Raw genomic sequence first — 115,343 nt, 5'->3', positions numbered from 1 at the left:
AACTGGCTGCCTTCGAACAGCTCGCCGCGAAAATCCGTCCGCAGGCCATAGCACAGCACCGGGATGCGCAGCCGGTCGACCACCTCGCTCAACTGCCAGACCTGTGCACGGCTGAGGAACTGCGCCTCATCGACCAGCACGCAATGCAGGGCGCCCTGGGTGGCGATGTCGCGTTCGACCAGTTGCTGCAGTTCGGTGTCGCGATCGAACGCGCGCCCGTCTGCGCGCAAGCCAATCCGCGATGCGACCACGCCGCTGCCGGCGCGGTGGTCGAGTTTGGGCGTCAGGATCAGCGTGCGCATGCCGCGTTCGCGGTAGTTGTGCGCCGACTGCAGCAAGGTGGTGGTCTTGCCGGCATTCATCGCCGAATAATAGAAATAGAGCTTGGCCATCGGGCGATTTTACCGGGCCGGGCGGCTGCATGCAGCGCGCGCTATTGGTGAGTGCTGCCGCGCGGGCCAACGCGGGCGGGCGCTGATGCCGTGCCGCCGTATCTGCAGACCTTGTGCGACAGAACCATTCCCCTGCCGACCTGAATCCATCGCGCCGGCCAGCCCGGGGCCGCCCCGGTACAATGGCGCGCTCTGTCGGAAGCCTCTATGCACGGTCTCAATCCCCCGCAAAGCGCCGCGGTGCTGCACTGCGAAGGTCCCTTGTTGGTGCTGGCCGGTGCCGGCAGCGGCAAGACGCGCGTGATCGTGGAAAAGATCGCGCATCTGATCGCGATCGGCCGCTATCCGGCCAAGCGCATCGCCGCGATCACCTTCACCAACAAGTCGGCCAAGGAAATGCGCGAGCGTGTGGCCAAGCGCATTCGCGGCGATGGCGCCGATGGCCTGACCATCTGCACCTTCCATGCGCTGGGGCTGAAGTTCCTGCAGATCGAGCACGCCGCGGCCGGTTTGAAGCGCGGTTTTTCGATCTTCGATTCCGACGATGCCGCCGCGCAGATCAAGGACCTGATGCATGGCGCCAAGCCCGATGCGATCGAAGATGCCAAGAACCTGATCTCGCGCGCCAAGAATGCCGGCTTGTCGCCGGAACAGGCGATGGCCGCTGCGCGCAGCAACCGCGAGAAGGAAGCCGCCAGCCTGTACGAGCGCTACCAAGCGCGACTGACCACCTTCAATGCGGTGGACTTCGACGATCTGATCCGCCTGCCGGTGCAGATCCTGGAAGCCAACGAAGAGATCGTGATGGGCTGGCGCGAGCGCATCGGCTACCTGCTGGTGGACGAGTGCCAGGACACCAACGATGCCCAGTACCGGCTGTTGAAGATGCTGGCCGGGCCGCGCGGCAACTTCACCTGCGTGGGCGACGATGACCAGAGCATCTACGCCTGGCGCGGCGCCAATCCGGAAAACCTGCAGCAGATGGGGCGCGATTACCCGGCGCTGGAAATCATCAAGCTGGAGCAGAATTATCGCTGCTCCAATCGCGTGTTGCGCGCGGCCAATGCGCTGATCGCGCACAACCCGCACGAGCATTTGAAGACGCTGTGGAGCGACCAGGCCGACGGCGAACGTATCCGCGTGTGGGAATGCCGCGACAGCGAGCACGAGGCCGAAAAGGTCGCGGCCGAAATTTCGTTTCTGGGCACCGCCAAGCAGGTGCCGTGGAGCGATTTCTGCATTCTGTTTCGCGGTAATTTTCAGTCGCGGCCGCTGGAAAAAGCCATGCAGCTGCTGCGGGTGCCGTATCACCTCACCGGCGGCACCGCGTTTCTGGAGCGGCAGGAGGTCAAGGACGTGCTGTCCTGGCTGCGCCTGATCGTCAACCCCGAGGATGACGCGGCGTTTTTGCGCGCGGTGCAATCGCCCAAGCGCGAAGTGGGGGCGACCTCGCTGGCGCGGTTGGCCGAGCTGGCCAGTGCGAAGTCGGTGCCGATGTCGCGCGCAGCCGAATCGATGGGCGCATTGCAGCACCTGCCGCCGCGCGCGGCCAATGGCCTGAGTGCCTTTACCGATATTCTGCGCGACATGCGCGAGCACTCGGCGACCATGCCGGCCGGCGAATTGGTGCGTACGCTGGCCGACAAATCTGGCCTGCTCAACGACCTGCGCAATCAATCCAAGGACGAAACCGGCTTCCAACGCCGCAAGCGCAACCTGGACGAGTTGGCCGAGTGGTTCGAAGGCGGCCCACGTGGCGCGAGCGCCAGCGATCTGGCCGCGCAGCTGGCGCTGTTGTCGCGCAACGACAAGGACGACGGCGGCAACCAGGTGCGCATGATGACCATGCATGCGTCCAAGGGTCTGGAATTCCGCTATGTGTTTATCGTCGGCTGCGAAGACGGTGTGCTGCCGCACGAAGTGAGCCTGGAAGAAGGCAATCTGCAGGAAGAGCGCCGGCTGCTGTATGTGGGCATCACCCGCGCCAAGGAGCAGCTGTGGATGAGTCACAGCAAGCTGACGCGCAAGTTTGGCGAGCATGTGCGGCTCAAGCCGAGCCGGTTCTTCGATGAGATTCCTGCCGAAGAACTGCAGCGCGATGGTGCCGACCCGGTGGCCGATGCCGAGCGCAAAAAAGAGCGCGCCAGCGCCGGGCTGGCAGCGATCCAGGCGTTGTTCGATTAGCCGCGGCTGATCAAGCCACCGCGCTCGTCGTCGGGTGGGCGCGGCCGGTGCGTGGTTAGCGTTTGGCACCTCGGTCTGGCACGCGCCAGCGTATTGGCGGCGGTGTGCCGACCGTTCCAGGCGTGTCATGCGCTTCAATACGCGTGAGAGTGGCTGCTGTACGGATCCGCACACTGCCGCATTGCATCGCGGCGCGGCAGTGACCAGTTGTCGAAAGCCTGGCGTTTGCTGCGCGCGGAATGGATTGTGACCGTCGACATTGATGTCGACATCGACATCGACATCGACATCGACTTCGACGTGCCAGGCTGGCGGCGCGTGCATGCACGGCGCGGATCGTCTGCTGGATGATTGCCGGTCCCACCTGGCTGTAGCGCGCGCTGAGGCTTGCCAGCGGCACACCCGCACGGCAGTCTGGTTTTCCCCGCTGCAGGAGTGCGCCGTGACTGTCGTGATCGAAACCCCGCGCTTGCGCTTGCGCACGCTCGATCCCGAGCGCGATGCCGATGCGATATTGACGCTGGTCAACGACCCCGGCTTTATCGCCGGCATCAACGACCGCGGCATCCGTACCCGCGAGCAGGCGAGCGCGCATCTGCGCGAGTGGGCGCAGGCGCATCACGACATGTACGGGTTTGCGCATTGGGCGCTGGAGACGCGTGACGGGTCCACCTTCATGGGGACGTTGGGTTTGTTGTGCCGCGACACCTTGCCGGTGCCGCATCTCGGCTTTGCACTGTTGCCGGCCTATCGCGGCAAGGGCTATGTGCGCGAAGCCGGGCGTGCGGTGCTGGATTACGCACGCGATGGGCTGGGGCTGACCCAGCTGTGCGCGATCGTGTCGCCGGACAACGCCGCTTCCATTCGCGCGCTGGAAGCGCTGGGGCTGCACCGCGAAGGCCTGCGGGTGTTGAGTCCCGGCACCGACGCGCTGGCGTATTACACGATCGACCTCGCCTCCACCGACATGGACAGCACCCCAGGTGTGCGGCACCCTGCCGGCCTGCCTCCGACTGCATAAGGACACCCGTATGCCGCTGCTGGTCAATGCCTATTCCACCTTGCGCGAACCGCGCTGGCCGGACTTTCTGCCCCACGACGCTGTGCAGCATCGCGACCATGCCGACCCGGAACTGGCCAACCATCTGCATGGCTTTGTCGGCTACGTGAATCAGGCGGGCGACGGGCAAATGACCCAGTCGCGGTATCACCTGATGCGGCATGTGCAGCGGGTGCGGCAGCACTTCAGCTTCCAGGTCGACGACAGCGCGTTTGGCGATCTGGCGCAGTGGGCCGAGCAGGCCAATGCGGTGTGTTTTCTGGCCGACGGCAGCGTGCGCGACCCGCAGGGGCGGGTGCTGATCAGCCAGGGCGAGCCGGCGCTCGATGACAAAGCGCAGGTGCCGTACCCGCCGGACGCGCTCGAGCGGCGAGCGCATCATCTGGCGCAGCTGAGCGCACAGGGCATCCGCGTACCGCCGAGCTTGCCGCCGGTGGCCGGCGGGGGCGAAGCGCGGGTGCGCGAGGCGACGGCGGTGACGCAACGGATGCTGGCGTTGTTTGCGGTGGCCTTGCGTGCGGAGATGCTGGCCGCCGGCGATGCACCACCGGCGTTGGAGGAGGTGGAGACGCGCTTGCCCGGCGTGACGGCTGCGCTGTCGCCGCAGGAGCACGCTTTCTTCGCCGAGGCGCACCCAGAAGCACAGATGCTGGCCAATTTTGGCTGGCGTTACGAAAGCCTGGCCGTGTTGCAGTGGGCGCTGGGCCTGGCCGACAGCTTGTCGCAGCCGACCGCCCTGTGCGACGTGCCGCTGGCCGCGCAGCGCGCGCTGGAGCATGCGCAGGCGCCTGCGCTCACGCTGCGGCCGCTGCCCGAATTGCTGGATGCATTGGACCTGCATCTGCGCCTGCACTGGGCCGTGCGTCAGGCCGGTCACACCCAGCAGGCACCGCCGGCCGGCATCGTGCCCGGCGTGGTGTACGAGCGCCATTACGCGCTCAACTGGCTGCTGCACTTCGAAGATGCGGACTGGGACGAGGTGGATACGCCGACCTGAGCGGAGCGCGCACCGATCACGTCGGGGCTAAGAGCGGCTAACAAAACGTAGCGAGCAGTCGTCAGGTGGGTGTGGACGGCGCGGAGGAACCGGAGTGTACGGGTGGTACATGAGGATTCCGAGCACCGGCCGCGCCCGCCTGGCGGCTGCACAGTAGTTTTGTTAGCTGCTCTAAGCGTCCCTCAAGGGATGCATCCGCATGGCGTTGTGGCGTCGCGCCTGCCATGGCGTGTGGTTCTCACACGCCATGGCAGGCGCCGAACAACGCGTCCGTGTGGTTTCGATCGACACCGCTGGCCATCTTCGCTACGCGCAAGCGCTTGATGTTCAGCAGGGAAGGCCGCCGTGTTTGAGCGACATCCCAGGTTCCCCCGTCATGCCGCGCGTTGTTCGGACCTTCCCTAGCCGAGGAAGGACATGGCGTGGGTCAGCGAGCGGTCGGTCTGCAGATCCAGCAAGCGGCCGTGCGCGTCATGGAACAGCAGATGGCCGGACTGCTCGCGCACCTTGACCGTGCTGCCCGCAGGCCAGTCCAGCGACGCAACGATGCCACCGTCATGGTGGCGCACCACCAGATAGCGCGAGCCGTGCGGCCAATGCAGGCCAACCAGGAATCCCGCTTCAAGCGCCACCACGCTCGATCCATCCGGCGCGCCGAATGCGGCACTGTGTTCGTTCAATCGGCACTGACGGGCGCTGCCGATGTGCTGGTAGTGCAGGTAACTGTCGCCATTGGGATCGGTGCGCACCTCCGTTTGCTGTGCGCTGCCGAGCCGATGCGCGAGCACCGGCGCTTGCGGGTCCACGCGCAGGGGATCGCGCGCTTTGAGGCGTCGCGCGGGCAGGCTGTAGGTCCAGTCCTCCAGGTGCTCGCCGGCTTGCACCAGATACACCTCGCAATCGCTGAAGAATCCCGCCGCAATCACCGGGCCGGGCAGGTCGCCGACATGCCACAGCACGCTGTGCAGATCCTTGTCGGTATCGACCACCAGCAGCCGGTTGTCGACCACGATGCTCCAGCCGATTCCGCTGTAGCTGGGCGCGGCGTACTGCAGTGCGAGCTGGCCAAGGTCGCGCACCGCATGGGTGATCAAATCCAGCCGATGCACGGTGGACACGCGCTCACGGGGTGCGATTGCCAGGGCGACCTGCCCGCTGTCGGCGATGACCACGCCAAAGGCAGGCGCCGGGTAGCGCCGCAGCAGGCGCCCGTGCGCGTCCACCACCGCCGCGCCAGCTTCGCCCAAGGCCAGCAGATAGCGGCGACCCGGGAGTGCAGCTACATCGTGGATGGCCGCCAGGCCGGCCTGCGGTGCCTGCAGTCGTAGCGGGGGGGCGCCATCCCAAAGCCTGGATTGGCTGGCCGCGACGTGTGGTTTGAAGGCTGGAATATCGGCGCTGAGCAGGGGGTCCTTGGCCAGTTTCAGCAGCGTGGTCAGATCGCCGACGGACAGGCTGTTGCGGGCGAACGCATGATCGGCGGCAATCGCCGGCAACAGCTGCCGCGCCAGCTGTTGCAGCGAGCGGTTGGGGGCAGCATCCACCAGCAGCGCGGCTGCCAGGTCGCTGCGCGGTGCGGGATCGGCAGTGGGGTCTGCAAGCGCGGCGATGCGGTCTGCGTAGTGTTCCAGCGTGTCCTGCAACAGCTGCGCGCGCTTGACCAGCGCGCGTGCGTGCAGCGTGCTGCCGGCCTGTTCTGCAGCCAGCAGCCACTGCGCGGCCTGGTGGCGCGCGTTGTGCAACGGCCACACCGCGTCCACGGCGGCCAGCCAGTCGCCGGCCTGCACCAGCGCCTGGCCCCAGTCCAGCCGCAACGCGTCGGCCAGTGCGCGGTCGGTGCCGTGCAGCAGCTGGATTGCGGCGGCAAAGGCGCCATCGCGGCGCGCGACCTGTACCGCACGCGCGTGGTCGCCGGCCAGCATCAGCAGCCGGATGATCATCGCCGCCGACATGTCCCAGCCTAGCGCCAGCTCCGCGGCCTGTTTGTAACGGGCGTGCTTGACCAGATAGTCGAGCGCTTCCTGGCGCGCATTGAGCAATTCGGCCAGCACGAACACCGCACGATCGATCTGGCCCTCGCGGTCCAGCCGCGCGAAGGCGCTGCGATAGGTCGCGCGCAGATGCGCCTGCAGCTCTTCGCCCAGGCCGATGCTGGTGCCGGCGCCGCGCGTGCGCGACAGACTCAGGTCGCTGCGCCGCTGTGGCACCCCGAACGCCTGCCCCAAGGATTCGCCCAGGCCATCTAGCGGCAGCGCGTTGCGCAAGGCTTCGTCCAGATCGCCGTTTTCGAACTGGCGCAGCATCCGGCGCATGTAGGCGCCCTGATGACGTCCGACCAGGCTGGCCATCCGTGAGGCAACCAGTGCGCGGGCCAGCCGCGTGCGCCAGGCCGATACCGATGCAGCGCCACGGCGTGCCGGCACGGTTGTGTTCTGCCCGGTGGCGGTGCCGGCGCCAGACGCTGCGGATCCGTTCGATGCCGGTGCGTGCTCGCGGCTCAAGGTGCGCTGAGCGCGCGTCAGCAGGCGTTGCCACAGCGTGGTGTTCTGCACGGCAGGGCGCTGCGTCTTCAGCGCGTGCAGGAATGCATCGCGCTCGGCGCTGGCTGGCGGGACGGCATTGCCCAGCAATTGCCGCAGCGGTTTGCCGCGCAGCCGGTCCACCTGCAGCGGTGGCTCGCTCGGGCTGCAGTCGTAGGGCATGTGCAGCGGGTAGCCAGACACGTCGATCGCCTCGGAAGGATCCAGCGCCACCGCGTGTTGCCACTGCAAGGCGATCACCTGGGCGCCATGGACCAGGCCGATATCGGCCGGGGGAAACTGCGCTGCCTCGGCGGCAGTCAACGCGCCCGAGAACAGGCCGCCGTGCACCTGGCACAGCGCCAGGCCGGGCGCCTGCTCGCAGACCAACGCACGCGGCGCGGCGAAGCACAGCACATCGCCGTCGGCAAAGCGCAGCGCACGGCTACCCGGTTGCCAGGCGCAGATAAGCCTGGCCAGGCGTTGTTCCGGGCTGAGCCACGCTGCCGAGAACCACAACGCCGACACCATCTGGCTGCCGTGCCACAGCGGGTAGCGCACGCTGCTGCCCGCATTGTCCGCGCGCGCCGGGCTAGTCATGGCCGGGTTGCTCGGCCTGGCCTTGCACGACCATCAACGGGGTCAGCCCGCCATCGCCCAAGATCCACGCCTGCCCCTGCAGGGTCACCAGTGCGACCCGCGCGCCATCGCTGGACACTGCCGCGGCGCTGATCTCGCTGGCGGCGCGATGCAGTGTCCGCCGGCCGCTGGCCCCGATGGCGAGCAGCGCGCGACGATCGGCCCGCAGCACCAGCAGCAGGCTGTGCTGCGGCGCGTCCGGGTCGCCGATCAGGCCGATCGGTCGGTCGCCGGACGCCACGATCGCCTCGAATTCCTGAAAGCCGTCGGCCGGGCCCCCGTGCAGCACCCGGTAAGCCAGCGAGCGGTCCCCGCCGGCCTGACGGCTTGCCAGTTCGAGGGCGATGGCGCCACGCCACTGGTCCTCCTGGACCAGGTTGCGCAGCAACACGACCGGCGGGCGCGACCCCAGCGCCAGCTGCAGGATGAGGTCCTGCTTGCCGTTGCGATGCAGGCGCAGCACCCGCAGTTCGCCAGCGACATGGGTGGCGTAGACCGCGTGTTCGGCATCGCCTTGCGCCAGCGCCACCACCTGCCCTGCGAGCTCGCTGCCTTGCGCAACCCGCTGCCGCTGGTTGGTATCGCGCGTCCAGGTCATCAGCCGGCCGTGCTGGTCCCACAGCAGGAACCGCTGTGGCTTGCCGCCGCTGTTGAGCCACACGCATGGACGCAGCCGCACCTGGCCGGGTGCGGGGCAGAGGCTCTGCCCGCCGGCTTCGATGGAGCCGTGCATGCCATCGAGATTCCAGAACGCGGCCTGCTCCCCGAAAGCGACGATGCCGCCCACGTGCTTGTTCTGCGCCGTCAGGCACAGCGGCTGACCGCCCTGCGCCCATTGGTGGTAGCGCGGCGCCGCCCGTTTGGGGATGTCGGCGGGCTGCACCTTCACCATCGCGCTGCGGTAGCCGTCTGCCAGCAGCAGCGCCACATGGCTGCCGTCCGGGCTGAACAGCGGCGCGTGGCGCAGCGAAAACTTGCCTTTGACCACGTGGTTTGCGGTGTCGGCTTGGGCGGGGCGTTGCGTGTCGGTGAAGTGCCCAAGCAGCAGCTGCCTGGCGGCCATGCTGGCAGGCACCGGCAACAGGCTGCTGCGGGTGCCGTGGCGCGTTTGCAGCACCACCTGCAGATGCGCATCGGCCGCAGGCACGATGCTGACCTGGTGGTGGAACGGCGCCATGCGCACCGGTTGCGCGCCGATCCACCAGCACTCGCTGGTGGTCGGGGTCGCGCTTGCCCACTGCGTGGCCCAGGCCTGCGCGTGCTGCGGGCCGGTCGCCTCGAAGGTGCGGCCCTGCAGCAGCTGTTGCAGCCGGGCAGGGCTGTCGGCGTCGTGCAGGTCGCCGGGCAGATGCGCCAGACCCCAGACAAAGCGCGCATTGGCGGCCTGCGCACGGCGTGCCAGCAGGATCCACAACGCGATCTGTGCCAGACGCGGCGCGCCCCATTGCGCCGGACCGGCATCGAAGATCGCCACCAGACGCGCATCGCGCGCGCGGGTCTGCATGCGGGGCACCAGGAACAGGTGCTCGGCATGCGCGGCGCGGCGCAGGAATTCCTCCGGCAGTGCGTCGGCCAGTGCCCACTCGCTCAGCAGCAGGTGGTCGTAGCTGCCGCGCCGACGCAGGTCGTCGATGCCGTCCGGTTCGCTGTCGCCATCGCGGCGGCGCAGGCTGTCGCGGCCGAGCAAGGGGTCCAGACGCAACAACCAGGTGCCGAGCTGGGAGGCGATTTCCGGGTCGAACCAGTCCAGCCACAGCCGCCAGGCCTGGAGCGGGGCGGGCACCTGCAGCGCGGCGCTCACGCGGCCTCCCAGCGCTGACGGATCTGCGCCACGACCTCGGCACGCGCCGGCAACAACCCATGCAGCGGCAGCACCAGCGCAGGTGATCGCAGCAGCAACAGCGGCTGCGGCCCGTGTTGGCGGCGCAGCGCACGCTCCAGCAGTTCCAGCGGAAGCGCGGGGCGTTCGGCGGTGGGCAACCACAGGCCAGCGGCGTCCGCGCGCGGTGCCACGTACTGCACGCCGTTGGCCCAGGGCAGCTGCGGCGCAGGGCCGGTCATCAGCAACGCCTGCGCGGTGGCGGTGACCAGCAAACCCGCGCCGTCGGGCAAGCGCGCCCATGCCGCCAGCAACGCGCGTGCGGCCTCGCCCACGCCGATCACTCCTTGCGGGGCGACCGGCAGCGGCTCGTCCTGCCACGACCAGGTCACGCGCCGCTGCCGATCTGCTCGATCAGGCGCGTGCGTTCGTGGGCCAGCTCGGCCGGCAGCGAGGTGGCCGTGAAGTTGGCATCGATCTCGCGCAGCAAGGCTTCGGCCATGGTGTGTAGGGCCGGATTGTGCTGATCCTGCAGGCAAGACTGGGCCGCCTCCACCAGCCGCGCAGTGCGCGAGAGCGGTTGCAGGGCGGCTTGTTCGACGGCCGCGCGCAGGGTGGGATTCGCCGCGGCGGCCAGGGTGCCGCGCAGCAGGTCCTGTGCGCTGGCTTGCTGCGCGCGCGTGGGCAGCACGTAGAACAGCGGCCACAGATCGGCCTCGCTGGCCTGGGTGCGTCCGGCCAGCACGCAGGCGGCGGCGATCAGCCGCTGGGTCTTGACCAGGCGACGGTCCGACAGCTGCACGCCTGCGCCGCGCAATGTCCGGATCGCTGCGGCGAGCGCCGTGCGCGCGCCATCCATGTCCACTGCACGTGCCTGTTCGCACAGCAGGTCCAGATCGGCCAGCCCGGCCACAGGCTGCAGCGGCGCACGCTCGGCCTGCCATCCGCCGGCCAGCAGCGCTTCGAGTTGATGGTCTGCCACCGGGTCGACGAACAGATGCAGCAGGAAGCGGTCGCTGAAGGCTGCCAGCGCGTCGTCTTCCGGCAGCGCGTTGGCCGCGCCCACGCACAGGCGCAACGGGCAATGCAGGTCGGTCTGGCCACGCCGGAAGCGGCGTTCGTTGAGCAGCCCGAGCAAGGTGTTGAGGATGGCGGTGGAACCCAGGAAGACTTCGTCGAGGAAGGCGATGTCCGCTTCGGGCAACATCCCGGTCACATCGATCTGCACGCTGCCCTCGCGCAGTTTGCGCAGGTCCACCGGGCCGAATAATTCAGCCGGTTCGGTGAAGCGGCCGAGTAGATATTCGAAATAGCGGCCGCCCAGTGCGGCGGCGACGCGCCGCACCACTGCGCTCTTGGCGGTGCCCGGCGGGCCGATGATCAGCAGATGTTCCTGCGCCACTGCAGCGAGCACGATCAATTCGGCCAGCTGATCGCGCTCGATCAATCCGGTGGTGGCGGCCTGGACGGTGGCGCGAATGCGCGCGGCGGCGGGATGGGCATGCATGCGATCGGTCCTTCGAACAAAACGTGCGGCGCGGTGCAGGCACCGGTGACCGCCTGTGGAACGGGCAATGGAACGGTGGCGCATGGCATTAACGAGGTTGCCATGACCGTGCGGTTATCCTGTGACCTCACCGAGCCAGGGAGGCAATGCAATGACGATCGGCGAGTATTCGGAATTCTATCGCGGCAAGCGCGTGGTGGACTTCAGTGTGGACCAGCCCGCCAGCGGCGGCGACGTGGTGTACCGGCTGCGGCAGGAGTACGAAAGCGAAGGCAGCCAGGCGGAGTTGCTCGACACCCTGCTGGCGCAGGTCGACCCGGCCAGCATCCAGGCATTGATCATCGGCCCGTGGCGCGAATCCTACGAGGAAGGCCCCAGCGGCTATCTGCAGCGGCTGATCGAACGCCGCGACGAACTGACCGCGCTGCGCGCGCTGTTCGTCGGCGACATGGTCTGCGAGGACTGCGAGGTGTCGTGGATTATCCAGACCGACTACACCCCGCTGCTGGCCGCATTTCCGGCGCTGCAGTCGCTGCGTGTGCGCGGGTCGTCCAAATTGGTGCTGACCCCGTTCACGCACACGCAGCTGCAGGAACTGGCGATCGAATGCGGTGGGCTGCCGTCTGCCATCGTGCAGGCGATCGCCGACTCCACGCTGCCGGCGCTGCAGCACCTGGAGCTGTGGCTGGGTGTGGAGGACTACGGCTACGACGGCGATCTGGGCACCTACCAGCGGCTGCTGGCAGCCATCGGCCCGGAGCGTCTGCGCTATCTGGGCCTGCGCAACGCGGCCAACACCGACGAACTGGCGACCTGGCTGGCCACCCAGCCGTGGTTGGGCAGCCTGGACACGCTGGACCTGTCGCTGGGCACCATCGGCGATGTCGGGGCGCGAGCCCTGGTCGAAAGCACGCAGCTGGGCCAGCTGCAGCGGATCGATCTGAGCCACCACTACATTTCTGCCGACTGGCAGGCCCGTCTGGCGACGCTGCCGGCCACGGTGATCCTGGAAGAGCACGAAGAGGAAGACGAAGACGAGCGCTACGTCGCTGTCTCCGAATGACGTGAGCGCGCATTGGGTGTTGGTGGGACCGCGAGGCAGCCGCAGGATCGCCGCCCTGCAGCAGGCATTGCAGGCGCAGGGGCAGCCCGCGGCGACGGTGTTCGACTATCTGCAGCTGCTGGACACCGCCGCGCCGTTGCAGGACTGGCTGGCGCGGCATCCGGCCGCGCTGGTCAAGCTGGAATCGCCGGGCGAAGCGCCGGCGTTGCATCAAGCGCTGATCGTGCGTGGTTGGCATTGCCTTGGACAGCCAGGGCCGGCACCTGCGCCATTGGCGCATGGCGAACTGGCGCATCAGCACCTGTGGCATGCCGGGTTTGCAGACCTGCTCGCAACCTTGCCGGCGGCGCGCTATCTCAATCCACCGGCGGACCTGCTGGCAATGACCGACAAACTTGGCTGCCAGCAGCGCTTGGCCGCGGCAGGGGTCAGCGTGCCGGCCCTGCTGGGTACGATCGACAGCTACGCCGGCCTGCGCGAATGCTTGCAGGCCAGCGGCTGCACCCAGGCATTTCTCAAGCCGCGCTACGGCTCGTCCGGCGCGGGCGTGCTGGCGTATCGCTGGCATCGCGATGGACGCCAGATCGCCAGCGGTTCGGCCGAGCTGGTGGTGCAGGACGGCCAGGTGCGCGTGTTCAACGCCTTGCGCCAGCGCCGCTATACCCGCACCGACGAGATCGCGCCGCTGGTCGATGCGATCGCCGCGCAGGGCGCTTACCTGGAACAGTGGATTCCCAAACCGCGCGCGCCCGGCCTGCCCGGTTATCACTACGACCTGCGCGTGGTCGCGTTCGACGGCGTGGCGCGGCAACGCGTGGCGCGTGCCAGCCGCGGCCCGTTGACCAATCTGCACCTGGGTAACTGGCGTCTGCCGGCGCAGGCCTGGCAGAGCGCCGACGTGGATGCGGCGGTGGCCAGCACCGTGGCGCAGGCGGCCAGCGCGTTTGCCGACTGTCGCATGATCGGTTTCGACCTGATCCAGCGCGCCGGGCGCTGCCATGTGCTGGAGGCCAACGGCTTTGGCGATCTGCTGCCGCAGCTGCGCTGGCAGGGACGCACCACCTACGAAGATCAGGCGGCACTCGGCGCCATCGCCGCCGCTGCCGGCATGACCGTCGACACGCGCCCGGAGGGCCTGCTGCATGGCTGAACTGCTGCCGGACATGCGCGCCATTGTCGGTGCGCACGACATCGTGCTGATCACCTTGGATACGCTGCGCTACGACGCTGCGCAGCGCTGTTTTGCGCGGGGCGAACTGCCGGTGCTGGCGCCGTATCTGCCGGCCGACGGCTGGGAGCGGCGGCACACACCGGGCAGCTTTACGTATGCGGCGCACATGGCGTTTTTCGCGGGCTTTTTGCCGACTCCCGCGCGGCAGGGCCCGCATCCGCGTCTGTTTGCGCTGGCCTTCGATGGCAGCGAAACCATCGTCGCGCAGACCCAGGTGTTCGCCGACAGCGGCACTATCGTCGATGGCCTGGCGCGCTGCGGGTACCACACGCTGTGCATCGGCGGCACCGGTTTCTTCAACAAGCGCAACGCGCTGGGCGCACAGTTGCCCGGCCTGTTCCGCGAAAGCCACTGGTCGCCGGAGTTTGGCGTCACCGCCGCCGATTCGACCGAGCGCCAGGTCGCGCTGGCCTGCGCACGCCTGGGCGACCCCGCGCTGCGCGATACCCGCTGTTTTCTGTTCATCAACGTCTCGGCCATGCATCAGCCCAATTGCCATTACCTGCCCGGCGCGGTGCGCGACGACCTCGATAGCCACTGCGCCGCGCTGCGCTATGTGGATGCCGCGCTGGCGCCGTTGTTTGCCGCACTGCGCGCGCGCGGCGGTGCGTTTGCCATCGTCTGTTCCGATCACGGCACTGCCTACGGCGAGGATGGCTACCATGGCCATCGCCTGGCCCACGAGGTGGTGATGACCGTGCCTTATGCCCATTTCCTGGTGATCCCATGAGCCTGCCTTCGTTGGCCGAATTGCTGCGCCAGCCGCCGTATCAGGCCTATTCGTACTCGTATCCGCACAAGACCAGCTACCGGCCGCTGCAGCCGGCCGTGCCGTTGTCGCAGGTCTGGGCCGACGAGCCCCGGCAGGCGCTGTTTCTCTACCTGCATATTCCGTTCTGCTCGTACCGCTGCGGGTTCTGCAATCTGTTCGCATTGGCGCGGCCGGCGCCGGCGCAGGTGGAGGCGTATCTGACGCAGATGGAGCAGCAACTGCGCGCCACCGTGCAGGCGTTGGGCACGCACCGCTTCGTGCGCTTTGCGATGGGCGGCGGCACGCCGAGCTATCTGGATCCGGCGCAGCTGCAGCGCGTGTTCGACATGGTGGACCGCCACGCGACGATTGCGCTGGACACCATTCCGGCCGGCATCGAGGTGTCGCCGGAAACCGTCGATGCCGAGCGGCTGCGGGTCTGCCGGCAGGCCGGCATCGATCGGGTCAGCATGGGCATCCAGAGTTTCAGCGCCGCCGAAGTGAGCGCATTGGTGCGGCCGCAGCAGCGCGATACGGTGGAGCGGGCGATCGCCATCATTCGCGCCCAGGACATTCCAACGCTGAATCTGGATCTGATCTACGGCATCGCCGGGCAGACCGTGGACAGTTTCCTGGCCTCCATCGACAGCGCACTGCAGCATGCGCCCGAAGAACTGTATCTGTATCCGCTGTACGTGCGTCCGATGACCGGCCTGGGCCGGATCGAGGCCAAGGCGGGCGGGCGACGCAGCTTTGTGCTGCAACCCGAGCCGCTGGACGAGCGCCTGGTGCTGTACCGCGCCGGCCGCGACCATCTGCTGGCGGCCGGCTACACGCAGGTGTCGATGCGCATGTTCCGCGCCCCGCATGCGCGCGATAGCGACGCGCCGGTGTACTGCTGCCAGAGCGATGGCATGGTGGGCATCGGCTGCGGCGCGCGCTCGTATACCGCCGGCCTGCATTACTCCAGCGAATACGGGGTCAGCCGGCGCTCGGTGGCGGAGATTCTCGAACACTATCTGGCGCGCGATCCGGCCAGTTTCGCCTGCGCCGACTACGGCATTGCGCTGGATGCCGACGATGCCATGCGGCGGCATGCGATCCAGTCGTTGTTGGTGTTTCCGGGGCTGGACTGCGATGAGTTCCGTCAGCGCTTTGGCCGCGATTGCCTGGAGTCTTTGCCACAGCTGCAGGAGTTGCTGGCGTTAGGGCTGGCGCAGCGGCACGGAGCGTTGCTGGCGCTCACCGCCGCAGGCATGGAGCGGGCCGACACCATTGGCCCGTGGCTGACCTCGGCGCCGATTGTCGAGCGCATGCAGCGGTACCAGGTCGGGTAGGCGGCCGATGCATCTGTCATTGCTCTATCGCGGCCGGCTGAGCAGCTGCAATTACGCCTGCGATTACTGCCCGTTCGCCAAGACCTACGACAGCCCCGCCGCGCTGCGTCGCGACGCGCAGGATCTGGCGCGGTTTGTCGGCTGGGCACAGGCGCAGACGCGGCCGTTGTCGATCCTGTTCACGCCCTGGGGCGAGGGCCTGGTGCGGCGACACTACCGCGAGGCGATGGTGCAGCTGAGCCAGCTGCCGCAGCTACGCCGCGTGGCGATCCAGACCAACCTGTGCACGGGCATGCGCTGGCTCGACGCTGCCAATCTCGACCGCCTGGCGTTGTGGTGCACCTACCATCCCAGCCAGGTGACGCGTGCGGCCTTCCTGCGGCGCTGCCAGGCGTTGCGCGACCGCGGCGTGCGCCACAGCGTGGGCATGGTCGCCGCGCACGCGCACATGGACGAGATCGAAGCGCTACGTGCGGCCTTGCCGGACACCACGCCGATGTGGCTCAACGCCTTCGATCCGCGTCCGCCCGATTACTACACGCCCGAGCAGGTACAGCGCTTGAGCCGGATCGATCCGCATTTCGGCTACAACCTGACCCCGCCGCCCAGCTTCGGCGCGCCCTGCCTGACTGGCGAATCGGTGTTGTCGGTGGATGGCGACGGCACCGTGCGGCGCTGCCACTTCGTCGATACGCCGCTGGGCAATCTCTACGACGGCAGTTTCGCAGCGCAGCTGCGTGCCCGCAGCTGCCCCAATGCGCGATGCGATTGCTTCATCGGCTATGCGCATCGGCCGGACCTGCCGTTCCAGGCCGACTATGCAGGCGGCGTGCTGGAACGGGTGCCGGCGACGGCGTGAGCCGGCCACTGCAGACCGGTGATTCGCCCCGGAGCGGCTGATAGCCCCCGACGCGCGTGCTACGGCGGAGTGGATGCGCGACGGAAGCGGAGTGCGCACGTGACGCCGCCCCGAAGACTGCGGCGTGCGCCCTGGCCTTCGCGCACGAACATGTCGATGGTCTGTTCGATGCGTTCGGCAAAACGGTCTTCGCTCCACGGCAAAAACAGCTCGGCCTGCAGGAACGGGTACACCGTGCGACCCAGCCGGATCAGACCGGCGCGGCTCATGCGGCGGTTGTTCTGGAAGCAGCACGCCACCCACGACGCGGCTGCGCAGTCGCTTCAATCCCCGCGTTTACTCGCCCAAGCGGGTACGCAGCTCGGTCACCTGCTCGCGCAGTTCCTGCAGCTGCTCTTCCAGACTCTGCACCCGCGCTTCCAGGGCGGCGGTGTCGGCGCCGCGTGGCGTGCTTTCGCGCGTTGCGGCGGCGGCCTGCAGCGCGTCGAGATCCAGCTCGCCACTGAGCAGGTGCGCATAGCGCTCTTCGCGCTGGCCGCTGGCGCGCGGCAGTTGTACCGCCAGGCTGCGCTGGATCAGCCGGTCCAGGTGATGGCGCACGTCGTCGGTATCGTTGAAGCGCGCCAGCCGCTCGCTGCGCGCGAACAGCTCGCCCAGGGTCTGCGGGCCGCGCAACAGCAGCAGGCCGATCAGGGCCACTTGCTGGCGCGTCAGATCCAGCACGCTGCCCAGCCGGTGTTCGTAACGTTCTGCACGCGAGGAGAACTGCTGGCGCACCAGTCCCAGCGTTTCCAACTGGCGCAGCGCGTGATGCACTACGCCGGTCTGCAGGTTCAGCACCGGCTCGCGCGCGGTCTTCTGGTTGGCGGCCACCTGTGCGGCGTTGACGGTAAGCGGATAAGCGTCCGGGGTGGTCGCTTCCTTTTCGATCAGGCAACCAAGCACGCGGGCCTGAGCGGCATCGAGGACGGGCGGTGGCGAGGTCTCTGTCATGGGTGGCTCCAGGGGCGATCAGCCCGCAAGGATATGCCGATCCGGCATCGGCGTTCTTCGGCTCGTGCGATCGTGCAGCGTGGCGCGTCGGCATGGACATGCCATTGCGGCGCCGGAGCCGGCAGCTGGCGCGCGCGGGCACGCAACCAGCGCCGCCATCCGGCCACCGGCCGTCGCACCGAAAACCCGGATCGACCAGGCCAGCGGCGGTGTGCCTTTGCGACTCTCGAATGCAGCGCCTTCGGCAGCGGCGAGCGGTGCGGCGCGAACCCGCTAAAATCGCGCTCTTCATTACCGCTCCTGTTCTGGTGGATGCCATGCGCCCCTCGCTTTACGCACCGTTGTCCTTGCTCGCCTGCACCGCGCTGGCCTTGAGCGCCTGCAAGCCCGGCCAAGAGGAGATGGGCCAGCGTGCGCAAGCCGCTGCCGTGTCGGCCAACGCGGCCGCCAGTGCCGCTGCGGCGAAACAGGCCTCCGCGCCAACTGCCAACACCGCACCAGCCGGCGACGACAACCTCAACGCGGTGCTGTGGATGCAGCGCTCGGAGGAATACCGTGCGGTGGCCGAGCAGACCTACCGCGCTGCGGCGGACAAGCTCGATGTCGCGCTCAAACAGCCCAACTGGGATGCGCTGGTGCCGGAAGAACGCGGCAATGCCGCCACCGGCCTGAAGCCGGCGGTGGTGCTGGACGTGGACGAGACCGTGCTGGACAACTCGCCCTACCAGGCGCGCCTGCTGCGCGATGGCAAGGAGTACGACGAATTGAGCTGGGACCAGTGGGTGGCCGAGAAGAAGGCCAGGCCGATCCCCGGCGTAGTGGACTTCGCCAAGGCCGCCAATGCGCGCGGCATCACTCTGATCTACATCTCCAACCGCGCCGTGCACCTCAAGGACGCCACCCTGGCCAACCTGCGTAGCGCCGGCCTGCCAGTGGCCGACGACAGCGTGTTTCTCGGCCTGGGCACGGTGGTGCAAGGCTGCGAGCAGAACGGCAGCGAGAAGAACTGCCGTCGTCAGTTGGCCGGGCAGACCTACCGCGTGCTGATGCAGTTCGGCGACCAGCTGGGCGACTTCGTACAGGTGACCGCCAACACCAGCCAGGCGCGCGGCGCGTTGCTGCAGCAGTACCACGACTGGTTCGGCGAGCGCTGGTGGATGCTGCCCAATCCCAGCTATGGCGGCTGGGAGCCGGCGCAGTTCAACAACGATTATTCCCAACCCTGGCAGACCCGCCACGACGCCAAGCGCGCCGCACTGGAGCTTGCACGATGAGCCGTCCCCCCTTGCCGCTGGCCGCGCACGAGCGGCTGATCTTCGCGTTGGACGTGCCCAGCCATGACGAGGCGATCGCCTGGGTCGACCGGTTGGGCGACTCGGTGGCGTTCTACAAGATCGGCATGGAGCTGCTGGCGTCGGGCGAGTACTTCCATGTGCTCGATGCCTTGGCCAAGCGCAACAAGCGCGTGTTCGTCGACCTGAAGTTCTTCGACATCCCCGCCACCGTGGCCGGCACCATCCGCCGCCTGTCACAATGGCCGGTGAGCTATTGCACCGTGCACGGCTGGCACGCCGGCATGCTGCAGGCCGCCGCCGAGGCCAACCAGGGCGACATGCGCCTGCTGGCAGTGACCGTGCTGACCTCGATGGGGCGCCCGGACCTTGCCGCCATGGGCATCGACCGCGAACCGGTGGACGTAGTGGTGGAGCGCGCGCTGGCCGCCCAGGCCGCCGGCATCGACGGCGTGATCGCTTCCGGCCAGGAAGCCGGCCCGATCCGCCGCGCCACCGGCCCGGCCTTTTCGATCGTCTGCCCCGGCATCCGTCCGGGCGGCCCGGTTGGCGACGACCAGCAACGCACCGTGGGCGTGGCGCAGGCCTTCACCGATGGCGCCGATGCGATTGTCGTCGGCCGGCCGATCCGCCTGGCCGCCGACCCGGCAGCGGCGGCTGCCGCTATCCAGGCCGAGATTGCGATGGCAGTAGTGCGATCTCGCGAGTAAGGCACACCTAGTTGTTTGCAATGACGCAAGACACGCCGCCTCATCGGCCGCGCGCTTGGCGTGGGGGAATCACCCACGCAGGGTAAGGCGTAGCCCGCTGGTGAGGATTGCGTGAAAGCCTGAATCTGTATTAGCAGGCGACCTAGACGGTGACCATCGTCTGCATGGATGTCGATGTGCGCTAGTGTCTGCGCCATATCCGCCAAGGACGGTGTGGCCGTAGCAACTAACGTTGCCGGACGCTGCCGATACGGGACACCGGCTTCGGATAATGTGTCATGCGAGATCTTTTCCGGCCGCTCATTGCGGCGCTGCTTTTGACTGGTATTGGCGGCTGTTCTCTCGTCGCCAACGTTCCGGAGTTGTTCCGCTACGACGAACCTACCGACGGACAACGAACGCGCCTGCGCATCGTCGGCGACGATGGCAACACTGTGATCTACCCAGGGACCACATGCGATCGCGCCAATGTTCCGGGATTCGGCCGCGCCGCTCGCGCGCTCGTGTTTGGTGGTCAAGATTTGGGCATGCCACGCCTGAGCGACACACCCAAACACCCACTGGAACTCGCCGTGCGGGCAGGTGAACCGATGGTGGTGGGATTCAGCGCCGGTGCGGTGGCCAGTCCGACATGCCCCAAGGCGCCGCCTGGCTATCGGATGGTCTGTAACAGCCCCATCGGACATGGGCCGACCTGTGTAACGACGCGCAGCTTCGTGCCGGAATCGGGCGTTGATTACGAAGCACATCTGGACTTCGGTGCAGGCCGCTGTCGGCTCGATGTGTATGCGCTGACCACGCGTCGCGACGGTACGACCGAACGCCGTGCCATCGCTGCTGCGTTACCCAGCTGCCCCGCCAGCTCAAAAGAATGATGACCATGTCCTACCTCTGGTCACCCAACGCTGCAATCCTGCACCCATCGAATGATCCTTCGCCGACTGGCAAGCGATGGACTACGCGACGGTCAAGCAGGTGAGTGCGCAATACGTTGCCCAGTGCAGTCAAGAGTTCGCACGCCGTTTCCCAGGCTTGTTTAACGAAGCCGCTATCGCCGTAGCGGCTGAATAATCAAGAGCTTAGACCAAGACTCTTGAAGTGTTGCTTTAACGTTAAAGTCTGGTTAGCATGCCGCGTCCGATGTCAGTCGGAAGCTTTGCCACTCATTGTCCACCGGGCTTGTCCCGGTTTTCGAAGGGATCGGGCCTTGTGCCCGATCCTTTTTTTTGGCCGACGCCCGGCGCAGATGCGCCGCTGCCACCCGACTGCGCACCGTGCTGGGGGCGGCGTCTTCGGCACGATCGCACGCGACTCCGGCATTGCCTCGCCAAGGGCGTGAGGCGCTCGCCCGGTACCGATCGCTGCACCGGCGGGCGCTCACAGCACCGGCGCGGCCTTGCAATAGCGGTCGATGAACTGCTGGTGGGTCGGCATGACGTCCACGCAGTGGCTGATGGTCTGCGCCACGCTGGCCAGGAAGCCTTCGGCGTCGGTGTCCGGCACCTGGTCCACCAGCGGGTGGTAGCCGGTCGGCAGGATGCCCTGGCCCACCATCACCTGCACCCAGCTGATCTCGGCGAACATCTCTTCGGCATTGCGATAGAACCGCCCGCTGTCACGGAACAGGTCCAGCGTGGCCTGCAACTCGGGGGTGATCGGCATGGTCCGGCAGTGCCGCCAGAACGCGCTGTCGTCGCGCTCGGTGGCGTGGTAGTGCAGCAGCAGGAAATCGCGGATGCGGTCGAACTCGAACGCCAGCCGGTCGTTGTAGCGCTGCACCAGCACCGGGCTGATGCCTTGCCGCGGGAACAGCTCCAGCAACTTGGAAATACCGGACTGGATCAGATGGATGCTGGTGGATTCCAGCGGTTCCAGAAAACCGCTGGCCAGGCCCAGCGCGACCACATTGCGGTTCCAGCACTGCTTGCGCCGGCCGGTGGTGAAGCGCAGCGGGCGCGGGTCGCCCAAGGGCGTGCCATCCAGGTTGGCGAGCAAGCTGGCCGCGGCTTCGTCGTCGCTGATGTGCGCGCTGGAATACACGTAGCCGTTGCCGGTGCGGTGCTGCAGCGGGATACGCCATTGCCAGCCTGCTGCGCGCGCGGTGCAGCGCGTGTACGGCGTGGGCGGGCCGATCTTTTCGCAGGGCACGGCCAGCGCGCGATCGCACGGCAGCCAGTGGGTGAAGTCGTGGTAGCCGGTGTGCAACGCGTCTTCGATCAACAGGCCGCGAAAGCCCGAGCAATCGATAAACAGGTCGCCGGCGATGACCTGGCCGGACGCCAGTTGCAACGACACCACATGGCCCGACTCGGGGTGCAGTTGCACCTGCTCCACCATGCCTTCGATGCGGCGCACACCGCGCGCTTCGGCAAACCCGCGCAAGAAGCGCGCGTACAGCGAGGCATCGAAGTGATACGCGTAGGCGATGTTGGCCAGCGGCGAGGTGGCCGGTACATCGCCGGCCGAGGTCATGAACTTGCCGCGCGCGGCGGCCACGGTATTGAGCGTGTACGCGCCCAACGGCTGCGCTTTGCCGCGTAGCTGTTGCCTGATCCAGTATTGATGGAATGGCAGCAGCCCGAGCGGATGGCCGATCTGTGTGCCGAAACCATGGATATACGCGCTGCCCGGGCGTTGCCAGTCGACGAATTCGATCCCCAGTTTGAAGCTGCCCTGGGTCTGGCGCACGAACTCGGCCTCATCGATGCCGAGCAGGTTATTGAAGGCCTTGATGTGCGGCACGGTGGCTTCGCCGACACCCACGGTGCCGAGCTGCTCGGACTCGATCAGCTGCACGTTGAAGGTGGGGCCAAGCACGCGCGCGAGGGCGGCGGCCGCCATCCAGCCGGCGGTGCCGCCACCGACGATGACGATGTTGCGAAGTGGAGCGGGGATCATGCCTGCACGTTCCTGATCGAGAGAGGACGGACAAACGAACGGGGCCAGCTGGCCCCGTTGCGAAGACCACACGCGCGCAGCCGCACGCGTGTGGCGATGACGCTCAATCAGAACTTGGCGCCGAGTTCTAACACCACGCTGCGCGGCACGTAGTTGATCTCGCCGCTGGTGTTGAGGCTGATATCCGGATCGAACTGCCCGTTGCTGCCGAAGCTGTTATAGGAATACGCGCTGTAGTTCTTGAAGTTGAAGGCATTGAGCAGGTTGACGCGCGCCGACATCTTGAAGTCGCCAACAACGGTGAACTCCTTGGTGGCCTGGAAGTCCACCGTGCGGTAGCCCCAGATATCGCCACCGACCAGGAACTTGCCGCTGCCCGGTGGCGTGACGCCCACCTGCTGGCAGGTCGCACCATCGGGATCGGTGAAGCCGAAGCAGGCGATCGTGTTGATCGGCTCGGGCGTTGCCAGTACCAGCTTGGCACCCAGCGTCACACCCCACGGGCCGTCGATCGAGCCGGAGGCCACAAAGCGATGCGCGGACACCGCGTCGGATTTGACGAACGGATAGTCGCGAATGGTGGCCTTGTCAAAGCCGTACGGCTCGTCGATGTTGCGGTTCTGGCGCGCGCTGGTGTGCGTGTAGGACAGGGTCAGGCCCCAACCGGATTCCTTGGTGTACGGCTTGTCGGCCGACAGCAGCACCTGGCTGTTGCGCTGCTCCAGGCCGTTGGTGCCCAGGATGGTGTTCTGGTAGCCCGGCACCGGCTCGCCCCACGGCACATTGCCATTCTGGAAGTACGAACCATCCGGGTAGCGGTTGATCAAACCCATCGCAAACCCGTCGTAGCTCAGCACGCGCTGGAAGGTCACATCGGTCAACCAATCGCCCACTTGATTGGTGATGCCGATGCTGTACTGATCGCTGTACGGCGTCTTGAGCTTGTTGTTGAACATAAACAGCTCGGCGCTGCCGCTGACACCGGGAATGGTGTTGAGCTGATCGATACCGTTGAGATAGCGCGGGTCGAACGCAACGCAGGAGCGATCCCTGCGATAGCACTGTTGGGTTGCCGGATTTTCGAAATACACCGCCACCGGCGACAACGCCGCCTTGCTGGTTTCCAGTGCCAACTGTTCGAACAGATTGCGGTCGTACGAGCGCGCCGCACCGCCGTGCAGGATGGCGCTTTCATCGCCGAAGAAGTCGTACGAGAAGCCGAAGCGCGGCGCCCAGGCATCCTTGAAGTTCTTGCGGTTATTGCCGGTGCTGATGTAGTCGGCCACGTTGATGCCGCTGGGCAACAGGCGGTTGGCCCACGGTTGGCCAGGGTTTTCGGCATCGTTGGCGTAGAGCGCGGTGACAAATTCCGGCGAGGTGACGAAGTTGGTGTAGGCCGGGGTGTCTTCGTAATCCCAGCGCACGCCGATGTTGATCATCAGCTTGTCGGTGGCGGCCCAATCGTCCTGCAGGTAGATACCGTACTGCTTGGACGGCGACACCACCGTGGCGCGCTGGCCCGGCGTGGTGTACGGCGCCACGAAGTCCACGCGGTACGGCGTGGACTCTACGCTGCCACCGTTGACGCGATAGCTGAACTGCGGGTTTACCGCCGCGGCGTCCTGCGAGGTCAGCTCGATGTCCTTGTAGTTCACACCCATTTTGATGGTGTGTTCGCCGTGCCACTGGAAGCTGGTGAAGGTCAGATCGTTCTGGATGAACCAGCCTTTTTGACTCTTGCGCTGCGCATTGAGGCCACCCGCCGAGCCGGTGGTCAAAAAGGTGCGCTCATCGATATCGGTGGAGCCGGCACGCGGCTGGAAATACGTATAGACGATGCCGTTGCCGAGCGTGCGCGGAGTCGGATTGTTCTCCGAATTCTCGGTGCCGACGATGACCTCGTTAAACCAGTTGTCGGCGCTGTGCTGCCAACGCAGATTGGTGCGCTTGTCCTTGTTGATCTTGTCGGTGGCCTGCGCCAGCGTATTGGTGCCGCCGACATTGGCGGTCTGGGTTTCGTCGCGGTAGATCGTGCTCAGCTCGATGCGATCGCGGTCGGTGGGTTCGAAATCGATCTTGCCGAAGAACAGGTCTTCTTCGAACGGCATGTTGGCCGGGCCGTACTGGCTGGCCAGGTTGGACGGCAGCTGATTGACGAAGGTGGCCGCCTCTGCGCTGGGCTGCACGCTCTTGGGCGCAACGTTTTCCTTGCCCTCGTAGGCAACGAAGAAATGCATGCGGTCCTGGATGATCGGCCCGCCCAACGCAAACCCGTATTCCTTGGTCTGCGAGTCGATCTTGCCGTTGTCTTCCTCGTCGGGCCGCTTATCGCGCAGATCCTGATCGGTGTAGCGATAGAACACTTCGCCGTGCAGTTCGTTGGTGCCGGACTTGGTGGCCGCGGTGATCGCCGCGCCACTGATCTGGCCGTATTCGGCCTTGTAGTTGGAGGTGATCACCTTGTACTCGCCAATGGCGAGCTGCGGGAACGGATTGCCTTGCGTGTCGCTCTGGCCGGCGACGCCGCCACTGCGCACGTAGCTCTTCTGGCCCACGCCATCGATGTACAGATTGCCGGCACTGGCGTTGGACGCACCGCCGCGCAGCTTGGTGTTGCCGTTGCCGTCCACCTGAAACACCATGCCCGGCACGGTGTCTGCAAACTCCAGGAAGTTGCGCGTGGCTTGCGGCAACTGCTGAATCTGCCGCGCGGAAATGGTGTTCCCCACCTCGGAGGTCTTGACGTCGCGAATCATCGGCGCGCTGACCGTCACCGTCTCCAGCGTGGTCGCATCGCCGGCCGGTGCAGCCGTCTCGGTGCCCAGGTCGACAGTGGCGCTGGAGGCCACCGACAAGGTCACCGTGCGGCTGACGCCGTTGGACTCGACCTTGTAGGTACCCGGCTGCAACCCGACGATGGTGTAGTTGCCGTTCGCATTGACCGGCGCACGACGCACCGAGCCGGTGGCGATATTGGTGACGACGACTTCGCTGCCGCTCTGCGCGGAGGCGACCTGGCCGCGCAACGTGGCGTTGCTGGACTGGGCCATGGCCGGGGTGGTGGCGAACAGCGAGGCGGCCAGGGCGCAGCACAACAGGCTGCGTGCCGGCAGGGTGGAGACGGTACGGTGCTTCTTCATGACTTTCCCCCTCCCAGGGGTAAAGCGCGAACCAGTGGAGTGACTGGCGCGTCGAGGTTGGTACTTTGATGTGAGTGAAACGGGACAACGGGCAACGCAACAAACAACAGCAACTGCAAACAAAAACGGCAAAGGCGCAAACGTTGCGGGGGCGCAGCGCGCAGTCAGTGCGCTATACGGCATGCGCCGCACCGAACCAGTAAGCGTTACCAGTCCAGAACGGCACGATCTCCGTGCGCGGGAAAACAGAAGCGTGCGACACCTGCGATCTGCACCAGTCGGTGGTGCAGACCGCGGGGCCGGCTTACCAGATGATGCGGGCGCTCATGAACAAGGTACGGGGCGGGGTGGAGATCGCGCCGTACTGGTTAATGCTCACGCGCGGGCTATACACGCCGGCATTGCCCCAGTCGATGGCGTACTGGTCGTAGTTGCGGAAGTTCAGCGCATTGATCAGATCGCCACGCACCTGCACGGTGAGTGCATCGGTGACATGCATGTCCTTGGACAACGACAGATCCAACTGGCGCGTGCCGAAGATGTCGCCGCCGGCCAGGAACTTGCCGCCCGGTGCATCCACCGACACGATGCGGATGTTGTCCGAGGTCGGGCCGCCGTACTGGTCGAACGACACCGCCTCGTTGCGCGGCGCCACCGTGGCCAGGGTCAGCTTGGCCGAGGCGCTGATGCCCCAGAACAGATCGTAGATGCCGGTGAGCACCAGCCGGTGGCGCGGCACCGAGTTCAGATCCAGGAACGGGTAGTTGGCGATCGTCGCCGCATCGAAGCCGTACTGATCGTCGTTGCCGCGGTTACCGCGTGCGTGCGAGAACGTGTAGGCGGCGGTCAGGCCCCAGCCGCTTTCCTTGGTGTAGGCCTTGTCGGTCGACAGCAGCAGCTGCGCGGTCTTGGTTTCGACACCGTTGTTGCCGATGATCAGGTTGCCGAAGCCCTGCGGCGGCTGGCTCCACGGCTGCGCACCGGCCTGGAAGAAATCGCCATTGGGAAAGCGATTGCCCAAGGTCAAGATCAAACCGTCTTTGCTGTGGATGTACGACACCGTCGCCGAGTTGCTCCACTCGCCCACGCGCGTGCGCAGGCCGAGCGAATACTGGTCCGAATACGGCGTTTTCAGATCGTTGTTGAGCAGGTCGATCTCGCCGTTACGCACACGTGCATTGACCAGGCCGCCCAGGCTGTCCGGGTTGCTGACAAAGGACGGATTGAAGTTGGTGCAGGTGCCGGCAGCCGGGGTACAACCGGAGGATTCGACAAAGCGAACGGTGTACTGCGACAGCGCCGACTTGACCTGCTCCAAACCCATGATGTCGAACAGGTTGCGGTCGTAGCTGCGCCCGGCGCCACCGAACAGCACCAGCGATTCGTCGCCACGGAAGTCGTAGGAAAAGCCCAGGCGCGGCGCGAAATTGTTGTTGTCCTGTTTGCGATTACGGCCGTTGCTGATGTAGTCGTTGATGTTCACGCCACCCTTGGCCAGTTGTTCGGCATAGGTGGCGCTGACCGCCGGGTTGGTGCCGGGGCCGTTCAATGCGGCGATCACTTCCGGCGGGGTCACGTTGTCCAGGTAGGACGGAATCTTTTCGCCATCCCAGCGGACACCGATATTCAACTGCAACTTGTCGTTGACGTCCCAATCGTCCTGCAGGTACAGGCCCAGCTGTTTGCTGGTGGTGGTCACCGACGGCGCGGCGCCGGCAAACGGCAGATTGAAGCGCACCTGGTAGGGAATGGACGCCGTGCCCGCGCCATCGGTCACCGCGTAGTAGAACGACGGGTTGGCCGCGGAGTTTTCGCTCTGGGTCAACTCCACTTCCTTGTACTTCACGCCCATCTTGATGACGTGGCTGCCGTGCCACTCGATGTTGTTGAAGGTCAGGTCGTTCTGGAAGCTGGGGCCTTTTTGTCCCTTGCGCTGAATCGCCAGGCCGCTGGTGGCATCGTCGTTGAGCAGCACATCGTCTTCGGCGATGCCGCGCGTGTACACGGTCTGGCTGCCGATGGTGTAGGCGGTCGGGTTGAACAGCACGTCTTCATACGACACCCGTGCTTCGTTGACGTAGTTCTCGCCGAAATGCTGCCAGCGCAAGTCGTAGCGTTCTTCGGAATTGAGATTGGTCTTGGCGGCGATGGCGGTGTTCTGGTCGCCCACGCTGTCGCGGCTTTCTTCGTCGCGCACCTTGGCGGTGAGCTCCAGGCGGTCGTTGTCGCCGATGTCCCAATCGATCTTGCCGAAGTACAGGTCTTCGTTGAACGGACGGGTGACCGAGCCCAGGCGGCTCTGCACGCCGGCCGGCAAATCGTCGCGCAGTGCGCTGAAGGCGTCCGGCACCGCAACCGGGTTGGCCGAGACTTCAAAGCCCTTGCCTTCGTAGCTGAAGAAGAAGTGCGCCTTGTCCTGGACGATCGGCCCGCTCAGCGCAAAGCCGTATTCGTCCTGGTGCGTCTTGCGCTTGTCACCGTCGGCGTTGGGCGCGCCGGCGCGCTCGTCGGCCTGGCGGGCGCGGAAATCGGTGTTGGTGGTGCGCCCGAAGATCTCGCCGTGGAATTCGTTACCACCAGATTTGGTGGACGCCACGATCGCCGCCGACCCGACCTGGTCGAACTCGGCCTTGTAGTTGGAGGTGATGACCTTGTACTCGCCGATCGCCAACTGCGGGAACGGGTTGCCCGCGCTCTGCTGCTGGCCGGAGACGCCGCCGAACAGATAGCTCTTCTGGCCCACGCCATCGATGTACACGTTGACCGCCGAGCTGGCCTGCGCACCGCCGCGGATGCGGCTGTTGCCGTTGGCATCGGTCTCGAACTGCATGCCCGGCACGGTGTCGGCAAATTCCAGGAAGTTGCGCGTCAGCTGCGGCACCGTGTTGATCTGCTTCAACGAGATGTTGGTGCCCACCTCGGAGGTCTTGACCTCCTGCAGCGTGGTGGCGGTGACCTGCACCGCGTCCAGCGTGGTGGCGTCGCCGGCCGGCGCCGTGGTCGTCGCATCGCCGCCGCCCAGGTCCAGGCTGACCGAGGAGGCCACCGACAGGGTCACGGTCTTTTCGGTGCCCGGGCCGGCATCCACTTTGTAGGTGCCCGGCGGCAGGCCGACCAGCGCATAAGTCCCGTCCGTACCGGTGGTCACTCGTCGCACCGCGCCGCTGGCGACATTGGTCGCGGTCACGGTGGTGCCCGCCTGGGACGTGGTCACCTGTCCGCGCAATGTGGCATTGCTGGACTGGGCCATCGCCGGAGCGGCGGACAACAACGAAGCGGCGAGGGCGCAGCACAACAGGCTGCGTGCCGGCAGGGTGGACACGGTGCGGTAGGTCTTCATGACTTTCCCCCTCCCAGGGGTCAGGCGCGTACCGGCAAAGTGGTCGGCGTGGCGCGGGTGGTGCGTTGTTTCAAAGACAGCAGAACGGCAACAAACAAACGACAGGCGTTATAAAAAGCATAAGAAACTGCAAAGAATTCGTGAAGATGCGACGTGGCGCATGGTGTCAGCCGCCAGGCGAGGCGCGCGGCGCGCTGGACGCACGCACGATCAGCTCAGGCACCATTTCCGAAAACGCCGGCGGCGCGGCATCGGCTGGCGGCGCGGGTGCATCCACCAACTGCTGGCCCAGCAGCAGGCGCAGCGCACGCGCGCCCAGCCCGGCGATATCCACCCGCATGGTGGTCAGCGCAGGCAACACGTAACGCGCCATCGGCACATCGTCGAAGCCGGCCAGCGCGATGTCCTGCGGCACTTTCAACCCGGCATGGCCGAGCGCAAACAGGCAGCCCAGCGCCATCATGTCGTTAGCGGCGAACACCGCATCCGGATGCACGTCCTGCGCCAGCGTCTGGCCGGCGCGGTAGCCGGATTCTTCATCAAAGTTGCCCGGCAGCACCCACGGCTGCGCATCCGCATCCAGCGCCAGCTCGTCGCGATAGCCGCGCAGGCGCTCGTGCGCGTCGAAGTTGTCGGCGGGGCCGGCGATGAAGGCAATGCGGCGGTGGCCGCTGTCGCGCAGGTGGCGCGTCATCACCCGTGCGCCGCCGTAGTTGTCGACATTGAGCACCGGGCGCTGGCTGGCGCGGCCGGCGCAGTTGAGCAGCACCGCCGGCAGGCCGCCGGGCAATGCGTCTTCGTGCACGCCCGAATCGCCCAGCGATGGCGACATCACCACCACGCCATCCACGCGCCCGGGCAGGCGTTCGAGGGCGCGCCGCTGCGCTTGCGGGTCGCCATGCGAACTGGACACCAACAAGTGATAGCCCTGGTCGCGCGCCACCTGGTCGATGCCGCGGATCAATTCGGAAAAGAACTCGCCATGCAGATCCGGCAACACCACCCCGATGGTGTGGGTGCGACGGCTGCTCAGGCTGCGCGCAGCGTGATGGGGAATGTAGTTAAGTGCGCGCGCCACCTGCAGCACGCGCTCGCGGACCGACTCGGCCACGTGCTGATGCCCGTTCATGGTGCGCGACACCGTGGCCACCGACACCTGCGCCTCGCGCGCCACATCCTTGATGGTGACGCTGCCGCCTTCCGAACGGGGCCGACTCATGGCGCTTTCTCCAAAACAAGGCGGTGGCGACCGTACGCCAGCACAGGGCGCACGGTCTGCTGGCGCAGAACGTTCGTGTCGCACAGGCTCATGAATGTCATCGGCCCCATCCGATGGCGACCTCGAAGCGAGATGGCGCGCACGCTAGCAGGAACTGCAAGCGCTTACATGATGCGCCGCACCATTGGGTCAAACATAGCTGGGACAAGGGCTGCGACCTAGTGGGTGGACAAAGTTGTCCGAATAAGACAACAGCAGCCAATGTCGGACACCGGCTGACATCGTGCAGGAAACCACGAAAACCTAACATCTTTGGTCCATACCTTTGCGTACGGCAGCGTCGCGCCTTGCCGCCAGTGCATTCAGACAGCAAGATGCGCCGATCGATCAGGGGAACATCGTGCGCATGTCGCCATTTACCGTCCGCGCCGGCCGGTGTCAGTCCATTGCGTGGGTGCTGCTGGCTGCGCTGTGCATTGGCGGCTGCCAGCGCAACGACACTGCCGCCCCTTTGCCCGGTGCGAATGCCGAGCCGGCCGCCGCGATGCAGTCGATGACCCTGCCGTTGCGCCGCAACGATCTGGTCGCCTATGCGCGGATCCGGGTGACGCCTGCGCAATACACCCAGTTGGAAGCGGCCTGGCGCAGCGGTGCCAGCCGCTGGCCGCTGACCGAGCTGCCGCTGCCCAACGAAGTCGGTGCGCTGCTGGGGTCGTTGTCGGCACCCGATGCCGAGCGCCGTCTGCAGCAGGCGTTCGACGCGCAGCTGGCCGGGCAGTCGCGCGGCATCGCCCAGGCCGCGCAGTCGCTGGGCCAGTTCGGCGTGCAGTACCTGCGCAGCCGTAGCGATTACCAGCCCGAGCAGCGCGCCCATTACGTGCAATTGGTCGACGCGCTGAGCGCCTGGGCGGCCACCGCGCCGCTGGCCGATCGCCCGCGCGCCAAGGCCAGCATCGCCGACCTGGTGGCTGCGGCCCGCGCCACCGGCATCAGCTCCGACGCCGACCTGCAACGGCTGGGCATGGAAGAAAGCCTGCGCCGGCTGGGGCCGTTCTGGGCGGCATGCAAAAAGGTGCTGGAGCGCTACGACCTGTCGATCGACACCAGCCTGGACGCGTTGCGCACCGGCTTGATCAAGCAGGACGGCGATAGCGCCCAGGTACGGCTGCGCTATCCGCTGGCGGCGCACGCCATCGACCTGACCGTGGCGCTGATCAAGCGCGATGGGCACTGGTACCAGCAGCAGACCCAGAACGAGATACAGGCGCTGCTCGACGCCATGCCGGCCAAGCCCTTACCCGATGCTGCGGCAGGCCCCGATACGGCGCTGCTACCGCCTGCACCGGCCCCAGACGCCGGGCAACGCCCGGCTGGGCGATAATGACCGCGATGCCAGAACAGAACCCCCTGCCGTTTCCGGACGGCCAGCCTGCCCCGACCACCCCGGTCGCTGCCGACCCCGGCGCGAGCGCGGCCGCCCTGCCGTTGCCGACCGCCGCCCCGGTGCCGCCGGAAGCATCGGCGTCGACAGCGCCGCTGCTGGCCACTGCACGTCAGGCCAAGCGCCCGTGGTGGGCGCGCCTGCTCGGGCGCCTGGCCGACCCGTGGCTGAGCCTGACCATCGAGCCGGAACCGCTCGCCCGCTACGACGACGGCACCCAGGTGGTTTACGTGCTGGAGGACTACGGTCTGTCCAGCGCCCTGATCCTGGACAAGGCCTGCCGCGAGGCCGGCCTGCCATCGCCCTTGGTGCCACTGCCGGGCGACCCGCTGCAGCGCAAGCGCGCCTACCTGGCGCTGTCGCGGCGTAGCAGCAGCAATTCGCTGATCCCCGAACAGCGCGGCGGCAAGACCCATTCCGACTCGCTGGCCAAGCTGCTGCAGGCGCATCGGGTGCGCGCCGATCTGGACGTGCATCTGGTGCCGGTATCGATCTTCGTCGGGCGTGCACCGGACAAGCAGAGCGGCTGGTTCGCCGTGCTGTTCTCGGAAAACTGGGCGCTGGTCGGCCGGTTCCGCCGCCTGCTGGCGGTGCTGCTCAATGGCCGCACCACCATCGTGCGTTTCGCCCCGCCGATCTCGCTGCGCCAGACCATGGCCGAAGGTCTGCCGCCCGAGCGTACCTTGCGCAAATTGCAGCGCGTACTGCGCACGCATTTCCGCCGTATCCGCGAGGCGGTGATCGGGCCGGATCTGTCCACCCGCCGTCTGCTGGTGGACCAGGTGCTGGCCGCCGACTCGGTACGCGAAGCCATCGCCACCCAGGCCAAGCGCGACAACTCCAAGCCGGTCGATGCCTGGCGCAAGGCGCATGCCTACGCGTGGGAAATCGCCGCCGACTATTCCAGCCCGGTGGTGCGTTCGGCCAGCTTCCTGCTCACCCATGTGTGGAACCGCATCTATGCCGGCGTGCTGGTGCATCACCTGGACAAGCTCAAGCAGGCCGCGCCCGGACACGAAGTGGTGTACGTGCCCAGCCACCGCAGCCACATGGATTACCTGCTGCTGAGCTACCTGCTGTACGAACGCGGCATCGTGCCGCCGCACATCGTGGCCGGCATCAACCTCAATCTGCCGGTGGTCGGCACGCTGCTGCGCAAGGGCGGCGCGTTCTTCATCCGCCGCAGCATCCGCGGCAATGCACTGTATTCGGCGGTGCTGAGCGAATACGTCGCGCAGCTGGTGGCCGGCGGCTATTCGATCGAATACTTCGTCGAAGGTGGACGTTCGCGCACCGGGCGCCTGCTGCAGCCCAAGGGCGGCATGATCGCGATGACGCTGCGCGCTTATCTGCGTCAGCCGCGCAAGCCGGTGCTGTTTCAGCCGGTCTACATCGGCTACGAGAAGCTGATGGAAGGCAACAGCTATCTGGACGAGCTCACCGGCCGGCCCAAGGAAAAAGAATCCATCTGGGGACTGCTGTGGTCGATCCCCAAGGTGCTCAAGCAGAACTACGGCCAGGTGGTGGTGAACTTCGGCGAGCCGATCGCGCTCAACGACGTGCTGGCCAAGCACGCCCCGGACTGGGACGGCCAGCCGCTGCCGGAAGATGCAAAACCCAGCTGGCTGGCACCGGCGGTGGATACCTTGTCCACGCAGATCCAGACCCGCATCAACTGCGCGGCCGACGTCAACCCGATCAACCTGCTGGCGCTGGCGCTGCTGTCCACGCCCAAGCACGCGATGGGCGAGGCCGATCTGATCGCGCAGATCGAGTTGTGCAAGAAACTGCTGGCGGAGATGCCGTATTCGGACCGCGTCACGGTGACTCCGCATACCCCGGCACGCATCATCACTCACGCCGAAGAGATCAACGTGCTCACGCGCGTGTCGCACCCGCTGGGCGATGTGCTCAGCGTCAGCGGCGATACCGCGGTGCTGCTGAGCTACTTCCGCAATAACGTGCTGCATTTGTTCACCGCATCGTCGTGGGTGGCGTGCTGCTTCCAGAACAACCGCCGCATGAGCCGCGCCGGTCTGATCCGGCTGGGTCGCACGGTGTACCCGTTCCTGCAGGCCGAGCTGTTCCTGCCGTGGAGCGAAGACCGCTTTGCCGAACGCATCGAACAGACCATCGACATGTTCGTGCGCGAAGGCCTGCTGCTCAATGTCACCGAAGACGACGGCGGCATCCTGACCCGCAATACCGGGCAGACCGATGAAGTGTTCCGTCTGCGCGCGATTGGCCACTCGCTGCAACAGGCATTCGAGCGCTATTACATCGCCATCTCGGTGCTGGTGAAGAACGGCCCCGGCGTGCTCGGCGCCGGCGAGTTGGAAAGCCTGTGCCAACAGGCGGCGCAGCGTTTGAGCCTGTTGTACGCACCTGCCGCGCCGGAGTTTTTCGACAAGACCCTGTTCCGTAGCTTCATCCAGAAACTGCGCGAACTGCGCCTGGTCTGGCCGGACGAGAACAGCAAGCTGCTGTTCGATGAGCGGCTGGATGCGTGGGCGAAGGATGCCAAGTTCATCCTCGGCCGCGAACTGCGTCACACCATCGAGCGAGTCAGCCCGGAGGCGGTGAAACCGGATGTGGTGTTGCCGCCGGAGTGAGGCGGCGGTCTTGGCGGTAAGGGCCGCGCACGTGGCGAAGCGCGCGGCACTGCTTGGCGCTGACGCAGTGTTGCCGTTCGGTTGAGTTGGAAATGGTGCGACATCGCGCGCTGCAGAGCGGCCGCAGTAAATCGAACGCGGTGCTGCCGCTGAAGTGGGACAGCGCGGCAGAGACGCAACGCGCGCGCGGCATAGACAAAACACCAGCGCGGCATCAAGGCACCCCACCTGCAGCAACGACCCGGTGACTCCTTCTCCCACCGGGAGAAGGTGGCGCATAGCGCCGGATGAGGGTGCGGCTGCAGGTAACCGTGCTGCACACCGCTCCTCACCAGGCATCGATCCGAAGCATATCCCACGACCCGATGATTCCTTCTCCCACCGGGAGAAGGTGGCGCGTAGCGCCGGATGAGGGTACGGCTGCAGGTAACCATGCAGCCATGCAGCACACCGCCCCTCACCAGACATCGATCCGCAGCACAGCGAGATTTCACACAACAGTTGCGTTCGTTTCATCAGCCGCTTGCGCGCATGTCGATAGCATCGAACCACCTTTCACAGTGATCGAGCGCATCGCAATGCTGATGCGCTTGGCAGGAGATTCCATGCGCGCAGCCATCCATACCCAATTTGGCGATCCCGCCAAGGTGCTTGAACTCGGCGAACGGCCCGTACCGCAGCCCGGCAAGGGACAGGTGCGCATCGCCATGCGCCGCTCACCCATCCACAACCACGACCTGTGGACCGTGCGCGGCAACTACGGCTACAAGCCGGAGTTGCCGGCGATCGGTGGCAGCGAAGGGGCAGGCGTCATCGACGCCCTGGGCGAGGGCGTGGAAGGCCTGCAGACCGGGCAGCGCGTGGTCGCGGCCGGCGTCCACGAAAGTTGGGCGGAGTATTTCCTGGCCGATGCAGCTGGCGTGGTCCCGCTGCCCGACGCACTGGACGACGACCGCGGTTGCCAGTTGATCGCCATGCCCCTGAGCGCCCTGATGCTGATCGAATTCCTGCGCGTGGAAAAAGGCGACTGGATCGTGCAGAACACCGCCAACGGCGCCGTCGGCAAGACCGTGGCCATGCTTGCCGCCGCACGCGGCATCAACGTGATCAACCTGGTCCGTCGCGATGCAGGCGTGGACGAACTCAAGGCGCTGCGCATCGGCAATGCAGTTTCCACTGCGCAGGACGGCTGGCAGGACACTGTGCGCGCACTGGCCGGCGATGCGCCGATCATCCGCGCCGTCGATTCGGTCGCTGGCACTGCTGCCGGCGACTTGATGGGGCTGCTGGCCGAAGGCGGCGAGCTGGTGTCGTTCGGGTCGATGACCGGCGAGCCGCTGCAGATCTCCAGCGGCGATGTGATTTTCAAGCAGGCCACGGTACGCGGCTTCTGGGGCAGCAAGGTGATGCAGGCCACAAAATCAGAGGACAAGCGCCGCATGATCGGCGAGCTGTTGAAGGCCGCCGTTGATGGCAGCCTGGCCTTGCCGGTGGAAGCAGTGTTCGACCTGAAAGATGCGGCCAAGGCAGCTGCGGCAAGCGACGAGCCAGGCCGCCGCGGCAAGATCCTGTTGCGCGCTGGCTGACACGCGCGTGGCTTAGCAAAAAGAGTGTCAGGAGGTTCGGGGCTGGTCGCGATCGGAGCAGTCCGTGTGCGGCCGAAGTAGAGCAACTGCGGCCAGAGTGGAACAACGCGGCCAGGGTAGGAATCTGTGGCGCCCACGGCGGACGCCGCACTCGCTCTTGTACTCGAATCCGAATCCACACCCACATGCATCTGCACTCAAATCCGGAACAGGGCAGGAGTAGGGCAGGGCAGGGCAGCAGAAGGTGCAGCAGAAGGACCGAAATCGGGCCCCATGTCCGTAGGCAAATTCAAACCTGTGAGCCGATTCGAATCGCGCCCGTCCCCTCATCCGCCCCTGCGGCGCACCTTCTCCCGCAGGCGGGAGAAGGTGCGCCGATACCTGCTGTGAAGCCCCTCTCCCGCCTGCGGGAGAGGGGTTGGGGTGAGGGGACGGCTTGCGAGGCACGGTGCGTCCACCCCGTGTGCTGCTTCACCACTGCTACAAAGTCGATCAGCCTAGGTCACGCCAGACCAGCGCCTGTAAAGGATCGCCGGACACCTGACACCGAAGCGCAGGTCCAAGCGCACCTGCCCTCGTAACGAAGGTCCAGGTCCGGGCAAAGCCCCCAACGCCTCAAGCGGGCTCGTCGGGCACCAGCTCCATTTCCAGCCGGATAATGCAGTCCTTGATCTGCAATTTGCGCTTCTTCAGGCGCTTCATCTGCAGCTCGTCTTCCAGGTTCGCGGGCATGCGCTGGATTTCGTCGTCCAACGCACGGTGCGTGCGTCGCAACTCGGCGATCTGTTCGACGATCTCGGCGGGTGAGAGGGTTTCCACGCCCCGAGCATACACAACCCCGGGCGACCCGCGTCACCCGCGCTTGCCAAGCGGCCGCAGGCTGCGACAATGCGTGTGCGCCGTTGGGGAAACGGCGGCGCGCCTCACCCCATCATTGCCGCGCGGCTACGGCCGTCGAGAAAGGAGTCTTTACGATGCGTTTGCGTTCTTCCCTGCTGGCCCTGAGCCTGCTCACCGCCGCCAACCTGGCCTCGGCCGCCGATGTGGCCAAGTACGACGGCTTTCTGTGCTGCAACCTGCGCACCGACGGCAGCTGGATCAGCGACAGCAACTACGCCGAAGACGGCAAGCGCGTGCTCCCAGTCGGCACCCCGGTCAGCGTCACCGGCTTTGGCCGTAATCGCGTCAACCTCAAGATCGCCGGCGAAAAGCAGTCCATCGGCAACGATTACAGCCGCGACCTGGACAACACCGCCTTCGCCGCCCGCTACATCGTCACCGCCGATCCCAAGCTCAAGCTCGCCACCTTCCCGCCGAAGATCCGCCAGGCCATCGTGGACGGCAAGCTCACCGGTGGCATGACCCGCGAACAGGTGCTCATGGCGGTCGGCTACCCGATCAGCAGCGAGAACCCGAATCTGGAAGCCTCGTTGTGGCGCTACTGGCGCGACAGCTTCGCCGAGTACCAGGTGCAGTTCGGCCCCAGCGGTAAGCTGGTCAAGGTGACCGCCGACCCGCAGCTGATGAATCTGGTCTGGGTGCCTTGATTTCACATGGCGGCCGTGTTTCGTGCGCGGTCGCCACTTAGCTGGTTCGTCATCGCGGCACCTCTGCAGATCACAGAGAGCGTACCGCGCTTCGACCAGCGTGCGGGACACCATTCAAGCAGACGCCCATGCCGTTTCTCTGTGGCCCAAAAAACTCGCGTTTCACCTACACAGGGAGCTTGTGTCCACATCTGGATCTGGCCTTGCGCTCTACAGCCCGCTCACTCGGCGAAGCGATTTTGGAATATGAGGCGCATTTCAACACCAAGATAGAACCGCTGGCTGAGCCATTCGAAGGAAATCCTGAGAATGTCGGAAAGTACTTCCACCTGATTGACCGCGATGACAGCGCAAATCGGATTGTAGACATTCATATCTTTCGTAAAAACAGCGAAATATGCGTCAAGCAGGATCTCGACTTCCCATTGGAACCCGACGATGTCGTTGAATTAGGTGAGCTGATCTGTTGATCGCTGTCAGCATCGCACGGTGCGCCCCAACAAAGCGCGCATCTTGTTTTGCAGTTAATGACCGCAATTTTTCTCAGCTTTCTATCTCAACAAAGATAGCGGAAACATCTTCTGTAACATTGCTGAGTGATGAGTGGATCTCGCCGAGTCCAGAGAGATCGTTTTCTAGTTGTGCTTCCTAGCAAGGAATTGGCGATGGAATTGGGCTTGATCATGCTGAGTTGCGAACAGAAGGCATGTTGTCGGTATTGCGAACAGACCAAAGACTTGCTTGCGGATGTCATCGTGTATCCGGGCATGGTTCTGATCTGCCAGCGTTGCCTTTGAGAAGGCCTGGCGTTGTAAGCAAAGCGCTTGGGTTGGATATCACGATGGTTTGAGTTCTCCCAGTAAGCAACAGGCATCTTCCGGCTGCAGTCGTTTATCTATCCTCCGATGTAAGACGATTGGTGGCTTTCGCCCTCATAAGAAGAGAACAAGTTAATGACAAACCCATACGACTCTTCGCCGATCCACTCAGCGACTTACTCGCTCAACGACACCATGGTAACCACAGCGCTAGAGCTTCCTGGGCATCGAATCATCCGCAATCTGGGCTTGGTGCGCGGTATTACCGTGAGGTCGCGCTCAATCGTCGGCAACTTCTTCGGCAGTCTTCAGAGCTTGTTCGGCGGCAACATCACCATCTACACCGAACTGTGCGAACAGGCGCGCTCGGAGACCTATCGCGACATGGTGCAGCATGCCAGGCAACTTGGCGCCAACGCCATCATTGCGGTGCGCTACGACGCTACCGAGTTGATGGCCGGCCTGACCGAAGTCCTGTGCTATGGCACCGCAGTTGTCGTCGAGGCGCAGCATGTATAGCGGCTCACGCGTTCACGGAGTGAGCTCCGTGAAACTACGGGGTATGGTGGAAGCCGTTTTGGCTCTGGCAACTTGGCTACCAGCGGCGCAGGCGTCGAACTCGTCCACCTTCATGTCCGAAGTCGGGCGAGTGTCGTCTGTGAAGGTCGCAAGCACCGGATCGCCTCTGGGCCTACATCACACACTCCGGAGCCGCTGCCGCCAGGTATGAAACGCCTAAGATGACTATTGGCGGTCCCTCGTGGCATGGCTGGGACGTGCACGCGTTGCAAGAAAGCGGAGGTGACCTCACCCCCTTCAGAAAGCGACGCTGTGCATTTTTCAGCAGTGGGCAATACCCGACCAAGACTGCCTTACGCTGAACTCTCAGGGCAGGCTCTGGCTACACGACTTGGCGGGATGCCCGGATGTTAGAAGACACAGATCGCTGACCGCCAAGGCGCTAAGCTTCTGTATCGGCCAACCAGGCGCCACACAGCGAATCAACCATGCAGCGAAATCTGGATCTGTATCCCAAAGACGATAACGGTGACACCCTGTGGCACATTGCGCAGCAGGGCGTGGATCTTTCCAAGCCGCGCGAGATTGCGTTTTCCGTGGTGTTCCCGAGCAAAGAGTCGGCACTGGAATTTTCGGTGACGTTGCTGCGCTTCGAGCAGAAGGTGCGTTGCTGCCATTACCCGGAAAACACCGCGTTTCCGATGGATGTCACGGTGTATCCGACCATGGTGCCGACATACAAGGCGATTTGCGCGTTCGAGGAGGAGTTGGCGGCAGAGGCCAAGCCTTTGGGCGGGTTGAACGATGGATGGGAATTTTCTGTAGACACCAAAGACGTCTGATGTGTGCGGCAGGTGCGTTGGAGAGCGCGGCGTGCGGGCTCTCCAACAGGTTGGGCCACATCAGCGCGGCGATTGCGGGACGCGGCGCAGCTGTGACACGTCGTAGCCCATCGCGGCAATGCGCGTGAGCGCCTGCTGATAGTCGGCATCGGAGACCTGCGGGGTCCGTGCCATGTACCAGACGTAATCGCGCTTGCTGCGCGCCACGATGGTCTGGGTGTAGTCAGCATCGCGCCAGGCGATGACATATTCAGCCTTGAACGGCCAGAGGAATTGCATGCTCCACAGCGCGCCGTTGCCATTCTCTGCGACTTGGCCGATCGGGTGCATGGATTTGAGCGGGGCCTGGAAGCTGCCTTTGCGGAAGGTGAAGGTGGTCTGGATACGGCCATCCGGTCGCAGCGCATAACTCTCTACTGCGTCGTAGGCTTTGCGTTCTGGACGGGTCGGAATATGTGCGATGACATACCAGTCGCCCATGAAGCGCGGCACGTCAACGCTGTCTGCGCGGGGCAGTGCGGCGCGCGGCTCGCTGCCGCTTGCATTGCCGTAGACCGCAAGGGTGAGTAAGAACAGCATCGACGCCTGGCGCATGGCAACCTCTCTCAACAGTCTCAGTGCAGGGGCATACGTTGCGACGATGCGTGTGGATGCAGCGTGCAATGCACCGTCTGTCGAAAGGCACGATGGTCGTCCGGTCGTTGACAGGCGCTACTGTAGCGGCTCCCTGGCGGGCACATAGGCAGAAGAACAGAGGCATTAAAGAACAAGGCCCGGATTATCCGGGCCTTGTTCTTCTACTTAGTAGGAAGAAAAGTCCCACTTCTGATTTACATCGCCAGTGCAGTCCCAAATGTAGGTGCGCGCACCGTTTGTGGCGCCACGGCCAGGATCGGCCAAGCAACGATTACTACCAACATTGCGGATTTCGCCAAGGAAATGCCAGGCCTGATGAGCGCCGCCGTTGCAGTCCCAAATGCGTACCGCATTTCCGTCTTGCGTGCCGCCGTTCGCTGATTCCAAACATTTCCCGGCATAGCGCAGGCTTCCTCGCTCGCCCACTTCCCAGCGCTGCTGGGCCGCACCACTGCAATCCCAAAGCTGAACCAGGGTTCCGTTTGCTGTGGAGCCACCCTCGACGTCTAGGCATTTACCACCGATGCCCGTAATACGCCCAGAGATTGGATCGTAGTTCCAAGTCTGACCGGCATTCGCCTGTGCCGAAAAAATCTGCAGCTTTGTACCGTTATTGCTTGATTGACCGATTGCATCAAGAACTTTTCCGCCGACGCCAACGATAGAGGCGCCCGTGAACCACCACTGCTGATTTGATGCACCCAGCCCGTTCCAGAGCTGAAGCGTGGTGCCATTGGAAGTCCCGAGGCCCTTGGAGTCGAGCACCAAGCCGCTGGGTACGCTGCGGATATAGCCAGAGCCAGACACAACGCTCCACATTTGTTGCACATTCTCGTTGCAAGAATACTGCTGAATCTCGGTCCCGTTGACCGAGCCGCCGCCTACGGCATCAAGACATTTATCGCCTATTCCCTTAATTAGCCCAAAAGCAGGCAGCGGCTTCAAAGTGATAGGTGCGGAGGATGAAGCCTTAGAAAAGTTTGAGTCTCCAGTAAAAGAGGCTGTAATCGTGACGTTGCTGTACTGGCTAGGGACCGTATAGCGAACAGAAAAATTTGCTTCACGCGCATAGAAAAAGTTATATGTGCAACGCGCATAGTCTCCCCCGGTAGCAAACAGACATCCCTGATCCACCTCGACGACCCGATTTACGACAGGGGTATTCGCACGACCGATACGGAACTGACCGATCGACACACCATTTGCAAAAAAATTGACACGTCCACCAATATCGTCGCCTGCAGCGGGATTGCCAGAGGTCACGCCAAGTGCAGGTGCAGCCACCTTGACATTTATCGTTACCGTCTCACTAGCGGAAGGGAAGAGGTTTGAAGACGTAACTGTGGTGGTTGTTTCATAATTCGAAAACCGCGAGCCAAGTGCCGAGGCTTGAAACGATACCGCAGCAAGTGCTGCACAGGCGATGCTGCCTATTCCTTTCATTATTGCTCCACTGGGTTGATTGATTATTTAGGCCCAAATGGGGGCGCACGATGTAAAACGCCCACCACAAAGCAGGCGTGCGCCGCGCCTTGCGTATGAGCGGATCTTCTTGAGGCGTGCCCCCAATTTGGCTCGGCAATCATGCCACTTCTTTCGAGACAAGCAACACCACTTGCAAGCACAACAGCTACGTGGTCGATGGATGTTGTTTTGGACCATGCCACCAAGAGCTATGTGACCAAATAGCTAGTAGTCGCTGACGACGGGACGTATGAGGAGTCGCAATCGCCGTTGACCGCGTGATCTCGGATCACGTGGTACGGCGCTGACTGGATTGGGATGCATACAGTCGCAATCTGCCGAGTGTGATCTGCAACAAGCAATCCACCTTTTCTAGAGGTGTTATGAACTTTGAAGGGTAGGGGCATCATTGCCGCCATCTCACCAAGGCGAGACAGCATCTTTCCCGTACGGATAAATCGTCGCAATCGTCCCATCCGCCAGATGCTCCAGCGGTGCCATCTTGATGTTGCGCAGATGGGTCTGGCCGCCCGATACCACGGCGTCGTGATAGAACAGATACCACTGGCCGTCGAAGGCGCAGATGGAGTGGTGGGTGGTCCAGCCGATCACCGGCTGCATCAGCACGCCCTGGTAGTGAAATGGGCCATACGGCGCGTCGCTGGTGGCGTAGCAGATCAGGTGCGTATCGCCGGTGGAATACGACAGGTAATAGCGACCGGCGTGGCGGTGCAGCCAGGGGCCTTCGAAGAAGCGACGGCCGAGGTCGTCGGCGCGTAGCGGGGTGCCGTGTTCGTCGAGGATGACGATCTCGCGCGTGGGTTCGGCCAGTGCGGTCATGCTCTCGTGCAGGCGCGCCACGCGCGGGCCCAGTGCGGGCGCATCGCCCACCGGCTCCTGGTTGGTCTGCGCGTAGCGGTTGTCGCGGTAGTGCTGCAGCTGACCACCCCAGATGCCGCCGAAGTACAGGTAATGCGCGCCATCGTCGTCGGCGAACACGGCCGGGTCGATCGAGTAGGTGCCGGCGATCGGTTCGGCTTCGGCGGTGAAGGGGCCGTGCGGTTGGTCGCCGACTGCCACACCGATCTGGAAGATGCCGTCGGCGCGCTTTGCCGGGAAATACAAATAGGTCTTGCCATTGCGTTGCGCTGCATCCGGTGCCCACATCTGGCGCTGGGCCCACGGCACGTCGCGCACGTGCAGCACTTCGCCCAGGTCTTCGACCGGCGCGTTGGGATGCGCCATGCGAAAGACGTGGTAATCCTCCATGCCGAAATGCGAGCCGTCGTCGCTGAAGGCCACGCCGGCATCGATGTCGTGCGAGGGATAGATGTACAGCGCGCCATCGAAGACGTGCGCGGATGGGTCGGCGGTGTAGAGATGGGTGACCAGCGGTGCGGAAATGGCGGCGCGCGCCAGGGCCTGCAGTGTGGCGGCTTGCAGTTCATCGGACATGCGCGGACCTGTGCATGAGGTGGAAGGAAGGGTTAGGGCGACGCGAGCGGAGCGGCCTGACGGCGCACGCCCAGTTCGCGTTCGATACGGGATTCCAGCGGTTTGTCGATCTCGTAAAACACCAGCAGTGCGGTGCCGAGCAGGAACGGGATGGACGCATACACGCTGATGGCTAACCGAATGCCGTCGGTGACCGCGCCGCTTTGCTGCGGCAGCGCAGCGTCGTAGCCATAGACGGCGAGCAGGCCGGCGACCAGTGCGCCGCCGACGCTCAGGCCGATCTTCAGGCCGCACAATATCGCCGAAAAAATGATGGCGGTGGCGCGGCGGTGGTTCTTCCACTCCGAGTAATCGGCCACGTCGGCAATCATCGCCCACAGCAACGGGATGGTGATGCCGTAGAAGAAGCCGTGTAGCACATAGGAGCCGAATACCCAACCGATGGCAGTCGCCGGATACACATAGAACGCCAGCAGAAACAGCGTGGAAATCAGCAGCGCCCCACCAAACACATTGCGCTTGCCGTAGCGGTCGGCCAGGCGTTTGGAAAACCCGATACCCACGATCATGGCCAGGATGCCGCCGGCACTGAACACACTGAACGCCGAGGTCGGCGCGTCTTGCGGCCACTGCAAGGCGCTCATGCCGGCCCCGGTCAGCACGCTGTTGATTGCGGCAATAAACCGGTTGAATCCAGCGGCATCGAGAAAGTGGGTCAGCGCGCCCGCGTCGAGGGTGTACTTGAAGTAGTAGATGTACATCCCGCCCTTCATGGCGAGATTGATGAAGACCAGAATGGTCAGTGCCAGCATCACCAGCCAGGGTTTGTTGCGTACCAGGTCGGTGAGGTCCTGTCGCACGCTGCTGCGTTGTTCGGCGATCGGCAGCACGCGCTCGCGGGTGGTGAAAAAGGTGATCAAAAAGCACAGCGTGCCGACCGCGGCGAACAATCCCATGGTGTTGCGAAAGCCTTGCGCCTTGTCGCCATTGCCCAGGATCAGCACCAGCGGCAGCAGCAGGACCTGGATGATGAACTGCGCAAACGTCACCGCCAGAAAGCGATACGCCGACAGGCTGTTGCGCTGCTCCATGCTACCGGTGAGCACGCCGCTCAGCGCCGAATACGGCAGGTTGTTGGCCACGTAGACCAGCATCAGCAAGGTGTAGGTGGCAAATGCGTAGGTGATCTTGCCGTGCTCGCCCAGCGCAGGTGTGTTGAAGGCCGCCAGCGACAGTGCGCCAAACGGCAGTGCGGTCCACAGGATCCATGGGCGGAATTTGCCCCAGCGGGTGTGGGTGCGATCGGCCAGGATGCCGATGATGGGCGTAAACACGAACGCGCCCAGCAGGCCGACCACGAAGATCAACGTGGCCGCCGCGCTCGCCGGGATGCGGAATACGTCGGTGTAGAAGAACGCCAAAAACGTCACCAGCGTCTGGAAGATCAGATTGGCGGCCAGGTCGCCCAGGCTGTAGCCGATCTTTTCGCGCACGGAGAGCTGCTGTGATCGATCGTTCATGAGGTGAGGCGGGCTCGAAGAGTGCTGCGGAAAACGCCGCGGCGCGCGCTACGCCGCTGGCCGCGATCCGTCTGGATCGCGGTTGCAGGCGCAGTGCCTGAAGTGTCGGGCAAAACATCGTGCGCCGTCGCGCAGGCACGTTGGACGGCGCGCGGCAGACGGAGTGCACGCGAATCACGCGTGCACTCCGAACACCGGCTACACCCGGCAACCAACGGCGAGCGCGTATCGATGCTCACTGTCAAAACGTGCCGCGGATGCCGAGCATGACGGTGCGGCCGGGCTCGTACAGGTCGTAGGTGGCGTTGGGCCACGCATAGGTGGTGCGCAGCGGCTCGTCGGTGATGTTGGTGACGTTGAGTGTGAGTTGCGGCTTGGAAGGCAGCCAGTCCAGCGCGTAGCTGGCCGACAGATCCAGCTGGCCGCGTGCATCGGCATTCAGGCGTGCGTAGGGGATGCCGTTCTGATTGGCGCCGGAGATCACCATGTCGTCGTTCCAGGTGTAGGACAGGCGCACCGAGGCGGCGTTCTTTTCCCAGTACACGGTGCCGTTCCACAGATTGGGCGCCACACCGACGGCCACTGCGGGAATGCCTTCGCCTTCCGAAGATTGGGTGACATGGGTGTAGTTCACGCTGAAGCCCATGCCGTCGACCAGCTTGTCCAACGGCTGCACCCAGATCGCTTCGGTGCCGCGGATGTTGAGCACGCCATCGGCGTTGACCTGGGTCTGCACGTCGACCGTGGCGGCATTGGGGCCACCGCGCTGGTCCAGGCCGGCTTGCTGGATCGGCAGCAGGCTCTCGTAGGGCACACCAAGATCGTTGAAGGGAATGCGCCGCACGCCATTGACGGTGAAGCCGCTGATGCGCTTGTTGAACAGCGTCAGGCCCACATAGCCTTCGCCGCCGGTGTACCACTCGCCGCCGAAGTCGACATTGGTGGACAGATACGGCGCCAGGTTCGGATTGCCCTGGGTCGCGGTCTGTGCGGACGGGTCGCTGAAGTTGGTGTTGGGCAACATCGCGCTCGGGTCCGGGCGCGTGAGCGTGCGCGAGCTGGACAGGCGCAGCACCACGTTGTCGGCCACATCCCAGGCCGCGTTGAACGAGGGCAGGGTTTCGGCGTAATCGGAATCGAGTACCTGCACGCGGCGGATGCCGTTGATGGTGACCGGGCCGGTGATGGTCTGGTCGGTGGTGACGTAACGCACACCGGCGTTGAAGCGCAGCGTGCGGTTCCACACTTCGGTTTCGGCGTTGGTTTCGATGTAGAAACCCAGGTTCTTTTCGCGGATGCCGCCGGCCGAGGCGCCGGTGTTGGCGGAGTTGGTTTCCGGGGCGGAATCGCGTAGCGCGTAATAGTTGGTGTCGCCCAGGAAACGGTTGAAATCGGCAGTGATGAAGCCGCCCGGGCCGGGCCGCAAGTAACTGGCCAGGGCCGCATTCGGGACTGCGGAGCCGGGGCCGCCGTTGCACACGTTGCCGCCACCGCCGCGGCACACCACCTGCTCCCAGGCGATGCTGTTGTCGAAGCCGCGAATGGTGCGCTCGGCCTGGTCGTAGGCAGCGCCGATCTTGATGTTGCGCTTGTCTTCGCCGAACTGCAGATCGGCACGTCCACCACGGGTCTGGGTGACGCGTTTTTCGTTCTGGATATTGACCCGTCCGCCGCTCCAGCCCCAGCCCAGGTTCGGGTCGTTGAGATCGAGCGGGCTGCTGATCGACGGGCGGTCACCGCCTTGGTTGCGGTAATCGACCGTGGTGAACGGCGAGGTGACCAGGATGCTGGGCGACTCGCGATCCAGCCAGCTACGCGTGGCGTTGGCCTGCACGTTGAGCTTGATGTCCTGCTCGGCACCGAACAGCAGTTCGGCACCGGGATTGACGCTCCAGAACTTGACCTCTTCGCGGTACGGGCGCGCTTCCAGGAAATACTGCGCGTTGGCGAAGGTGGCGCTGGTGACTACGTTGTTCTGATCCAGCTGCATGCCCAGCGGGATCATATTGCCGTTGCGGCCGATCAGATTCATGCTGATCCGCTCGGTGGTGCGCTTGGCTTCGGAGTACAGCGTGTCCAGGTAGAAATGCATGCTGTCGGAGGGCCTCCATTCCAGCGACATCACCGACGCATCGCGGTCGCGATCGCCATTCATGTACACGCTGCGGCCCAGGCGCGGAATCAATGCATCGCTGATCTGGTCGATGCTCAAGCCGGGGTTGCGCGCCAGCAGCCATGCCGCGTCGATGGTTTCGCCGGTGGTCAAGCCGCTGCCGGCGGTGGCCGGTACGCGGTCGGGAATGCGCCAGTTGCCGCCGCCGTTGACGTTGCAGGCCGCCGGTTGATTGGTCGCCGGCGTGCCTGCAGGCGGGGTGAGCCCGCATTGGGTATAGGTCAGGCCGGGGTTGGTCCAGCCCACGCTTTCGAAGCCGCGCACGCCCAGCTTGCTGCGCACCGAGGCCACGCCGAACAACGCGCCGAGCGTGCCTGCTTCGTTGGTCCAGCTGCCCATGAAGGCGCCACGCGGGGTGGTCTTTTCGCTGGTGCTGTTCCAGTCGGCCTGCGCCTGATAGGTGAAGTGCACGCCGGGGCGGTCGAACGGGCGCGCGCTGCGCATGTCCACCACACCGGAGACACCGCCTTCGAGCATGCTTGCGGTGGGCGTCTTGCTCACGGTGAGCTGGGTGAAGAATTCGGTGGGAAACAGGTTCAGATCGACTTCGCGATTCTGGTTCTGCGCATTCAGACCGATCGAGGCGGTGGCGATGCTGGCGCCGTTGAGCGTGGTCTTGGTGAAGCTGGTGCCCAGGCCGCGGATGGCGATGTTGAGGCCTTCGCCGTTGACGTCGCGCGAGAGCTGCACACCCGGGATGCGGTTGAGCGACTCGGCGATATTCATGTCCGGAAATTTGCCGATGTCTTCGGCAAACACGGTGTCGGCAAAGCCGACCGAGTCGCGCTTGGCATCGGTGGAAAACTGGATGCTGCGTCGGTAGCCGGAGACGGTGACGGTGTCGAGCTGGGTCACTGCATCGTTGTTGCCGGCCGTGGCCGGTGGCGTTTGCGCGGCGCTGTCGGCGTCGGTGGACTGTGCCCAGGCGGCAGTGCTGGTAATGCCCAGCAGGATGGACCCCAACGCGCAGGACAACGCGGTACGTGCGTAGCTGTTCTTCACCGTATTCCCTTCCCTAACAGGTGAGCAGATGTCCCACGCATCGCCCCTGCGTAGGGAGTGCCGCTGCCCGGAATCGGCGCGACGATGATGCGATGGGGGAGACGGGCGATCAGTGGCGCTGGATGTTAGCGCTACCAAATTCAGAACATCACGCTGCAGGGCAGCATAGTTGCCGGGGCATAGCGAAGCGGCGCTGCCATGACGCTGCACTGCGAGCACGCAACGCCGACGGACGGTCGCCGCGTGCTGCACTGCGCGATGGATTCCTGCGTGCAGCGTGGTAATGGTAGCGCTATCACCCGTGGCGCAAGGCCACCTTCGTGCAGGTGCAGTGGTCGATGAATCGAATCGGACAACGCGCAAGCGACATGCTGCTTGCGCCCTTGCTTGCCGCGATGCGCAGCAGGTATCGCGACAACGCAGGCGACACGGTTGCGCGCTTGCAGGAGCCTTGCCCATGAGCGATGCGCCTGCGGCCGATGCTGCCCGCCCCGGAGCGCGCCTGGGCCGGGTGCGCTGGCGCGTCTGCGCGCTGCTGCTGGCAGCGACCACCATCAACTACGTGGACCGCCAGGTGCTGGGCGTGCTGGCGCCGTTCTTGCAGACGCAGATCGGCTGGAACGAGATCCAGTACGGTTACATCGTCACTGCGTTTCAGGCGGCGTATGCGCTGGGCCTGTTGTGCAGCGGTGCGGTGATCGACCGCTTCGGGACACGGCTGGGCTATGCGTTGGCGATCGGGGTGTGGAGTCTGGCGGCGATGGGCCACGCGTTGGCGACCAGCGTGGTGGGCTTTGCGATTGCGCGGTTTTTCCTGGGACTGGGCGAGTCCGGCAACTTTCCCGCCGCGCTCAAGACCGTGGCCGAATGGTTCCCGCGCCGCGAGCGCGCGCTGGCCACCGGCATCTTCAATTCCGGCTCCAACATCGGTGCCATCGTCGCGCCCTTGCTGGTGCCGGTGATTGCCACTGCCTGGGGCTGGCAGGCGGCCTTTCTGTTTACCGGGATATTGAGCGCTACCTGGCTGGTGGTGTGGTGGTGCAGTTACCACGCGCCCGAGCAGCAACCCGGTCTGTCGAGCGCAGAACTTGCGCACATCCGCAGCGATGCGCATGAGCCGGTGCAAGCGCGGTTGTCGTGGCTGCAGGTGCTGCGGCATCGCCAGGCCTGGGCGTTCGTGCTGGGCAAGTTCATCACCGACCCGATCTGGTGGTTCTTCCTGTTCTGGTTGCCGAAATTCCTGCATGCCGAGTACGGCCTGAGCCTGCTGCAGCTGGGTGCGCCATTGATCGTGATCTTCGTGCTGGCCGATATCGGCAGCATCGCCGGTGGCTGGGTTGCCGGGCGCTTCATCGCGCGCGGCTGGAGCGTCAACCGTGCGCGCAAGACCGCGATGCTGATCTGCGCCGTCTCGGTGGTGCCGATCGTGTTTGCCGCACGCGCAGACAATCTGTGGCTCGCGGTGGGTCTGATCGGCCTGGCCACCGCTGCACACCAGGGCTGGTCGGCCAATCTGTTTACGCTGCCCTCGGACATGTTTCCGCGGCATGCGGTGGCCACCGTGGTGGGCATCGGCGGATTTGCCGGCGCAGTGGGCGGCATGTTGATCGCCACGTTCATCGGGTTTCTACTGCAGGCGACCGGCAGCTACGTGCCGGTGTTTCTGATGGCCGGTTCGGCCTACCTGCTGGCATTGGCGGTCGTGCATGCTCTGGTGCCTCGGCTGCAGCCGGCGCAGCTGCCTGCGGCCACCGCAACGCCTCCATCTTCCTGAGGAATCACCATGTACCTGCACACCGCGAAAATTGCACTGTTGCTGGCAGCAAGCATCGCATCGGTGGCGCAAGCCGCGCCGCTGGCAGCGGGCGCGTCCAAGTTTCTGGGTAGCGCATACAGCCCGCAACAGGCGCAGGGCTTTGCGCAGTACTGGAACAAGCTCACCCCGGAAAACGGCGGCAAGTGGGGCACGGTAGAGGCGGTACGAGACCAGATGGACTGGCGCACATTGGATACCGCTTACCGGTTCGCAAAAGCCAACGGCATGCCGTTCCAGATGCATGTGATGGTGTGGGGCAATCAGCAGCCGGAATGGATCAAGACCTTGCCCCCGGCCGAGCAGCGCCGCGAGATCGAGCAGTGGTTTGCCGCCGTGGCCCAGCGCTACCCGGACATCGACCTGCTGGAAGTGGTCAACGAGCCGCTCAACGACCCGCCCAGCAAGGCCGACACCGGCGGCGGCAATTATCTGCAGGCGCTCGGCGGTGACGGCGCCAGCGGCTGGGAGTGGGTGCTGCAGTCGTTTCGGCTCGCGCGCCAGCACTTTCCGCACACCAAGCTGATGATCAACGACTACAGCATCACCAACAACACGCAGGCCACGCAGAAATATCTGCAGATCGTGCGGTTGCTGCAGCGCGAACAGTTGGTCGATGCCATCGGCATCCAGGAGCATGCGTTCGAGACCACGCCAAACGTGGCGATGTCGGTGCATCGCACCAATCTGGATGCATTGGCCGCCACCGGCTTGCCGATCTACATCACCGAATTCGACCTGGATGGGCCAAGCGATGCGCAGCAGCTGGCCGATTACCAGCGTGTGTTCCCGATCTTCTGGGAGCACCCGGCGGTGCGCGGCATCACGCTGTGGGGATTCCGCCCTGGCCTGTGGCGCGACAAGGAAGCCGCTTATCTGGTGCGTGGCGATGGCAGCGAGCGCCCGGCGATGACCTGGTTACGCGATTACGTGGCGGCCCATCCCGGCACACCTGCGCCCTGACGCGCGCGTTGCATGACCCATCTCAACTGTTCGGTGCCCGACCCCATGCCCACCTCCTTGCCGCTGACCTTGCACGACGACCGCCTGTTGCCAGCCGACCCCGGCACGCGGGCGATTGCGCGCCGGTTGTATGCGCAGATCGCCACGCTCCCCATCATCAGCCCGCACGGCCATACCGACCCGGCCTGGTTCGCGACCAATGCCGCGTTCGCCAATGCCACCGAACTGTTGCTGGTGCCCGATCACTACGTGTTCCGCATGTTGTACAGCCAGGGCATCGACCTGGATGCGTTGGGTATCCCGCACGCCGATGGCACGCGCGCACCGGTGGACCCGCGCGCGGCATGGCGCGTGTTTGCTGCGCACTACACGTTGCTGCGCGGCACGCCGTCGGCGGTGTGGCTGAATCATGTCTTCCACACCGTCTTCGATCTGCGCATCCGTCTGGATGCTGGCACTGCCGATCATTACTACGACCACATTACCGCCGCGCTGCAGACGCCAGGCTTTCGTCCGCGTGCGCTGTTCGAGCGTTTCAACATCGAGGTGATCGCCACCACCGAATCGCCGCTGGACACGCTGCAGCATCACGCAACCATTCGCGACAGCGGCTGGGCCGGCCGTGTGGTGACCGCGTACCGCCCGGACCCGGTGGTGGACCCGGAGCATGAGCAGTTTGCCGGTGCACTGCAGCAGTTCGGCGCGCTTACCGGCGAAGACGTGCTGACCTGGCCAGGCTATCTGCGCGCGCACCGACAACGCCGCGCATTCTTCGCCGCGCACGGCGCGACCTCCACCGATCATGGGCATCCCAGTGCCGCCACCGCCGATCTGTCGCCTGGCGAGGCGCAACGCCTGTTCGACACCGTGGTGCGTGGCGCTGCAACGCCGCAACAAGCCGAGTTGTTCCGCGCACAGGTGCTGACCGAAATGGCGGCGATGAGCCTGGACGATGGCCTGGTGATGCAGCTGCATCCGGGCTGCTTTCGCAATCACAACCGGCCGTTGTTTGAGCGCTACGGGCGCGACAAGGGCGCCGATATTCCGATGCGCACCGACTATGTGCATGCACTCAAGCCATTGCTGGATCGCTACGGCAACGACCCGCGCCTGCGCCTGATCGTGTTCACCCTTGACGAAACCAGCTACAGCCGCGAACTGGCACCTTTGGCCGGCCATTACCCCTCGCTGCTGCTGGGCCCGGCATGGTGGTTTCATGATGCGCCGGAGGGCATGTGGCGCTTCCGCGAGCAGACCCTGGCCAGCGCCGGTTTCTACAACACGGTGGGTTTCAACGACGACACGCGTGCATTCCTGTCGATCCCGGCCCGCCACGATGTCGCGCGGCGGGTGGACAGCGCGTTCCTGGCCAAGCTGGTCGCCGAGCATCGGTTGGAGGAAGACGAAGCGGTGGAGGTGGCGATGGATCTTGCGTATCGGCTGCCCAAGCAGGCTTACAAGCTGTGATGCAACCGCTGCGCTGCGTGTGCGGCAGTGATACGACGCAGCAGCGGCGTGCAACGTCGCGTCATACGCAAGGCGGGGGGCTGAGGTCATGACCAACGGACAGTCGCCACGCGCTGCAACGTGGCGCAATGCCATGCGCGTTAGCTGCACCAACATGATCTACACCGTCATGATCTGTGCCGGGCTTGCACTGCCCACCCTCGATGCCACCGCACAGACCAGCGCACCGCGCGAGCGGGTGTCGCTCAACGCGCAATGGCGCTTTCAGCGTGACGACCCGCCGGGCAATACGGTGGTGCTCGATTACGACGCGCGCCCGCAGGTGATCCGCAGCGAAGACGGCAAGGTGGCCGATGCGCGCCCGGATCAGGCGCAGCAGCTGCGTGCAGCGGCCAAGGACGTGCTCAAGCCGTGGATTCTGCCAACCGCCAACGCCCTGATCGCCGACCCGGCGCAACGGCATCGACGCCCGCCCGGCAATCCCGGCAATGACGTCGCGTATGTGCAGCCGCAGTTCGACGATAGCCGCTGGCAAACCGTGGATTTGCCACATGACTGGGCTATCGCCGGGCCGTTTCTGGTCGATGGTCCGTACGGCGGCATGGGACGTCTGCCGAGTTGGGGCATCGGCTGGTATCGCAAAACCCTGGACATTCCGGCCAGCGATCGCGGCCGCTCGCTGTTTCTCGATCTCGATGGCGCGATGTCCTATGCCACGGTCTGGCTCAACGGCAGGCTGGTCGGCGGCTGGCCTTACGGCTACAGCTCCTGGCGTGTGGACCTGACACCGTATGCGATTGCCGGCGCGCGCAACCAGCTGGCGATTCGTCTGGATAATCCACCCGACTCGGCGCGCTGGTATCCCGGTGGCGGGCTGTATCGCAATGTGTGGCTGACCAAGACCGCGCCGCTGCACATCGCACAGTGGGGCACGCAGCTGACCACCCCCCAGGTGTCGGCTGCATCGGCACAGATCCAGCTGGCCGTGACGCTGGATAACGCTGCGCGCACTGCGGCGCAGGCGCAGGTCAGCACCGCCATCTACGTACTCGACGCGGCAACGGGCACACGCAGTGGCGATGCGGTCGCGCAGATTCCCGTAGCGCAGATTGCCGTGCCTGCCGGCGGTAGCACCCGCGTGCAGGGCAGCGTGCAGATCGACGCACCACGCCTGTGGGGCCCACCGCCGACCCAGCAACCGCATCGCTACGTGGCGGTGACCGAGGTGCGCCAGCGGGGGCAGGTGGTGGATCGCTATGAAACCCCGTTCGGCATCCGCAGCATCGTGTTCGATGCGGACAAGGGGCTGCTGGTCAACGGCGAGCATGTGCCGATTCGCGGGGTGAACAACCATCACGATCTCGGCGCGCTCGGTGCCGCGTTCAATGTGCGCACCGCCGAGCGGCAGTTGCAGTTACTGCAACAGATGGGGGCCAACGCCATCCGCATGAGCCACAACCCACCCGCACCGGAGCTGCTGGAACTCACCGATCGTATGGGCCTGCTGGTGGTGGACGAGGTGTTCGACAGTTGGGAGATGAAGAAGACGCCGCTGGATTTCCATCTGGTATTTGGGCAATGGCATGAGCCGGATCTGCGCGCGATGTTGCGACGCGACCGCAACCATCCGTCGGTGATGCTGTGGAGTGTCGGTAATGAAGTCGGCGAGCAGTACACCGGGCAACAGGGCGCGGCCATCGCGCGCACGCTGCACGCCATCGTGCATGACGAAGATCCGTCGCGGCCGGCCACGGTCGCGATGAACTACGCCTCGCCGGACATGCCATTGCCGGCTGCGCTGGATGTCATCAGCCTCAACTACCAGGGCGAGGGCATCCGCGATGCGCCGGAGTTTGCAGGCACCGAGCGCATCCGCAAACCGCCGCAATACCCGGCATTTCATGCCGCATTTCCGCACAAGGCCATTGTCAGCAGCGAAACCGCGTCGGCCCTGAGCAGCCGCGGTGTGTATCTGTTTCCGGTGAGCCCGGACATCAGCGCGCCGGTACGCGACGGGCGCGGCGGCGATTCGGTGGCGCATCAGGTCAGCGCCTACGAGCTGCATGCGGTGGACTTCGGCTCCAGTGCCGACAAGGTGTTTGCGGCGCTGGATCGGCACCCGTATGTCGCCGGCGAATTCGTCTGGACCGGCTTCGACTATCTGGGCGAGCCCACGCCGTATTACAGCTCGCGCAGTGCGTATTCGGGCATCTTCGATCTGGCGGGGTTTCCCAAGGATCGTTACTGGTTGTATCAGGCGCGCTGGCGCCCGCAGCTGCCCATGGCGCATCTGCTGCCGCACTGGAGCTGGCCCGGCCGCGAGGGCCAGGTGACGCCGGTACATGTGTTTACCTCCGGCGATGAGGCCGAGCTGTTCGTCAATGGTGTCTCGCAGGGGCGCAAGCGCAAGCGCGCGCTGCACTACCGGCTGCGCTGGGACGATGTGGTGTACCAGCCCGGCGAGCTGCGTGTGCAGGCCTACAAGGACGGCAAGCCGTGGGCCAGCGACCGCGTGCAGACCGCCGGCCGCGCGGCGCGCCTGCAGATCACGCCCGACCGCAGCCGCATCGACGGCGACGCCCGGGATCTGAGCTTCGTCACCGTGCAATTGCTGGATCGCGACGGACGTCCTGCGCCCACCGCCGGCGACCGCCTGCGGTTTCGGATCGATGGCCCGGGCGAACTGGTCGCCACCGACAACGGCGACCCCACCAATCTGGAGTCGTTCGCTTCGCCGCAACGCAACGCCTTTAACGGGCTGTGCCTGGCGATCGTGCGGGCGAAGGCGGGCGCACGCGGCACCATCACGCTGCATGTCGAATCGGACAGCCTGGACGCCGCGCAGGCACAGATCGTGGCGCAATGATGGCGCTGCCCACTACCTGTTGCCTGCAGCACCTCACCTTGGAACCTGCCATGCACAAGCACCTGCCCGTTCTTGCAACCCTGTTGCGCATTGCCATTGTGGGCGTCAGCGCGATCGCCGCCCTGCCCGCAGCCGCGCGTTGCGATACCGTCAGCACATCGCTCAAGCACGCGTATGCCGACGGGTTCTTGCTCGGCACTGCGGTCAATGCCGACATCGTCTCCGGCAAGGACGCCGCGGCCGCCGCATTGGTGGCCTGCCACTTCAACGCGGTCACCCCGGAGAACGTGATGAAGGCCGAGGTCGTTGCGCCGCGCCCGGGCGTCTTCGACTTTCGTGCTGCAGATGCGTTCGTGGACTACGCGCAACGCAATCATCTGTTTGTGGTGGGGCATACGCTGGTCTGGCACAACCAGACCCCGGACTGGTTCTTTGTGGATGCCCAGGGCAAGCCCAATAGCTCGGCCGCGCAGATCGAGCGCATGCGCGCGCACATCGCAGGCGTGGCCGGGCGCTACGTCGGCAAGGTGCAGGCCTGGGATGTGGTCAACGAGATCATCGACGAAGACGGCAGTTACCGTTCCACCAACTGGGTACAACGCGTGGGCGATGGCGACACCGTGGTGCGCAATGCGTTTACCTTTGCACAGCGGTATGCACCGGACGCGGAGCTCTACTACAACGACTTCAACGCATGGCGGCCGGCCAAGCGCGACGGCATCGTGCGCATGGTCAAGATGCTGCAGCAATCCGGCATCCGTATCGACGGTGTCGGCATGCAAGGGCACTGGGGGCTCGACTATCCCAGCCTGCGCGATATCGAAGACGCCATCGACGCCTACGCCGCACTCGGCATCAAGGTCATGATCACCGAGCTCGATGTGGACGTGCTGCCGCTCACCAAGGAAGGCCAGGTCATCGGCACCGGGTTGGCGCACAAGCAGTTCCAACTGCCAGAATTCAAGCGCTTTCTGGACCCCTACCGCGATGGGCTGCCGCCTGCTGTGCAAGCGCAATTGCGCGACCGCTACGCGGAGCTGTTCGCACTGTTCTGGCGTAAGCGCGACAAGCTTGCGCGCGTGAGCGTGTGGGGCGTCAGCGACGGCATGTCGTGGAAGAACGATTACCCGGTGCCAGGCCGCACCAATTACCCGCTGCTATTCGACCGCAATCACCAGCCAAAACCGGCGCTGGATGCGGTGTTGGCGGTGCCTGCGAGCGCTGGTCGATAGTCGCGTTCGCCAATATGCGCAGGGACCCTGCCGCCGCATGATGGCATGATGCACTCACCTGGATTTCCGGACTTCCCGATGCGCTTGCCGTCCTATCTGTTGTTGGCCGTTCCGTTGTTGGCGATTGTCGCTGCCTGCACCAAGAAGGATCCGCCGCTGCCGCGCTTCCCAGCCATCGGGCATGTGGAAACTTTCGATCGCCGCTTCGGCGATGTGGTTGCCGCAGACGCGCGGATCGAGAAGCTCACCGAAGGCTTCACCTGGTCCGAAGGCCCGGCATGGGTGCGCAATGGCGGCTATCTGTTGTTTACCGATGTGCCGGAAAACAAGCTGTATCGCTGGTCCGAACAGGCCGGCCTGTCGGTGTTGCTATCGCCTTCGGGCTATGTCGGCCCGGAGCAGGCCACGCTACGCGAAGCCGGTGCCAACGGACTGTATGCCGAGCCCGATGGCACCGTGTTGCTGGCCGACTCCGGTACCCGCATCGTCGCCAGGCTCGACCCGGGCACACGCAAGAAAACACCGCTGGCTACCAGCTTCGATGGCAAACGCTTCAATAGCCCCAACGATGTGGTCCGTCGCACTGACGGCGTGGTGTTCTTCACCGACCCGCCGTACGGCTTGAAGGATCTGAACGACTCGCCGGTCAAGGAGCTGCGTTTCAACGGCGTCTATCGTCTGGACACCGATGGCAGCGTGCATCTGCTGGACGACAGCCTGAGCTTCCCCAACGGCATTGCGCTCTCGCCCGATGCGCGCACCTTGTACGTTTCCAATTCCGATCCGGAACGGCCGATCTGGATGGCGTACGCGCTCGACGCGCGTGGCGCGGTCACTAGCAAGCGTGTGTTCGCCGATGCCTCGGATCTGGTGGGCAAGGACTCGCCAGGGCTGCCGGACGGCATGGCGGTGTCCGCCGACGGTCACCTGTTCGCCACCGGCCCCGGCGGCGTCATCGTCTTCAACCCGGCCGGCCAACGCCTGGGCCGCATCGAAACCGGCGAAGCCATCTCCAACTGCGCCTTCGGCAACGACGGTCACACGCTCTACATGACCTCGCACGCGATGCTGACACGCGTGCGGGTCAAGGCGCTGGGGTTGCAGTTTGCGCGGTAGCACCTATCGGGCGATCAAACCTTAGCCCATCCAGTCGCCGCTCTCGTAGGAGCGGCCCTGGCCGCGATGCAGCGTTACCGATAGCCCCGCATGACACGTCGCTTTCCCTTCAAGCCACTCCTGCGATTCGACTCGGCTGTCGCCCACGCTGCTTAGCGCATGGCTTCCGCGTTATCTAACACCAGCACATCATCCAGCTCCGGACCACCACCCCGGTTGCCGCTGCCCGCAACGATGTAGAGATCGTCGCCGACTGCTGCGGCCTGGGTGCCGTGACGCCCTTGCGGGAGTGCGGCCAGCGCTGTCCAAGTAGATTTAGCCGGGTCGTAGGCTTCTACCTCGTCATGCGCTTTGACCTGACGCATGCTCTCGCCACCGATGATCAGCAGCTGGCCATTGCGCACGATGGCGGCGGTGCCCGCACGCTGCGTCGGCAAGGCCGCCGGCGCGACTGACCATGTGCCGCGTTGAATATCGTAGATGTCCACTTCCGGAATCGTCTGCGCCAGGGTGTTGCCGCTTTCATGCGCGGACCTGCGCCCACCGGCGGCGTACAGCTTGCCGTCGATCACTGCCGCATGAAAATGGTCGCGTGCGTGCGGGGCGTCGGCCAGCTGCGTCCACTGCTGGGTCTTGGTGTCGAAGGCGTCCAGCCACGGCACATAGCCACTCATGTGTCCGCGCGCGTTGCCGCCCACCAGATACAGCATGCCCTCATGCACAACTGCGCCTGCCGCGCCACGCCGACGGTGTGCGGGAATCTCTGGCCCCACCTGCCAGGTGTCGGTCTGCGGATCGTAGATCAGCAGATGGGTCAGCGAGGCTTCCTCCGGGTAATTGCCGGTAAATCCGCCTACAAAATACAGCTTGCCCGACACCACCACTGCTTGCGCGTGGCTCACCATCAGCGGTGGCGCACTGCCTTGCGACCAGCGACGCGTTCGGGTGTCGAAGATGTCCGAGGGCCGCTGGTCGCGCCCGCCGATCAGATACAACCGCTCGCCGATGGCCACCATGCTGTTCTCGTGACGTGCATGCGGTGTGGTATCGGCGTGGATCTGTTTCCAACTCTCGCTTGCACCGATCTGATTGTGCGATGCCCGCTCTACGGCACACGCGTCCTCGACCGACAGTGCAAGGAGCGGCGCGGCGAACGCGACGGCGGTGATGACGGCTAGTGCTGACAGTTTCAAGGCATGTTCCCTCCGATGACAACGTGTGATCGAGTGTATCGGCACGCCGATGCCACGTCTTCGCTGCGAGCAGACTGATCCATAGGTGATCAATCGCGGTTCGATGGGCAATTCGACGTGGTCAGCCTTTCACGAGCATGCAGCAGCGCGGGTTCGCGTCGCCGCTTCAGGCGGCTGCCATTGAATCGACGACATACGCGGTGCATCGCAGGCTTGCAGCAATCATCGGCTGATTTGCTGGGTCATCGTGCAGCGCCGACGCATGGCACTAGGGAGTACGCGTCATTCTTTGGCGATTAGTTGATTGGCGTTGCGCGGGCAGTCGCTGCAGCGCATGTAGCACAGACAGGTCAACGATAATCGACGGCTACACGTCTTCACGTAAGCTGCATCGCAGATGCGAACACTACCGGTCACGCTTCCTGTCAGGACTCTTCGCATGGCGCGCACCGCTACGACGCACACGGTTGATCTCTCACCGCCAAAGAATGTCGCGCAGGCGGCCGCACGCGGCCTGAAGCTACGTGAGCAGCATGGGCGTGGCGGCACCGCGATTGGTGTGGCGCGTGCGCGCGATCTGTCCGCGCAGAAGTCGCTATCTGCACAGACGATACGGCGCATGCATGCGTACTTCGCACGTCACAGCGTGGACAAGCAGGGCAAGGGGTGGGCAGATGCCAAGGCACCTTCGGCCGGGTACATCGCCTGGCTGTTGTGGGGCGGCGATGCCGGGCAACGCTGGGCAGAGCGGGTGTTGCGGCAGCTGGACGCGCAGGCCACCACCAAGACGGCCACCCCATTGAAGCGGAGCACCAGCAGTACCGCTGCCGGAGGCAAGAAGGCTGCGACCAAGACAAGCGCAGCCAAGAAAGCAGCATTTAAAAAGGCCGTCAAGAAGGCCGTGGCGAAGACGGCCGTCGCTAAAACGACGGCGAGTAAAAAAGCAGCTGGCAAAAAGAGCAACGCGGGGTCTGTCGTGAAGGGGGTTGCAAGGAAAGCCAGCAAGAAGACAGCCAGCAAGAGGACAGCCAGCAAGAGGACAGCCAGCAAGAAGACAGCAGCCAAGAAGGTGTCGACCAAAAAGGCTGACACTCGCAACCGCGCTGCAAAGAAACGTGTTACTGCTCGTAGTGCAAACACGAGCGGCACGAAACAGGCCGCGCCTTGGACCAAGCCCAATCCGGTCAAAAAGTCGGCCTCAACGTCGCTGTCTCCTGCCCAAAAAGCCAAAGCCAAAAAGCGCGCCAAGGCAGCCGGCCGGCCGTATCCGAACCTGGTCGACAATATGGCAGTGGCCAGCAAGCGCAGTAGCACCAAGCGTGCGAGCAAGTCGAGTACGGCGAAGAAGGCGGCAACAAAGCGTTAGCGGTTGTCAGCGGATGCCCGCCATCGGGTCACGCTGCGTCAGCGTCAGAAGCGTGGCCGCAGCGGAGTAGCGTTGCGGCCTTATCAAGCCAGGCGGCCGGCAAGCGTTGCCAGCAATCGTCACCTGGGCAGTAATGGCGGGCTCGGCGCGGCGCACCTTCAGCGGCCGTATGCGGCATACCGATCCGAGCACCGACCCTGCCTGTTCGCCGACGACGCAAGCGGTAGGCCAGCTTCGCTAGGGGGCGGGTCGGTGCCGCTTGCTATCGCCGCGGCAACGGTCCGAGCAGTACTTCACCTCGTCCCAGACCTTCTCCCACTTCTTGCGCCAACGGAATGGCCGCCCGCATTGCACGCAAACCTTCTCCGGCAGATCCTGCTTTTTGCGCATTGCCATGTCTATGGTGGTAACGCATGTCGTCGTGAACACGGAGGTCAAGCATGTCACAGCGACACGCAGCGCCGAAACCCACACGTGATGCGTCTCGCCTGGCGTGCCGCAGATTCATCGCGGATGTGTCGGTCCGAAATCCAAGATCACCTGCCTTGATATAGTGCAGGCCAATCTTCCAGCGCAGATGCTGTCGCACAACACAGCCGCTGTGCATCATTTCAAGATAGGGACGTGTGTGAAGCTATTCCTGCTCGTGTCGTCGGCGCTTCTCTACCTGGTCGCGCTATGCCTTCCCGTGCTGCATGGGGGCGGAGATGACATCGGCGGTCTGGTCATCCTGCTGTTCGGTTGGATGCAGGTGCTCGACGGTCAATGCATTGCCTGGATGAGCAATCCGCTGTTTTTCATCGCCTTGCTCTGCTATTTCCTCAAGCTGTACCGGATGGCGTCGGCCTTGACGCTGTCGGCCTGCCTGATCGGGTTGGACACCTTTCGCGCAACAAAATTTGCAAAGAACGAAGCCGGGCACGAGGTGCTGATCGATCACGTCGGTGTGGCGTTCTATGTGTGGGAGTTTAGCTTCCTGGCGCTGCTTGCGCTGGTAGTGATACGTCTTTCAGAATCCAGGCGTCAGGTCGAAGTAGGTTAAAGCCACCACTGGCGTTTGAACGCCGATCATCTGCAGGCAGGAGTCCACGATGAGCACCCAGAGCAAGGTAGTTGACCAAACCATCCCAATCCTGCCCAGCCGCTCGATTGCGCAGACGCTGGCGTTCTATCGGCGGCTCGGGTTTGAGGGCGATGCGCATCCGCATGATGCGGGATACACGATCATGCGGCGTGGCGCTGTGGAGCTGCATTTCTTTGCGCATCCGGATCTCGACCCGGCTGCTTGTTATGCGGGGTGCTATCTGCGGGTGGGTGATGTAGATGAGATCTACGCGGCGATGCAGTCGGCGGCACTTCCGCAGCGCGGCATTCCGCGGATCGACTCGGTGGCCGACAAGCCTTGGGGGATGCGCGAGTTTGCGATTGTGGATGAGAGCGGCAATTTGCTGCGGATTGGTCAGGTCATTGCAGCCGGGTAACCGGGCAGGGATTCACGACGCGGGAGCATCGGATTCGACTCCCGTCGACAGCGCTCGACGGCAATGCTGACGCTGGCGCCGCGTTAGATTGCATGCCCGCTGATCTGCCATCGCGTCAGGCAGTGGCGCATTGCGTATCGCAGCGCTTTCAAAGCAGCACTTTCAAATCGATGGCCGACATATCGCTGGCCGAAATGGCGCCCAGCGCATCCGCTAGACAACACGCATCGCGACAAGCGCTTTCTCCACGTCGTGCGGTGTCGCGGCACCCAGCGCAGCGTACGCGGTAGTCAGCGCTGCAGAAAACCGCACATCCGCAGACAACGGTGCGAACACGGCATCCAGCTTGAGAAATAAGGCGATATCGTGGCCGGCATCGCCGGTTGCGTCGCGTCCCAGCGCGCTGAGCACCTCGCTCAAGGGATCGATCAGCGCAGTGCCGGTGTGCGCCTGCCTGCGAACGAACTGCAGCCACGCGGCCAGCGGCAGGCAGAGGCGATCGATCGGTTGGCCTGCAGCGAGCGCGTCGCCGATCGTGGAGAGCAGCCGCACCGGAAGCTTTTGCGAGCCGTCCCAGGCGATCTGTGCCAACAGATGGCGGATGGCGGGATTGCGGAACCGCGCAAGGATGGCATCGCTGTAGCGCTGCGCGTCGAAGCCCGGCATGGGCTGCAGGGTGGGGGCGATGTCCTGGCGCATCAGTGTTTCGACAAAAGCTGCTAATGGAGGCTGACGCATGGCGTCGGCCACGGTGTCGCGCTCCAGCAGACTGCCGAGATAGGCGAGTGCGGAGTGTGGTGCGTTGAGCAAGCGCAGCTTGGCGCGCGCGTAACCGGCGATGTCGTCGCTCAGCACGACACCGGCGCGCTCCAGCGCAGGACGTCCATTGCAGAAGCGATCTTCGACAACCCACTGGGTGTAACGCTCGCGCTGGATAGGCCATGCGTCGGACTGACCGAGTTGCGCTTGCACCTGCTGGCGCACCGCATCGTCGGTGGCTGGCGTGATGCTGTCGACCATCGAGCGCGGAAAGCTGACGTGCTGGTCGATCCACGCCGCAAGCGCGGGATCGTGCTGGCCTGCAAGCGTCACCACCGCGCGACGCAGCAGGCTGCCGTTGTCGGCCAGGTTGTCGCAACTCAGTGCGGTGAACGGTGCGATGCCGCGCTGCAAGCGCTGTTGCAGGCCGGCCACCAGATAGCCGATGGCGCTCCGGGGTGCGGCGGGGCTGGCGATGTCGTGCACGATATCGGGGTGGCTCAGATCCAACGTATCGCCGGCCAGGCAGTAGCCTTTTTCGGTGATGGTGAGCGTGACCAGGCGCACCGCTGGGTCGGCGAGGCGTGCGAGTACCGCAGCGTGTTCGTCCGCAGCGCACAACACTTCGCGAATGGAGCCGATGACGCGCAGCTGCGGCGTTTCGTCGAGCAGGGCGAGTGTGTAGAGACCATCCTGCGGACGCAGGGCGTCGCGCACCTGCGGGCTGTGCAGCGAGACGGCGCTGATGGCCCAACTTGGGTCGGTGGCAAGCAGGTCATCGATGTAGACCGCCTGATGCGCGCGAAAAAAAGCGCCAGCGCCCAGATGCACGATACCGATGGTGGTGGCTGCAGTGTCGTAGCCAGGGGTGATGACAGAGTGCGGTAGCGCGGCGAGTGTACTGCGTGACAAGCGTGGCGTTGGCATATGGGTTTCTGCGAGACGTGTTGCCTGGTGAAGGTGCGTGGGGCCGTACCCTCACCCCAACCCCTCTCCCGGTGGGAGAGGGGCTAATGCTTTACTTTTTGTCGATGGTGAAAACTTTTTTGGCGCGGATGTCGCTGCTGGACGCACCAATCTGCACTTCATACGTACCCGGGTCCACGGCGTACGACTTGCGCTGCTCGTCGTAGATACGCAGGTCGGTCTGTGGGGCGATGGTGAAGCTCACCTCGCGGTGTTCGCCCGGTTGCAGGGTGATGCGCTGGAAGCCACGCAGCTCCTTGCCGGCACGTTCGCGTTGCGGTGCGAGTGGATGCAGGTAGAGCTGTACCACTTCGTCGCCCGCACGTTGACCGGTGTTCTTCAGGGTCATGCTTGCGCGTAGCGTGCCATCGGCTGCGACGGTGTTGCGATCCAGGCGCAGGTTCGAATACGCAAATTGCGTGTACGACAGGCCATGGCCGAACGGGTACAGCGGTGTGCCGTTGAAATAGCGATAGGTGCGGCCGCGCATGGCGTAATCATCGAAGGCCGGCAAGCGCTCGTTTTCCTTGTAGAACGTGATCGGCAGACGACCGCCGGGATTGGCTTGACCAAACAACACATCGCCCACCGCGCTGCCGCCGCGCTGGCCGGGATACCAGGCCAGCAGAATTGCGGGGATGTGCTGCTGCGCCCAATCGATGGCCAGTGCCGAGCCGGTGGTCAGCACCATGACCACCGGCGTGCCGGTGGCCTGCAATGCCTGCAGTAAGTCACGTTGCGGTTTGGGCAGGCGGGTGTCGGTGCGGTCGCCACCGGCAAAGCCGGGGTAGTTGACGTCCATCTCTTCGCCTTCGACATCGCCAGTGAGCCCGCCGACGAACACCACCACCTCCGCGTTACGCGCGGCGTCCACGGCTTCCTGCAACGGTGGCTTGGCGCCGGGCATGCGCCAGGCCAGACGCACCCCGGCATCGCGGGTGGCTTCGTAATACTCCACGCGCAGGTCGTAGGCCTTGCCGGCTTCCAGGTGCACGCTGGCGTTGCCGCTGCGCATGCGCGGTGCATCGCTCCACTGGTCGATCAGCAACTTGCCATCCAGCGATAGCCGCACGCCGTCATCGGCGGCGATCTGCAGTTCGTAATCGCCGGTGACCGGCGGCAACAGCTGGCCGTGCCAGCGCACGCTGAAGTCGTCTTTCTCCAAGGCCTGCCCGGGCTGCAGTTCGCCACGGCCCAGCGCATCGTCGGTCGGCGCATTGCGGTCCCAGCGGAACGCAATACGCGGGTCGATGCGGGTGAGCACCGGTTGCCCGGCCAAGCTGCGTCCCTTGAAGTACTCACCGGTCAATCCGTTTTGTTTGGCATCGGCGGCTGGACGCAGATAGCGCGCGTCGATCGGCGCGGCGGCGTTGGGGTCTTCGCGTCCTTCCACCAAATCGCTGCCGCGCGCATACACCACCTGCGCCTGTGGCGCCGCATCGCGAATACCTTGCAGGATGGTGACAGGCGCGGCAGGCGTGCCGTAGTAATTGCCCAGCAGCGACATCGGGTCGTCGGCGGTGGGGCCGACCACGGCGATGCGTTTGAGCGTGGATTTGAGCGGCAGCAGGCCATTGTTTTTCAGCAGTACCAGCGATTCGCGCGCGGTGCGGCGTGCCAGTGCATCGTGCTGCGGCGATTGATTGGCCGATGCGGGAATCTGCGCCCAGGGCACCTTGGCCGGTGGGTCGAACATCCCCAAGCGCATGCGCGTGGTCATCAAGCGCTTGAGCGAGGTATCGATGGTGGCTTCGTCAATCAACCCGGCGCGCACTGCCTTGGGCAATGCCGCATAGGTGTCGCCGCAATCCAGGTCGGTGCCGTGTTTGACGCCCAATGCGGCAGCAGCCTCTGGCGTGGGGACGATCTTGTGGTTCTGCCAGATGTCGCGGATCGCCGCGCAGTCGCTGACGATATAGCCATCGAAGCCCCAGTCGTTGCGCAGGATGCCTTCCAGCCGCGTGCTGGCCGAGGCAGACTCGCCGTTGACGCGGTTGTAGGCGCCCATCACCGCGGCCACATGGCCTTCCTGCACCAAGGCCTGAAATGCGGGCAGGTAGGTCTCATACAGATCGCGTTCGCTGGGATGCACATCGAAGTGGTGGCGGTCGGCTTCCGGGCCGCTGTGCACCGCGTAGTGCTTGGCGGTGGCATCGAGCTTGCGATATGCGCCCTGCTGCGCCTGCAGGCCTTGCACGAAGGTCACGCCCATGCGCGCGGTGAGAAACGGGTCTTCGCCGTAAGTTTCCTGGCCGCGGCCCCAGCGTGGGTCGCGGAAGATGTTGATGTTGGGCGACCAGAACGTGAGCCCTTGGTAGCGCTTGTGTTCGCCGCGCGCCAGAAAGCCGTGATGTTTGGCGCGCGCTTCGTCGCTGATCGCGGTGGCGACCTCGGCCATCAGCGGGGTGTCGAAGGTGGCTGCCAGCCCGATCGCCTGCGGAAACACCGTGGCGCCACCGGCGCGCGCCACGCCGTGCAGCGCTTCGTTCCACCAATCGTAGGCGGGCACCTGCAGGCGCGGGATGGCCGGCGCGGCGTTCTGCATCTGCGCGGCTTTTTCGTCCAGCGTCATGCGCGACACCAGGTCGGCGGCGCGTGTCTCGAACGGCAGTTGGGTGTCCAGATACGGCGGCGGTGTGGCCGCCTGGGTAGTAGTGCTTGCGACGGCAATCGCCAGCAGCAGGCCGGCGACCAGGGCGCGGCGCGGGCCGGTGGTGAAACGGGCAGGGTGCGAAAGCATGGTCAGTCCTCCTTGGTACGGTCCGGTTGCAAACGGGCGAAGGGCCCGATCATGCTGCCGACGAAGCCGCCGGCCTGTGCGGTGCTGAGCATGCCGGCGTCGTCGTCGCGGCGCAGCGATTGCCAGCCGGCGCCGGTGGCGTCGTAGCCGAAGCTGTACGCGCCACCATCGCCACTGATCTGCAGCCGCAGCTGCGTGGTGGTGGCCGGGATGCGGGTGCGCGCCAGCGTGGTGGTGCTGGCGCCGTCGCGCTTGTCGACAAACACTTCCAGTGCAGCGCCGTCGCGGCGCACGCCCAGTGCATACCACGCGTTGGCGTTCTGGAACGCGGCCAGCCCGGCCTGCACGCCGGCCTGCGTAGGCACCGCCAACGCGGTGCTGGCATGAAAGCGGGTGTGTTGCTGGCGACGCGCCACAAACGCGGGCGTGCCGCTGCCTTCCAGGCCTTGCGCGGTCGCATGCAGGGTCAACCAACCGGCGCGTGCCTGCGTATCGGCCACCGCGCGTTTGGGTACGCGCAAGCTGAGCCATTCGCGCTGCAAGGTGGCGGCAGTGAAGTCGTCGTGCCAGGTGAAGTTGCCCGACAGCGGCGCCTGGTCGACAGGCGACCTTGCCCCTGCAGGTGCGTTGGCGATGGAAGGAATCGGTGTGCCGGCGGGCAGGATCGACGGCCAGCCATCGCGCCATTGCACCGGCAACAAGAACGTTTCGCGCCCGGTGTTGTAGCGCTCGCCGGAGTACGGCCGGCTGGCCAGAAACACCGCCCACCATTGTCCGTCGGGAGCTTCGACAAAATCGGCATGACCGGCATTGCTGACCGGATGCGCACGCTCGGCGGGCAGGTCGCGCTGGGTGAGGATGGGGTTGTGCGGCGAGGGCGCATACGGCCCCCATACGTTGCGGCTGCGCAGCACCACCTGCGAATGTTGCGGCCCGGTGCCGCCTTCGGCGCACGACAGGTAGTACCAGCCGTCGCGTTGATACAGGTGCGGGCCTTCGATCCAGATCGGCTTGCTGGCCAGGTCAACGCCACCGTTGAGCAGCACCTTGCGCGGGCCGGTGGACTGATTGGTGGCGATGTCGAAGCGCTGCATCCAGATCGCGCGGTGGCCTTCGTACAACGGTGTACCTTCCGGTGGGCCGTTGTTGAGCAAATACGCGCTGCCATCGGTGTCGAAGAACAACGACGGGTCGATGCCATCGATGCTCGGCAACCATGTGAGCGCCGACCAGGGGCCGGACGCGCGTTCGGCGCTGGCGATGAAATTGCCGCCGCTGTCCACCGACGTACCCACCACGTAGAAGCGCCCGTCGTGATGCCGAATGCTGGCGGCAAACATGCCGCGCGATACGCCCAGGCCGTCGTAGTCGAGCTGGTCGGCACGTTCGACCACATTGCCGATCTGCGTCCAGTGCACCAGATCGCGGCTCTCGAACACCGGGATCGCCGGAAAATACGCAAACGTGGAATTGATCAGGTAATAGCGCTCGCCCACGCGGCTGATGCTGGGATCCGGATAGAAGCCGGCCAGGATCGGGTTGCGGTACTGACCAGCTGCCAGCGGCGCGGCGAACACCGCATCGTCGCCGCGATAATCGAACCAATCGAAGGCGACATCGGCAGTGATAGCGGCGCTGGCCTGCGCCTGCGCCACACCAGGCGCAAGCGCTGCCATCAGCAAGCTCAGCGCTGCCGGCAACAGGCGCATCACCAGTCCCACATCGCGCCGTCTTCCAGGCGTGCAATCGGCAATTGCTTGGGCACATAGGGATACTTGGCAGCGAGTTGTTCGTCGATGTCCACGCCATGCCCTGGGGTTTCGCCGCAATGCAGGCGCCCGTCGCGGAACACGTAGTCGTGCGGGAACACCGCATTGGCTTCGTCGGAATGGAACATGTACTCCTGGATGCCGAAGTTGGGCACCCAGGTGTCGAAGTGCAACGCCGCGCCCATGCACACCGGCGACAGATCGGTGGCGCCATGGAAGCCGGTACGCACCTGATGCAGGGCGGCAAAATCCGCCAGCCGCCGCACATGGGTGATGCCGCCGGCGTGCACAATCGTGGTGCGGATGTAGTCGATCAGTTGCTGCTCGATCAGGTGCTTGCAGTCCCAGATCGAATTGAACACTTCGCCCACCGCCAGCGGCGTCACCGTGTGCTGGCGAATGATCTCGAACGCGCGCTGGTTTTCCGCAGGCGTGGCATCTTCCAGCCAGAACAGCCGGTATGGCTCCAGATCGCGGCCCAGGCGCGCGGCTTCGATCGGTGTGAGCCGGTGATGCGCATCGTGCAGCAATTCGATTTCATCGCCGTGATCGTTGCGCAGTTGCTCGAACAGTTTCGGCACCACACCGAGATAGCGCGGGGTGGACCACACGGTTTCGGTGGGCAGTTCGCTCTCGGCCGGCTCGTAGGGCTTGCCGCCGCTGGAAATGCCATAGGTCTTCTTGATGCCGGGCACGCCACATTGCGCGCGGATGGCGATAAAGCCCATCTCGCGGAAGCGGCCCACTTCGTCGCTGGTTTCGGCGATATCGCGGCCGTTGGCGTGGCCGTAGACCAGCGCACCTTCGCGCGAGCGCCCGCCAAGCAGTTGGTACAGCGGCATGCCGGCCATCTTGCCCAGGATGTCCCACAGCGCCACGTCCACCGCGGCAATCGCGCTCATCGTCACCGGGCCACGGCGCCAGTAAGCACCGCGATAGAAGAACTGCCAGATGTCTTCGATACGGCCGGCGTCGCGGCCGATCAGGTTGGGCACCAGGTGTTCCTGCAGATACGCCGCCACCGCCAGCTCGCGGCCATTGAGCGTGGCATCGCCCAGCCCGGTGATGCCCGAGCGGGTGCGGATCTTCAAGGTGACGAAGTTGCGGCCCGGGCAGGTAACGATGACGCGCGCCTCGACGATCTCGCGATCGCGGGCCGAGCCTTGCAGCGGAGCAGGGGAGTCGGGGGTCTGTGACATCGTGGTCTCGCTCATGGGGAAGAGGCGGTAGTGATGGGAAGTTCGAACGGACCTGCGGGCAGCCCGCTGCGGTCGTACAGCGTGCATACCGGGCTGTCGGCCCAGCAGTAGCGCACGCGCGTTGCGGTGATGCCGGAAGGAATGCGCAGGCTGACTTCGCGGCCCTGCAGCGTGGCGCTGGTGTAGCGGCAACTGTTGGCTGCCGCGGCGCAGACTTCAAAGCCGATCGGTGCGTCGTTGCCATAACTCAGCAACGCCGCTTCCACGTCGTCGAAAGCGATGCGGATACTGTCGCCATCGCGACGTGCGCTGCGCGACACCGGGCCGGATGGCGCAATCGTCTCGCCATACACCACATGCCGCGCTGCACGCGCCAGGCGCCGCCCAAGTTCCTGCTTGTTGGCGGGATGGATGTCGTAGCGGTCGCCGATGTCGATGGCCACCGCCAGGCCGGCATGCGCATCGTCGGCAACGAAGCGGCGCTGCGCCTCGCGCAACTGCGCCCAACCGCTTTCCACCGGTTGCGTGGGCGGCGCGCCGTAATTGGCCAGCTGCACAACCAGCAGCGGCAGCTGCGCACCGAAGCGTGCACGCCAGTCGCGCTGCCACGCCTGCAGCAGCGCCGGGTAATGCACCGCATCGCCGGCATTGGATTCGCCCTGATACCACAGCACGCCACGCAGCCCGAGCTGGCCAAGCGGGGCGATCATGCCGTTGTACAAGGTGGTCAGCCCGGCGGCCGACGACCACGGCGCACGTGGCGGTGTGCCCAGTTGCGGCGACACGATCTGGTACTGCCAGGGCGCATCCAGCGGCAACGTGCTGCCATCGGCAAACTGCAGTGCACGCGATGACGCATCGCCCAGCAATCCACCACGGCGATAGGTGTTGAGCACGTTGAGCACGATGCTGTTGCGCCCGGCATGCAGGTGGCCGCGCGGCAGCGTGTAGCGGCGAGGCTGATCGGCACCGTAACTGCTGCCTACGCCCGTGCCATTGACCCAGGTCTGGTCCAGCTCGTCCACCGGCCCCAGCAACAGGGTCGCTTGCTGCGCGGCCTGCGCTGCGGTCAGCTCAATGGTGGTGCGGTACCAGACCATGCCGTTGAAACCGACCAGCTGCGGCACGCCCCAGTCGTCCCATGCGCCCAGCGCCGCAGGGGCGGGTTGCCACGCGCCCGGCGCATCCGGTTGCCATAGTGTGCCGTCGCCATGCGCACGCCACCAGGTTTCCCACAACGTGCCCCAGCGCGGCGCGGCATCGGTCGGGTTGGTGGCGTAACGCGCCAGCACGTCCAACGCCGGACCATCGTCGCCTGCCGTACGCAATGCCTTGTCGCCGATCCAGGCCTGCATCTGCGAGCCGCCCCACGAGGCGTTGATCAAGCCCATCGGCACCGCGACGGTCTTCTGCAATTCGCGTGCAAAGTAGTAACACGCCGCAGAAAAGTCCTTCACCGTTTCCGGCGTGGTGAGTTGCCATGCCACCTCGCCACCGAAGCGTGTCTGTGGCGTGGGGCTGGATTGCGCCGGCACCTTGAACATGCGGATGCTGGGGTGATCGGCATCGGCAATTTCGCTGCGCGCATCCAGCGAGCGGTGCACCTGCAATTCCATGTTCGACTGGCCCGAACACAGCCACACATCGCCAATCAATACATCGCTCACCTGCTGCGTCGCGCCGTTGGGCGTGCTCGCCTGCAAGCGGTACGGACCACCGGCCGGGTGTGCAGGCAGGCGCGCCTGCCAATGGCCATTACGGTCGGCGCGTGCCTGCACCTGCTGCGCATCCAGCTGCAAGATGACGCGTGCGCCGGGCGCCGCATCGCCCCAGACCTTGATCGGTGCATCGCGCTGCAACACCACATGATCTTGAAAGAGCGCATGCAGCAATGGTGCATCGGCAGCCTGCGCAGCGTTGGACAGCATCGCCGCAGACAGTAGCACCGCCAGGGTCGTCATCACGCGCGCGCTCATTTCGGATTTCCTGGTGCGTAGGGAAATTTCAATGCCTGGTAATACGCCAGCGGATGCGCAGGCGGTACCACGCCGGCCGGCAATGCGCGCCCGGAGACGCTCTGAAAATAGGCAATGCTGGCATCGCGCCACCACTGCGCCTCGTTCTGCTGAATGTCCAGAAAATCGCGCACCTGCTGGTAGCGCGGCGCATCGATCTTGCCTGCCAGGCCTTGCCAGGTCGCACGCATCGCACGCACTTCGTCCACGCCATGGTCGTAATGCCACACCAGCTCATCCCACAGCGGCCGCCCGGAGGCCATGCGCCGGTCCCACGGCACATGGTGGAACCACAGCAGGGACTGCTCGGGCACGCGCTGCACATCGCCGAACACACGCGCCACCGGCGCGGCGTATTGCGCCACCGCATTGCTGCCGCTGGCGCTGCGATCGAAGCCAATGCCGTTGCGATCGGCGCGGTGGTAATACACCGGGTCCCAATCCGGCCGCTCGCTGCCCGCATCCCACGGTGCCGGCCCGTAATGATGGCCGCGCCCCATCAGGTGGTGCAGCCCGAGCGGGGTCATGTAATCCACCACCGCCTCGCGCGAGCGCAGCATCATGCCGACCACCGGCGTTACCACCGCAGGGTCGTTGGACAGGGTCATGTGCACCCAGTCCTGCGCGATGGCCTCTGGCGATAACGCCGGATCCCACGCCAGCCGCCCGTAGGCGTACCAGTTGGCCTGATCGAAAAGCGAGCCGCTCCAGTTGCGATCCGCCCCGATATTGGCCACGCCGGCAATGCCGGTGAGGCGCGGACGCTTGCCAGCGTTGAACAGCGTGCCGTCCAACGTTTTTGCCACCGTCGAGCCCTTGCCGCGCGCATAGGTATCGGCCTGCAGGGTCTCGGCAAACAGCGTGCCCAGATACGCCAGATGGGTGGAAAAGCCCAGATACTCCTTGGTGATCTGAAACTCCGGCATCAGCGGTGTCTTGTGCATCGCGCCGAACAACGGATGAAACGGCTCGCGCGGTTGAAAGTCGATCGCACCGTTTTTGACCTGCACGATCACGTTGTCGCGGAAGGCGCCGTCGAGCGGCATGAACTCGCTATACGCCTGCTTGGCGCGATCGTCCGGCTGCTCGTGCGAATACACGAACGCGCGCCACATCACCACGCCGCCGTGTGGCGCCAGCGTGTCGGCCAACAGGTTTGCACCATCGGCATGGGAGCGCCCGTAATCCTGCGGTCCGGGCTGGCCTTCGGAGTTGGCCTTGACCAGGAACCCGCCAAAATCCGGAATGCGTGCGTAGATCTCGTCGGCCTTGGTCCGCCACCACTGCTGCACCTGCGGGTCCAGCGGGTCGGCGGTGCGCAGGCCGCCAATCTCGATCGGCGCACTGAAGCGCGCGCTGAGAAACACGCGGATGCCGTACGGACGAAACACCGTGGCCAGCGCCGCGGCCTTGTCCAGATACTGCGGAGTCAGGCTCCAGGCTTTGGCATTGACGTTGTTGAGCACGGTTCCGTTGATGCCCAGCGATGCGTTGGCACGCGCATAGTCGGTGTAACGCGGGTCCAGGTAGCCGGGCAGGGTCTGCCAGTTCCACAACGATGCACCGGCATAGCCGCGCTCCACCACGCCATCCAGGTTGTCCCAATGGTTGAGCATGCGCAGCTGCAAGCGCGGCGATTCGCGTGCGCTCAGCGCGGTGATCGGCTGGCCGGTCTGCAGCAGGCGCAGGAAATGAAAGGCGCCATACAACGCACCGACATCGCTGCCGCCCACGATGGCGGTGGCGCGATGCCCATCCACACGTACCGTCTGGATCAGATACCCCTCACGGCCCAGATCGCCGGTTTTCAGCTGCAATGCGGCGATTTGCGGTGCGTTGGCGTCGCCGAGCAAGAGTGCGCCATCGGCCGTCACCGTGGTAGCGCTCTGCAATGCGTGGCCGAGCAAGCCCTGTACGCCGCGCGCCAGCTCATCGCGCGCCGCATGCAGGGTGGGAGAATCGCCGGCAACCACCAAGGTCCGTGCGCTTGCCTGCAACTGCGCGGCGTCGCGCACCGTCTGGTAGCGCAACCATAATTCGTAGCCATCTTCGGCCTGTACCGGTGCCGCCGGCAGTAGCACAGCGCCCAACAGCACCAGACACATCAGCGCCAACGCACGCACGCTTGCGCGAGTGCGTCCCATCGGCCAAGCGCTCATGCCGTACGCTCCGATGCGGCACCAGCGGTTGCGCGCATCACCCCGCTCTGTCTGCTTCCCGGTACCATGACGTGCATCCTCATGCGCGCACCCGCTGCACGTGCACCAGCAGCAACACGCATGCATCCGCCAACGTTCGTTCGCACTTGAAGAGGCCACGCTTGGAGAAGGTCAGGAAATCGGTCCGCCGCACCAGCCGCGCGACCACCATCGACGAGGTAGCGGCGCTGGCAAAGGTGTCGCCGATGACCGTTTCGCGTGTGGTCAACAACAACGGCAGCGTGCGCGATGCTACCCGCGAGCGCGTGATGCGTGCGGTCGACAAACTCGGCTACACACCCAACCTCGCCGCAAGTGCGCTGGCCGCTGCGCAGAGCACGCGCATTGCGCTGATCTACAGCGATCCCAGCGGCGCGTATCTGCGCGAGTTGCTGCTGGGCGTGTTGCGAGTCGCCTCGCGCACTTCGATCCAGCTGGTGATCGACTGCTGGGACGACCTGGACGCCGATGCCGAACGCAAGGCCGCGCGCAAACTCGCCAAGGGTGTGGCCGGGGTGATCCTGCCGCCGCCGTTGTGCGAATCCCGTGCTGCGGTGCTGGAACTGGTGCGCGCCAAGGTGCCGGTGGTGGTGATCGCGTCCAATCATTTCAGTCCCGACGTGGCCTGTGTGCGCATCGATGAATTTGCTGCGGCCAAGGAGATCACCGAGCATCTGATCGAGCAGGGGCATACCCGCATCGGCTACATCGCCGGACATCCCAATCTGTCGGCCAGCACGCGGCGTTTCGAAGGGTTTCAGGCCGCGCTTGCGCAAGCCGGGCTGCGTCTGGACAAGCATCTGGTGCAACCTGGCGACTACACCTACCGCTCGGGTCTGCTGGCGGCCGAAAAACTGCTGGCCCGCAAGCGCCGTCCCAGCGCGATCTTCGCCAGCAACGACGACATGGCCGCTGCGGCCATCTCGGTGGCGCATCGGCGTGGGCTGGACGTGCCACGCGATCTGTCGGTCGTCGGCTTCGACGACACCTCCGCCGCCACTGCCGTCTGGCCCGAACTCACCACCGTGCAGCAGCCCATCGCCGCCATGGCCGATGCCGCGCTGGACATCTTGTTGAAGACGATTCGCGCCAAGGAGCGCACGTCGAAGATGGTCGATCATGTGGTCGCGCACCTGCTGGTCAAGCGGGATTCGGTGGCCGCACCGATCGCAATCGGCCCGGCCGAGTAAAAGCGGCTAGCGCACCACGGTGTCGCTGCAAGGTGGGCGCTAGCTGAGTTGTGCATGTCTCACGTGCTTTGCGGTTGTCGGTGCAGTGATCCCCTGACTAAAGCACCACGTTGTTAGCCATGTCGATACGTCGCGCGGTCGCGTGCATCGCGTGGTGGCACTGCACGCAGTTGCCGTACACGCGCGGCGTCATACCGCGCGCATGCGATGGCAAACATCAACGCGTCAGGTACTGATTGATCAGGTTTTCGTAGGCTTCCTGGCGGCCGCTGATCTGGGTCGGCACATTGCCGGCCGCATGCTTGGCCACGTCCACCAGCGTGCTGGACCCATTGGCGAACGCCGCGCCGGCGCCGCTGTCGAAGCTGGCGTAACGCTCGGCGCGCCAGGTTTCCAGCGGCGAGGAGGTCAGCAGCGCATTGGCCACTTCCAGACCGCGTGCGAACGCGTCCATGCCGCCGATATGCGCCATGAACAGGTCCTGCGGGTCGGACGATTCGCGCCGCACCTTGGCATCGAAGTTCAAGCCGCCCGGAGCCAGCCCGCCCTGCCGCAGCACCACCAGCATCGCGCCGACGGTGTCGTACAGATCGGTCGGGAACTGGTCGGTATCCCAGCCGTTCTGCGGGTTGCCGCGGTTGGCGTCGATGCTGCCGAGCAGGCCGGCATCGGATGCCACCTGCAGGTCATGCTCGAAGCTGTGGCCCGACAACGTCGCGTGGTTGGCTTCGATATTGAGCTTGAAATCCTGGTCCAGGCCATGCTGACGCAGGAAGCCGATCACCGTGGCGCTGTCGAAGTCGTACTGGTGCTTCATCGGCTCCATCGGCTTGGGCTCGATCAGGAAATTGCCTTTGAAGCCGATCGCGCGGCCATAGTCGCGTGCCAGGGTGAGGAAGCGCGCCATGTTGTCCTGCTCGCGCTTCATCTGCGTGTTGTGCAGGCAGGCATAGCCTTCGCGACCGCCCCAGAACACGTAGTTTTCGCCGCCCAATTCCACGGTGGCATCGATCGCAGCCTTGACCTGCACCGCCGCACGCGCCACCACATTGAAGTCCGGGTTGGTCGATGCGCCATTCATGTAGCGCGGGTGCGAGAACAGGTTGGCGGTGCCCCACAGCAACTTGATGCCGGTGTCGGCCTGGCGCTGCTTGGCGATGCCGACCATGTGGGTGAGGTTGCTTTCGTATTCGCCGATGTCGTCGGCATCCGGCGACAGGTCGATGTCGTGGAAGCAGTAATACGGCACGCCGAGCTTGGTGAAGAATTCGAACGCGGCATCGGCCTTGGCTTCGGCGCGCCCCAGCGCGGTGTTGCCCGCATCCCACGGATACGCGCGCGTGCCCGGGCCGAACGGATCGGCGCCGTTGCCGCAGAAGCTATGCCAGTAGGCCACGGCAAAGCGCAGATGCTCGGCCATGGTCTTGTCGCCGATTTTTTTGTTGGCGTCGTAGACCTTGAACGCGAGCGGGTTGTCGGAGTCGCGGCCTTCGAAGCCGATCTTGCCGATGCCGGGAAAATATTCCTTCGCGCCGATGAAAACGGTGTTGCTCATGGGGTGGACTCCTGCAGAAAGGGGGGCGTCATGGGGGAGAGGGATGGCATCGACACACAGCAATAATGGAACGCGCAACGGCCGGTGGCGCCGCGTCGCTGCAGCACATGCCGTAGATCTGTGCATGCGTGTTCTGCTTCGCAACCCAAAAAATGTTAGCGCTACCAAAAAGCCGACTGAAAAAAGCCGCGCCATACAGCGAAGCCCAAGGTGTCATGCCGATCCCAGCTGAAACGTTCCTGCGGACTTTACCCAGCCCGTCGCCGAAAGGCTTGCTGCGCTGCGAGATGCGGACTGTTCCGTGGCTACCGGATGTGGGGATGCCGGTGATGTGCTGGCGTGCTGCCCTCACCCGTCCTTCGGGCACCCTCTCTCGCGTGCGGGAGAGGGGACCAGCAGGAGAGGGGACCAGCAGGAGAGGGGACCAGCAGGAGAGGGGACCAGCAGGAGAGGGAACTGCCGGGGGGAGGGGGGGCTAGGTGGGCGGCGCTCCCCGTAGACGAGGGCTTGCTCCCTTCCCCCGTGTACGGGGGAAGGTGCCCGAAGGGCGGATGGGGGCGGCCACCTCAGGCACGACCCAATCCTCCGGGCAGCTACAATGGGCGGCTTATGACCGCTGTCCTGCCGCTGCCGCAACCCCTGGCCGACCCCGCGCCGCGCGACCCGCGCCAGCGGTTGCAGCGTGAGCAGCTGCGCCTGGGCAAACGGCTGCAACGCCAGGTGGGCCAGGCGATCGCCGATTTCGGCATGATCGCCGCCGGCGACAAGATCATGGTGTGCCTGTCCGGCGGCAAGGACAGCTACACCTTGCTGGACATGCTGTTGCACCTGCAGCGCAAGGCGCCGGTGCCGTTCACCTTGGTGGCGGTGAATCTGGATCAGAAACAGCCGGACTTCCCCGCCCATGTGCTGCCGGCCTACCTGCGCGAGCTGGGCGTGCCATTCGACATCGTCGAGCAGGACACCTACTCGGTGGTCAGCCGGGTGATTCCGGCCGGCAAGACCATGTGTTCGTTGTGCTCGCGGCTGCGGCGCGGCGCGCTGTATGCCTATGCGCAAGCGCATGGGGTGACCAAGATCGCGCTCGGCCATCACCGCGACGACATCGTCGCCACGTTCTTCATGAATCTGTTTCACCACGCGCGGCTGGCCGCAATGGCGCCCAAGCTGCGCAGCGACGACGGTGCGCATGTGGTAATCCGCCCGCTGGCCTATGTGCGCGAGGCCGACATCGCCGAGTACGCGCAGGCGCGGCAATTTCCGATCATCCCGTGCAACCTGTGTGGCAGCCAGGAAAACCTGCAGCGCCAGCAGGTTGGCCGCATGCTGCAGCAGTGGGACCACGAGCAGCCCGGCCGGGTCGAGCAGATTGCGCGCGCGCTCGGCGACGTGCGCCCCGAGCAACTGGCCGACCGCACGCTGTTCGATTTTATGACTCTGGGCGGTGCGCCCGACACCGCCGCGTCCGCGCACGATTCCACCGCCTGGTTCGCCACTGGCGACACCACACACGACAGCGACTGACGCGCCCACCCGGTCGCCGTCGGTCTTCCACCTCCACGTTTCTCTTCTTCGGTCTTACGCATGTTCTTTCGCAATCTCACCCTGTTCCGTTTTCCCACCACGCTGAATTTTTCCGAGATCGAGACGCTGCTGCCGCAGGTGCAGCTCAAGCCGGTCGGCCCGCTGGAAATGAGTTCGCGCGGTTTCATTTCGCCATTCGGCCGCGACGAACAGGAAGTGCTCTCGCACCGCCTGGAAGAGTTCTTGTGGCTCACCATCGGTGGCGAGGACAAGATCCTGCCCGGCGCGGTGGTCAACGACCTGCTTGAACGCAAGGTCGCCGAGATCGAAGAGAAGGAAGGCCGCCGCCCCGGTGGCAAGGCCCGCAAGCGCCTCAAGGACGACCTGATCCATGAGCTGCTGCCGCGCGCCTTCGTCAAGAGCTCGCGCACCGACGCGATTCTGGATCTGCAAAACGGCTACATCGCGGTCAACACCTCCAGCCGCAAGAGCGGCGAGAACGTGATGAGCGAGATCCGCGGCGCGCTCGGCAGCTTCCCGGCGTTGCCGTTGAATGCCGAAGTCGCACCGCGCGCCATCCTCACCGGCTGGATCGCCGGCGAGCCGCTGCCCGAAGGCCTGAGCCTGGGCGAAGAGTGCGAAATGAAGGACCCTATCGAAGGCGGCGCGGTGGTCAAGTGCCAGCATCAGGAACTGCGCGGCGACGAGATCGACAAGCATCTGGAGGCCGGCAAGCAGGTCACCAAGCTGGCGTTGGTGCTGGACGACAATCTGTCGTTCGTGCTCGGCGACGATCTGGTGATCCGCAAGCTCAAGTTCCTCGACGGCGCGCTGGACCAGCTCGAACACAGCGACGACGATGGCGCACGTGCCGAACTCGATGCGCGCTTTGCGCTGATGAGCGCGGAAATCCGCCGGTTGTTCCTGCTGCTGGAAACCGCGCTGAAGTTGAGCAAGGCGGAGTAATCCGTACGACGCCAGCCGCAGTTGTCAGCGCGGCTGGCGTCGCATCCCAGCGTGCGGCGGATGCCTCGCTTACCGGTTCGCACTGCGTGGCACGCACCGCGTTGACCGCACCGCGTGCGCATCCGGTGCCTGGCATTCTGCGCTGCAGGCGTGTCATGCAGACGGGCAGTCACGGTGTCCACATCGCGTCCGATGCAGGCAGTCATCCGGCCTCACGCACGCATCCATGCCAATGCCGCCGGCGTCTCACCACCTGACACATCGCAGCGCTATCCTGTGCCCATGTTCAAGCCCGTCCGCCGCCTGATTGCGCCGCCCTCGCAGGTTGTCCAACGCGACTGCGTGCGCGTGCAACTGGAAGGCCGTGAGATCGAGGTGCTGCGCGTGCGCGACTCACGCGCGCGGCGCATCAAACTCAGTGTCGACGAACGCGGTGCGCGGCTCACCTTGCCGCTGCGGGCCAGCCTGATCTCCGGCGAACGGTTTCTGCATGCGCATCTGGATTGGCTGAGCACGCAGTTGTCGCGGTACCAGCAGGTCGACGCGTTTCCTGCATTGGAGCGCGGTGTGCCCGGGCTGCTGCCGTTGCGTGGCGTCTTGCTGCCGCTGCACTGGCACGAAGGCCGTTACACGCGCATCGAAGTCGATGAGGCAGGCGCGCATTTCCACGTGCCGTCCCGATTGGGCGACGCCGGCCTGCGCCGCACGCTGAAGGAATTCTACGAAGCGCAGGCACGCGCCGACGTCGGCCGCTGGTTGCCCACGTATCTGCCCGGCTTGCCGCGCCCGCCCACGCGTCTGCGGCTCAAGGTGATGTCGTCGCAATGGGGCTCGCTCGCGCCGGATGGCTCGATGGCGCTGGACCTGGCGCTAGTCCTCGGGCGTCCGTCGGCGTTCGAATACGTGCTGGTGCACGAGCTCTGCCATCTGCTGCAGGCCAATCACTCGCCCGCCTTCTGGGCCGAAGTGGAACACCGCTTCCCCGCCTGGCGCGACGAGCGCAGCTACTTCCACGAACACGGCCGCCAACTCAAGGCGCAGCTACGGCGGTTGTTGCAGGGCGAGTGACGCAAACGTCGCTGCGGAAACTACGCCTGCCGCGGCGGCTGCAATCATCAGTACGCGTTTCGAATCCCGCAATGGCTCAGCAACAGGGCCGCCGCCTGCCGATCACGCGTGATGGCACGCTTGGTTAGCGCCACGCGTACGACGCAGCCCTGGCAAGTTGCCGGCAGGCCTGCGCTGACAACCACGCAAAGTGCGATGTCAGGGCACTCTCCGCTGCCGCCGCGCCTGCATCCAGCGTGCCACCCGACGTCCAGTGCTCGGCGTGACACGCCATTGACCACACCTGCTGCAACAGCAGGCGATCATCGGCAGTCAAGTGTGGTGTCGCGTGCACCGTGTCAAAAAACGTCCACGGCGCATTCCACACAGCGAAGGATTCAGTCGCAGTGACCACACGGATGGGATCTGCCATCGCGTCAGCTTATCTGCGTATCGCGCATGCCTGCATCACGGCTGCGGCAGCGTCGCCAAAAACCCATTGATCACCGCTGCCACCGCCTGCGGTGCTTCCATATGCACATGGTGGGTGCCCGGCAGCAGGTGCAGGCGGGCGTCCGGCACCATGGCCACACGGTGATCGCGCAGGGTGTCGGAGAAATACGGCTGCCCCGGCGTGGCGAAGATCGCCTGGGTGGGGCACACGATGGCGGCCAGCAACGCATCGATCTGCGCTTCGGTCATGCGGATGGCGGTGGGCAAGGTCAGGCGCGGGTCGGTGCACCAGCTGTAGCCGCCTTCGACCACGCGCAGGCCACGTTCCACCAGCAAGCGCGCCGCCGGCTCGGTGAGTTGATTGGCCATCATGCGTGCGCGCACCGGCGCGTCCATCGAGCTGAAGACGCGCAGCGGCCGCTGCGGCAGGGTACGGGTCGAGCGCACGGAGTCGCGCAGTCGTTCGGCGGTGCTTTCCACCGGTTCGGCCAGCGCACCCAGCGCTTCGATCGCCACCAAGGCCTCGATGCGCTCCGGCGCGGCGGCGGCCATCAGGCTGGCGACGCCGCCACCCAGCGAATGGCCCAACAACGTGAAACGGTCCCAACCCAATGCATCGGCCACCTGCAGCAGGTTATGAATTGCGCTGCTCAGCGTGTATTCCGCAGCCATCGGCAGCCACGCACTGTGGCCGTGACCGGGCAGGTCGAGCAGCACCAGATCCAGATCGGGTGCATGCAGATGCGCACTGAGCGGGACAAAACTGGCCGCGTTATCGAGCCAGCCGTGCAATGCCAGCACCCGGCGTGACCCGCGGTCTGTGTTGCGCAAGCCGGTGACACGCCCGATGGCCAGCTCGCACGCAAACGGCTCCAACCTCATGCGCGACGCGCCAATGCGGCCAGTGCCTGCGCGTGTGAAGTGGCAGCGTTGAGGCAGGGGATGTAGCTGAGCGTGGCGCCGCGTTCGGCCAGCGTTTCGGCAAAGCCCAGGGCCACTTCTTCCAGCGTCTCGATACAATCGGTGGCAAAGCCCGGGCACACCAGATCGAAGCTGCGCACGCCGCCTTCGGCCAGCGCCCACAGCGTCGGTTCGGCATACGGCTGCAGCCAGCGCTCGGCACCGAAGCGCGACTGGTAACCCATCTGCCACTCGTCCGGGCCCAGGCCCAACGCGGTCACGATTGCCTGCGCGCTGCGCTCGCATTGCTGCGGATATGGGTCGCCGGCATTGGCCACGCGTTGCGGCAGGCCGTGGAAGGAAAACATCAGCTTCTCGCTGCGCCCGTGTACCTGCCAGTGCGCGCGGATGGAATCGGCGATCGCCGCCACCCAGCCGGCGTCCTCGCAATACTCCTGGATCACGGTGACGTCGATCTCCGGTGCGCTGGGGCGCCACGCATCCACCACGTCCTGGATCGAGGCGGTGGTGGTGGTCGAATACTGCGGATACAGCGGCAACACCACGATGCGCTTGATGCCGCGCGCGCGCAGGGCATCGAGCGTCTTGCGCAAGGCCGGCTCGCCATAACGCATCGCCCATTCCACCTGCCAGTCGGGCATCGCATCCTTCAAGCCCTCGGCCAGGCGGCGGGTGTACACCGCCAGCGGCGAGCCGTCGGGCAGCCACACCTTGGCGTATTTTTCCGCCGACTTGGGTCCGCGGATTGGCAGGATCACCCCGTACAGCAGTGGCTTCCAGAACAGCGGCGGGATCGCGACCACCCGGCGGTCGCTGAGGAACTCGGCCAGGTAGCGGCGCACGGCCGGGGCGGTCGGCGATTCGGGGGTGCCGAGGTTGACGACCAGCAGGGCGGTATCGGAGGTGGTGTTCATGCACGCCATTCTGGCAGAGCCGGGCAGGACTGCCGAGGACAGCGCATCAATCGTCCCGATCTGCGCCGTCTTGGCGCCGGGTGCGCTCACCACCGATTCATTGCGCCAGCACTAACGTCGCGGCATTGCTATCTTTGACGGATCGTCCTTTGGAGCTTGTCATGCCTCGTTTGTCGCGTCTGGCCCTGTTGTTTTCGCTGACCTTCGCCGCCGGCCACGCCGTCGCCGGCCCGGAAGAGGACCAGCGTGCGCGTAACGCAGTGCGGGTGCTCAACGAGATCATGAAGATTCCCGAGCAGTCCATCCCGGACAAACTGCTCGACGAGGCGCGCGCCATCGTGGTCATTCCCGACACGCTCAAGGCCGGCCTGGTGATCGGCGGCCGCCGCGGCCACGGGTTGATGTCGATGAAGAACGCCGACGGCAGCTGGTCGCAGCCGGTGTTCGTCAAGCTCACCGGCGGCAGCATCGGCTTCCAGGCCGGCGTGCAGTCCTCCGACGTGGTGCTGGTGTTCCGCAACGACCGTAGCCTGGACAACATCGTCAACGGCAAGTTCACTCTCGGCGCCGATGCCGGCGTGGCCGCAGGCCCGGTGGGCCGCAACGCCGCCGCCGCCACCGATGGCCAGCTCAAGGCCGAAATCTGGTCGTGGTCGCGCGCCCGCGGCTTGTTCGCCGGCGTCGCGCTGGATGGTGCGGTGCTGCAGATCGACGATGCCGCCGACCTCAACGCGTACGGCGGCGGTGCCACCCCGCGCATGATCTTCGAAGGTCGCACCAACGAGCGCCCGTCCACCGACGTGATCGCCTTCCGCGACCGTCTGGAAGAGGTCACCTACACCGCGCGCGCCAATCGCAGCAGCGATGGCGACAGCGACGAGACCGCGCCGCCACCGCCGGCGCGCGCGCCTAGCGTGGCCCCGGCAGCGCAATCGGCCCCGCCGCCGCCGGCCAACGAGGCCAGCACGGTCCCGATGCAGCCCAGCACCACGCCGCCTCCGCAGCAGGGGTTCCAGTCGGTATCCGATGGCGAAATCCGCACCGAATCACTAGACGGCAACCGCTAAGCCGCTGTCATCCCCCTGCGCGGTGCGCTGGGGTATCCTGGGTCTTCCTTCTTTTCAGCAAGCGAGCAGATCATGGGCGGTTTCAGCATTTGGCACTGGCTGATCGTGCTGGTGATCGTGTTGCTGGTGTTCGGTACCAAGCGTCTCACCAGCGGTGCCAAGGATCTCGGCAGCGCGGTCAAGGAATTCAAGAAAGGCATGCACGACGAAGACAAGCCGGCCAGCAAGCTCGGCGACGAGTCCCGCACTGCCGAGCAGGCGCGTGAGGCGCAGGCCGAACGCGACCGCGACGCGCGCTGATCCGGAGCAGCGTCGGTGTTTGACATAGGTGTTGGCGAACTGACGCTCATTGCGATTGTCGCCTTGGTGGTGCTCGGCCCCGAGCGCCTGCCCAAGGCCGCGCGCTTTGCCGGCTTGTGGGTGCGCCGTGCGCGCATGCAGTGGGATTCGGTCAAGCAGGAGCTCGAACGCGAGCTGGAAGCCGACGAACTCAAGCGCAGCCTGCAGGACGTGCAGGCCTCGCTGCGCGAAGCCGAAGGGCAATTGCGCAACACCCAGCAGCAGGTCGAAGACGGTGCGCGCGGTCTGCATGAGCAGGCACGCGGCCTGCACGAGGAGGTCGGCCGCGATATCGACATCCGCACCAGCGCCACTCCGGTGGCCGCACCGCTGGAGCTGCCCGCCGATGCGCCGGTGGTGCTGGCGCCGGGCAGCGTGCAACCGCATACGCATGTGCCGGGGCCATCCCCGGTCATCGCCCAGGCGCAGCCGATTGCACCGGCGCCCCGGCAGACGCTGGTGCCGGCACCGCACGGCAGCCTGGCCTCCATGCCGGTGAACGCGCAGGGCGCGACCGCGCCAACGACCGCAACTAGCAGCACCCAGGAGAAGGCGCCTTGAGCCTGTTCGACGACGCACAGGCCGAAAGCAGTCTGATTGAGCACCTGGTCGAATTACGCGCCCGTCTGGTGCGCGCACTGATCGGCCTGGGCGTGGTGTTGCTGGCGCTGCTGCCGTTCTCGCGCGCGATCTACTCCTGGCTGGCCGCACCGTTGGTCTCGCAGCTGCCGCTGGGGCAGACCATCGTTGCGGTCAATCCGGCCGGCGCGTTCTTCGCCCCGCTCAAGCTCACCTTCTTCGTGGCGGTGTTCTTCAGCGTGCCGTGGCTGCTGTATCAGGCCTGGGCGTTCGTGGCCCCGGGCCTGTATCAGCGCGAGAAGAAACTGGCCTTTCCGTTGCTGGCTTCGGCGGTGGCGCTGTTCTACATCGGCTGCGCGTTTGCGTACTTCCTGGTGTTGCCGGCGGTGTTCCATTTCCTGACCACGTTCAAGCCGGACGTGATCGCGATTACTCCTGACGCCACCTCGTACCTGGACTTCGTGCTGGCGATCTTCTTCGCCTTCGGTGCCAGTTTCGAGTTGCCGGTGGCGTTGGTTATCCTGGTGCTGATGGGCTGGGTCACGCCCAAGCAGCTCAGCGAAGGCCGCGGCTACGCCATCGTCGGCATCTTCATCCTGGCCGCCGTACTCACCCCGCCAGACGTGGTCTCGCAGCTGATGCTGGCCATCCCCATGTGCCTGCTTTACGAGCTGGGCATCATCGCCTCGCGCGCTGTGGTGCCGAAGAGCGCTTAGTCTGCGCAAAGTCCCCGGGCTGGTTTGGGAATGCAGAGAACCGTATCAGAGCAGGTGTTCGAAACCTTCTGCGCGCACCATCGGCTGGACTGTCAGCGAATTGCCGAGACATCCACCCGCACGCCCGATTATCACGTGTGGCTTGGCAGCACGGTGGTTGCGGTGGAGATCAAGCAGATTGAGAGTACGCGCGGAATCGATCCGAATGGCGGATGGTCCAGGACGATCGGTTGGCACGTGCGCCAGAAGATTTCCGAGGCGCGGGCTCAGCTGCGTGTGGCTGCCAGTGCCGGTATGCCGACGGTGTTGCTGATTCACAACACCGTCGATCCGTTCCAGTTGTTCGGTACCGAACAACACGACTTCCTGAGCGCCATGTATGGCGAGCTGACAGTCCGCATCGATACGTCCGGCAAGGCGGCGAGTAGTCTCTACCACGGCCGTCATGCAGCCTTGAGAGAAAACGCCAATACGTCCTTCAGCGGCGTGGGGCACCTGCGCGCAACGCGCTCCGGTGCAGAGGTGACCTTTTACGAGAACGTGTTTGCTGCGCATGCACTGCCGTTCGGCGAGATACCCGACTGCATTGCGATCGTTCGCGTGGAACTCGACTAGACGGACTGACCGATCGAACATCGTAGGAGCGCACCCGGGCGCGATTGGCGTTCCTCGGAAAGCTTCATCGCGCCCAGGTGCGCTCCTACGGTTCTGCGGGATCGGGCGGCAATACATCCGGACGCGAGGGCGGCGGAGCTCGATCAGATGGGCCAACACTGCGCAGATCGATCGAATGTCGTAGGAGCGCACCCGGGCGCGACGGGCGTTACCGGGAAAGCCTCGTCGCGCCCAGGTGCGCTCCTACGGTTCTGCGGGATCGGGCGGCAATACATCCGGACGCGAGGGCGGCGTGGGCTCGATCAGGTGGACCGACACTGCGCAGACCGATCGAACGTCGTAGGAGCGCACCTGGGCGCGACGGGCGTTACCAGGAAGGCCTCGTCGCGCCCAGGTGAGCTCCTACGATCCTGAGGGATCAGGCGGCAAACACGTCCGGGCGCGAGGGCGGGGTGGGCTGTGCGGTGGCGCCTTCGTGGGTGAACATCTGCTTCCACGCGGCGTAGACCGAGCCGGCGAAGACCGGCATCAGCACCGCCATCAGCAGCAGCTGCGCCAGCCACATCGCTACGGTTTGCCCGGCCACCAGGCCGACGATCAGCGCGACGATCATCACCGCGAAATAGATCGCGAAAATGGCGATAAAGGCCAGCACGAAGAACACCAGCATCGCCGGCAGGTTGTGCAGGCTGGCGCGCAGGCTTTCGCGCAGCGCGTGGCCGCCGGTGCTGCGGTCGAACATCACCTGCGGCGGCATCACGAACAGCGCCAGCGTCATCGCCGCGAACGTGGCGATGGTCAGCAGCAGCCACAGCAGGATGCGCCCGGCCGGCAGGCTGGCGGCAAGCTGCTCGATCTGCACCGGGTCCGGCTGCGCGCCGGACTGGCTGATCTGGTTGATCTTGAGCATCACCTCGGACAACTGCTGCAACCCGTTGGCGCCAATCATCGCCAGTAGCAGCACGCCCAGCAGCAGGCCGGCGATCAGCTGCGGCAGCAGCGATACCAGCAGATGCGGCGCGCGGCCGTCCTGCAGGCCATGCAGCAGGTGCGATGGCTTGGCGATGCGGCCCTCGTCGACCTCACGGATCGCCCACAGCATGCCGCCCATGAACAACGGGCCGGCCAGCACCAGCAGGAATTGCAGTGCCGGGCCCAGCAGCGGCACCAGTACCGACAGCGACACCACCAGCGAGGCGGCCACGCTCCAGATCACTCCCAGCGAGCCAAGCGCCAGCGGCGCCCGCTTCAGCAGCGAGAAACCGGTCAACAGCCATTCTGCGCCGGCAGACGCCGGCACCTTGCGAATTTCGCTCATTCCCATTCCGGATCGATACGCACCGGACCATCCGGCGTAACGCGATTATCGCTGCTTTTGCGTGTGCGCGGCGGGATGAGCGTTCACTGTTTGCAGGCCGCGGGCGTGATGCACGAACCGGCGCAGCAGCTTGCGGGCGACCGGGGCGGCGGTGACCTCGCGGGCGACCGTGCGGGCGCAGTGGCCGTGGCGGGCAATGCACTCGGCACGCGCGCGCACGTAGCCGCGCATATGGTGGGTGGCGAACTCCGGGTGGAACTGCACGCCCCAGGTGGCGCGGCCCCAGCGAAAGGCGTGGCAGCGGTCCTGACGCGAATGCGCCAGCACGATGGCACCGTCCGGCGCGCGCACGACCGTCTGCAGGTGGGTGGCATGGGCCGGGAACTGCGCCGGTAGGCCTGCAAACAACGGGTCCTGTTCGGCCGGCGGGTGCAGCTCCAGCGCGATGGTGCCGGACTCGCGGCCGGCCGGGTTGTAGTCGACTTCGCCGCCCAGCGCGTGGGCCAGCAGCTGATGGCCGTAGCAGATGCCCAGCAACGGCTTGCCGTCATGGGCGGCGTCGCGCAGCCAGTGGGCACTGCGCTCGCTCCAGTCGGCACGGTCGGTGACGAAGGCGGCCGAGCCGCTGATGATGATGCCGGCAAAGCGGCCGCGGTCCGGCAGGTCGTCGCCATTGGCGACATCGATCACCACGGTTTCGTGTTCGGCCAGCCCGGCCGCCACGCGGATCCAGTGCGGAAAGCGGCCGTATCGCTTCATCTCCGGCACAGGGTGACCGGTTTCGATGATCAGGAACGGCAAAACGGACATGCGCGACAACCCGGACACGACAGATGCCCCCGATTGTAGGCGGCAGTGGCGCGTTTTTTTCAAGCCAGGACCCACTGCGGACGCTGTGCGTGATTGCCGATTGCCATGTGCTGATGCCCTCGCGGACGGGTAGATGGAATGGCGATGGTGGTGGCTGGCGGCCATCGCACATCATCGATATCGGCAGGCAGGCCCACGACTGGATTGCCGCAGCGTCATCGCCTTTGCACTTGGAGCATGCCGTGGGGCGCTTGAACGGGAGACGGACGGGGCGCTGCAAGGCGCAGCCCTGGGTGTTTCAGCGCGTTGGTCAGCGGCATGGTCGGCCCGTCCCGATCTTGGCAGGCCGGCAGGCGGAGCATGATTGGACCGCCGCAGCCTACTCAAGCCTGCCGTCGGAGCATGTCTTGGGGCGCTCACACGCGCTGCAACCATGGCGCTGCACTCCTCAGCGCCATGGTTGCAGCGCGTTCTTCAGCGAAGTGATCGGGCGATACCGATGATCGGCGGCAGCACACGACTGGACCGCTGCAGCGCCCTCAGCGTGGTAGTCGGAGCGTGCCTTGGGCGCTAGGAACGGGACAGCGACGGAGTGTTGTCACGTCTGCTCCCAGGGCGTGGCAGCGTCTTCGCCAGCGATGTGCGTCGGGGCTGTAACGGGTGTCGGCCAGTTTTTGTGTAGGGGCTCGTTCTTGCTGGTTGAGTGCCGTGGCCTAAACGCCCTCACACCAGGTGGCGGTCATGCGTGAGTGCGGTTAGCAGAGTGCATATCCGCATGCGGGATGCCGCGTCCTCGGCTCGGGCGGGCACATCAATGCCGCCGTCGGTCTGCCCAGGATCGGCGCAGCTGCCCCCGAACATGCACAAACGACCTGCGTCGCTGGCGATATGCCGCGTCCTCACGCTCGCACGTGCCCATCAATGCCGCCGTCGGTCTGCCCAGGATCGGCGCAGCTGCTCCCGAACATGCACAAACGACCTGCGTCGCTGGCGATCACCCGCCTATTCGCGCGGCGGCAGTACCGACAGCACTTCTTCGATGGTGGTCAGGCCGGCGGCGACCTTTTCCAGCCCGGTGCGACGCAGGGTGCGCAGGCCGTCGCCGCGGGCGGCCTGGCTGAAGCTGGCCAGGTCGGTGTCGGCGCGGATCAGGCTGCGCAACCGCGGGCTCACCGGCAGCAATTCGTATAGACCGACGCGGCCCAGATAGCCGGTGCGGCGGCATTCCAGGCAGCCGACCGGGGCGTGCACATTGAGCGTCTCCGGCAGCGCTTCGCCCGGTTCGCGGATCGCCGCCCAGTCGTCGTCGCTGAGCGTGTGCGGGCGCTTGCAGTGCACGCACAGCGTGCGCACCAGGCGCTGTGCCAGCACGCCGTTGAGCGTGGAGGCCACCAAGTAATGCGGCACGCCCAGATCCAGCAGACGGGTGATCGCCGACGCCGCATCGTTGGTGTGCAGCGTGGACAGCACCAGATGCCCGGTGAGCGAGGCCTGCACCGCCATCTGCGCGGTTTCCAGGTCGCGGATTTCGCCGATCATGATGATGTCCGGGTCCTGCCGCAGCAGCGTGCGCACGCCGCTGGCGAAATCCAGGTCGATGTTCTGCTGGACCTGCATCTGGTTGAATTCTGGCGCGATCATTTCGATCGGGTCTTCCACGCTGCACACATTTACATCCGGTGTGGCCAGGCGCTTGAGCGTGGAATACAGCGTGGTGGTCTTGCCCGAGCCGGTGGGGCCGGTCACCAGCACGATGCCGTGCGGGCGCTCGACCAGCGCGCTCCAGCCGGCGGCTTCTTCGGGGCTGAAACCCAGTTGCTCGATGCTCTTGAACGCCGAATCCGGGTCGAAGATACGCATCACGCATTTTTCGCCGAACGCGGTGGGCATCGTCGACAGACGCATTTCCACCTCGCGCCCACCGGGCGAGCGGGTCTTGATGCGGCCGTCCTGGGGGCGGCGGCGCTCGGCCAGGTCCATGCGGCCGAGCACCTTGATGCGGCTGACCACGGCGGTCATCACCGACGGCGGTACTTCCAGCACCTTGTGCAGCACGCCGTCGATGCGGAAGCGCATGCGCCCGGCTTCGCGGCGCGGCTCCAGATGGATGTCGCTGGCCCGCTGCTCGTAGGCGTATTGCAGCAGCCAGTCGACGATATGCACGATGTGATGATCGTCGGCATTGACGTCGCCGGCGCGGCCCAGTTCCACCAGTTGTTCGAAGCTGGGCAGGCCCGCTCCCGGCTCGGCACTGCGCGCATCGCCACGCGCGCCACGCACCGATTGGGTCACGCCGAAGAACTCCATCGTGTAGCGATGCAGGTCCAGCGGGTTGATCAGCGCCAGCTCGATGCGGCGGCGGCTCAGGTGCTGCACGTCGGCCAGCCACTCCAGCGCCAGCGGCTCACTGGTGGCGATCAGCACGCGCTCGGCATCCAGTGCCAGCGGCAGGATGCGGTGGCGGCGCGCGTAGGCATGCGAGACCACGCCGGTGACGGCGGCCACATCGATGCGGGTGGGGTCGATACGCAGATAGCGCAGCCCGGTGCGGGTGGCCATCCATTCGGTGAGCCGCTCCAGGCCCAGCTCGCCGGCTGGCGCCTGCGCGGCATGCAGCTTGAGGTTGGCCAGCAGCACCAGCGGATGCACTTCGCTGGCGTTGCGCACGCCGGCGGCGGAGAACTGCACGCGTTCGTGTTCGTGCGGTACCACCATGCCATCGGCAAGCAATGCAGCAGCCACCGGGTCGAACATCAGCCGGCCGCGCGGCAGGATCGTCGCTGCGCTGTCCGGGTCGGCGTTGCGCCGCTGTTCCATGCTGGTGGTTCCCCTGCCGCGATGCTCCCGCGGCAAAGCGCTGCGGGTGGGCCGGTATACTAGCGCACCCCTTTCGCACGGCCCCTGCTGCATGTCCGATTCCCGCCGCGTTCCAATCACGTTCCAGGGCCTGATCCAGACTCTCAACCAGTACTGGGCCGATCAGGGCTGCGTGCTGATCCAGCCGCTGGACCTGGAAGTGGGTGCGGGCACGTTCCACCCGGCCACCTTCCTGCGCGCGCTGGGCCCGGAGCCGTGGAATGCGGCCTACGTGCAGCCCTCGCGCCGTCCCACCGACGGCCGCTACGGCGAAAATCCCAACCGGCTGCAGCGGTACTACCAGTACCAGGTGGCGATGAAGCCCAACCCGGACAACATCCAGGACCTGTACCTGGGCTCGCTCAAGGCGCTGGGTATCGACCCGCTGGTGCACGACCTGCGCTTTGTCGAAGACAACTGGGAATCGCCCACGCTCGGCGCCTGGGGCCTGGGCTGGGAAGTCTGGCTCAACGGCATGGAGGTGACCCAGTTCACTTATTTCCAGCAGGCCGGCGGGCTGGAGTGCAAGCCGGTGCTCGGCGAGATCACCTACGGCCTGGAACGGCTGTGCATGTATCTGCAGAGCTGCGACAACGTCTACGACCTGGTGTGGACCTACGGCCCGGACGGCAGCCCGGTGAGCTATGGCGATGTCTACCACCAGAACGAAGTGGAGCAGAGCGCCTACAACTTCGAGCATGCCAATGTGGAAGAGCTGTTCCACCGCTTCGATGCCTGCGAAGCCGAGGCCAAGCACCTGATCGAGGTCGGCCTGCCGCTGCCGGCGTATGAGCAGGTGACCAAGGCCAGCCACGCGTTCAACCTGCTGGATGCGCGCCGCGCGATCAGTGTGACCGAGCGCCAGCGCTACATCCTGCGCGTGCGCGCGCTGGCCCAGGGCGTGGCGCAGGCGTATCACGCGCAGCGCGAGAAGCTGGGGTTTCCTGGCGTCAAACGCTGATGCTGTTGCCTTCCCCCGCTGGCGGGGGAAGGTGGCCGTAGGGCGGATGGGGGCAGCATGCCTTCGCCGCCGTCTTACACCCCTCATCCGGCGCATCGCGCCACCTTCTCCCGCTTGCGGGGGAAGGACATCATCAAGCCACCTTTCGTCGGTTGACGAACGAAGGGAAAACCAAGGTCCGACGCAATGACTCAGATGCACCCCCTGCTGATCGAACTGGGCACCGAAGAGCTGCCGGTCAAGGCGCTGCCGGGCTTGGCGCAGGCGTTCTTCGATGGCGTGCTGGCCGGGCTGGAGAAGCGCGGCGTCGCGGTCACCCGTGGCGATGCCAAGCCGCTGTCCACCCCGCGCCGCCTGGCGGTGTTGCTGCCGGGCGTGGCTACCGAACAGCCGGAACAGCGCTCCGAAGTGCTGGGGCCGTATCTCAACATCGCGCTGGATGCCGATGGCAACCCGACCAAGGCACTGGCCGGGTTTGCCGCAAAGGCTGGCATCGACTGGACCGCGCTGGAGCGCACCAGCGACGCCAAGGGCGAGCGCTTTGTGCATCGCGCAGTGACGCCGGGCGCGCACACTGCCGCGCTGTTGCCGGAGATCCTGCGCGAAGCGATTGCCGCCATGCCCATCCCCAAGCCGATGCGTTGGGGCGCGCATGCCTATGCGTTCGCGCGGCCGGTGCAGTGGCTGGTGCTGCTGTTCGGCAACGACGTCATCCCGGCCGAACTACTGGGCGTGCGGGGTGACCGCATCACCCGCGGCCATCGTTTCATGCACGAAGGCGAGGTGTCGTTGTCCGCGCCGGGCGATTACATCGACGCGCTGCGCAGCGCGCATGTGCTCGTGGATGCCGATGCACGCCGTGCTCGTATCGTCGAAGAAGTCCAAGCGGCCGCCAAACAGGCCGGCGGCAGCGCGCGCATCAGCGACGACAACCTGGAGCAGGTGGTCAACCTGGTCGAATGGCCGTCGGCGGTGCTGTGCAGCTTCGAGCGCGCGTTCCTGGCGGTGCCGCAGGAAGCGCTGATCGAAACCATGGAGATCAACCAGAAATTCTTCCCGGTGCTGGATGATGGCGGCAAGTTGACCGAGCAGTTCATCGGTATTGCCAACATCGTGTCCAAGGACGTGGCCGAAGTGGCCAAGGGCTACGAGCGGGTGATCCGTCCGCGTTTTGCCGATGCCAAGTTCTTCTTCGACGAAGACCTCAAGCAGGGGCTGGAAGCGATGGGCGCGGGCCTTGCCGGTGTGACCTATCAGGCCAAGCTCGGCAGCGTGGCCGACAAGGTGGCGCGCGTGGCGGCACTGGCCAAGGCGATCGCGCCGCAGGTCGGCGCCGACCCGGCGCAGGCACGCCGCGCTGCGGAGTTGGCCAAGAACGATCTGCAGTCGCGCATGGTCAACGAATTCCCGGAACTGCAGGGTATTGCTGGGCGCCATTACGCAAAAGCCGCTGGCGAGCCAAGCGAGATTTCGCTGGCCATCGACGAGGCTTACCAGCCGCGCTTTGCTGGCGACGACATTGCGTTGTCGCCGCTGGGCAAGGTGCTGGCGATTGCCGAGCGTCTGGATACCTTGGCCGGTGGCTTTGCGGCCGGCTTGAAGCCGACTGGCAACAAGGACCCGTTTGCGCTGCGGCGTAATGCGCTGGGCTTGGCGCGGACGGTGATTGAGTCGGGATTTGACTTTGATCTGAAGAAATTGCTTGCCGAGGCCAGGACTCAGATCAATCTCCAAGCAAGTGCCCGGCACTTACTCAAGACAGAAACTGCTGTAGCAAAGGCTAAAGAAGCCGGCGCCGCCTTATCGCAATCTGTCGAAAAAGACGCGCACACCGCGCTTGCGCAGACCAGCCAGGACGGCGAAATCTTCGACTTCATCCTCGATCGCCTACGCGGCTACTACGCCGACAAGGGCGTACCGGCAACGCACTTCAATGCAGTCGCTGCATTGTTCTCGGTCGCGCCCGAGGGCGCTCCTACAGGGCTCGTAGGAGCGCACCTGGGCGCGACCCACGGCTCCCTCTACGACTTCGACCGCCGCATCGATGCCATCGGCATCTTCGCCACGCTACCCGAGGCCGAAGCGCTGGCCGCGGCCAACAAGCGCATCCGCAACATCTTGCGCAAGGTCGACGGCGAGATCCCCGGCGACATCGACACCACGCTGCTGCGCGAACCGGCCGAAGAAGCACTGGCCGAAGCGGTGGAAGCGGCCATCGGCGACACCGGCGATGCACTGCACCGCCACGACTACGTCGCCGTGCTCGCTCGGTTGGCCCGCCTGCGTCCGCAGGTGGATGCGTTCTTCGACGGCGTGATGGTCAATGCCGAAGACCCGCAGCTGCGTGCCAACCGCCTGGCGCTGCTGAAGAAGCTCGGCGACCGCCTCGGTAGCGTTGCCGCCATCGAGCATCTGTCCAGCTGATGTCCATCGCTGCCGGCGCGACGCAGTGGCAACGTGCCCAGGACGCGCTGGCCCGCCGCGACATGGTCGCAGCAGCGTCGGCGTTGCAGGCAGTGTTGGCGGTGGAGCCGGCGCATGTTTCGGCAAGGGTGCTGTTGGCCGGCACCGTGCTGGCGAACGGCAAGATGCGCGAGGCGGTCACGCAGCTACGCTTGGCCGCGCGCGATCTGGGCGACGATGTGGCGCTGCGTTGCCGTGTGGCGCAAGCGCTGTTGCGCGTTGGCGAACATCGTCCGTTGCATGCGCTGCTGCGGCATCCATCGGTAGTGCAGTGTGGCGATGGCGCGACGCTGGCCCTGCTGGCGCATGTGCATCAATCCCTGGGCGAACATCCCGAGGCGCTGGCGATGATGCAGCGCGCGCAGGCCTGCGGATTCGATGGCGCGGATTTCCGCTTTTTCCTTGCCGTGCAATTGCAGTTCAACGGGCATCTGGATGCGGCAGCGCAGGCGCTGGAACAGACCTTGGCGCAGCAGCCCGGCTACGGCCGTGCGGCGCTGACGCGTGCACGCTTGCGCCGCCAGAGCGCGACCAGCAACCATGTCGCGCCACTGCGCCAGCAGTTGCAGCGCGCTGCACCCGGTAGCGAAGACCGCGCCGGGCTGGCATTCGCGCTGTACAAGGAGCTGGAAGATCTGGGCGAGACCGATGCCGCCTGGGAGGCGCTGCAGCATGGCAATGCAGTCATGCATGCGCGCTTGCGCCACGACGCCGAAGCCGAGGCATCGCTGTATGCGCAGTTGGGCACCTTGGCCGATCAAGGCGTGTTTGCGGCCCAGCCGGCTAATGCTGCACCCGGTCCGCAACCCATCTTCGTGCTCGGCCTGCCACGTTCGGGCACCACGGTGCTCGAACGCATGCTGGGTAACCATTCGCAGATTGTCTCTGCGGGCGAGCTGAGCGACTTCGGTCATCAATTGCGCTGGGGCGCAGACCAGGCCGGGCGCAGCCTGCTGGATGCGGGCCTGTTGCAGGCGCTGCCCACGCTGGACTACGCGCAGGTTGGGCAGCGCTATCTGGAGCAGACCCAGTGGCGCGCGGGGGCGGCGCGCTGGTATATCGACAAGTTGCCTGCCAATGCAGTGGCGATCGGGCCGATCGCACGGGCGTTGCCGGGTGCACTGATCGTGCACCTGGTGCGCGAGCCGATGGCAGTGTGCTTTTCCAACTATCGCGCGCTGTTCGGCGATTCCTATGCTTACAGCTACGACCTGCAGACACTGGCGCGTCATTACCAGGCGTATCACGGTTTGATGGCGAAGTGGCGCGCTGCGCTACCTGGCCGGGTGATCGATGTGGACTACGCGCAGATGGTGCGCGATCCATCTGCGGTGCTGGAGCAGTTGATGACGCGCTGTGGGTTGGCGATAGAGCCAGGGCAGATCGACATCACCCGCAATGCAGCAGCGTCGGCCACGCTGAGCAGCGTGCAGGTACGCGAGGGTGTGCATGGGCGCAATGTGGAAGCGTGGCGTCGCTATGCAACGCAACTGGAACCGCTGAGGCAGGCCTTGCTGCAGATGGGCATGATCGAAACAGACGCTACACGCTAAGCCCAGCTGACAAGCGAATGCGCTCACCGTCAGGTGGGCAGCCTGCTGTTTGATCCCCGTCAGCCCACTGCCACGTTGGCAGGTGCGATGTCCTTGCTGCTTGCGGGACCGCTGTTGGCGGGATGGATGCCCCATAAGAACCTGCGTGGATGGACGCGCGGCGTGTCGTGCAAGCGGTGAGGGCATCGCGCCCTCATCCCACGTGTTTGGCAACATGTTTGCCAAGGCGAGTGCGACCAGACCTGGCCTCCATCGAGACGGCGTTCAAGCGCTGCTGATCGCTGCTTCCAGTCCAATCCAGGCGCCTATAAGTCAGCGGCCTTGCATCAAAAAAGACCGGCAGTCATGATGACTGCCGGCTGTTGGTCACAACCGATGACTCACTGCGCGCCGAAGCGCCAGTTCAATTCCAGCATGTACGAACGGCCATAGCCGGTGTAGTTGAAGATGTTGTAGTAAGGGTAGTCGGTGTAGGTGCGATCACGCGGTGGGCGGGTGTCGGCGAGATTGTTGACGGTTGCCGTCAGCGAGATGTCGTCGTTGATCGCATAGTCCAGCGTCGCATTGAAGGTGGTCCACGCTCCGACCTTGCGTGCGCCTTCCACTGCATAGCCATCGGTACTCTGCTGCGCGAGGAGGTTAGGGGTACGGCCGTAACGCTGGCCGAACAAGGTGGTGGTCCATGCATCCTTCTGCCAGGTGATCGAGGCATTGGTGATGCTGCGGAACTCGGTAGAGAAGAACGGCTCGCTCAGCAGGTCGCGCACCGGGTCTTGCGGGAACTGCTGGCTTTCATGCTTGAGCGTCAGGTTGTATTGCGCGTCGAACACAAACAGGCCCCAGGATTCGGTGGCCAGGTTGTAGGTCGCCTTGGTCAGCACACCGGAGATTTCCTCGCTGGAGATGTTGACCGGGTTGATGCGGATGTTGCTCAGGCGATTGGGTACCTGCGCATCGGCGGCGGTACGGTCGATACGCGACAGCGCGTCCACGCAGGTCGGCGAGTTGATGTCCAGGGCGCCGAGCCGGCAGGCCGATTCGTTTTGCAGCAATGTATCGGTGCTCAGGTCGCTGACCTTGTCATCGATCTTGATGTTGTAGTAATCGGCATTGACGCTGAAGCGTGCGCTCGGCGACCACACCACGCCGGCGCCCCAGGATTTTGCGGTGATCGACTGCAAATCCGCATTGCCGGACCGACGGCCCTGGATGGTGGCGCCGGCATAGGTGCAGTCGGCAATCGGCACGCCGGGTTCTTCGACCGCGCAGCGGTAGTAGTCGTTGACGCCCTGGAAGAAGCCGCTGTCGCCAGCGAACGAGAACGCCATGTCCGGTGCCTTGAACGCTGTGGCGTAGTTGCCGCGGAACAGCAGCGAATCGATCGGGCGGAATTCCAGTGCGGCCTTGTAGGTGAACTTGGAATCGCCACCGCCACCCTGGTTCTTGTAGTCGTCGTAGCGGCCGGACAGATTGGCGGTGAGGGTGCTCAGGATCGGCACCCGCATTTCGAAGGCCGCCGCCCAATTCTCGCGCTTGCCGCTGCCCTGGGTGCCGGTCAGCTGGTAGAAGTCGCCGGCAATCACGCGCGGGTCGGTCGGATTGGTCCAGTACTGATTACCGGCCTGCAACACACCGGCGACGCCGACCGCACCGGCCGGCAGGTTGAACAACTCGGTGTTGGTCAGCTGCAGGTTGACGTTCTGGGTCCACGTCCTGGACTTGGTGCGGATTTCATCGTTGAAGCTGCGGTATTGCGCCGGCGTCAACGCGCGATAGAAGTTGGCATCGTTGGGCGAATAGATCGGGTAGCCGGCGAAGTCGCCCTGCGACGCGCCAAGAAACTGTTCGCGGAAGAAATCTTCGATGCGGTCGGCCAGCGGCCACTGCTGACGGCTGTCGATCCGATACTCCGAGCGTGCGTAGTACGCATCGTAGGTCCAGTTGCTGGCACCCAGGCCGCCTTTCAGGCCGAGCGCGATGTTGTAGGAGTCGGCGGTCTGGCGGTTGTTGTTGAAATCTTGATTGCCGGTTTCTTCAGGTGCAAAAACGCGTTGATAGCTTTCGAGCTGCTGGCTGTTCTGATTGTAGAAAAGGCCACCGGTGTCCGACGAGGTCTGCCAGAAGCCGGGTCCGCTATTGACCTCGACCTTGGTGCGATTGAGTAACAAGGTCGAGTACAGCTCGGTGTTGTCGTTGAACGCATAGCTCAGGTTGGCATAGCCGCTGGCGCTGCGTTCCTTGTTGAGGATGCTGGCGTAGCCTGGTACTGCGCGGCTGCTGCAGAAGTTGCCGCGGTTGGCGCGGTTGTCGTATTGCACCGACCCATTGAACAGCGCCCCCAACGCCGCGCAGTTGTCTGCGCCGGGGTCGACATAGGTGGCCGGGGGGCCGGCGACGTTATGCAGCGCGATGCGTGAGCCATAACGCAGCGTCGGGTCCGGATTGTCGTTGGTGGAATCGAAGTCGCGGCGCTGATAGCCATAGATCGGATCCTGATTGTTGAGCTGCAGGCCCCAGACGATGTTGGCGCCGCCGATCTCGTTGCCGCCGGTGAGCTGAAAACGCTGGTTGTTGCCGCCACCGCCGTCGTAGGTGCCCATGCGGTAATTCATCTGCACGCCGTCCATGCGCTTTTTCAGGATGATGTTGACCACACCGGCGATGGCGCTGGAGCCGTAGATCGAGGACTGGTTACCGGGCGCCACGTCGATGCGCTCGACCATGCCCACCGGCACGCTGGCCAGATCGACGAAGTTGCTCTGGCCGTTGTAGAGCAACGGGTAGTCGGCCATCGGCCGGCCATCGATCAGTACCAGGGTGAAGCCGGGATCCAGGCCGAGCAGGCTCAGCGATTTTGCACCCGCGGTGAAGCCGTTGCTGAACTGGCTATCCTGGACCGCGCCGGTGGCCATCGGCTGCGAGCGCAGCACGTCGTAGACGTCTTTGAAGCCGCGGCGCTGGATGTCCTGGGCGGTGATCGAAAACACCGGGGTTGCGGTTTCGACCTGGGACCGGGGGATCAACGATCCTGTCACCGTCACCTTGTCCAGTTGAGTCACTTCACCTTGCTGCTGTGCCAGTGCAAGCGATGGCATGGTCAGGGCGGTGCACACGGCGGTAACCAGCAAATGACGCTTCATGAAACGAACCTCTCTCTCCAAAGGTATGAACGGGCGCGCGGCAATCGGGGGGCCGCGCGCAATGGGTGTCAACGGAACGTTAACAACGTACCGACTGTACCCAGTCCCGTCCGGTTCCGTATAGGCGTGTTTGCGCAGATTTTTTGTCCCTTCACGCCTAGGCTGGGTATCCTTTGCCGATGCTTAAAGCCGTCTTTGCTCTCTCCCTGCTGTGCACCCTGTTCGTTCCGCTGCAAGCGATTGCCCGGGCGACCATCGACAAGATCGAGATCAAAGGGCTGGACGACGGCGACGATGCCGAGATGATCGAGAACATCGAGGTCTCCCTGTCTCTGTATGAGGCCGTCGGCAAAGAGCAGGGCGAGTCGCGATTGGAGTACCTGCTGGCGCAGGCGGAGCGGCAGACGCGCGAGGCGCTGGAGCCGTTTGGTTACTACTCGCCGACCATCGAACTGGCCGCGCCGCGCAATGGCGACAAGGTGACGGTGGTGATCACGGTGGACCGTGGCGAGCCGGTCCGGGTACGCACCTCGCATATCTCCATCACCGGCTGGGCCGAGCAGGACCGTTATCTGGGGCAGGACCTCAAGCAGTTCGAGCCGCGCGAAGGCCAGGTCTTCAGCCACCCGCAATACGAAGCCAGCAAGGTGCGCATCACCCGTCGTCTGGCCGAGCGTGGATACTTCGACGCCGACTTCACCCAGCGCCGGGTGGCGGTGACGCGCGCCGAACACGCTGCCGACATCGACCTGAATTGGGATAGCGGCCGTCGCTACGACATGGGCAAGGTGCGCTTCGACTACGACTACTTTCGCGATGGCCTGTTCGACCCGCTGGTCTATTGGGACGAGGGCAGCTACTACCACGAAGGCAAACTGGATCGGCTGCGCGAGTCGCTGACCAAGCTGGATTACTTCAGCACCATCGATATCCAGCCCAAGCCCGAAGACGCCGATGCCGATGGCCGGGTACCGGTGGACGTCAAGCTCACCCGCGCCAAGCGCACCGTCTACACCTCCGGTCTGAGCTACGGCAGCGAGAGCGGCGCCGGTGTGCGCGGCGGCGTGGAGCGGCGTTATGTCAATGCGCGTGGCCACAAGATGGACACGCAGCTGGACTACGCGCAGAACCGCAAGAGCCTGACCACCAGTTACCGGGTGCCGGCGTTCCGCTGGCTCGACGGCTGGTACACCGCCTCGGCGCGCCTGTACGACGAGCAGACCGAGTACATCGACCTGCGCAACGTCAAACTCACCGGCAGCCGCAGCGGCCAGATCAACGAGCGCTGGAGCGCGATTGCCTCGATCAACGCCTTGCGCGAGCGCTGGCGGTTCAGCAGCGGCAACGATTTCGAAGGTGCGGTGTACGAAACCTCCACGCTGATCTATCCGCAGCTGCAGGCCAACTACATCAATGTCGACGACCGGCTGTTTCCGCGCAGCGGTGTGTCGGGCCAGGCGCTGATCCGTGGTGGCGCCGAAGGTGCGGGCTCGGACACCAACTTCGGCCAGCTCTATGGGCAGCTGCGCTGGTTTTTGGGCGCCGGCGAGAACGGGCGGGTGATCCTGCGCGGCGAAGGCGGCACCACCTGGACCAGCGATCTGGTGGCGATGCCGCCCAGCCTGCGGTTTTTTGCCGGTGGCGCCAACAGCATCCGCGGCTACGCCTTCCGCGAAGTGGGCCCACGCACGCCCAGGCCGGACGAATTTGCGCTGGGTGCCAAGAACGTGGTCACCGGCAGCGCCGAGTACGAGCATTACCTCAAGGGCGGCCCGTGGGGCGGAGCGGTCTTTGTCGATAGCGGCAGCGCCTTCGACGACCGGCCCGATTGGCATACCGGCATCGGCTTCGGTCTGCGTTGGCGTTCGCCGGTGGGACCGGTGCGGGTGGATATCGCACACGGCTTGAACGACCCCGACTCGCAGTTTCAGCTCTACATCGATATCGGGGCCAACCTGTGAGCACACCCACGCCACCTGCCGCACCGCGCCGCGCGCGTTTTTATCGCCGGCGCCGGTTCTGGGTGGGCTCGGGGCTGACAGTGCTCGGGCTGGTGCTGCTGGCCCTGATCGCGCTCTATTGGTTGCTACAGACCGTGGCCGGGCGCGACGTGTTGCTGGCGCAGCTGGTTGCGCGCTTGCCGGTGGGTGCCAGCTTCAGCTACGGCAGTGTCGAAGGCCCGGTGGCCGGCCCGCTGACCTTGCGCAATGTCGACTTCACCTATCAGGACATCCACTTCACCGCCGAGCGCGTGTATCTGGAGCCGGATCTGCGCCCATTGCTCGGCCGCAAGCTGCAGCTGGATGCGGTGCAGGTGAGCAACGCCACGTTGAATCTGGGCAAGAGCGACGAACCGTTCAAGCTCCCCAGCTGGCCCGAATCGCTGCCGCAGATCAACGTGCCGCTGGCGATCCAGGCCGACAAGATCGCGGTGGATAACCTGCGCATCACCCAGTTGCAGCAGCCGATGATCGTGCTGCACAAGATGCAGGGCGGGCTGGAAGTGGCGACCGGCGAACTGCGCACGCGCGACCTGGTGATCGATACCGACATGGGCGACTTCCGCCTGCATGGCGATTACATTCCCAACGACGCTTACCACGCCGATCTCACTGCCACCGCGGTGCTGCCGGCTGCGCGGGGCCGCACGCCGGCCAGCCTGGGGCTGGTCGCACGCGGTGATCTGGACAAGATGGAAGTGGCCATCGCCGGCCGCGCGCCGGCGCCGCTGCAGGCCAGCCTGGTATTCACCGGCCGCAACGACCCGACCTGGGCGTTGAAGGCCGTCACCGAGGCACTGGATACCTCGCTGCTGATTCCGGCCGCCGCTGGCGTGACCAACGCACCGGCCACGCCGATCGCAGTGAACCTGACCGCATCCGGCAAGGGCGGCAAGGCCGATCTGCAGGGCAGCGTCAAACAGGGCGCGCTGAGCGCGACCTTGCAGCCGTCGCACATCAGCTTGCAGGAGCAGGTGTTGACCGTCGAACCGTTGGTGATCGATACCTTCGAAGGGCGCACCCAGCTGCGCGGCACCGCCGATTTCCGCGATACCCAGAATCCGAGCTTCCGCTTTGCGGTCAATGCCAAGGGCCTGCGCTTCACTCCCGCGTCCGACCCGGCCACCCCCGATGCGCCGGTGGTGCCGGTGGAATTGATCGACGCACGCCTGGGCGTGGCCGGCACGCTGAAGGCGTGGGCCGCGATCGGCCGCGCCACCGTGGAGCGCGACGGCCAGCAAGCCGCGCTAGTGTTCGACAGCCGCGGCAACGACCAACGCGCGCAGCTCAAGCAGGTGCAGGCCACCACGCCGGGCGGCTCGCTGGATGTCACCGGCGAAGTGGGCTGGGCACCGGAGCTGCAGTGGGATGTCACCGCGCAGCTGGCCAAGTTCGACCCGGGCTATTTCGCGCCGGGCTGGAACGGCAATCTGTCCGGCAAGATCGCCTCCAAGGGCCGGCAGTTGCCGGCGCCGGCCGGTGGCGTGTCGCCGGGCGTCGAAGCCACTGCCGATGTTCCCAGCCTGACCGGCCAGCTGCGCCAGCGCGCGCTGTCGGCCAACGGCAAGTTCGCCCTGCGTGGCGAACAAGGCGAAGGCGAACTGCAACTGTCGCTGGGCAATAGCCGCGTCACTGCCAAGGGCAAGGTCGGCGACCAGCTCGATATCGCCGCGCAACTGCAGCCGCTGCAACTGGACGACGTGCTGCCTGGCGCCACCGGCACCGTGCGCGGGCAGTTGCAGGTCAGCGGCCGCCGCGATGCGCCGGACATCAGCGCCGACATCGCCGGCAATGGCCTGCGCTGGAACACCTACACCGCGCAGAGCATCAGCTTGCGTGGGCGCTTGCCGTGGCGCGGCAGCGATGGACAACTGGCGCTGCAGGGCACCGCCATCGAAGCGGGCGTGGTGCTGGACAGCGTGCGCGTGCAGGCACGCGGCGCGGTGGAAGCGCTGCGTCTGGATGCCGATATCGCCAACAGCATGGCCAGCGTCGCGCTGCAGGGCGATGTGCGTCGTAATGGCGCGCGCTGGCAGGGCCAGGTCGCCACGCTGCGCATCGCACCGTCGAAGGGCGATGCCTGGGCGCTGCGGCAGCCGGCGCAATTCAGTACCGATGGTGCGGCATTCACCTTGTCCGACACCTGCCTGGGTGCAGCCACCGGCGGCGCGCTGTGCGCCAGCGCCAACTGGCCGCGCGAGGGCATGGTGGTGCATGGCGACGCCTTACCACTGTCGTTGGTGCAACCGTGGTTGCCCAAGCAGGAAGGCCGGCAGATCTATCTGCGCGGTGAGCTCGCACTCGACGGCAGCTTCAAGCCGCGCGGTAATGCATGGGAAGGCAGCTTCCGCATCGCCTCGCCCGAAGGCGGTATCCGCCTGGGCGAAACCCGCTACGCCGCGGTGGCCGGCAACCCCAATCGCGGTGAGTTGCTGCGCTACGACCAGTTCAGCATGCAGGCCGATTTCACCCCGCAGCAGATCCAGGGCAAGCTCGGTGTCGGCTTCCAGGGCGCGGGCTTTGTCGATGCCAAGTTCAACACCGGCTGGGACGCGTACGCGCCGCTCAATGGCGAGTTGTATCTCAACATGTCGCGGCTGTACTGGCTGGAGCTGGTGGTGGCCGATGTGGTGCGGCCCAAGGGTCTGGTCGAAGGCCATGTGAGCCTGCGCGGCACCCGCGACAAACCGCTGCTGGGCGGCGACGCCACCTTGAGCGACTTCACTGCCGAATATCCGTCGATGGGCCTGACCTTGAGCGAGGGCAAAGGCCGCTTCGACGCCTTGCCGGACGGCTCGGCCAAGATCACCGCCTCGGCCAAGTCCGGCGAGGGCACGCTCACCGTCGATGGCGGGCTGTCGTGGTTTGGCACCAGCACGCCGTTGCTGCTCAACATCCGTGGGCAAAACGTGCTGGCCTACAACACCAGCGAGTTGCGCATCATTGCCAACCCGGACATGCAGTTCGGCATCGTCGACAAGACCATGCAGCTGCGCGGCAAGGTCACCGTGCCCGAAGCCGATATCGACCTGGAACGCCTGGATCGCGGCACCTCGGTGTCCGAAGACGTGGTGGTGCTGGACCCGGTCGACCCGGAGGTCGCTCCGTCCTCGCCATTGGATATGGACCTGGCCATCGTGCTCGGCGACAAGGTCAACATGAGCGGCTTTGGCCTGAAGGGCGGCCTGAGCGGGCAGATGCAGATCCGCGCGCGCCCGGGCCGCGAAATGACCGCCAATGGCGGGCTGGATGTGCGCGGCCGCTACAAGGCCTATGGCCAGGATCTGACCATCAGCCGCGGCCAGCTGACCTGGAACAACAACATCGTCTCCGACCCGCGCGTGAGCCTGCGCGCCGAGCGCAAGATCGGTGATGTCACCGCCGGTATCGACGTCAGTGGCCGCGCCGAATCGCCACGTGCCGATGTGTGGTCGGAGCCGGCGATGTCGCAATCCGAAGCGCTGTCGTATCTGGTACTCGGCCGCGGCCTGTCCACCGCCAGCAGCGACGAAACCCAGCAAGTCAGCGCCGCTTCGGCCGCACTGTCGGCGGGCAGCAGCCTGATCGCTTCGCAGATCGGCGCCAAGCTCGGCCTGGACGAAGCCGGCGTCAGCCAATCCAGCACGCTCGGCTCGGTGGTGGGCTTCGGCAAATACCTCTCGCCCAAGTTGTACGTCGGCTACGGCGTCTCGATGATCGGCGGCGGCTCGGTGCTCACGCTCAAATACCTGCTCAGCCGCGGCTTCGATGTGGAAGCCGAATCCAGCACAGTGGAGACCAAGGGCTCGGTGAATTGGCGGCGGGAGAAGTAGTGGTGTGCCAATCCTGACGATGTGCTTAGGGATGCGAGGCATTCATGAAATTCTGCGCCAAGCTCGGACTTGCGAAAAAAACCACTGTAATTACTTGCTGCAGCGTTAGCAGATTCTTCTCGCCAATTCGTCCACGTACGATGAGACTAAGGGGTTGGAATTAAAACAGCTACGCTAATTATATGTATGATTATTAATAACCACTATAACTTTATTTGCATACTTTCACGTAATCGAGTGAGTTAAAAGCGGTAAGTTTTGAAAATAAATATTGCATGGCTATTGGCTTCGTGGTAGATAAGCGTTGCAGGGGCGTTCGTGGATTACCCAGGGCTTTACTAATCTATAGAGTAAGTGTTGCGAGGCACCGCTTTTAGGTCAATAAACTTAAAGAACTAGGATCGATTCTATAAAAATAGTGCAGTTAGTACTATTGGTTACGCAGAAGATTCTAAGCAACATAGCGTGTTTTTTGACTTATAAAAATGTTGTACGGTTTTTGTGCGCCTTGGCTGAAGCTGTTCGAAGATTACAAATCACTCGGTAATTATCGATTCAAGCTATCCATATAAAAGGATCTTAAAGTGCAGAAGCGTAAATTTGTTCTTGTCGCCAATGTGATGGCCGCTATTCTTATGCTTACAGGTTGCGAATGGTCGGCTACTATTCGCAAGAAGGTTGGACAGCCTGCGGAGGGGGAGATTACAATCAGAGGTGGCGGAAGATCTTCCATCTTGCAAAATATGGGTTTAGTAAGTGCGGCTATTAGTGCTACTGATATTTATATTGAAACGGCCGGGACGGATTTCAATCTGAATTCAGTTGGAAATGTTGTCGTTACGCTATCGGACGATTCTGGAAATCTTCTTGCTTCATCTACGTTTCCATGGGTAAAATCTGGCACAAAGCTCGTTTTTCAGAATCCAGAGACGGTTCAATCGTGGCTAAACTCCTACCCATCAGCAGTTGGGGTGAATACAAAGATCAATTATGGGAACATCCCTATAGATGGGGCTGATCACGTTATCTCTTCAGCAGTTATGTATCAGGGAGAAAAGCGTGCATCAAGTAGCATCACAGTGCCAGCTGAATGCTGGTCACGGTTTAGGACTAGGGTGGCGTGCTCCAGTATCTGAGACCAACGGAAGTTGCCGCTTAGGCGGCAACTTCCGTTAATGGAGGTTGGTAATGACGATAGATAAGTCGGCCGTCATTATATTTTCAATCATCATTGCTGTATCTCTGGCAGGCTGTACTGTTGCGGTCCGCGCTCCGAGGATGGCCTTCAATAAAGTCGTTAAGTTGGAAAACGATGGCTACGAGGTCGAAAGCGCCTTCAATACAAAAGTTGTACGATGGCCGGGAGTGACGTGGTCAATATCAGGGACATATCTCCCATTGGGAGATGGAATGTCTGCCGCGTCCCGCAACGTCTTCAAGTACGGCTATGCCAAATCGTCATCATTCCGGCTTCATGTGAGAGGAACCGACGCCTGCGCGCCTTCCAAGGTAGCTGAGGAAAATACGACAAAGGCCCTCGACAATTTCTTTGCTCGGATTGGTGGCTGGCCAGCTCGGGGCGAAACAACCTTGACGCTAGTTGAAACAATGAAGCCCGTCCAACGTTACGCATTGTCGGCCAGCTTTGGTAAAGCGTTCCATCTGGACTATTTGGTTCCATGTACCCCATCAAATGCCGAAGACTCCCTCTGGGTGGCACTGATGGTGGCCATGCATGAATCCACCCACGCAACTCTTTCCGTTCTTGGGCAGACACCGAAGGACACAGAGCGTAGCGAAAGAATTGCTGAAGGGGCGGAGTCATGCCTCTTGATCGAGTTGAGCAACGACACCGTGGCACTACTATCAACTCATCCGAGAGCGGCTTTGCGTATGGCAGGACATCATGAATCCATTGCTCAGTACAAGGATATGCAAGCGCTGTGTCTGAACTGGAGCGAATATATGAGCGATGTCATCATGCAGCAAAATAGCCACTGATCCGGGGTGGGTTTCTAGAATGCGCCGGGTTTCCTGCAGTGGTTTTGGTTCGAGTTGCGCCAACCTGATCGACTCAGGATAGCGAGCAAGGGACTTGGCATCAGGCTAGGACAGTGATATTCCCGATTGGCGCTAGTAAGCGACCGTTTTCGATCGAATCGAACCGATTTAGCTTGGCGCGTTTGACCCAACTTGGCGTGCGTCAGCACGAGTTATGATGGATCACCTAAGCTCTTTCGGTGTGTTGATTATCTCGGTCTGCGCATCGTCGCAAGAGTTTCCCGCGCTGCCCATCGACGGATGCAGCCAGCGGCGATGAGCGGCTCCACGTAGCGGATCGACTCGTAACGGACGCCTCGGTCGCTTTAGTTGACCAAGCACCAACGGGCTTCCTCGCTTAGAGCGTTTGTTCGGAGACGTCGAGTATGACGCGGGTCTGCATTGAGAGAGCGATGCTTTCCAGTTGACATTGCGATGCGCGCGGGCATCAATGACGAAGGCCACCTAGACCCATCCTTTCAATGGCGAAGCGCACGTGAATCCAATGAACGATAGCGGCTGCTGACCACTGCGCCTGACGTGCCGATGGCGATCCTAGCGAAATGTCTAAGTTTTGGTTAGTTTGGCTCCAGCACTTGGGTAAATCGAGGCCTGCAGATATAAATTTTTTACGCGTTAACCCCAATGCGCGAATAGCAACTTTACGTCTGCAGGATCTACCTTGGCACTCCCGCACAGTGGTGCGTTGAGCCAAACACTATGTGTATCCTGATTTTGCAAGGTCCCCAGGTTGATCTGGCGCAAGCGTTGCCGGTCATGGCGCCCGAGTGTGGTGGTCGCGCGCTACGGACGGTGGCGTGCGCCGATGTCGATAGCTTGATTGCGAGCTTGCAATTGGCTGGTGGCGATGCGGAGGTGGAATTGGTGCTGCTGGACTCGGGCGATCTGCCGTTGTCCGAGCGCAGTTGTGCCAGGGCCTTGCGTGCAGCGGTGGATGCGCTACCTACGCCGTACATCGAGCTGCATGCCGATGCGGCGCAGGAGCTGGAGCCGTGGCTGCATCCGCAGCATGCGCCGTTGGCTGTTGTGATTGCGCCGCACGATGCGCCGCGTGCGTATGCGATGTCGTTGGGCATTGCCGCGCGTTGTCTGCCGTTGTTGCACGCGCCGTTGCACGTAGCTGCCTGAGGACACCGGCATGTCGATCATGATCGTGCGTGGGCCCGAGGCAGTATCGCCGCGGGTGCGTGGGCCGCAGCCGTTGCCGCGGGCCGTCGTCCGGCAGCTGGTGCAATGTGCCGGCGATGCAGGCAAGACGGTGGCGTTGCGCGCCTGCGGGTCGGAGCAGGAGTTGCTGGATGCGTTGCGCGTGGCCGGGCAGGCGCGGGTGGAAATTGCATTGATCGATCCGGGCAGTTGCGTGGACAGCGTGCGCCTGCATCGGGTGCTGGCGGCGTTGCGCTATCCCTATGTGGAAACGCACGACGACAGTACGGACCGGCCGGAGCGCTGCCTGCCGGCAGGTCTGGGCGAGTGCGTGGCGACGGTGCGCGGTTACTGCGCGCAGAGCTATTTACTGGGGCTGGAAATCGCGTTGGAACATCTGGGCTGCACGGAGATTCAGGGCGATGTCCACGTCGGGACCTGAGTCGCGCCAGCAGCATTACTTCGCCGACTACGAAGGCTATTGCGATGGCCGGCCGGTGCTATGGGGGCAGCTCGCTCACAGCGTGGAGGTGTCTGCCGATGGCGTGCTGGATGCCGCCGAGCTGGTATGTGCGTTGCGCCGTCGTGCGGCAGAAGCGCATGGGCTGGAAGCGGGGCAGATCCGGCTCTGTCAGGTCACGCGGCTGTAACGGCATGACCTGCGCTTGTGGTGTAGCGCGCTGTACGCGCGTGTTGCGGTCGATCAAAAACGCGGCGCCATCCCATGCGCCGCAACGAGACAGTGCCGGAGACGGCACACCCATCGCTGCACCAGCATGTAATGGTCTTACGCACGCTACCCATGATGCGCCACCGGCCGGCGCCGCTGTTCTGCGATCACGCGACTGCACCGAATGCAGGGCATCGCTTGGCGCCGTCTCCATACTCGATCAGCAACAGCAACAGCAACAGCAACAGCAACAGCCAACAGCAACAGCCAACAGCAACAGCCAACAGCAACAGCCAACAGCAACAGCCAACAGCAACAGCAAAGCGAACAGCAAACACCACACACGCCAATCAACGCGCCGCGCTACGCTCTTTACCAGCCCCACAAACAACGACGCCACCCGAAGGTGGCGTCGTTGTTTTGCTTTCACTGCGCATCACGCAACGCAGAGCACGTGCTAGCCGATTACTTGGCCGCTCCGCTCTCCGGCACGAACTTGATCAGCTGATTGCTGGTCGCGGCGGTGCCGAAGTTGAAGCGGCCGTAGCCGGCGCCCCAGTACAGCGCACCATTGACCACGGCCGGCGAGCTGAGCACCGAGCCGGTGGCGTCGTAGTTCCACAGCGTGGCGCCAGTGTCGGTGTCGAGGGCGACCATGTTGCCGGCCATCGAACCGGCGTACAGCAGGTTCGGCGACACCGTCAGCGAGCCCTGGCCGCCGGCCGGTACGGTCGGGTTGACGCGGTTGATACCCGGCACCTTGACCTGCCATTTGATCTTGCCGGTAGCCGCATCCAGCGCCGCCCACGAGCCGCCGTTATGGCTGACGGTGTTGTCCGGTCCCAGGGTGTAGGTGGTGTTGTTGTTGTTGTTGATGGCCACATAGATCTGCGACTTGTACGGGTCGAACGCGGTGCCCCACTCGACGCCGCCGGTGGTGCCGCCGGGGCCGACCTGGGTCGACCATACCTTGGCACCGGTCTTGGCGTTGAAGGCCCAGTAGATACCGCTCTTCTGTCCGGCACCGACTAACTGCTGCGGCTTGCCGTCGCGCCACACGGTGAACAGGTTGACGCCAGCGCCGCCGAAATCGTAATCGGGGCCGGTCAGGTTGGTGGCCTGCGTATTTGGGCACAGACCGTTGGTGGGCGCGATGATGCACGACAGGTTCCAGGCATCGTAGCCCTGTGCACGATTGGCCCAGGCCAGCTTGCCTGTGTCCAGATTCAGCGCGATCACCGAGTCGACATAGTTATCCGGTGCCATGCAGTTCAGCTCGTCCTGCACGGTCAGGTCGCTGCCCAGATAGGAGCGTGCATTGGAGACGCAATTGCCCACGCCCTCGGGGATGTTGTAGTTGTTGCCGGTGCCGAAATACAGACGCTTGCTGATCGGGTCGATCGCCACCTGCCCCCACACCGAGGCGCCGGTGTAACCCTCGGGCACGTTGTAGAACTGCCATAGCTTCTTGCCGGTGTTCAGATCCAGCGCCACGACGCTGCCGCGGAAGCTGAAGGTGTGGTTGGGCGCCAGATTGCCCCAGTCGCCCGAGGAGATACCGACGTAGATGCGGTTGCCGTAGATCACCGGCGAGGAGGTGATGCGCGCCTGCGGGTTGGCTTCGGCGGTGGTCTTCCACAACAGCTTGCCGGTCTTCTTGTCGATCGCCATCACGGTGCCGGCAGCCTGGTCGCCGACGATGATGCTCTTGGCGGTGATGGCCGGGGTATTGCGCGTCACCGAGGCGGCGTTGCCGGTGTAGTCGGACAGCTTGGCCTGCCAGTTCGGCTTGCCGGTCTGGGTGTCGACGCTATACAGAGTGCCGCCCCAGTCGGGCACGTAGAGGGTGCCGCCTTCGACGCTCGGCGTGGCCGAGATGTCGCCGGTGGTGGTCAGGGTCCAGGCCGGCTTCAGGCCTTTGACGGTGGTGCGATTGATCTTCCACTCACCCGGCGCGAAGCGCGCGTTGAAGTAACCGCCACCGGCGGTGGTCCAGCTGGTGGGGCTCGCGAACGGGAGGTTGCTGCCGAAGGCGCTCCACACCTGGCCGGAGCGCGCGAAGGCCTGGGTGTCCAGCGCAGACACCGGCTGTTGTGCGGTGGCGGAGCCGGGCTGGGCGAAAGCCACTGCGCTGGCGAGCAGGCAGGGAATGAGCGTCAAACTGCGTAACCGCAAGCGGCGATTGGAGTTGGTCATCACGGCATGTCCATTAATGGAAGGAAGCGCTGGATCCCCCCGGATCTGCGTGGTGAAGATCGCCGATTGCGGTGCCCGCGCAACACGCATGCGCTGTTGCATTCACGCAACGGTCGGGTCCGTCTGCATCTGGTAATACCAAGTCGAAAATTTTGCGTTCAGCACGTGCGTTAATCGCACAAATAGTGATGATTCATCACTATTTCGCTCCAGTACGATAGAAAAAATGATTCAACGCTGCAGCAGCGAATTCGTCAGTAATTCATAGGTTTGCAAAAGGTAACCAGGAAATTTTGCGCCACCTTGTACGGTGGGTCGCCGTCGGATGAGGCGCTGCCCGCGCCACTCAACGTGGCGCGTCACTGACTCTCGATGGGCGAGCCAACCAATCAGTTACACGACGACAAAGCCCTCTCCCCGCGGGAGAGGGGTTGGGGTGAGGGTACGAGGCGTAGCCCTGATGTATCCCAACCGCGCGGTGCTTTGAGCGCACGGGCATACGGCGCTTCGCGCCACTTTCTTCCGATGGGGAAGGAACGATCGAAAGCCCCTCTCCCGCAGGAGAGGGGTTGGGGTGAGGGTTACGAAGCGAAGCCCTGTTGTATCCCAACCGCACGGGGCTTTGTGCGCACCGGCATCCTGCGCTTCGTGCCACCTTCTCCCGATGAGAGAAGGAACGATCGAGAGCCCCTCTCCCCGCGGGAGAGGATTTGGGTGAGGGTACGAGGCGTAGCCCTGATGTATCCCAACCGCGCGGGGCTTTGCGCGCACCGGCATCCTGCGCTTCGCGCCACCTTCTCCCGATGGGAGGAGGAGTGATCGAGCGCACGCTCAGTGGTGGGCTTGGCCAGCGGTGCGCTCGGCGCGTTACGCGCGTTGAGGTGAGTGCGCGGCTGTGTGCACTGCAGCAGACGCGCTCAGCGCCAACTGCGCGATCGCATCGCGCACCACTTCCGGCACGGTCGCGTCCACATCGACCGACACCACATCTGCCTCGTCCAACGGCAGTTCCAGCGTCTGCAGCTGGCTGTCGAGCAGGCTGGGCGGCATGAAGTGGCCGGCGCGTGCGCTCAGGCGTGCGGCAATCACATGCGGCGCCGCATGCAGGAACACAAAGCGCATCGGTACGCCGCTGCCGCGCAGCAATTGGCGGTGCGTGCCGCGCAATCCGGAAAATGCCAGCACCACCGATTCGCCGGCATGCACGCAGTCGCGCAAGGTGGCGGCCAGCAGCTCCACCCACGGCAGACGCATGGCATCTGTGAGCGGTTGGCCGGCTGCCATCTGCGCGCGCGCAGCCACGCTGTGATAGTCGTCGGCATCCAGAAAGCGGAAGCGGTAATGCGCAGCGAGCGCCTGCGCGATGGTGGTCTTGCCGCTGCCCGAGACGCCCATCACAACGATGGCCATGGGCGAAGCGGACGCGGGCGTGGCAGGTACGGCGGTGTCCATCACGTCAGGTTATATCTCCGGATCGATTCGGCATTTGAGCCGATTTCACGTTGGCGGCAGCCGATGCGTGGTGTAGCGTCGGCGCTCCTTGCCAGGTGAGCGGGCACCCAGCGTAACGGCGTGCCCGGCCGGGTACAACGCATCCGAAGGTCTGTCGATGACGTCAACACCTGCACCGTCTCCTGCATCGGCGCGCCTGCGCTGGCGCGAAAAGCTGGGCTACGGCGCCGGCGATCTGGGCCTGAATCTGTATTGGGCCAACATCTCGGCGTTTCTGCTGATCTTCTACACCGACACCATGCATCTGCCGGCCGCAGCGGTGGGCACGATGATCCTGTTGACCAAGATCGCCGATGCGATTGCCGACCCGGCAATGGGCGCCATCGCCGACCGCACCCGCAGCCGATGGGGCAAGTTCCGCCCGTATCTGTTATGGGGCGCAATACCAATGGCGCTGACCGGCGTGCTTGCCTACACCACGCCGGACCTGGATCAGAACGGGCGCATGGTGTGGGCCACGGTGACCTTCCTGGTGATGATGCTGGCCTACACCGTGGTGAGCATTCCTTACTCGGCCTTGTCGGGCGTGATCACCGCCGACAGCCAGCAGCGTACCGGGCTGATCAGCCTGCGCTTCATCGGTGCGTTTGCAGGCACCACGTTGGTCAATTACTTCACGATGGATCTGGTGCGCTGGTTCGGCGGCGGCAACGATGCACTGGGCTGGCAGCGCACGATGATGCTGTACGGCGCAGTGGCGCTGGTGTTGTTTGTCACCGTGGCATTGACCACGCGCGAGCGCGTGCAACCGCCTCCGCAACAACGCACACCGATCCGGCGCGACATCGCCGATCTGTTGCAGAACAAACCATGGTGCGTGTTGTTCGTGCTGTCGTTGATCATCATGATCACGATCACCATGCGCGGTGGTGCAGGCGTGTACTACCTCAAGTACTACGTGCAACGCCCGGATCTGGTCGGCTTGTTCCTGGGCAGTTATTCGGTGGCCTTGGGCGTAGGTGCAGCCATCACCCCATTGCTGACGCGGCATTGGGACAAGCGCCAGCTGATGTGCGGGCTGATGGTGATCGTGGGTGTGTTGAGTTGTGCGATGTTCTTCGTGCCTGCCGATGCGGTATGGGCGATCTTCGCGTTGAACATGTTGATCGGCCTGGCACTGGGGCCGAAGTCGCCGTTGGCGTTTTCGATGTATGCCGACAGCGCCGACTACACCGAATGGCGTACCGGCCGGCGCGCGACGGCGATGACGTTTGCGGCGGCGACGTTTTCGCAAAAGCTTGGCGGCGCGCTGGCCTCGGCCGGCATCGCGTGGGTGCTGGCCGGGATGGGCTATGTGGCCAACAGTGCGCAGTCCACCGGGTCGTTGACCGGCATCGTGCTGCTGCTGACGGTGATCCCTGGGGTGGTCGCGCTGCTGGCTGCCTGGACCATGCGTTTCTATCCGCTGGACGACGGCTTGCTGAGCCAGATCCAGCACGAACTGGCCGCGCGCAAGCGCGACGAACCGGAGCACCCCTGACCGTGTCTGCAACGCCCACCGCTGCGTCCGACCCACTGTCCACCTTGATGGCGCCAAGCGCCGATGGCATGCGCTACGCGCTCTACAGCCCGACCGCCATGCCCAATGCCGGCGGCTTTTTGTGGAACCGCCGCATGATGTTGCAGCTCACCTGCCGCGGCTATGCCACCGGCCAGTTCATGCAGCCGGAGCCATCCAAGTACGCGCATGCACCAATGCTGGAAGCGCGCAATTTCATGATGCCCGAGCAGCCGTACTACGCGCATCACCCCGGGCGTTTTTTCTATCTTAAGGACGAAGACAGCGGCGCGCTGTACTCGGTACCGCACGAGCCGGTGCGCGCGCAGCCGCAGGCCTTCGAATTCTCTGCCGGCAAGCACGATGTGCGTTGGCGCGTGCAGCATGACGACATCGTGGTGGAGCTGTGCGTGGCCTTGCCTACCGACGATGCGCTGGAGCTGTGGGAATGCCGCGTGCATAACGCCTCCGGGCGCGCGCGGCGGCTGAGCCTGTATGTGTATTTTCCGGTCGGTTACATGTCGTGGATGCATCAATCCGGCGGCTACGAGCCGGCGCTGGGTGGCATCGTCTGCCGCAGCGTGGCGCCGTATCAGAAAGTGGACGATTATTTTCGTCAGCGCGATTTCAAGGACTGCACCTTCCTGCTGCATGAGCAAGCGCCGGTGGCATGGGACGCGCAGCAACTGGCGTTCGAAGGCGAGGGTGGGTTGCATGCGCCGTCTGCCATCCAGGCCGAGCAGCTGGGCAACAGCGAGGCGCATTACGAAACGCCGGCCGCCGCGCTGCAATATCGCCTGCAGCTGGAGCCCGATGCGGCCAGCGTATATCGCTTTGCATTCGGGCCGGCCAAGGACGATGCCGAAATCGCCGCGCTGCGCGCGCGCTATCTTTCGCAGGAAGGATTTGCCGAGGCGGCACGCGCCTATGCGCAGTATCTGCAGGCCGGCCACGGTTGCATGCAGATCGCCACACCCGATGCGGCGCTGGATAACCTGGTCAATCATTGGTTGCCGCGGCAGGTGTTCTATCACGGCGATGTCAACCGCCTGACCACCGATCCGCAGACGCGCAACTATCTGCAGGACCACATGGGCATGGCCTATCTTCAGCCGGCGACCGCGCGTGCGGCGTTGCTGCATACCTTGTCGCAGCAGGAACCCAGCGGCGCGATGCCGGACGGCATCTTGCTGGTGGAAGGCGCCGAGCTGAAATACATCAACCAGGTGCCGCATACCGACCATTGCGTGTGGTTGCCGATCTTCCTGAGTGCGTATCTGGCCGAAACCAACGATGCCAGCGTGCTGGAGGCGGTGGTGCGCACGCACGATGGCCAGGCGCTGAGCGTGGCCGAGCGATTGGATGCGGCGATGCAGTGGTTGCTGGATGCGCGCGATGCGCGCGGCCTGAGTTTCATCGCCCAGGGCGATTGGAACGACCCCATGAACATGGTCGGCTGGCGCGGCAAGGGCGTCTCCGGCTGGCTCACCGTTGCTACCGCGTATGCGCTGCGGCTGTGGTCGGACATCTGCGCCGCGCATGGACGCACCGCGCAGGCCCAGACATTCGGCCAGGCAGTGGGCAGGGTAAACGCCGACGCAAATCGCGAGTTGTGGGACGGCAACTGGTATGCGCGCGGCATCACCGACGACGGCGTGCGCTTCGGCATTGCCGACGATGTGGAGGGGCGCATCTATCTCAATCCGCAGAGTTTTGCGCTGTTGGCCGGCACCGCCGATGCGCAGCAACGCACGGCGCTGCTGGAGGCGGTGCGCGAGCAACTGCACACACCGTATGGCCCGGTGATGCTGGCACCGGCCTACACCCACATGCGCGACGACGTGGGGCGCCTTACCCAGAAATGGCCAGGTGCGGCGGAGAACGGTGCGGTCTACAACCACGCGGTGGCGTTTTATCTGTACAGCCTGTACCAGATTGGTGAGGCCGACCGCGCCTGGGAGATCCTGCGCGCGATGCTGCCGGGCCCGACCCGCGAAGACGTGCTGCAGCGCGGTCATCTGCCGGTGTCGCTGCCCAACTACTACCGTGGCGCGTGGCATCAGTACCCGCGTACCGCCGGGCGATCGAGCCAGTTGTTCAACACCGGCACGGTGGCGTGGGTGTATCGCTGCGTGCTGGAAGGTTTGTTTGGCCTGGTCGGCGAGGGCGATGCGTTGGCGATCCGCCCGCAGCTGCCGTCGCACTGGCCGCATGCGCAGGTGACGCGGCAGTTTCGTGGCGCGCAGTTCGAGGTCGTGTTGACGCGCGAGGCGGGTCGTCGCGACAGCGAGATGCTGCTGGATGGCGAGGTCTGCCCGGATCAACGGGTTCACAACATCGTGGCCGGTCGCACGTATCAGGTGCGCGTGCGTCTGCCGGGCTGAGGGGTGGCTGCGGCTTGCTTAGCCAGCGGCCCTCACCCGCCCTTTGGGCACCCTCTCCCCCAGGGGGGAGAGGGGAGGTTGCCGGCTTTTTAGATTGTCGTTGCTAGAGCTAGAGCTAGAGCTAGAGCTGGAGCTGGAGCTGGAGCTGGAGCTAGATCCAAAGCCAAAGCCAAAGCTAACGCTCAAAGCCAGATCCAGGATCTAGAAGCCGTAAGCCGTAAGCCGTAAGCCGTAAGCCGTAAGCCAGAAGCCAGAAGCCAGAAGCCAGAAGCCAACATCCAGAAGCCAACAGCCAGAAGCCAACAGCCAGAAGCCAACAGCCAGAAGCCAACAGCCAGAAGCCAACAGCCAGAAGCCAACAGCCAGAAG

Annotated in this window: 83 protein-coding genes, 1 other RNA gene and 1 pseudogene (1 of these 85 running past the window's edge); 49 read left to right on the top strand and 36 right to left on the bottom strand. The window is 64.6% G+C overall.

Annotated elements, in window-relative coordinates; genetic code table 11:
- Window positions 1-392, bottom strand: partial view of a thymidine kinase gene (locus tag ABQU90_RS22320; protein ID WP_055854611.1) — the 5' portion only. 244 nt of this gene lie to the left of the window's left edge; 392 of the gene's 636 nt are visible here — the first part of the coding sequence; it begins with the start codon at window positions 390-392; its stop codon lies beyond the left edge, outside the window.
- Between the two features lie 207 nt (window positions 393-599).
- Here ABQU90_RS22320 and ABQU90_RS22315 point away from each other — a divergent pair, with 207 nt between their 5' ends.
- From ABQU90_RS22315 to ABQU90_RS22300, 4 genes are all read left to right on the top strand, one after another.
- Window positions 600-2,576, top strand: a complete 1,977-nt coding sequence (locus ABQU90_RS22315) for a UvrD-helicase domain-containing protein (protein ID WP_055854615.1) — start codon at window positions 600-602, stop codon at window positions 2,574-2,576.
- A gap of 207 nt (window positions 2,577-2,783) precedes the next feature.
- Complete coding sequence (locus ABQU90_RS22310; RefSeq protein WP_323523261.1) at window positions 2,784-2,927, top strand: hypothetical protein; 144 nt, start codon at window positions 2,784-2,786, stop codon at window positions 2,925-2,927.
- Between the two features lie 91 nt (window positions 2,928-3,018).
- Window positions 3,019-3,597 (top strand): GNAT family N-acetyltransferase, encoded by a 579-nt coding sequence (locus tag ABQU90_RS22305; RefSeq protein ID WP_407078799.1) that lies wholly within the window; start codon window positions 3,019-3,021, stop codon window positions 3,595-3,597.
- 10 nt (window positions 3,598-3,607) lie between these two features.
- Entirely contained in the window at window positions 3,608-4,633 is a 1,026-nt protein-coding gene (locus ABQU90_RS22300; RefSeq protein ID WP_323523262.1) for a DUF4272 domain-containing protein, read from the top strand.
- Window positions 4,634-4,668: 35 nt separating this feature from the next.
- Here ABQU90_RS22300 and ABQU90_RS22295 read toward each other — a convergent pair.
- From ABQU90_RS22295 to ABQU90_RS22275, 5 genes are all read right to left on the bottom strand, one after another.
- A non-coding RNA gene (locus ABQU90_RS22295) (sX9 sRNA) lies at window positions 4,669-4,744 on the bottom strand.
- Window positions 4,745-5,034: 290 nt separating this feature from the next.
- Complete coding sequence (locus ABQU90_RS22290; RefSeq protein WP_323523263.1) at window positions 5,035-7,752, bottom strand: bpX6 domain-containing protein; 2,718 nt, start codon at window positions 7,750-7,752, stop codon at window positions 5,035-5,037.
- Complete coding sequence (locus ABQU90_RS22285) at window positions 7,745-9,592, bottom strand: hypothetical protein (RefSeq protein ID WP_323523264.1); 1,848 nt, start codon at window positions 9,590-9,592, stop codon at window positions 7,745-7,747. Before ABQU90_RS22285 ends, ABQU90_RS22290 begins: the two co-directional genes overlap by 8 nt.
- The gene (locus ABQU90_RS22280; RefSeq protein WP_323523265.1) at window positions 9,589-10,002 is read right to left on the bottom strand and encodes a bpX5 domain-containing protein; all 414 of its coding nucleotides are present in this window, start codon (window positions 10,000-10,002) and stop codon (window positions 9,589-9,591) included. Before ABQU90_RS22280 ends, ABQU90_RS22285 begins: the two co-directional genes overlap by 4 nt.
- Window positions 9,999-11,117: an AAA family ATPase gene (locus ABQU90_RS22275; RefSeq protein ID WP_323523266.1), complete on the bottom strand. Its 1,119-nt coding sequence runs from the start codon at window positions 11,115-11,117 to the stop codon at window positions 9,999-10,001. The genes ABQU90_RS22280 and ABQU90_RS22275 overlap by 4 nt, the downstream gene beginning before the upstream one ends.
- Before the next feature lie 151 nt (window positions 11,118-11,268).
- Here ABQU90_RS22275 and ABQU90_RS22270 point away from each other — a divergent pair, with 151 nt between their 5' ends.
- From ABQU90_RS22270 to ABQU90_RS22250, 5 genes are read left to right on the top strand one after another with little or no spacing between them, the layout of a single operon-like run.
- Entirely contained in the window at window positions 11,269-12,180 is a 912-nt protein-coding gene (locus ABQU90_RS22270) for an STM4015 family protein (RefSeq protein ID WP_104616989.1), read from the top strand.
- A gap of 19 nt (window positions 12,181-12,199) precedes the next feature.
- Window positions 12,200-13,330: an STM4014 family protein gene (locus ABQU90_RS22265; RefSeq protein WP_323523323.1), complete on the top strand. Its 1,131-nt coding sequence runs from the start codon at window positions 12,200-12,202 to the stop codon at window positions 13,328-13,330.
- Complete coding sequence (locus ABQU90_RS22260; protein WP_323523267.1) at window positions 13,323-14,141, top strand: STM4013/SEN3800 family hydrolase; 819 nt, start codon at window positions 13,323-13,325, stop codon at window positions 14,139-14,141. The genes ABQU90_RS22265 and ABQU90_RS22260 overlap by 8 nt, the downstream gene beginning before the upstream one ends.
- Window positions 14,138-15,499: an STM4012 family radical SAM protein gene (locus ABQU90_RS22255; protein WP_323523268.1), complete on the top strand. Its 1,362-nt coding sequence runs from the start codon at window positions 14,138-14,140 to the stop codon at window positions 15,497-15,499. The genes ABQU90_RS22260 and ABQU90_RS22255 overlap by 4 nt, the downstream gene beginning before the upstream one ends.
- Before the next feature lie 7 nt (window positions 15,500-15,506).
- On the top strand, window positions 15,507-16,358 hold the full coding sequence (locus ABQU90_RS22250) for an STM4011 family radical SAM protein (protein WP_323523269.1): 852 nt from the start codon (window positions 15,507-15,509) through the stop codon (window positions 16,356-16,358).
- 134 nt (window positions 16,359-16,492) lie between these two features.
- Here ABQU90_RS22250 and ABQU90_RS22245 read toward each other — a convergent pair.
- Together ABQU90_RS22245 and ABQU90_RS22240 are read right to left on the bottom strand one after the other, a co-directional pair.
- Window positions 16,493-16,669: pseudogene (locus ABQU90_RS22245) on the bottom strand (hypothetical protein); the annotation flags it as partial.
- A gap of 25 nt (window positions 16,670-16,694) precedes the next feature.
- Window positions 16,695-17,351: a YceH family protein gene (locus tag ABQU90_RS22240; protein ID WP_055854651.1), complete on the bottom strand. Its 657-nt coding sequence runs from the start codon at window positions 17,349-17,351 to the stop codon at window positions 16,695-16,697.
- Window positions 17,352-17,659: 308 nt separating this feature from the next.
- Between ABQU90_RS22240 and ABQU90_RS22235 the strand changes: the two genes are divergently transcribed.
- The 3 genes from ABQU90_RS22235 to ABQU90_RS22225 all read left to right on the top strand — a co-directional run bounded on the left by ABQU90_RS22235 (window position 17,660) and on the right by ABQU90_RS22225 (window position 20,228).
- The gene (locus ABQU90_RS22235; protein ID WP_323523270.1) at window positions 17,660-18,625 is read left to right on the top strand and encodes a 5'-nucleotidase, lipoprotein e(P4) family; all 966 of its coding nucleotides are present in this window, start codon (window positions 17,660-17,662) and stop codon (window positions 18,623-18,625) included.
- On the top strand, window positions 18,622-19,353 hold the full coding sequence (gene pyrF / locus ABQU90_RS22230) for an orotidine-5'-phosphate decarboxylase (protein ID WP_104616995.1): 732 nt from the start codon (window positions 18,622-18,624) through the stop codon (window positions 19,351-19,353). The genes ABQU90_RS22235 and pyrF overlap by 4 nt, the downstream gene beginning before the upstream one ends.
- A gap of 278 nt (window positions 19,354-19,631) precedes the next feature.
- The gene (locus ABQU90_RS22225) at window positions 19,632-20,228 is read left to right on the top strand and encodes a hypothetical protein (RefSeq protein WP_153066078.1); all 597 of its coding nucleotides are present in this window, start codon (window positions 19,632-19,634) and stop codon (window positions 20,226-20,228) included.
- Between the two features lie 502 nt (window positions 20,229-20,730).
- On the opposite strand, the gene ABQU90_RS22220 is transcribed toward ABQU90_RS22225, so the two are convergent.
- The 4 genes from ABQU90_RS22220 to ABQU90_RS22205 all read right to left on the bottom strand — a co-directional run bounded on the left by ABQU90_RS22220 (window position 20,731) and on the right by ABQU90_RS22205 (window position 29,950).
- Window positions 20,731-22,251 (bottom strand): tryptophan halogenase family protein, encoded by a 1,521-nt coding sequence (locus ABQU90_RS22220; protein WP_323523271.1) that lies wholly within the window; start codon window positions 22,249-22,251, stop codon window positions 20,731-20,733.
- A 107-nt stretch (window positions 22,252-22,358) separates the two neighbouring features.
- A complete protein-coding gene (locus ABQU90_RS22215; RefSeq protein WP_323523272.1) occupies window positions 22,359-25,391 on the bottom strand; it encodes a TonB-dependent receptor in 3,033 nt (1,010 codons plus the stop codon).
- Between the two features lie 304 nt (window positions 25,392-25,695).
- On the bottom strand, window positions 25,696-28,731 hold the full coding sequence (locus ABQU90_RS22210) for a TonB-dependent receptor (RefSeq protein WP_323523273.1): 3,036 nt from the start codon (window positions 28,729-28,731) through the stop codon (window positions 25,696-25,698).
- A 166-nt stretch (window positions 28,732-28,897) separates the two neighbouring features.
- Complete coding sequence (locus ABQU90_RS22205; RefSeq protein ID WP_055854668.1) at window positions 28,898-29,950, bottom strand: LacI family DNA-binding transcriptional regulator; 1,053 nt, start codon at window positions 29,948-29,950, stop codon at window positions 28,898-28,900.
- 406 nt (window positions 29,951-30,356) lie between these two features.
- Between ABQU90_RS22205 and ABQU90_RS22200 the strand changes: the two genes are divergently transcribed.
- The 3 genes from ABQU90_RS22200 to ABQU90_RS22190 all read left to right on the top strand — a co-directional run bounded on the left by ABQU90_RS22200 (window position 30,357) and on the right by ABQU90_RS22190 (window position 35,589).
- A complete protein-coding gene (locus ABQU90_RS22200; RefSeq protein ID WP_323523274.1) occupies window positions 30,357-31,331 on the top strand; it encodes a hypothetical protein in 975 nt (324 codons plus the stop codon).
- A complete protein-coding gene (gene plsB / locus ABQU90_RS22195; RefSeq protein ID WP_115554999.1) occupies window positions 31,331-34,003 on the top strand; it encodes a glycerol-3-phosphate 1-O-acyltransferase PlsB in 2,673 nt (890 codons plus the stop codon). Before ABQU90_RS22200 ends, plsB begins: the two co-directional genes overlap by 1 nt.
- Window positions 34,004-34,608: 605 nt before the next feature.
- Window positions 34,609-35,589 (top strand): zinc-binding dehydrogenase, encoded by a 981-nt coding sequence (locus ABQU90_RS22190; RefSeq protein ID WP_323523275.1) that lies wholly within the window; start codon window positions 34,609-34,611, stop codon window positions 35,587-35,589.
- A 615-nt stretch (window positions 35,590-36,204) separates the two neighbouring features.
- Here ABQU90_RS22190 and ABQU90_RS22185 read toward each other — a convergent pair.
- Complete coding sequence (locus ABQU90_RS22185) at window positions 36,205-36,408, bottom strand: YdcH family protein (protein ID WP_055854679.1); 204 nt, start codon at window positions 36,406-36,408, stop codon at window positions 36,205-36,207.
- A gap of 155 nt (window positions 36,409-36,563) precedes the next feature.
- Here ABQU90_RS22185 and ABQU90_RS22180 point away from each other — a divergent pair, with 155 nt between their 5' ends.
- From ABQU90_RS22180 to ABQU90_RS22165, 4 genes are all read left to right on the top strand, one after another.
- Window positions 36,564-37,136, top strand: coding sequence for a hypothetical protein (locus tag ABQU90_RS22180; RefSeq protein WP_055854683.1), 573 nt, complete (start codon window positions 36,564-36,566; stop codon window positions 37,134-37,136).
- A gap of 128 nt (window positions 37,137-37,264) precedes the next feature.
- On the top strand, window positions 37,265-37,606 hold the full coding sequence (locus ABQU90_RS22175; RefSeq protein WP_323523276.1) for a hypothetical protein: 342 nt from the start codon (window positions 37,265-37,267) through the stop codon (window positions 37,604-37,606).
- Between the two features lie 483 nt (window positions 37,607-38,089).
- Window positions 38,090-38,473 carry a YbjQ family protein gene (locus tag ABQU90_RS22170; RefSeq protein WP_323523277.1) on the top strand — a complete coding sequence of 128 codons (384 nt, stop codon included), beginning with the start codon at window positions 38,090-38,092 and terminating at the stop codon, window positions 38,471-38,473.
- 488 nt (window positions 38,474-38,961) lie between these two features.
- Window positions 38,962-39,315 carry a ribonuclease E inhibitor RraB gene (locus tag ABQU90_RS22165; RefSeq protein ID WP_323523278.1) on the top strand — a complete coding sequence of 118 codons (354 nt, stop codon included), beginning with the start codon at window positions 38,962-38,964 and terminating at the stop codon, window positions 39,313-39,315.
- A 60-nt stretch (window positions 39,316-39,375) separates the two neighbouring features.
- On the opposite strand, the gene ABQU90_RS22160 is transcribed toward ABQU90_RS22165, so the two are convergent.
- The 5 genes from ABQU90_RS22160 to ABQU90_RS22140 all read right to left on the bottom strand — a co-directional run bounded on the left by ABQU90_RS22160 (window position 39,376) and on the right by ABQU90_RS22140 (window position 47,565).
- On the bottom strand, window positions 39,376-39,909 hold the full coding sequence (locus tag ABQU90_RS22160) for a lipocalin family protein (protein WP_323523279.1): 534 nt from the start codon (window positions 39,907-39,909) through the stop codon (window positions 39,376-39,378).
- Between the two features lie 207 nt (window positions 39,910-40,116).
- Window positions 40,117-41,394: a ricin-type beta-trefoil lectin domain protein gene (locus ABQU90_RS22155; protein ID WP_323523280.1), complete on the bottom strand. Its 1,278-nt coding sequence runs from the start codon at window positions 41,392-41,394 to the stop codon at window positions 40,117-40,119.
- A gap of 441 nt (window positions 41,395-41,835) precedes the next feature.
- A complete protein-coding gene (locus tag ABQU90_RS22150) occupies window positions 41,836-42,870 on the bottom strand; it encodes a glycoside hydrolase family 43 protein (RefSeq protein WP_323523281.1) in 1,035 nt (344 codons plus the stop codon).
- A 32-nt stretch (window positions 42,871-42,902) separates the two neighbouring features.
- On the bottom strand, window positions 42,903-44,390 hold the full coding sequence (locus ABQU90_RS22145; RefSeq protein WP_323523282.1) for an MFS transporter: 1,488 nt from the start codon (window positions 44,388-44,390) through the stop codon (window positions 42,903-42,905).
- 241 nt (window positions 44,391-44,631) lie between these two features.
- Entirely contained in the window at window positions 44,632-47,565 is a 2,934-nt protein-coding gene (locus tag ABQU90_RS22140; protein ID WP_323523283.1) for a TonB-dependent receptor, read from the bottom strand.
- Between the two features lie 283 nt (window positions 47,566-47,848).
- Between ABQU90_RS22140 and ABQU90_RS22135 the strand changes: the two genes are divergently transcribed.
- The 6 genes from ABQU90_RS22135 (at window position 47,849) to ABQU90_RS22110 (ending at window position 57,022) form a co-directional block, all read left to right on the top strand.
- Complete coding sequence (locus ABQU90_RS22135; RefSeq protein ID WP_407078798.1) at window positions 47,849-49,339, top strand: MFS transporter; 1,491 nt, start codon at window positions 47,849-47,851, stop codon at window positions 49,337-49,339.
- A gap of 9 nt (window positions 49,340-49,348) precedes the next feature.
- A complete protein-coding gene (locus ABQU90_RS22130; RefSeq protein ID WP_323523285.1) occupies window positions 49,349-50,341 on the top strand; it encodes an endo-1,4-beta-xylanase in 993 nt (330 codons plus the stop codon).
- 45 nt (window positions 50,342-50,386) lie between these two features.
- Window positions 50,387-51,808, top strand: coding sequence for a glucuronate isomerase (gene uxaC / locus ABQU90_RS22125; RefSeq protein ID WP_323523324.1), 1,422 nt, complete (start codon window positions 50,387-50,389; stop codon window positions 51,806-51,808).
- A 169-nt stretch (window positions 51,809-51,977) separates the two neighbouring features.
- Complete coding sequence (gene galB, locus ABQU90_RS22120) at window positions 51,978-54,674, top strand: beta-galactosidase GalB (RefSeq protein ID WP_323523325.1); 2,697 nt, start codon at window positions 51,978-51,980, stop codon at window positions 54,672-54,674.
- A gap of 50 nt (window positions 54,675-54,724) precedes the next feature.
- Window positions 54,725-55,906 carry an endo-1,4-beta-xylanase gene (locus ABQU90_RS22115; protein WP_323523286.1) on the top strand — a complete coding sequence of 394 codons (1,182 nt, stop codon included), beginning with the start codon at window positions 54,725-54,727 and terminating at the stop codon, window positions 55,904-55,906.
- A 78-nt stretch (window positions 55,907-55,984) separates the two neighbouring features.
- A complete protein-coding gene (locus ABQU90_RS22110; protein ID WP_323523326.1) occupies window positions 55,985-57,022 on the top strand; it encodes an SMP-30/gluconolactonase/LRE family protein in 1,038 nt (345 codons plus the stop codon).
- 152 nt (window positions 57,023-57,174) lie between these two features.
- Here ABQU90_RS22110 and ABQU90_RS22105 read toward each other — a convergent pair whose 3' ends face one another.
- Window positions 57,175-58,215 (bottom strand): Kelch repeat-containing protein, encoded by a 1,041-nt coding sequence (locus ABQU90_RS22105; protein ID WP_430544361.1) that lies wholly within the window; start codon window positions 58,213-58,215, stop codon window positions 57,175-57,177.
- 439 nt (window positions 58,216-58,654) lie between these two features.
- Here ABQU90_RS22105 and ABQU90_RS22100 point away from each other — a divergent pair, with 439 nt between their 5' ends.
- On the top strand, window positions 58,655-59,581 hold the full coding sequence (locus ABQU90_RS22100) for a DNA-binding protein (protein ID WP_323523287.1): 927 nt from the start codon (window positions 58,655-58,657) through the stop codon (window positions 59,579-59,581).
- A 237-nt stretch (window positions 59,582-59,818) separates the two neighbouring features.
- On the opposite strand, the gene ABQU90_RS22095 is transcribed toward ABQU90_RS22100, so the two are convergent.
- Complete coding sequence (locus ABQU90_RS22095; RefSeq protein ID WP_104615202.1) at window positions 59,819-59,977, bottom strand: DUF2256 domain-containing protein; 159 nt, start codon at window positions 59,975-59,977, stop codon at window positions 59,819-59,821.
- Between the two features lie 232 nt (window positions 59,978-60,209).
- On the opposite strand from ABQU90_RS22095, the gene ABQU90_RS22090 reads away from it, so the two are divergent.
- Together ABQU90_RS22090 and ABQU90_RS22085 are read left to right on the top strand one after the other, a co-directional pair.
- Complete coding sequence (locus ABQU90_RS22090; protein ID WP_323523328.1) at window positions 60,210-60,623, top strand: hypothetical protein; 414 nt, start codon at window positions 60,210-60,212, stop codon at window positions 60,621-60,623.
- Window positions 60,624-60,672: 49 nt separating this feature from the next.
- Window positions 60,673-61,062 carry a bleomycin resistance protein gene (locus tag ABQU90_RS22085; protein WP_323523288.1) on the top strand — a complete coding sequence of 130 codons (390 nt, stop codon included), beginning with the start codon at window positions 60,673-60,675 and terminating at the stop codon, window positions 61,060-61,062.
- A 213-nt stretch (window positions 61,063-61,275) separates the two neighbouring features.
- Here the strand turns inward: ABQU90_RS22085 and ABQU90_RS22080 are convergent, their stop codons facing one another.
- The 7 genes from ABQU90_RS22080 to ABQU90_RS22050 all read right to left on the bottom strand — a co-directional run bounded on the left by ABQU90_RS22080 (window position 61,276) and on the right by ABQU90_RS22050 (window position 72,937).
- Window positions 61,276-62,748 carry a mannitol dehydrogenase family protein gene (locus ABQU90_RS22080; RefSeq protein ID WP_323523289.1) on the bottom strand — a complete coding sequence of 491 codons (1,473 nt, stop codon included), beginning with the start codon at window positions 62,746-62,748 and terminating at the stop codon, window positions 61,276-61,278.
- Between the two features lie 91 nt (window positions 62,749-62,839).
- The gene (locus ABQU90_RS22075; RefSeq protein ID WP_323523290.1) at window positions 62,840-65,527 is read right to left on the bottom strand and encodes a glycoside hydrolase family 3 protein; all 2,688 of its coding nucleotides are present in this window, start codon (window positions 65,525-65,527) and stop codon (window positions 62,840-62,842) included.
- 2 nt (window positions 65,528-65,529) lie between these two features.
- Window positions 65,530-67,215 (bottom strand): glycoside hydrolase family 43 protein, encoded by a 1,686-nt coding sequence (locus ABQU90_RS22070; RefSeq protein WP_323523329.1) that lies wholly within the window; start codon window positions 67,213-67,215, stop codon window positions 65,530-65,532.
- Between the two features lie 20 nt (window positions 67,216-67,235).
- Complete coding sequence (manD, locus tag ABQU90_RS22065; RefSeq protein WP_323523292.1) at window positions 67,236-68,495, bottom strand: D-mannonate dehydratase ManD; 1,260 nt, start codon at window positions 68,493-68,495, stop codon at window positions 67,236-67,238.
- Between the two features lie 11 nt (window positions 68,496-68,506).
- The gene (locus ABQU90_RS22060) at window positions 68,507-70,471 is read right to left on the bottom strand and encodes a sialate O-acetylesterase (protein WP_323523293.1); all 1,965 of its coding nucleotides are present in this window, start codon (window positions 70,469-70,471) and stop codon (window positions 68,507-68,509) included.
- Window positions 70,468-72,669, bottom strand: coding sequence for an alpha-glucuronidase family glycosyl hydrolase (locus tag ABQU90_RS22055; protein ID WP_407078797.1), 2,202 nt, complete (start codon window positions 72,667-72,669; stop codon window positions 70,468-70,470). The genes ABQU90_RS22060 and ABQU90_RS22055 overlap by 4 nt, the downstream gene beginning before the upstream one ends.
- A 79-nt stretch (window positions 72,670-72,748) precedes the next feature.
- The gene (locus ABQU90_RS22050; protein WP_349780894.1) at window positions 72,749-72,937 is read right to left on the bottom strand and encodes a hypothetical protein; all 189 of its coding nucleotides are present in this window, start codon (window positions 72,935-72,937) and stop codon (window positions 72,749-72,751) included.
- On the opposite strand from ABQU90_RS22050, the gene ABQU90_RS22045 reads away from it, so the two are divergent.
- Window positions 72,879-73,898, top strand: a complete 1,020-nt coding sequence (locus ABQU90_RS22045; RefSeq protein ID WP_323539479.1) for a LacI family DNA-binding transcriptional regulator — start codon at window positions 72,879-72,881, stop codon at window positions 73,896-73,898. The two genes, ABQU90_RS22050 and ABQU90_RS22045, sit on opposite strands and share 59 nt — an antisense overlap.
- A 217-nt stretch (window positions 73,899-74,115) precedes the next feature.
- Here ABQU90_RS22045 and xylA read toward each other — a convergent pair whose 3' ends face one another.
- Window positions 74,116-75,453, bottom strand: a complete 1,338-nt coding sequence (xylA, locus tag ABQU90_RS22040) for a xylose isomerase (RefSeq protein WP_115559807.1) — start codon at window positions 75,451-75,453, stop codon at window positions 74,116-74,118.
- 609 nt (window positions 75,454-76,062) lie between these two features.
- Here xylA and ttcA point away from each other — a divergent pair.
- The 3 genes from ttcA (at window position 76,063) to ABQU90_RS22025 (ending at window position 79,011) form a co-directional block, all read left to right on the top strand.
- Window positions 76,063-76,977, top strand: a complete 915-nt coding sequence (gene ttcA, locus ABQU90_RS22035) for a tRNA 2-thiocytidine(32) synthetase TtcA (protein WP_323523294.1) — start codon at window positions 76,063-76,065, stop codon at window positions 76,975-76,977.
- A 60-nt stretch (window positions 76,978-77,037) separates the two neighbouring features.
- Window positions 77,038-77,943: a recombination-associated protein RdgC gene (locus ABQU90_RS22030; RefSeq protein WP_055846659.1), complete on the top strand. Its 906-nt coding sequence runs from the start codon at window positions 77,038-77,040 to the stop codon at window positions 77,941-77,943.
- A gap of 282 nt (window positions 77,944-78,225) precedes the next feature.
- The gene (locus ABQU90_RS22025; protein ID WP_115529304.1) at window positions 78,226-79,011 is read left to right on the top strand and encodes a YgjP family zinc-dependent metalloprotease; all 786 of its coding nucleotides are present in this window, start codon (window positions 78,226-78,228) and stop codon (window positions 79,009-79,011) included.
- 447 nt (window positions 79,012-79,458) lie between these two features.
- Here ABQU90_RS22025 and ABQU90_RS22020 read toward each other — a convergent pair whose 3' ends face one another.
- Window positions 79,459-80,325 (bottom strand): alpha/beta fold hydrolase, encoded by an 867-nt coding sequence (locus tag ABQU90_RS22020; RefSeq protein WP_311240651.1) that lies wholly within the window; start codon window positions 80,323-80,325, stop codon window positions 79,459-79,461.
- Window positions 80,322-81,287 carry a ferrochelatase gene (hemH, locus tag ABQU90_RS22015; RefSeq protein WP_323523331.1) on the bottom strand — a complete coding sequence of 322 codons (966 nt, stop codon included), beginning with the start codon at window positions 81,285-81,287 and terminating at the stop codon, window positions 80,322-80,324. The genes ABQU90_RS22020 and hemH overlap by 4 nt, the downstream gene beginning before the upstream one ends.
- Window positions 81,288-81,439: 152 nt before the next feature.
- On the opposite strand from hemH, the gene ABQU90_RS22010 reads away from it, so the two are divergent.
- The 5 genes from ABQU90_RS22010 to ABQU90_RS21990 all read left to right on the top strand — a co-directional run bounded on the left by ABQU90_RS22010 (window position 81,440) and on the right by ABQU90_RS21990 (window position 84,594).
- The gene (locus ABQU90_RS22010) at window positions 81,440-82,345 is read left to right on the top strand and encodes a lipid-binding SYLF domain-containing protein (RefSeq protein ID WP_323523295.1); all 906 of its coding nucleotides are present in this window, start codon (window positions 81,440-81,442) and stop codon (window positions 82,343-82,345) included.
- A 72-nt stretch (window positions 82,346-82,417) separates the two neighbouring features.
- A complete protein-coding gene (tatA, locus tag ABQU90_RS22005; RefSeq protein ID WP_055846673.1) occupies window positions 82,418-82,645 on the top strand; it encodes a Sec-independent protein translocase subunit TatA in 228 nt (75 codons plus the stop codon).
- Window positions 82,646-82,660: 15 nt separating this feature from the next.
- Entirely contained in the window at window positions 82,661-83,245 is a 585-nt protein-coding gene (gene tatB / locus ABQU90_RS22000; protein ID WP_323523296.1) for a Sec-independent protein translocase protein TatB, read from the top strand.
- A complete protein-coding gene (gene tatC, locus ABQU90_RS21995) occupies window positions 83,242-83,979 on the top strand; it encodes a twin-arginine translocase subunit TatC (protein WP_055846680.1) in 738 nt (245 codons plus the stop codon). The genes tatB and tatC overlap by 4 nt, the downstream gene beginning before the upstream one ends.
- Before the next feature lie 30 nt (window positions 83,980-84,009).
- The gene (locus tag ABQU90_RS21990) at window positions 84,010-84,594 is read left to right on the top strand and encodes a hypothetical protein (protein ID WP_349780893.1); all 585 of its coding nucleotides are present in this window, start codon (window positions 84,010-84,012) and stop codon (window positions 84,592-84,594) included.
- Window positions 84,595-85,012: 418 nt separating this feature from the next.
- Here the strand turns inward: ABQU90_RS21990 and ABQU90_RS21985 are convergent, their stop codons facing one another.
- The 3 genes from ABQU90_RS21985 to ABQU90_RS21975 all read right to left on the bottom strand — a co-directional run bounded on the left by ABQU90_RS21985 (window position 85,013) and on the right by ABQU90_RS21975 (window position 89,539).
- On the bottom strand, window positions 85,013-85,912 hold the full coding sequence (locus ABQU90_RS21985) for a BPSS1780 family membrane protein (RefSeq protein WP_115514316.1): 900 nt from the start codon (window positions 85,910-85,912) through the stop codon (window positions 85,013-85,015).
- Between the two features lie 45 nt (window positions 85,913-85,957).
- Window positions 85,958-86,722: a glutamine amidotransferase gene (locus tag ABQU90_RS21980; RefSeq protein WP_323523298.1), complete on the bottom strand. Its 765-nt coding sequence runs from the start codon at window positions 86,720-86,722 to the stop codon at window positions 85,958-85,960.
- A 1,002-nt stretch (window positions 86,723-87,724) separates the two neighbouring features.
- Entirely contained in the window at window positions 87,725-89,539 is a 1,815-nt protein-coding gene (locus tag ABQU90_RS21975; RefSeq protein ID WP_055846689.1) for a GspE/PulE family protein, read from the bottom strand.
- A 91-nt stretch (window positions 89,540-89,630) separates the two neighbouring features.
- On the opposite strand from ABQU90_RS21975, the gene glyQ reads away from it, so the two are divergent.
- The 3 genes from glyQ to ABQU90_RS21960 all read left to right on the top strand — a co-directional run bounded on the left by glyQ (window position 89,631) and on the right by ABQU90_RS21960 (window position 94,555).
- Window positions 89,631-90,539, top strand: a complete 909-nt coding sequence (glyQ, locus tag ABQU90_RS21970) for a glycine--tRNA ligase subunit alpha (RefSeq protein WP_055846691.1) — start codon at window positions 89,631-89,633, stop codon at window positions 90,537-90,539.
- A 186-nt stretch (window positions 90,540-90,725) separates the two neighbouring features.
- Entirely contained in the window at window positions 90,726-92,963 is a 2,238-nt protein-coding gene (gene glyS, locus ABQU90_RS21965; RefSeq protein WP_323523299.1) for a glycine--tRNA ligase subunit beta, read from the top strand.
- On the top strand, window positions 92,963-94,555 hold the full coding sequence (locus ABQU90_RS21960; protein WP_323523300.1) for a tetratricopeptide repeat-containing sulfotransferase family protein: 1,593 nt from the start codon (window positions 92,963-92,965) through the stop codon (window positions 94,553-94,555). Before glyS ends, ABQU90_RS21960 begins: the two co-directional genes overlap by 1 nt.
- A 380-nt stretch (window positions 94,556-94,935) precedes the next feature.
- Here ABQU90_RS21960 and ABQU90_RS21955 read toward each other — a convergent pair whose 3' ends face one another.
- Window positions 94,936-97,635, bottom strand: a complete 2,700-nt coding sequence (locus tag ABQU90_RS21955; RefSeq protein WP_323523332.1) for a TonB-dependent receptor plug domain-containing protein — start codon at window positions 97,633-97,635, stop codon at window positions 94,936-94,938.
- 239 nt (window positions 97,636-97,874) lie between these two features.
- On the opposite strand from ABQU90_RS21955, the gene ABQU90_RS21950 reads away from it, so the two are divergent.
- The 7 genes from ABQU90_RS21950 to ABQU90_RS21920 all read left to right on the top strand — a co-directional run bounded on the left by ABQU90_RS21950 (window position 97,875) and on the right by ABQU90_RS21920 (window position 107,364).
- On the top strand, window positions 97,875-99,656 hold the full coding sequence (locus ABQU90_RS21950) for an autotransporter assembly complex protein TamA (RefSeq protein WP_115514311.1): 1,782 nt from the start codon (window positions 97,875-97,877) through the stop codon (window positions 99,654-99,656).
- Window positions 99,653-103,507 carry a translocation/assembly module TamB domain-containing protein gene (locus ABQU90_RS21945; RefSeq protein WP_323523301.1) on the top strand — a complete coding sequence of 1,285 codons (3,855 nt, stop codon included), beginning with the start codon at window positions 99,653-99,655 and terminating at the stop codon, window positions 103,505-103,507. The genes ABQU90_RS21950 and ABQU90_RS21945 overlap by 4 nt, the downstream gene beginning before the upstream one ends.
- A 584-nt stretch (window positions 103,508-104,091) precedes the next feature.
- Window positions 104,092-104,643: a hypothetical protein gene (locus ABQU90_RS21940; protein WP_323523303.1), complete on the top strand. Its 552-nt coding sequence runs from the start codon at window positions 104,092-104,094 to the stop codon at window positions 104,641-104,643.
- A gap of 52 nt (window positions 104,644-104,695) precedes the next feature.
- Window positions 104,696-105,508, top strand: a complete 813-nt coding sequence (locus ABQU90_RS21935) for a hypothetical protein (RefSeq protein ID WP_323523304.1) — start codon at window positions 104,696-104,698, stop codon at window positions 105,506-105,508.
- Window positions 105,509-106,267: 759 nt separating this feature from the next.
- Window positions 106,268-106,696 carry a hypothetical protein gene (locus ABQU90_RS21930; protein WP_323523305.1) on the top strand — a complete coding sequence of 143 codons (429 nt, stop codon included), beginning with the start codon at window positions 106,268-106,270 and terminating at the stop codon, window positions 106,694-106,696.
- A 10-nt stretch (window positions 106,697-106,706) separates the two neighbouring features.
- Window positions 106,707-107,156 carry a type II 3-dehydroquinate dehydratase gene (locus ABQU90_RS21925; RefSeq protein ID WP_323523306.1) on the top strand — a complete coding sequence of 150 codons (450 nt, stop codon included), beginning with the start codon at window positions 106,707-106,709 and terminating at the stop codon, window positions 107,154-107,156.
- Window positions 107,137-107,364, top strand: coding sequence for a hypothetical protein (locus ABQU90_RS21920; RefSeq protein WP_323523307.1), 228 nt, complete (start codon window positions 107,137-107,139; stop codon window positions 107,362-107,364). Before ABQU90_RS21925 ends, ABQU90_RS21920 begins: the two co-directional genes overlap by 20 nt.
- 485 nt (window positions 107,365-107,849) lie before the next feature.
- Here ABQU90_RS21920 and ABQU90_RS21915 read toward each other — a convergent pair whose 3' ends face one another.
- Both ABQU90_RS21915 and ABQU90_RS21910 read right to left on the bottom strand, forming a co-directional pair.
- A complete protein-coding gene (locus ABQU90_RS21915; protein ID WP_115563402.1) occupies window positions 107,850-109,580 on the bottom strand; it encodes an outer membrane protein assembly factor BamB family protein in 1,731 nt (576 codons plus the stop codon).
- A gap of 867 nt (window positions 109,581-110,447) precedes the next feature.
- Window positions 110,448-111,032 carry a gluconokinase gene (locus tag ABQU90_RS21910; RefSeq protein ID WP_115529290.1) on the bottom strand — a complete coding sequence of 195 codons (585 nt, stop codon included), beginning with the start codon at window positions 111,030-111,032 and terminating at the stop codon, window positions 110,448-110,450.
- Window positions 111,033-111,189: 157 nt separating this feature from the next.
- On the opposite strand from ABQU90_RS21910, the gene ABQU90_RS21905 reads away from it, so the two are divergent.
- Entirely contained in the window at window positions 111,190-112,572 is a 1,383-nt protein-coding gene (locus ABQU90_RS21905) for an MFS transporter (RefSeq protein WP_323523309.1), read from the top strand.
- 2 nt (window positions 112,573-112,574) lie between these two features.
- Entirely contained in the window at window positions 112,575-114,974 is a 2,400-nt protein-coding gene (locus tag ABQU90_RS21900) for a GH36-type glycosyl hydrolase domain-containing protein (protein ID WP_323523310.1), read from the top strand.
- The last annotated feature ends 369 nt before the right edge of the window (window positions 114,975-115,343 follow it).

Origin of the sequence: Xanthomonas sp. WHRI 10207 (assembly GCF_040202975.1) — a bacterium.
In the GTDB taxonomy this organism is placed as follows: Bacteria; Pseudomonadota; Gammaproteobacteria; order Xanthomonadales; family Xanthomonadaceae; genus Xanthomonas.
The sequence above is the reverse complement of the archived record's forward strand: the minus strand, read 5'-3'. Positions and strand labels throughout refer to the sequence as shown.

Excerpts from the sequence above, each read along its gene's own strand:
- ABQU90_RS22315 (WP_055854615.1), top strand. The coding sequence starts at position 600 with ATGCACGGTCTCAATCCCCCGCAAAGCGCCGCGGTGCTGCACTGCGAA.
- ABQU90_RS22300 (WP_323523262.1), top strand. The coding sequence starts at position 3,608 with ATGCCGCTGCTGGTCAATGCCTATTCCACCTTGCGCGAACCGCGCTGG.
- ABQU90_RS22290 (WP_323523263.1), bottom strand. The coding sequence starts at position 7,752 with ATGACTAGCCCGGCGCGCGCGGACAATGCGGGCAGCAGCGTGCGCTAC.
- ABQU90_RS22275 (WP_323523266.1), bottom strand. The coding sequence starts at position 11,117 with ATGCATGCCCATCCCGCCGCCGCGCGCATTCGCGCCACCGTCCAGGCC.
- ABQU90_RS22270 (WP_104616989.1), top strand. The coding sequence starts at position 11,269 with ATGACGATCGGCGAGTATTCGGAATTCTATCGCGGCAAGCGCGTGGTG.
- ABQU90_RS22260 (WP_323523267.1), top strand. The coding sequence starts at position 13,323 with ATGGCTGAACTGCTGCCGGACATGCGCGCCATTGTCGGTGCGCACGAC.
- ABQU90_RS22255 (WP_323523268.1), top strand. The coding sequence starts at position 14,138 with ATGAGCCTGCCTTCGTTGGCCGAATTGCTGCGCCAGCCGCCGTATCAG.
- ABQU90_RS22250 (WP_323523269.1), top strand. The coding sequence starts at position 15,507 with ATGCATCTGTCATTGCTCTATCGCGGCCGGCTGAGCAGCTGCAATTAC.
- ABQU90_RS22240 (WP_055854651.1), bottom strand. The coding sequence starts at position 17,351 with ATGACAGAGACCTCGCCACCGCCCGTCCTCGATGCCGCTCAGGCCCGC.
- pyrF (WP_104616995.1), top strand. The coding sequence starts at position 18,622 with ATGAGCCGTCCCCCCTTGCCGCTGGCCGCGCACGAGCGGCTGATCTTC.
- ABQU90_RS22225 (WP_153066078.1), top strand. The coding sequence starts at position 19,632 with ATGCGAGATCTTTTCCGGCCGCTCATTGCGGCGCTGCTTTTGACTGGT.
- ABQU90_RS22220 (WP_323523271.1), bottom strand. The coding sequence starts at position 22,251 with ATGATCCCCGCTCCACTTCGCAACATCGTCATCGTCGGTGGCGGCACC.
- ABQU90_RS22215 (WP_323523272.1), bottom strand. The coding sequence starts at position 25,391 with ATGAAGAAGCACCGTACCGTCTCCACCCTGCCGGCACGCAGCCTGTTG.
- ABQU90_RS22210 (WP_323523273.1), bottom strand. The coding sequence starts at position 28,731 with ATGAAGACCTACCGCACCGTGTCCACCCTGCCGGCACGCAGCCTGTTG.
- ABQU90_RS22205 (WP_055854668.1), bottom strand. The coding sequence starts at position 29,950 with ATGAGTCGGCCCCGTTCGGAAGGCGGCAGCGTCACCATCAAGGATGTG.
- ABQU90_RS22200 (WP_323523274.1), top strand. The coding sequence starts at position 30,357 with ATGTCGCCATTTACCGTCCGCGCCGGCCGGTGTCAGTCCATTGCGTGG.
- plsB (WP_115554999.1), top strand. The coding sequence starts at position 31,331 with ATGACCGCGATGCCAGAACAGAACCCCCTGCCGTTTCCGGACGGCCAG.
- ABQU90_RS22190 (WP_323523275.1), top strand. The coding sequence starts at position 34,609 with ATGCGCGCAGCCATCCATACCCAATTTGGCGATCCCGCCAAGGTGCTT.
- ABQU90_RS22180 (WP_055854683.1), top strand. The coding sequence starts at position 36,564 with ATGCGTTTGCGTTCTTCCCTGCTGGCCCTGAGCCTGCTCACCGCCGCC.
- ABQU90_RS22175 (WP_323523276.1), top strand. The coding sequence starts at position 37,265 with ATGCCGTTTCTCTGTGGCCCAAAAAACTCGCGTTTCACCTACACAGGG.
- ABQU90_RS22170 (WP_323523277.1), top strand. The coding sequence starts at position 38,090 with ATGACAAACCCATACGACTCTTCGCCGATCCACTCAGCGACTTACTCG.
- ABQU90_RS22165 (WP_323523278.1), top strand. The coding sequence starts at position 38,962 with ATGCAGCGAAATCTGGATCTGTATCCCAAAGACGATAACGGTGACACC.
- ABQU90_RS22160 (WP_323523279.1), bottom strand. The coding sequence starts at position 39,909 with ATGCGCCAGGCGTCGATGCTGTTCTTACTCACCCTTGCGGTCTACGGC.
- ABQU90_RS22155 (WP_323523280.1), bottom strand. The coding sequence starts at position 41,394 with ATGAAAGGAATAGGCAGCATCGCCTGTGCAGCACTTGCTGCGGTATCG.
- ABQU90_RS22150 (WP_323523281.1), bottom strand. The coding sequence starts at position 42,870 with ATGTCCGATGAACTGCAAGCCGCCACACTGCAGGCCCTGGCGCGCGCC.
- ABQU90_RS22145 (WP_323523282.1), bottom strand. The coding sequence starts at position 44,390 with ATGAACGATCGATCACAGCAGCTCTCCGTGCGCGAAAAGATCGGCTAC.
- ABQU90_RS22135 (WP_407078798.1), top strand. The coding sequence starts at position 47,849 with ATGGTAGCGCTATCACCCGTGGCGCAAGGCCACCTTCGTGCAGGTGCA.
- ABQU90_RS22130 (WP_323523285.1), top strand. The coding sequence starts at position 49,349 with ATGTACCTGCACACCGCGAAAATTGCACTGTTGCTGGCAGCAAGCATC.
- uxaC (WP_323523324.1), top strand. The coding sequence starts at position 50,387 with ATGCCCACCTCCTTGCCGCTGACCTTGCACGACGACCGCCTGTTGCCA.
- galB (WP_323523325.1), top strand. The coding sequence starts at position 51,978 with ATGATCTGTGCCGGGCTTGCACTGCCCACCCTCGATGCCACCGCACAG.
- ABQU90_RS22115 (WP_323523286.1), top strand. The coding sequence starts at position 54,725 with ATGCACAAGCACCTGCCCGTTCTTGCAACCCTGTTGCGCATTGCCATT.
- ABQU90_RS22110 (WP_323523326.1), top strand. The coding sequence starts at position 55,985 with ATGCGCTTGCCGTCCTATCTGTTGTTGGCCGTTCCGTTGTTGGCGATT.
- ABQU90_RS22100 (WP_323523287.1), top strand. The coding sequence starts at position 58,655 with ATGGCGCGCACCGCTACGACGCACACGGTTGATCTCTCACCGCCAAAG.
- ABQU90_RS22095 (WP_104615202.1), bottom strand. The coding sequence starts at position 59,977 with ATGGCAATGCGCAAAAAGCAGGATCTGCCGGAGAAGGTTTGCGTGCAA.
- ABQU90_RS22085 (WP_323523288.1), top strand. The coding sequence starts at position 60,673 with ATGAGCACCCAGAGCAAGGTAGTTGACCAAACCATCCCAATCCTGCCC.
- ABQU90_RS22080 (WP_323523289.1), bottom strand. The coding sequence starts at position 62,748 with ATGCCAACGCCACGCTTGTCACGCAGTACACTCGCCGCGCTACCGCAC.
- ABQU90_RS22075 (WP_323523290.1), bottom strand. The coding sequence starts at position 65,527 with ATGCTTTCGCACCCTGCCCGTTTCACCACCGGCCCGCGCCGCGCCCTG.
- manD (WP_323523292.1), bottom strand. The coding sequence starts at position 68,495 with ATGTCACAGACCCCCGACTCCCCTGCTCCGCTGCAAGGCTCGGCCCGC.
- ABQU90_RS22060 (WP_323523293.1), bottom strand. The coding sequence starts at position 70,471 with ATGAGCGCGCGCGTGATGACGACCCTGGCGGTGCTACTGTCTGCGGCG.
- ABQU90_RS22055 (WP_407078797.1), bottom strand. The coding sequence starts at position 72,669 with ATGAGCGCTTGGCCGATGGGACGCACTCGCGCAAGCGTGCGTGCGTTG.
- xylA (WP_115559807.1), bottom strand. The coding sequence starts at position 75,453 with ATGAGCAACACCGTTTTCATCGGCGCGAAGGAATATTTTCCCGGCATC.
- ttcA (WP_323523294.1), top strand. The coding sequence starts at position 76,063 with ATGACCGCTGTCCTGCCGCTGCCGCAACCCCTGGCCGACCCCGCGCCG.
- ABQU90_RS22030 (WP_055846659.1), top strand. The coding sequence starts at position 77,038 with ATGTTCTTTCGCAATCTCACCCTGTTCCGTTTTCCCACCACGCTGAAT.
- ABQU90_RS22025 (WP_115529304.1), top strand. The coding sequence starts at position 78,226 with ATGTTCAAGCCCGTCCGCCGCCTGATTGCGCCGCCCTCGCAGGTTGTC.
- ABQU90_RS22020 (WP_311240651.1), bottom strand. The coding sequence starts at position 80,325 with ATGAGGTTGGAGCCGTTTGCGTGCGAGCTGGCCATCGGGCGTGTCACC.
- hemH (WP_323523331.1), bottom strand. The coding sequence starts at position 81,287 with ATGGCGTGCATGAACACCACCTCCGATACCGCCCTGCTGGTCGTCAAC.
- ABQU90_RS22010 (WP_323523295.1), top strand. The coding sequence starts at position 81,440 with ATGCCTCGTTTGTCGCGTCTGGCCCTGTTGTTTTCGCTGACCTTCGCC.
- tatA (WP_055846673.1), top strand. The coding sequence starts at position 82,418 with ATGGGCGGTTTCAGCATTTGGCACTGGCTGATCGTGCTGGTGATCGTG.
- ABQU90_RS21990 (WP_349780893.1), top strand. The coding sequence starts at position 84,010 with ATGCAGAGAACCGTATCAGAGCAGGTGTTCGAAACCTTCTGCGCGCAC.
- ABQU90_RS21985 (WP_115514316.1), bottom strand. The coding sequence starts at position 85,912 with ATGAGCGAAATTCGCAAGGTGCCGGCGTCTGCCGGCGCAGAATGGCTG.
- ABQU90_RS21980 (WP_323523298.1), bottom strand. The coding sequence starts at position 86,722 with ATGTCCGTTTTGCCGTTCCTGATCATCGAAACCGGTCACCCTGTGCCG.
- ABQU90_RS21975 (WP_055846689.1), bottom strand. The coding sequence starts at position 89,539 with ATGGAACAGCGGCGCAACGCCGACCCGGACAGCGCAGCGACGATCCTG.
- glyQ (WP_055846691.1), top strand. The coding sequence starts at position 89,631 with ATGTCCGATTCCCGCCGCGTTCCAATCACGTTCCAGGGCCTGATCCAG.
- glyS (WP_323523299.1), top strand. The coding sequence starts at position 90,726 with ATGACTCAGATGCACCCCCTGCTGATCGAACTGGGCACCGAAGAGCTG.
- ABQU90_RS21960 (WP_323523300.1), top strand. The coding sequence starts at position 92,963 with ATGTCCATCGCTGCCGGCGCGACGCAGTGGCAACGTGCCCAGGACGCG.
- ABQU90_RS21950 (WP_115514311.1), top strand. The coding sequence starts at position 97,875 with ATGCTTAAAGCCGTCTTTGCTCTCTCCCTGCTGTGCACCCTGTTCGTT.
- ABQU90_RS21935 (WP_323523304.1), top strand. The coding sequence starts at position 104,696 with ATGACGATAGATAAGTCGGCCGTCATTATATTTTCAATCATCATTGCT.
- ABQU90_RS21930 (WP_323523305.1), top strand. The coding sequence starts at position 106,268 with ATGTGTATCCTGATTTTGCAAGGTCCCCAGGTTGATCTGGCGCAAGCG.
- ABQU90_RS21925 (WP_323523306.1), top strand. The coding sequence starts at position 106,707 with ATGTCGATCATGATCGTGCGTGGGCCCGAGGCAGTATCGCCGCGGGTG.
- ABQU90_RS21920 (WP_323523307.1), top strand. The coding sequence starts at position 107,137 with ATGTCCACGTCGGGACCTGAGTCGCGCCAGCAGCATTACTTCGCCGAC.
- ABQU90_RS21915 (WP_115563402.1), bottom strand. The coding sequence starts at position 109,580 with ATGACCAACTCCAATCGCCGCTTGCGGTTACGCAGTTTGACGCTCATT.
- ABQU90_RS21910 (WP_115529290.1), bottom strand. The coding sequence starts at position 111,032 with ATGGACACCGCCGTACCTGCCACGCCCGCGTCCGCTTCGCCCATGGCC.
- ABQU90_RS21905 (WP_323523309.1), top strand. The coding sequence starts at position 111,190 with ATGACGTCAACACCTGCACCGTCTCCTGCATCGGCGCGCCTGCGCTGG.